This window comes from Streptomyces sp. NPDC051018 (genome assembly GCF_044456085.1).
Lineage (GTDB): Bacteria > Actinomycetota > Actinomycetes > Streptomycetales > Streptomycetaceae > Streptomyces.
The window spans coordinates 57,257-171,212 of the sequence record NZ_JBITFN010000015.1 but is presented as its reverse complement, the minus strand read 5'-3'; the positions used below and the strand labels follow the sequence as shown (position 1 = coordinate 171,212).

Below are 113,956 nucleotides of genomic sequence, written 5' to 3'. Positions count from 1 at the left end.
CCGCCCCGACGGACGGGGCTCCAGCGGCAACGCCCGTCTCTTCCGCGCCGCCGCCCGCCTCCCCGTACAGCAGTACTCCGGCAGCCCGGCCGTCGCGATCGCGCCCCCGATCGAGGTGGCGGACGAGGACATCGTCGTCCGCAGGCTGCACGGCCTCTCGCCCATCGCGGGCACCGACGTCGACGCGCTCCTGCGCAATCTGGGCTGCCGTACGGTCCTGATCACCGGCGTCTCGGCGAACATCGCCGTCCCCAACGCCGTGTTCGACGCCGTCAACCTCGGCTATACGGCGGTCGTTCCCGCGGACGCCATCGCGGGGGTGCCCGCCGATTACACCCCCGCGATGATCCGCAACACCCTCGCGCTCGTCGCCACCATCACGACCAGCGACGCGGTTCTGGCCTGCTGGAGAGGTCAGGGCGGGCACCCGGCGCCGGAACGCGGGGGCCCTACGCCCGGATGATCGAGTCGCCGTCCACCCTGATCGACGTGGCCGGCAGCGGAGCGGTCGCGGGACCGCCCTGCACGCTGCCGTCGCTCGCGTCGAAGGCGCTGTTGTGGCAGGGGCAGTTGATGACGTTGTTCTGGACCCCCGCGACCGCGCAGCCCTGATGGGTGCACTTCGACGAGAACGCCTTGAACTCGCCCGCCACCGGCTGGGTGATCACCACATCGCCGATGACCTTCCCGCCGCCCTGGGGAATGTCCGCGACCTTGGCGAGCACCGTGCCCGCGCCCCCCGTGTCACCGCCGGAGGTACCGCTGCCCGCCGACCCGGAACTCCCGCCGTCGTCGTCCGATCCACAGGCGGTCAGCGCCACCGTCAGGCCTGCCCCGCCCACCGCCACGACGACGGTCCGGCGGGTGACGGCGCGAGGCGGCCTCGGCGATCCGGTCATGGTTGTGCTCCCTCTGCTCACGGTCCGGTCCCGGCAGGCCGGATGACCGGCCGGTTCTCCTTCGTGATGTTCTACGGACCCGCGCGAGAAAACGTTCAGATTCAACCATCGTTCCCGACGTCTTCGGGAAGTCCGGCTCAGGGGCAGGCGGCCGGTTGTCCGCTCCCGCCGGGCGCACCGGGCTGACACGGCGATACGGACCCCTCGGCCGGCGGCGGTGCGACGGCCGGATCGACGAGCCCTGGAGCAGGCCGCGATCATGCCCGGGGCCGACCGCGGACGCGGAGAACACCGTTGGACCAGCAGCGCTCCGGCGACGGACGCGCCCGCCCGCAGGCCGCGCCGACCGTCGGCGCGCGGGCGCGGCATAGCCTGGGGAAATGCTCACAGAAGTGATCGCGACCCGCTATGTCACCCCCCTGCGTGAGGGCGGCTCGCTCCCGGGGATCGTCGAGGCCGACGATCTCGGTACGTACGTCATGAAGTTCACCGGCGCCGGACAGGGCCGCAAGACCCTGGTCGCCGAGGTCGTCTGCGGCCGGCTCGGCCACCGGCTCGGACTGCGGGTCCCCGAGCTGGCCGCGATCCAGCTCGACCCGGTGATCGGACTCGGCGAGCCCGACCAGGAGGTGCAGGAGCTGCTGAAGGCGAGCGGGGGGCTCAATCTCGGAATGGACTTCCTGCCGGGCTCGATCGGTTTCGATCCGCTCGCCTACGAGGTCGATCCCGCCGAGGCGGGCCGGGTCGTCTGGTTCGACGCCCTGATCAACAATGTGGACCGCTCCTGGCGCAACCCCAATATGCTGGTCTGGCACGGCGACCTGTGGCTCATCGACCACGGCGCCACCATGATCTGGCACCACAACTGGCCCGGGGCCGCCGTGTCCGCGGCCAAGCCGTACGACGCCTCCGACCACGCGCTCGCCCGGTTCCGGCCGGACATCGAGGCCGCCGCGGCGGAACTGGCCCCGCTCGTCACCGAGGAACTGCTGACCGAGGTCACCGCCGATGTGCCCGGCGAGTGGCTGACCGACGAGCCGGGCTTCGACACCACCGACGCCCTGCGGCGCGCCTATGTCGAGGCCCTGCTGCCGCGTGCCTCCACCATCCACGAGCGGATCACCCTCGCGGAACCCTCCGGGCCCCGCCCCTCCGCGGCCCCCGGCTGGCTCACCGGACGTCCGTCCGCCGCCGGGAAGGACGCCGGCGCATGAGCGGTGGACGCATGGTCTTCGAGTACGCGCTGCTGCGGGTGGTGCCCCGGGTCGAGCGCGGTGAGTGCTTCAACGCCGGGGTGGTCGTCTACTGCCGGGCCGCGTCCTTCGTCGCCGCCCGTACCCATCTGGACGAGGTGAAGCTGCGAGCGCTGGACTCCGGGGCCGACGCGACGGGCGTACGGGCGGCGCTGGGCGCGATCGAGGGCGTCTGCCTCGGCGGGGACGGTGCCGGGCAGGCGGCCCGTGACGACGCGGGCCGCCGTTTCCGCTGGCTGGTCGCGCCGCGCTCCACGGTCGTGCAGCCCGGACCGGTGCACACCGGGCTCACCGAGGACCCGGAGGCGGAGGTGGAGCGGCTGTTCGGGCTCCTCGTGAGATGACCGTGACCCGGCGCACCCGGTGGGCCGTTGACACCGGGTGCCAGGGCTTCTAGCGTCACGTCTGCTGAAGGTACTAAGCGGTTGCTCATCCGAGTGGCGTACGGCCGCGCCGGACGGCCGCACCGCATTCCCAAGGGCGAGGAGAACAAGCATGTCCACCACCGAGCAGCGTGTCGCGGTCGTGACCGGGGGAGCGCGGGGCATCGGCGCGGCCACCGCGATCCGGCTGGCGGCCGAGGGCCGTGCCGTCGCCGTACTCGACCTCGACGAGACGGCCTGCAAGGACACGGTCGAGAAGATCACCGCGGCCGGCGGCACGGCCGTCGCGATCGGCTGTGACGTCTCGGACGCCGCCCAGGTGGAGGCCGCCGTGGCGCGGGTCGCCGCCGAACTCGGCGCCCCGGTGATCCTCGTGAACAACGCGGGCGTCCTCCGCGACAACCTGCTGTTCAAGATGAGCGAGTCCGACTGGGACACCGTGATGAACGTGCACCTCAAGGGCGCGTTCCTGATGGCCCGCGCATGCCAGAAGCACATGGTGGACGCCGGGTTCGGCCGTATCGTCTCCCTGTCCTCGTCCTCCGCGCTCGGCAACCGGGGCCAGGCCAACTACGCCGCCGTCAAGGCCGGACTCCAGGGCTTCACCAAGACCCTCGCCAAGGAACTGGGCAAGTTCGGCATCACCGCGAACGCCGTCGCCCCCGGGTTCATCGTCACCGAGATGACCGCGCAGACCGCCGCCCGGGTCGGTATGGGCTTCGAGGAGTTCCAGGCGGCCGCCGCGTCGCAGATCCCGGTCCAGCGCGTGGGCCGCCCCGAGGACGTCGCCCGTGCCATCGCCTTCTTCACCGGCGACGACGCCGGATTCGTCTCGGGCCAGGTGCTGTACGTGGCCGGCGGACCGCTCAACTGACACGGAGGACAGGGAGAACTCTGAGATGGCTGAGATGAACGAGCAGAGCACGGGTACCGGGGCCGGGCAGGTGCCCGACAGCGGCAGGGTCGCGCTGATCACCGGTGCCAGCCGGGGCATCGGATACGGGATCGCGCAGGCGTTCGTCGCGCGGGGCGACCGGGTGTGCATCACCGGCCGCGGTGAGGACACCCTGAAGGAGGCGGTGGAACGGCTCGGCGCCGACCGGGTGGTCGCGATCGCGGGCAAGGCCCACGACGAGGCGCACCAGGCCGCCGCCGTCGAGCGGACCATGGAGGCGTTCGGCCGCGTCGACTTCCTGGTGAACAACGCCGGCACCAACCCGGTCTACTCGCCGATCGCCGAACTCGACCTCAATGTCGCGCGCAAGGTCTACGAGACCAATGTGATCTCCGCGCTCGGCTTCGCCCAGCAGACCTACCGGGCCTGGCAGAAGGAGCACGGCGGTGCGATCGTGAACATTGCATCCGTCGCCGGTCTCGCCCCTTCTCCCTTCATCGGTGCTTATGGGATGAGCAAGGCGGCCATGGTCAATCTGACCCTGCAACTGGCGCACGAGTTCGCTCCCGGAGTTCGGGTCAACGCGATCGCGCCCGCAGTGGTCAAGACCAAATTCGCCGAGGCTCTCTACGAGGGCCGGGAAGCCGAAGCGGCCGCCGCGTACCCGCTCGCGAGGCTCGGTGTGCCCGAGGACATCGGGGGCGCGGCGGCCTTCCTCACTTCCGATCAATCCGATTGGATCACAGGACAGACATTGGTCGTCGATGGCGGTATCTTCCTCAACGCCGGAGTGCATTGAGCAACCTGCGTCATTTATCGCCGAATGATCCAAGTGCCCTGCCGGGACTCCGTGTTGAACCGGCGGGGCGCTGCGGTATGGTCGGCCGGTCCAGGCTGAACGAGGAGCGTGCGCACGTGTTCTACCGGAACTGTCTGCAGGGCACTGCGGCCCTGGCGTCCATATCCCTGCTCGCGGGATGCGGTGTGTTCGCCGACGCGGAAGCCGATGGTCAGCAGAGGATTTCGGTCGGCACGATGAGTGAGCCCTCGTCGCTCGATCCGGCCGCCGCCTGGGACGGTTCATGGGAGTTGTACCGGAATGTCTTCCAGACTCTGCTGAGCTTCCCGACCGGTAGCTCCACCCCGCAGCCCGACGCCGCGAAATCGTGCCAGTTCACGGACGCCGTCAACAAAGTCTATGAGTGCGAACTGCGGGCGGGGCTTACATTCTCCGACGGGGAGAAGCTCGACGCCGAGGCCGTGAAGCACTCCATCGACCGCATTCGCACGATCGACGCGGCCAGCGGGCCGAACGGACTGCTCGGCTCTCTCGCCAAGGTGGACGTCACCGGCGACCTCGTCGTGAAATTCACGCTCAAGACCTCCGACGCCACCTTCCCCTACATCCTGGCCACGCCCGCCACTTCTCTCGTGGCGCCCAAGCAGTACCCGGCGGACAAGCTCCGCGAGGACGGCAGGATCACCGGCTCCGGTCCCTACGTTCTCCATTCGTACAGCAAGGGCGACCGGGCCGAGCTGAGCAAGAACAGCAGGTACGAGGGCTTCGCCAAGCGCCGGAACAATGCGGTGACGATTCGCTATTTCAAGGACTCCGGGGAGATGGTCGGTGCGCTGAAGCAGAAGCGGATCGACGCGATTTACCGCGGGCTGAGCGCCGCCGACGTCATCGAACTCCAGAAGGGGGCCCCGGAGAAGGGGCATCTGCGGCTGACGGAGACCGTCGGGGCCGACATCCGCTATCTCGTCTTCAACGCCAAGGACCCGGTGGCCGGCAATCGGGCCGTCCGCAGGGCGATCGCGCAGATCGTCGACCGCGGAGCGCTGGTGAACAAGGTCTACCAGGGCACGGCCGAGCCTCTGTACTCGATGGTGCCGAAGGGCATCGCCGGTCACACCACCGAGTTCTTCGACCGCTTCGGCGAGCCGAACGCGGCGACCGCGCGGGAGACCCTGGAGGATGCGGGCATCGACGAGCCCGTCGAGCTGACCTTCTGGTACACCACGGACCGCTACGGCTCCGCCACCGCGTCGGAGTTCGCCGAACTCAAGCGGCAGCTGGAGGCATCGGGCCTCTTCAGGATCACCATCCAGGGCAAGCCGTGGGCCGAGTTCCAGAAGGGGTACAATTCCGGCGCCTATCCGGTCTTCGGCCGCGGCTGGTTCCCCGACTTCCCGGACCCGGACAACTTCATCGCCCCGTTCGTCGGCGAGAACAACGCTCTCCGCACGCCCTACGAGAGCCCCGAGATCACCAATGAGCTGCTGCCCAGGTCCCGGCGCGAGACGGACCGCGGCGCGGTGACCGACCAGTTCGAGCGGGCGCAGGAGATCATCGCCGCGGACGTCAGGCTGCTGCCGCTGTGGCAGGGCAAGCTGTACATCGCCGCCAGCGAGGAGATCGGCGGCGGTGAGCGCGCCCTCGACCCGACGACGGTCATGCAGCTGTGGGAGCTGTTCCGCAAAGCCAGCTGGTAGGCCTCTGACCTGGGGAGGAAGGGACGCGGGGCGCATTGTCGGTGGGGCCCGGTAGGTTCTGTGGCGGTAACTGAACACGTTCTGGAGGTTGTTGACGTGACCGACACCGACATGCTGCCCGAGTCCTGGCGCGGCGTCCTCGGCGAAGAGCTGCAGAAGCCCTATTTCAAGGAGCTGACCGAGTTCGTCGAGGAGGAGCGGGCGAAGGGGCCGGTCTACCCGCCGCGCGAGGAGGTCTTCGCCGCCCTCGACGCCACACCGTACGACCAGGTGAAGGTGCTCATCCTGGGCCAGGACCCCTACCACGGGGAGGGGCAGGGGCACGGCCTGTGCTTCTCGGTGCGGCCGGGCGTCAGGACTCCGCCGTCCCTGCGGAACATCTACAAGGAGATGCAGGCGGAGCTGGGGCACCCCATCCCGGACAACGGCTATCTGATGCCCTGGGCCGAGCAGGGCGTCCTGCTGCTGAACGCGGTTCTGACCGTGCGGGCCGGGGAGGCCAACTCCCACAAGGGCAAGGGCTGGGAGAAGGTGACGGACGCGGTGATCAGGGCCGTGGCCTCCCGTCCCGACCCGGCCGTCTTCGTCCTCTGGGGCAATTACGCGCAGAAGAAGGCACCTCTGATCGACGAGACCCGGCATGTGGTGGTGAAGGGGGCCCATCCCTCGCCGCTGTCCGCGAAGAAGTTCTTCGGCTCGCATCCGTTCACCCGGATCAACGAGGCGGTCGCCGCCCAGGGCCATGAGCCCATCGACTGGCGCATCCCCGACCTCGGCTGAGGGATCACGAGGGCCTTGGGGGTTTGTCCGGGCGCTCCGGCGGGGTCCGGGCGCTCAGGCGCCCGGCTGACGGGCTCGGGCCTGGTGCCCGAGCCTGTCCGGCTTTGCCCCTCGTCGCGGTTAGCGTCGTTGTTGCGTTGATCCGGACGTCCGGTCGTGGATCTTCGCCAATATTCGGCGTACGACGGTGGGAGGCCACGGTGACGGAGCAGCGGGAGACATCGGACGATGCCGTCATGACCCGGATCGGGCAGGCGGTCATGCTGCTGCACGTCGGCGACCGCGAGGAGGCGAGGAATCGGTTCGGCGCGCTGTGGTCGGAGATCGGGGAGACGGGCGACGTACTCCATCGCTGCACCCTCGCGCACTATATGGCGGACACCCAGGACGACCCCGGTGACGAACTGGCCTGGGATCTGCGGGCGCTCGCCGCGGCGGACACCCTGGAGGAGGTGTGGCCCGTCCGGCCCGAGACGGCCGCCGGGGTCCGGGCGCTGTACCCCACGCTCCATCTCAGCCTGGCCGCCGGCTATCTGAAGCTCCGGCGTCCGGAGGACGCGCGCTTCCATCTCGACCGGGCGCGCGGCGCGACCGGGGCACTGGGCCACGACGGCTACAGCACGGGGGTGCGCGCCGCGATCGAGCGGCTGGAGTGGAGGCTGAGGGGGGAGTGACCCGGGGCCCGGTGGTTCCGTGGGCACAGCCGGCCGGGGCCGGCGCTCGCGTACGGCTCCAGGCTTCGGCCACCGAGGTGGTCGTGTAGGGCGGGCCCGGGAGCCGTGCCCCGCTGGTTCCGGCCGTGGCCGGGGTCCCGGGCATGGGCGGGTGCGCCCCGACCGGCGGATTCCCGACTACGGTACGCACCTCCGCCCCGGCCTCCGGGCCGTCGCGGTCGCCCGGACCCCGGCGTGCGCACCGGGCAGCGCCGTTCGCCGGTCATGACGCGGGCGCTGACGGCAGCCCCGGGTTCAGGCGCCCGACGCCTGTCTGCACATACGGGCCTCCGGGCCGTCCCGCCGCCAGCCTCCATAGCTCTCGCCGAGGGCGCAGACGTCCGGGCCGAGGGAGGGCAGGGCGGGCAGCGGCGGCAGGGGCACCCGCGGCCCCGGGCGCGGGACCGGAGCCGTCCGCCGGACCGGCGGTTCGGAGGCGCGGGGCTTCCTCGGCTGCCGTACGCGCGAGGGCTCGGCCGAGGAGGTGGGCACGGGCGCGGCGGACGACGGCGGTACGGGCGGGGCCTCCAGCGCCTCGCGGCCGGGGCCCTGCACGATCTGCGGACGTGCGGCCGGTGCCGGGCTGGTGATTCCGGGGTCCGGCGGAGGTAAGGGGCGGGGTTCCACGGCCACACAGGCGGAGGCGGTCAGCCCGGAGGCCGCCCAGAGCGCCATGGAGACCAGGTTCCCGGCCTTCTTCGCGGTGGTTGTCGATCTCACGCGGGCCACTCTGCTGTCCGCGGGGCCCGTTCACGCCCGTACGGGCGGACAATGGCCCGCACGGGTGAATGCCCCGGCCCCGTGCGGTCGCCGAGCTGGTCGTCGGGGCCGACGTCATCCACTCGGGCGTACGCGGTGCTCGCCGGCCCCGACCTGACCCACGGCGGCAACGAGGCCGTCGAGGACGCCGTCGTGCTCGCCCGCCACGTGGTGCCCGGCGGGGACCCGGGGCCTCACTCGCCGCGTACAGCGCCGACCGGCTGCCCCGTACCAGGGTCGTCGTCCGCAGGGCCGCGCGGGCGGCGCGGATGATCGCGGTGACCGGGCCCGTGGGCGTCGCCGTCCGCGACAACCTCATCGCGGCCGTCTCCCGCTTCGGCCCCGGCTCCGTCCTGCGAGCCTTCGACGGCATCGGCGGCCGGCAGCCGCCGGGGCGCCCGTATGCTGACCGGGGTCGGAACGGATGAGCGACAGGGTTTCGGGGAGGATCTGTGAGGGTCGGCTGCATCGGTCTGGGGGATATCGCCCAGAAGGCGTATCTGCCCGTGTTCAGCTCGCTGCCGGGCATCGAACTGCATCTCCAGACCCGCACCCCGGCCACCCTGGAGCGGGTCGGCGACCGCTACCACGTCCCGGCGGACCGCCGGCACACCACCCTCGACTCCCTGCTCGACCGTGATCTGGACGCGGCCTTCGTCCACGCGCCCACCGCCGCGCACGCCGAGATCGTCTCCACCCTCCTCGAAGCCGGAGTCGCGACGTTCGTCGACAAGCCGCTGGCGTACGAACTGGCCGACGCCCATGCGCTGGTGGACCTCGCCGAGACACGGGGCACCAGCCTCGCCGTCGGCTTCAACCGCCGTCTCGCACCCGGCTACGCGCAGTGCCTCGAGCATCCGCGCGAGCTGATCCTGATGCAGAAGAACCGGGTCGGCCTGCCCGAGGACCCGCGCTCCCTCGTCTACGACGACTTCATCCATGTCGTCGACACCCTGCGCTTCCTGGTGCCGGGGACCGTCGAGCACACCGATGTCCGTGCCCGGATCGTCGACGGGCTGATGCACCATGTCGTCCTCCAGCTCTCCGGCGACGGGTTCACCGCCATCGGCGTGATGAACCGTATGAGCGGCTCTACGGAGGAGATCCTCGAGGTGTCGGGTCAGGACACCAAGCGCGAGGTGCGCAATCTGGCGGAGATCGTCGACCACAAGGGGCAGCCGAGCGTCCGCCGCCGGGGCGACTGGGTCCCGGTCGCCCGCCAGCGCGGGATCGAGCAGGCCGTGCACACATTCCTCGACGCCGTGCGCGCGGGCAGGTTCCTCAGTGCCCGGGACGCGCTGAGAACCCATGAGCTGTGCGAGCGGGTGGTGCTCCGGGCCCTCGAACAGGCCGCCTGAGCCGCCGGACGCCCTCCGTCGCGGCCAGCGCCACCAGCACCCCGGCCGCCCCGTACACGGCCCAGTCGCCGTACCGGACGAACAGAGTGCTTCCCCGTGCCAGCGGAATGTCGTAGACCGCCGCCGCACTGGTCCGTGTGGACAGCTCCGGCCCGATCCGGGCGCCGTCGGCGCCGTACACCGCGCTGACGCCGGTGAGGGTGGCGTGCACCATCGGCCGGCCGCTCTCGGCGGCGCGCACCGCACCGAGTGAGGCATGCTGCTCGGGGGCCCAGCTGTTCTGGAACGTCGATGTCGCCGACTGCGCGACGAGCAGCTGGGCACCGTGCCGGGCCAGCTGCCGGCTCATATCGGGGAACGCGGTCTCGAAGCAGATCAGCGGCCCGATGCGCGGCCCGCCGTCCGGCAGGTCCATCACCACCTGGTGGGTGCCGCGCAGCCGGTCCTCGGGCGCCGCCTTGCCCACCGAGGTCGCCCAGCCGAGCAGACTCCGGGCCGGGATGTACTCCCCGAAGGGGACCAGCCGCATCTTGTCGTAGTGCGCGCCGGTCGGGCCCCGGGGGCCCACCAGCACGGAACTCTTGTAGATCCCGCCCCTGCCGGACGCGTCCACCCGGCGGGCGTCCACATTGACCAGCAGATCCGCGCCGACGTCCCGTGAGAGCGCCGCCAGCCGGTCCGCCAGCGCGGGGTGCTCACGCAGGTCCTCGCCCACGCTGCTCTCGCCCCAGACCACCAGATCGAGTTTCCGTCCCGCGAGCGAACGGGTCAGCTCCTCGCCGCGGGCGAACCGGCGTTCGGGGCCGGATATCCCGTCGTGCACACCCGGCTGGACGATCGCGACCCTGGCCCGCCCGTACTCCTGCGGCCGGGGGGCCCACGCCCAGACCGCCGCGGTCACGACCGCGCACGCCACCGCACCGCCCACGGCCGCCCTGCGGGCCGTCGGTACCGCGATCAGCGCGGTCACGGCGGTGTTCACCGCCAGCACCAGCAGGCTCACCAGCCATACGCCGCCCACGGAGGCCAGCCGCAGGGCGGGGGGAACCTGCCACTGGCTGGCGCCCATCAGCCCCCAGGGGCCGCCGAGGGCGTCCCAGGACCGGACCAGTTCGATCATCAGCCAGCCCGAGGGGACCGCCGCCACGGCCGCCGCGGCACGGGCCGTGGACGGCCTCCCGCCGAGCATCCGGCGGACCAGCCACCCCCAGGGCGCCCACAGCACACCGAGCAGTGCCGCCAGGACGACGATGAAGACATGCAGGCTCGGTATCAGCCAGTGGTGGACCGCGATCAGGAACCCGATGCCGCCGAGCCACCCCTCCAGCGCCGCCCGGCGGCCCGTCGGCGCGGTCCGTATCAGCAGCATCCACGGCACCAGGGCGATATACGCGAACCACCACAGGGACGGATCCGGAAAGGCCAGCGCGGGCAGCGCGCCCGCCACCACGGCGGCGACGGCACGCCCACCGGCGACGGCACGCTCACCGGCGACGACGCGTCCCCCGGGGACGGTCCTCATGTCCGCGCCTCCTCGTCCTGCCGCTCGGTCGCCCGCCGGGGGACCGCGAGCGGCGCGCCCCCTCCAGTGTGTGCGCGGGCAGGGCGTCGATCAACACGGTCACCGGTGGCCCACCACCCGGCCGGCCGGTGCCGCGACGGGCCCCGGCCGCCGGAGTATCTTCCGGCGTCGCTCCGGCGTGCTGCGTGTGCTCCGGTGCTCTCAGGGGCCGGCCGGTCGAGCCGTCGCCCGGCCGGGTGGGCCTCAGTCGTGTGCGGGCGCGCCCGGCCCGCGCCGCCACTTCTCGCTGATCACCACGCTGCTCAGCCGCCAGCCGCCGTCCGCGCGCACCAGCCCGAAGGCGTAGCGGCCACCCGAGAGGAAATCGTCGCCCGACTCCAGCCGCATCGGGTTCACATAGTCCGCGTCCACCTCCGCGCGGTCGCCCGGATAGCCGCCCAGGTCCTGGATGCGGACCCGGCGGTTGACGATGAGGTGCTGGCGTACGGGAAAGAGACGCATCGTCTCGGCCATCCAGTCGGCGACCTCCCGCGCCGGGCCCTCGATCCCGCCCGAACTGCGGTAGTCCGCCCGCCCGTCCCGGGTGAACAGGGCCCGGTAGGCGTTCCAGTCGGCGTCGTCGACGGCCACCGCGTACCGGGTGACCAGATCGTCGATGGCCAGCCGGTCCATCACCGTCGAGAGATCCACTCGCTGCGTCATCGGCTCAGTCTCGGGCAGCCGTCCGCCGGGGCCAAGAGCCATGCACGCCAGTCACCCGTACTCGGCGCGCAAACGGTCGATCTTCCGCCAACCCGGCCGGTGTTCTTCCGCCAACCCGGCCGGTGCCGTGGAGGAAACCACGCGCGCGTGCCGCTTCCCGGCCGCCGGCCGGTGCAGGCCGGGCTGTCGGGGCGCACGGGCCGGGAGCCGGTCGCAGCAGTACATGTGCGGGGTACGCCCGCCGCCAACCGGGTCACGGGAGAGCACGGTTCGGTCACGGACCATCGGCCGGTGGAGGGACAGGATGTCCGGACGACAAAGACGGGACGTCCGGGCGATGGAGACGGGACGTCCGGGCGATGGAGACGGGACGTCCGGGCGGTCGACGGGGACCCTCCGTATCGCCGCCGGACCGGGGGGCGCCGGACCGGCCGCCCGTTCAGCGCGGTGTCACCGCCTGACGGCCTTCAGAACGACGAACTTCGGGTCGCTCGCCATGACCTCGCAGCCACCGAAGAGCCGTCGCAGCCGCACGTGGTAGCCGAGGTGCCGGTTGCCGACGACCCACAGTTCGCCGCCCGGCCGCAGGGCCCGCCGAGCGTCGCCGAACATCCGGCGGGCCGTCGCGTCGGTGGTCGCCCGGTGCGAGTGGAACGGCGGATTGCTGAGCACCAGATCGACCGAACCGTCCGGCATCCCGGCCAGACCGTCACCGGCCACGAACTCGGCCTTCTCGCCGGAGGTGACATTGTCGCGGTAGGTCGCCTCGGCGGACGCCACCGCGGAGTACGACTCGTCCACGAAGACCACCGACGCCTCGGGGTTGCCGAGGGCCGCGGCCGTGCCGATCACACCGTTGCCGCAGCCCAGGTCCACCACCCGCTCGGGTCCCCGCCGCACGGGGAGGGCGCCGAGGAAGAAGCGGGTGCCGATGTCCAGCCGGTCGGCGCAGAAGACGCCCGCGTGGTTGGTCACCGTCCGGCCGGAGAGCACCCCGATGCCGTCGGGCAGCGCGTAGCGGAGCGGCCAGGGGCCGGGGACCCGTGCGAGGGACGGGTCCGGCGTACAGAAGATCAGCCGTGCCTTCCGTACCGCCAGGGAGGTCTTCGTGGGGCCGATGATCCGCTCGAACAGCCTCAGCGTGGAGGTGTGGATCTCGCCGACCATCCCGGTGCCGACGACCACGGTTCCCGCGTGTACGGCCGAGGCGAGCCGGTGCAGCTGGTCCTCCAGGAGCGCCAGGCTCTTCGGCACCCGTACGAGCAGCACGTCGACGCTCGCGGGCGGGGTGTCCCTGGCGGACAGCAGCCGGACCGGGGCGTCCCCGGCTCCGTTGCGCGCCAGAGCGGCCCGGGTCGCCCGCTGCCCGAGGAGGGAGTCCGTGATCTGTACGACGGACGCCCCCGATACGGGCCCCCGCGCGGCGAGCGACACCGTGAGGGCACCCCAGCGGTCGCCGACGACGGCCACCGTCCCGGACAGCGGGATGCCCGACTCGTCGAGGTGTCGCAGCAGATACGCGTCGGAGGCGTCCCAGGCGCGGAAGGGGTCGCGGGGGTCCTCGGGGGAACGGGCGAGTGCGACGTCGCCCCAGGGCGTGGTCAGACGGTTCATCGTGCCATCAGGCTAGCCGAGCCGGGACGGGGTCCCGTCAGGCGTTCGCGGATGTGGGGGGTGGGGGATCAGGCCGCCCGGTCGACGTGCTCCAGCGCCGCCGCCCACTTCAGGACGAGGGCCTCGTACTCCGAACGCCGGTCGTCGGGCAGCTGTCCATCGGCCCACAGGTCACGGATCCGGGCGTTCAGCTCGGCCGCGGTGACGAGCGTCGAGGGGGGCGCGGCAGTCTCTGACTCGCGTGGAAGGGGGGACATGCGAACAGGTTACGGCTTACCGGGAGGTCCGTAACCCCCGCGGCGGCGGACGGCGTCCCCCGCGGGCGCCGGGGCGGCGGTCCGCCGTACGCCTTCCGGGCGGGTGAACAGGGGCGTTCCCGGGATCGGGCCGCCGGCCGGCCCGGCCGCCGAGCCCGGGCCGCGTGATGAACCTCATGGCATGCGCCGGCCGCCGGGGCGCCCGGGCGAGGGCGCGCACCGGGAAGCGGCGGTCGCCGGACGGCGCCGTGCGTCCGGACGCACGGAGCGGGTGCCCGGGCGCAGCCCTCGTACACCCCGGCCGTACGCGGAGGCGGTCACCGGCGCGGGCATCCCGGCCGGGTCCGGGGTGGCTCCACGGGCCCGCGCCCGCCCCCCGTCCGCCGTTCCCCGCCGCTGGTTCGGGCGCCATGCGGTGCGCGAGGTGGCAGGTCACACCCGGCGGTCCGCGAAGGCGCCCACCGCCGCCGGGACGCCGTACAACTGCTCCTCCAGGTCCCGCAGGCACTCCCGGTGCAGATGAGGCATCAGGGCTTCGCGCACCTCCCGGACGCGTTCCGGGTCCATCGCTCGCGAGGTCACGTCCAGCAGGCCGACCGCGCGGCAGGCGTAGCCGCACGCGGCCTCCGGGTCCCCCGCCGCGGCCTCGACCTCGGCGAGGTCGCCGTAGACGGCCGTCCGCACCTGGTCCTCGGCATGAACGGCACCGCCACCGTCTCCGATCCCGTTCCCGTCTCTGTCTCCGTATCCCGCGGACGAAAGCAGCGGGAGTGAGCGGAGCAGCGTCTCCCGCGCCCGGTCGAGACGCCCCGCCCCGAGCAGGGTGCCGCCCTTGAACGCGGCCAGCCGGCCCGGGCCGAACCAGTCGAACCACTCGGGGCCGTCCCGCTCACCGCCGAGGGAGAGCACATCCTCGGCGTGGCCGATCAGCCGAAGCGCCGCCCCGGTGTCCCCGCGGCGGACCTCGCGTTCGGCCTCCACCACGTCGAGCCAGGCCAGGAACTCAGCGCTCGCCGACCGCGTGCGCCCGGCCTCGGCGCGGGCGTCCGACAGGTGCTCCGCCGACGCCTCGTCCAGGTGCCCGTTCCGGCCGGGGACCAGCGCCGCGTGCGCGAGGGCGGCCGAAGCCAGCAGGGGGTCGCCCGCTTCCCGCGCGACTTCGTGGGCGCGCAGCCAGGACCGTCCGGCGCGTTCCGGCATCCGCAGCGTGGAGAACTCGATCCGCCCGCACAGCAGCAGCGTTTCGGCCAGTGCCCCGGCCGCCTGTAGCCGGTCCCGCCCTGCCGTCCGCCTCAGCAGCTCCCGGCCGGTGGCGGCATGGGCGAGGGTGGCCGGATGGAGCACGGCCGGCGCGACCGTCCCGTACCGGCCGCGGAGCGATCGGGTGGCCGCCCGGAAGTCCTCGACCGGGGCGGAGGCCGCCGGGGCGGTGATCCGGTCGGCCCGTGTGCCGATGCCGTCGGACTCCGGCAGCTCCGCTGACGCCCCGTCGCGGCGGACGGCCCCGGGCCCGTGGCCGTCCGGGGAGTCACCGCCGTCCGGGCCGTCCGGGCGGCTGAAGCCGAGCGACTCCAGATCCCGGCCGAGCGCCCGGACGATCGCCCGCCGCTGATCCGCCCGGGGCCAGGGCGGCTCGGCCGACTCCCACCGCCGCACCTGTCTCACCCCGACACCGAGCGCGGCGGCGAAGGCCCGCTGCGACCGGTAACCGGCCGCCACACGGGCCGACGTGAGACGGGTGTTGCCTGCGGGCCGTTCCACCGGTGCACCTCCACATGGGCTCGCCGTCCAGTGTCACAGCGCGCCCCGCGGGATACCACCAGTGCTTCCGGCGGCCCGGGCCGCCGGAAGGACCCGGTCCGGCCCGGTACCCCGTGTGCTCCGGTTGTGCCTGGCGCCGGGTCGGCGCGAAGTCGTGTCGGCCGGCGCACCGCCGCCGGATTCCGGGGCACCGGCCCACCGCTCCCCTGTGCACGTATCTCCCGGTGCCCTGCACGGATATCCATGGCGGGTTCACGGGCCCCTGGCCCATCGTGGTGCCCGGTGCAGCCCACCGGACGCAGGAGGAAGCATGTCGTTACGTACACGCACACGACCCCGCCTGGTCACGGCCCTCGTGGCGACGGCCCTCGCCGTCGGCGTCGCCCAGGCACCCGCGAGTGCCGGAGAGGAACGGGTGCAGTGGGGGGTCAGCGGACGGAGCAAGAGCCCGCACTGCTCGTTCGCGGCGGGTGAATTCACCTACACCGAGCGCCCGGGTGAGCCGGGCCATTTCAACGCGGGCTACAACGTGCGGATCTGGGACGAGTGCGCCCGTGACGGCAAGGTCGCGCATCTGCGGGTCCGCTACAAGACGTGGCGACCCGGCGGCTGGGTCCAGGAGCCGTGGGTCACCGTCGCCTCCACCGCCGGGGACTCGGTGGGCGACGGGTATCCGATCAACGTCAAGGACGTCCAGTTGTACGTGTGCGACTACTCGTCGGCCGCCGGCAACCACAAGTGCGACTACGTCACGTAGGTTCTGGCAGCCGCAGCCGCAGCCGCAGCCGCAGCCGCAGCCGCAGCCGCAGCCCGTGTGGCCGGGTGCCGGCGGCCCCTCGCATGGGAGCGATCGCCGGGGCGCCCCGGAGGCGGCGGTGATCGCGCGGGCCGTCAGCCGCCCGACTCACCGGCGTGCGGGCTCAGCATGCCCATTCCGACCAGGACGAAGAGAAGGATTCCCAGCAGGACGCGGTAGACGACGAACGGCATAAAGCTCTTGGTGGTGATGAACTTCATGAACCAGGCGATCACCGCATATCCGACACCGAACGCGATGATCGTCGCGAAGACGGTCGGCCCCCAGGACACATGGCCCTGGCCCGCGTCCTTGAGCTCGTACGCACCGGAGGCGAGCACCGCCGGGATCGCCAGCAGGAACGAGTAGCGGGCGGCTGCCTCCCGGGTGTATCCCATCAGCAGACCGCCGCTGATCGTGGCGCCGGAGCGGGAGACTCCGGGGATCAGGGCCATGGCCTGGCAGAAGCCGTAGACGAGACCGTCGCGGACGTTCAGCTCCTTGAGCGGCTTGCGCCCCCGTACCGCGCGGTGCTTGCCGCCGCGCTCGTCGCGTGCGGCGAGCCGGTCGGCGACACCGAGGACGATGCCCATCACGATCAGTGTGGTGGCGATGAGACGCAGATCGCGGAACGGGCCCTCGATCTGGTCCTTGAGCGTGACCCCGAGCACACCGATCGGAACGGAGCCGATGATCACGAGCCAGCCCATCTGGGCGTCGTGGTCGCCGCGCAGCGTCTTGTCGGTGAGCGAGCGGAACCAGGCGGACACGATGCGCCCGATGTCCTTGCGGAAGTAGATCAGGACGGCGGTCTCGGTACCGATCTGCGTGATCGCGGTGAACGCGGCGCCCGGGTCCTGCCAGCCGGCAAACGCGGCGGTGAGCCGCAGATGCGCACTGGAGGAGATGGGCAGGAATTCGGTCAGCCCCTGAACGAGTCCGAGGATGAATGATTCAAACCAAGACATGAAAAACGACGCCACCCAAGAAGTGATCACGATCTGACGGCGCGTAGCGGTCCCGATCCTGCGCCAATTGCGACGAAGCGTAGCGTCCCGAAGTGACGTGAAGCGCCATGCCCCCACCGGCGCGGAGGCGATCTTCTGTACGGGCGTCGCCGGACGGAGCCGCCGAGAGCCGTGGCGGGGAGGGGCAGGGAGGTGAGAGGAGGGCCGAGGCAGCGGGGCAGGTGTCCCGGCCGGTGCGGGCCCCGGCTCCGGACCGCGTCCGCCGGAGTCAGCCCGGCGTCCGCCGCGTCAGTCTCCGCGCAGCCGGTGGCGCTTGCGCCAGGCGACGACCCCTGCGGCGATCCCGGTCACCACGATGAAGCCCGTCGAGATCATGAACGCGGGAGACGTCGGAGATCCGGCCCGGCTGCCCGCGATGACGTACGCCGCGGTGTTGGGGATCGACCCCAGGCCCGTGGCCAGCAGAAACGGCGTGTATCCCATACGGGAAACGGCCGCGCAGTAGTTGGCCGCGGCGAACGGGACCCCCGGGAACAGCCGCACCGCCAGCATCGAGCGGAAGCCGTGCGCGCTCAACTGGTGGTCGGCCGCCTTCAGCCAGCGGCCCCGCAGCAGCGGTCGCAGCGCGTCCTGCCCGAGGAGGCGGCCGAGCGTGAAGGCGATGCCCGCGCCCAGGACGGTCCCCGCAAGGGCCGAGACCAGTCCGGCCGTCGAGCCGAAGAGCGCCCCCGCCGCCAGATTGAGCAGCGGACGCGGCACGAAGGCCGCGGTGCACACCCCGTAGCCGATGCCGAACAGGACCACCGCCGCCGCACCGCTCAGCTGGACCGGAGCCCGCCCCTCGGAGAGCAGCCGCTGTGGCTCGTACAGCACCACCAGGGCCCCGGCGCACGCGAGCATCAGGGCGAGGAACGACAGCCGCGACCACGGTGAGAGCAGCATCTGTGCGCAGCGGACGGCGAGCGGGGCGGGCGGCCTGGGGACGGGCTCGAACATCCGGGGAGACTAACCGACATGGAGTTGTGATCGCCGTAATCTGGACCTCATGACCCCGCGGATACCGCCGAGTGCGCTGGCCGACACGGTGCTCGAACGCCTCACGAGCGTCTATCCGACCGGCGCGGATCCCGTACGGGCGGAGGGCGCCGCCGCGTACATGAAAGGCGTCGCCCCCTTCATCGGGCTCTACACGGGCGAGCGCCGGGCCCTGTCCCGCACCGTGCTCGAAGGGCTGCCCCGCCCCGCCGAGAACGACTGTACGGCGATCGCCCTGCGCTGCTGGGAGCTGCCCGAGCGGGAGTACCACTACTTCGCCGTCGACTATCTGACACGTCACATCGGCCGCTGCTCCTCCGGCCTCCTCCCGGTGGTCCGGCATCTCGTCGTCACCACATCCTGGTGGGACACCGTCGACGCGATCGCCGCGCACGTGGTGGGACCGCTGGTGAGCGCCGACCCGGAACTGGTGTCCGCCATGGACGAGTGGATCGGGGACGACGACCTGTGGGTGGCGCGCACCGCGCTGCTCCACCAACTGCGCTACAGGTCCGCGACGGACGGCGGCCGGCTGTTCCGGTACTGCCTGCGACGGGCCGGTCATCCGGACTTCTTCATCCGCAAGGCGATCGGATGGAGCCTGCGGGAGTACGCGAAGACCGACCCCGGGGCCGTACGGGAGTTCGTGGACTCGGCGCGGGACGTGCTGTCCCCCCTCTCCGTCCGTGAGGCGCTCAGAAACCTCCGGTAGATCTCTCGGCCGTGTCGCCACCCGCCGGCGGGAGCGGGGGCGAGCCCGTCGGCGGGTGGCTGCCCGGAACTCTTCCGGCCCCGGCTCCCGCCGGTGGAAAACCATTCGACGCGGTCCGGGACATGGGACATGATCGTCCTCATGTTCCGGTACGCCTTCCCCACAGAGTGCCCCGCGGTCGCGGGCGCGCCGAAGGCTGCCGCATTCCTCGCAGCCCGCGCCGCCGCCGCGGCCGCGGCCTTCGGCGGCGCGCCGGTCGACGGCGCCCGAAGCTGACTCTTCCCGGATCGTCCGGTGGACCCCGCAGGGGGAGGGTCGGCAAGGCCCGGGGGTCCCCGTCACACGTCGAGTTCCGAGGAAGAACACCATGCCCAAGACGGCTTACGTGCGCACCAAGCCGCACCTGAACATCGGCACCATGGGCCATGTCGACCATGGGAAGACCACCCTGACCGCCGCCATCACCAAGGTGCTCAGTGAGCGGGGGAGCGGCAGCTTCGTGCCGTTCGACCGGATCGACAAGGCGCCGGAGGAGGCGCGGCGCGGGATCACCATCAACATCGCGCACGTCGAGTACGAGACCGGGACCCGCCACTACGCGCACGTCGACATGCCCGGGCACGCCGACTATGTGAAGAACATGGTCACCGGCGCGGCGCAGCTCGACGGGGCGATCCTCGTCGTGTCCGCGCTCGACGGGGTGATGCCCCAGACGTCCGAGCATGTGCTGCTCGCCCGCCAGGTCGGCGTGGACCACATCGTGGTCGCACTGAACAAGGCGGACGCGGGTGACGACGAGCTGACCGACCTGGTGGAGCTGGAGGTCCGCGAGCTGCTCACCGCGCACGGATACGGCGGTGACGCGGCACCGGTCGTCCGGGTCTCCGGGCTGAAGGCCCTGGAGGGCGACCCGCGCTGGACGGCGGCGATCGAGGCGCTGCTCGACGCGGTGGACACCTATGTGCCGATGCCGGTCCGGTACACGGATGCGCCGTTCCTGCTGCCGGTGGAGAACGTGCTCACCATCACCGGACGGGGAACCGTCGTCACCGGAGCCGTCGAGCGCGGTACGGTCCGCGTCGGTGACCGGGTCCAGGTGCTCGGCGCGGACGTCGAGACGGTGGTCACCGGTCTGGAGACCTTCGGCAAGCCGATGGAGTCCGCCGAGGCCGGTGACAACGTCGCGCTGCTGCTGCGCGGGCTCGCCCGTGACGCGGTGCGCCGCGGACATGTCGTCGCCGCGCCCGGCAGCATCACCCCGAGCAGGCGGTTCACCGCCCAGGTGTACCTCCTCTCCGGCCGTGAGGGAGGGCGTACGACCCCGGTGGCCACCGGGTACCGGCCGCAGTTCTACATCAGGACCGCGGATGTCGTCGGCGATGTGGACCTCGGCGAGCGGGCGGTGGCACAGCCCGGTGAGACGGTCACCATGACCGTCGAACTGGGCCGGGACGTCCCGCTGGAGGCCGGCCTCGGGTTCGCGATCCGTGAAGGCGGCCGTACGGTCGGCGCCGGCACCGTCACGGAGACGGCCTGACGCGGCCGCGGACGCACAGCGCCCGCCTCCCCCGGGAGGCGGGCGCGCTCCCTTCGCGCTCCGCCCGTGGAGTGCGCCCCGCGGGGCCGTACGAAGCGGCCGCCCCCGCGCGGCGGTACGAAGCGGCCGTGTCCGGAGAGCCGAAGGGGGCCGTGGGTGTCGAAAGGAAGAACGCGCGGAGGCCGCGAGGAACGAGTGGTCGGGCACGATCGACCGTCGACGCACGCTCAAGCGGCCCGGTGGAGGTCCCCCCGGACGGAGTCTGGGGGGAGAGAACCGAGCGTACACCTGGCGTACACAATGGGATCGTGGACAAGCAGCCCCTCCCCGCGCCCGGACACGGCCCCCGATCCGGAGCCGGCCCGGAACCCGGACCGCGTAGGGGAGACGAACCGGGAGCGGGCCCCGGCCCCGTAACCGGATCCGGCGGCGGACCGGCCGAGTGCGCCCCGGAGCCCATACCCGTGACCCGGGCCGTGGACCTGGGCACCGCCAGACTGATGCCCGACATCGACCGGGACCGCGCCTGGCTGCTGACGGTCGACGGCGCGCCCCAGTCGTATGTCGACCTGGCCGAGCCCACGCACCTGGAGTTCGAGTACACGCGGCGGCTCGCCCATCTCGTCGACGTCCTCGCGGACGAGGGCGGCCCGCTCGGCGTACTGCACCTCGGAGGCGGGGCGCTCACCCTGCCCCGCTATGTGGCCGCGACCCGTCCGGGCTCCCGTCAGGACGTCGTGGAGGCGGATCGGGGGATCGTCGCGCTGGTCGCGGAGGAACTGCCGCTGCCCCCGGGGTCCGGCATCGCGGTGCACAGCGCCGACGCCCGCGCCTGGGTGGAGGCGGCCCCGGCGGACTCGGCCGACCTGGTCATCGCGGATGTCTTCGGTGGTTCACGGGTCCCCGCGCATCTCACCTCGGTCGAGTACGCACGCGCGGCGGAACGGGTCCTGCGCCCCGGCGGCGTCTACGCCGCCAATCTCGCAGACGGCGCCCCCTTCGCCTTCCTCCGCTCCCAGCTGGCCACTTTCGCGGCGGTGTTCGGGCAGCTCGCCCTGATCGCCGAACCCGCGATGCTGCGCGGGCGGCGCTTCGGCAACGCCCTGCTGGTGGCCTCCCACATCCCCCTCGACACCGCCGCCCTGGCCCGGCGCACCGCCGGGGACGCCTTTCCGGCGCGTGTGGAGCACGGACCGCAGCTCGCCCGGCTCATGCGGGGAGCGCGTCCGGTGACGGACGGGGAGGCGGAGGCGTCACCCGAGCCGCCCGACGGGGCGTTCGGCATCGGCTGACGCCCGGACGACCGTTCCCCTGCGGTGCCGCCGCATGGTGGCGGCGCTCGGGGGATGTATACGCCGCCGCCCGGCCGGACGGCGGACAGGCGGCTGAGACACGGGCCGCGGCACGAGTTCTCGACGCCCGCTACCCGCTACCCGCTGCCGGGTGCGGCCGGTCCGCCGCGGAAATCGGCGGCCCGGCCGCCGGGGTCAGACCGTGGAGCGCGGGGCCAGCCGCACGGTGCTCAGGATCTGCTGGATGGTGGCATCGGAAACCTCGTCCTTGACGCCCTTGTTGGCGTACAGCACCCAGGACTTGAACTCACCGGCCGGGTCCTTGAAGGTGAAGGCGATCGACTTCCCGTCGGTGTCGCACTTTTTCTTCTTCTTCACCCCGACCGCCGTCGCCGTCGCCAGGCTGCCGGTCAGCCCGGACTTGGTGGTGTACGGCTTGGCCTTGACCACCTTGATGGTGCCCTTGGGCTCCTCCTGCGCGTAACCCGCCCACACCCAGTTGCCCGCCTCGTTGTACGCGGCGGTCTGGCTGTCCTTGGCGCCCTTGCCGCCCTTGGTCCCGACCGTGGCGAGGCCCGTGGTCTCCAGGTTCCCGTCCATGTTGGTGTCCTGAGTGCACCACTGGGACTTGTAGTGGGCCGGGGCGGACATCGCGACCACGGGAGAGCCGTCCCCCTTCTTGGCGTCCTCGAAGCCGGTGCTCATGCCCGAGCCCGCGACCTCCCAGGCCGGCGGTACGTCGAACAGCGTGCCGTGCTTGGGGTTGGTCACCACCTTCCAGCCGGCGATCGTCGGCGTCGCGTCCTCGCCGCCGCGCGGGTTCTCGGCGGACGGAGGAGCGCTCGTGCCCGGTGTCCCCGGGGAGGACGACGGGGGCGCGGCGGTCTCCCCGCCCTTGCCCGATGTGTCCTTGTCGCCGCCGGAGAAGACGACGACCCCCGTCACCACGGCCGTGGCGACGACCGCCGTGGCGGCGACGATCGCCACGACGGTCGTCTTCTTCTTGTTGTTGTCGGGCGGCTGGGGCCCGCCGGGCGGCTGCCCGGGTACGCCGTACTGCGGCACCGTCGGCTGCTGGTACGGGTTGGGCTGCTGATATCCCGGTTGCTGATAGGGATTCGGCTGCTGCTGGTAACCCGGCTGTTGATACGGGTTCTGGTTCTGCGGGTTCTCGCCCCCGGGCGGCTGCTGTCCTGGCCACATGGCCAGTAACGATAGAGGGACGGTCCCATGGCTGCCACGTCCGCCCCGGGCGGGGATGGCCAAGCGCACTACCCGTGGGTAACATCTCGCCATGAGCACTGACCGGATGACCGTGGGCGAGATGCTCGCCGCCACCGTACCCATGGCCAGGACACTCAACCTGGAGTTCCTGGAGACGACCGGGGAGCGCGCGGTGCTGCGTCTGCCCGACCAGAGCGAGTTCCACAACCATGTCGGCGGTCCGCACGCCGGCGCGATGTTCACGCTCGCCGAGTCGGCGAGCGGAGCGGTCGTCCTCGCCGCGTTCGGCGAGCAGTTGGGCCGTGCCGTACCCCTCGCCGTCAAGGCCGGCATCGCCTACAAGAAGCTGGCGATGGGCCCGGTCACCGCGACCGCGACGATCGGCCGCCCCGCCGCCGATGTCGTCGCGGAGCTGGACCGGGGCGAGCGGCCCGAGTTCTGCGTCAACGTCGAGATCCGGCGCGAAGACGGCGCGGTGACCGGTGAGATGGCCATCACCTGGACCCTCCGCCCCACAGCCTGACGCCGTACGGGGCCGATGCGATGCGCGAGGGCGGCCGCCGGCTCGATCCCCAAGGGCCCGACATCCGCCGGGCGCAGGCCCCCCGAGGCCCGCGGACCCCCTCGGGGGATCATGTACGTACCGGCCACGCCCCGCCGCACCCCGCAAGGAGAATGCCGATGACCGCTCCCATTGTTGTGGCTCGGTTCTCTCCCCCAGACTCCGTCCGGGGGGACCCCCACGGGGCCGCCTCAGCGTGCGTCGACGGTCAACCGTGCTCGATCCCTCGTTCCTCGGGACCTCCGCGCGCTCTCCCTTTCGACACCCGCGCGGCCCTTCGGCTCACTCGCCTGGATCGCAGGACTCCCCGGCGCCGAGCCGGACATCCACCCCGACGCCTTCGCCGCGCCCACCTCCGTCGTCATCGGCGATGTCACTCTGGCCCCGGGTGCAGTGCCTGGTACCACGCCGTTCTGCGCGCCGACTGCGGCCCCATCGTCATCGGCGCCGACTCCAACATCCAGGACAACTGCACCGTCCATGTGGACCCCGGCTTCCCCGTCACCGTCGGCGAGCGGGTCACGGTCGGGCACAACGCCGTCCTGCACGGCTGCACGGTGGAGGACGAGGTCCTGATCGGCTTGGGTGCCACCGTCCTCAACGGCGCCCGCGTCGGCACCGGTTCCCTCGTCGCCGCGGGCGCGCTCGTCCCCCAGGGCATGGAGATCCCGCCGGGTTCACTCGCCGCCGGAGTGCCCGCGAAGGTGAGGCGTCAGCTCACCGACGCTGAGCGGGAGCACATCCGGATCAACGCCGTCATGTATCTCGAACTGGCGAAGGCGCACCGCGAGGCGCGCCCGGCACGCTGAACGTACGGAGCTGCTCGGGACCGGTCGTGGGCTGCCGGCCGATACCGGCCGGCAGCCCGGCGCGCGGGGCCATCATGATCTCCGCCGCGACCGCACTGCCCGCCGGCAGCCGGCGCGTGGTCGTCCGGGTGGCGAACGCGTCGACCAGCCGCAGCCCCTGCCCGCAGTCCGCGTGCGCGTCCAGGGGCTCCTGCCGCCGGGTGACCCGGTGCTTCCACCGGCCGCCGTCGCGGACCTCCGCCGTCAGGGTGTTCCCTCGGATCCTGATGGCCAGGCCGACCCAGTTGCTGCCGCTGTGCAGCACCACATTGGTGACCAGTTCGGTCACGATCACCGAAAGAGCCTCACGGCACTCGTCGTGCAGACGCCACCGCCGTGCCACCGCGCCCGCGAAGTGGCGCAGGGCACGGGCCGACTCCGGGGTCGCCGCCATCGCGCACTGAGCCAGCCCGAAGACCCCGCCCTCGGGCACCGTGCCGGGGGAGAGGGGCCGGCACGACTCCTCGGATGCGATCACTCTGGCTCCTTCTGCCCCGGGTGGCGGCCCGGGCCGATGGGGCTACGCTCGCTGTCACTCCGTGCCCGACGCAATTGGGGAGACTGAAGTACGGATACGTAAAGAAATGAAATGCCCAGAATTGTCGAGGAGAGTGATCCGGTGACCACACTCGGTGACGGCATCTGGGAGCGCTGGCTGACTCGGACCGTCACCCGCGACACCCCGCGGCCCGCGCTACTGCTGCTGGAGGGCCGTGCCGGGACCGGGAAGAGCCGGTTGCTCGCCCAGCTCGCGGAACACGCGGAAACCGGCCCGCGCGCACAGATGGTGATGACGTTCACCTCGTCCGGGGTCATGCTCGCCCGGGTCCCGGCCCGTTCCGCCCGTACGGAACGCAGTGCCACCCGCCCCCCGGGCGGCGGGGAGCCGAGCGGTGACCGTCACCCTCCACGGCCGTCCCGGGCCCCTGAACTCCCCGGGCCCCGGCTGTACGAGGACTCCGCGGCCCTCGCCCGGGAACTCATGTCCCCGCCGGACGGCGGCGGCCCCCTCCTCCTGGTCGCCGACGATGTCCACCGCGCGGGGCCGAAGGAGGCGGAACTGCTCCGGCGGCTGCTGGAACAGCCGCCCGAGGGGCTCGCGGCCGTCCTCGCCTACCGCCCGGAGGAACTCGCCCCGCCCGGCCTCGTCCTGGGCCGGGCCATCGCCTACCCCGCCCGCCTCACCGTGCTGCGGATACGCCTCGCGCCCCTGGACGCCGACCGGGTGCGGCGGATGGCCGAAAGCCGCCTCGGCCCGGAGAGCTGTCCGCCCGAACTGATCGCCCGGATCCATGAACGGTCGGCGGGAGTGCCGCAGGTCGTCGCCGATCTGCTGACCCAGCTGGAGGAGTCGTACGGCCCTCGGGAGCGCTATACGGCCCGGGACCTGGACGCCACCGGACCGCCCGTACGGCTGGCCGAACTGACCCTCGGACGGCTCGCCGGCCTCCCGGAACAGCACCGGGCCATCGCCGGGGCCGCGGCGGTGCTCGACGGCCCCGGCAGCGCCGGTGACCTCTGCGCGGTGGCGGGCCTCCCCGCCGACGACGGCCGGCAGGCCCTGATCGCGGCCCTCGGCGCGGGAGTGCTCCAGGAAGCGGGCCGGGATCTGTACTGCTTTCCGGCCCCGCTGGCGGGCACGGCCGTCTACCGGGAGCTGCCGGGACCGCTCCGGCAGGACATGCACCGCCGGGCCGCCGATGCCCTCGCCCGCCGGCAGCCGGTCGACTGGGCCGCGCTCGCCGCCCACCGGCACCGCGCCGGCCAGACGCGCGGCTGGCTCATCGCCGCCGAACGCGCGGCCCGGCAGTGCGCCGGCGCGGGGGAGCACCAGAGAGCGATCGACCTGCTGGAGCAGGCGCTGTCCCATCCCGCCGTACCCGGCGGAACCCGCGCCCGGCTCGCCCTGCTGCTCGCCCACAGCGCCGTACTCGGACTCCACACCGACCAGACCGTCCAGGTGCTGCGCCAGATCCTCGACGAGCACTCCCTGCCCTCCGCCGTACGCGGCCGGATCCGTCTCGACCTGGGGCTCGTTCTCTACAACCAGGCGGGCCGGGGTCTCCAGGGCTGGGTGGAACTGGAACGGGCGGCCGGGGAACTGGCCGAGCAGCGCCCGGCGCTCGCCGCGCGGGCCATGTCGGCGCTGGCCATGCCCGTCATGTCGGCGGTGCCGCTGGAGCGCAATCTGTACTGGCTCGACCGGGTCCGGGCCATGGCCGCCGCCAGTGACGACGACGAGGTCCGTACGACGGTGGCCGCCAACTGCGTCGCCGTGCAGCTGGAGACCGGTGATCCGTCGGCCTGGGACGTACTGGACCGGCTGCGCGACGACGCCGCTGATCCCGCTCGGCTGCCGCATGTGGCCCGGGGCCTGGTCAACGCCGCCGACGCGGCGCTGTGGCTGGGCCGGCTGCCGCGTGTGGGCGATCTGGTGGAGGAGGGCCTGGAGCTGGCGGCCCGGGGTGGCGCCGCGTATGTCGAACAGGACGGCAGGGGAACCCGTCTGGTACTGGACTGGATGACCGGCCGCTGGGACGGGCTGGCCGCGCGGGCGCGTGCCTTCGTGGCGGAGGCCGGGGTGATGCCGGGCCCCGCCGCGGACGCCCGGATCGTCCTCGGGATGCTGGCGCTGGCACACGGGGAGTGGCAGCAGATGGCGGCCTGGCTCTCCGGCGAGGGGCATCCGCTGCCCGCCGGCTCCCCGTTGCCCCATGTCGCCGCCGCCGCGGGGGCCCTGGTCAGAACCGCGCTGGCGCGCGGTGACCTGGAGACGGCGGCGTCCCAAGCCGCCGTCACCTGGGACCGGTTGCGGGACAAGGGGGTCTGGCCCTGGGCGGCCGAACTGGCGCCCTGGGCCGTCGAGGCCACCGCGAGAGCCGGCCGCCGTGAGCGTGCCGAGGAGATGACCGTGGAGTTCGAGGCCGGGCTCGCGGGGCCGGCGGACACCGCTCCCTCGGCCCTCGCCGCGCTCGCCTGGTGCCACGGCATTCTGGCCGAGACCGCGGGCAGACCCGCCGAAGCCGTGGCCCGCTACCGGGAGGCGTCCGCACGCTATGCCGCACTGCCCCGCCCCTACGCGGCGCTCCTCACGACCGAGGCGGCCGAGACCTGTGTACTGACGGCCGGTGCCGGGGAAGGAAAGGACGGCGAGGGCCCCCGAGGCGGAAGCGTCCGAGGCACCGGAACCGGGGGCACGGGGACCGATGGCACGGGGACCGAGGGAACCAGAACCGGCCGTGCGGAATCCGACGGTACGGGAACCGGGGGCCCGGGCCCCGACAGCACCCCGGCAACCCCCGGCGCGGGAACCGGTGTTACGAGCACGGACTCGGGCACCGGCGTGGCCACGGGCGTGGCCACGGGCGTGGCCACGGGCGTGGCCACCGACCCCTTCGCCGCCTCCGTCGAATCGCTCGCCTCCTGTGTCGAGAGCCTCATCGCCCTGGGCGCGGGCTGGGACGCCGCCCGGGTACGGGCCACCCTGCGCTCCCACCGGCCCGCGCCCGGCCGGCGACCCCGTGGCCGGCCCGCGTACGGCGACCAGCTCTCCCCGCGCGAGCAGGAGGTCGTCGACCTGGCCTCCGCCGGACTCACCAACCGGGAGATCGCCGCGACCCTCCATCTCTCGCCGCGCACCGTGGAGCAGCATGTCTCCCGTGCCCGCCGGAAACTGGAGTCCCAGTCACGGCAGCCACTCAGCCGGCCCCGTCCCCACCGGGCCACCTGATTTTTTTGCGTATCCGTAGATGACCGCCACGGATGGCGCGGCCCGTGGTGGCGTCACTAGCCTCCACCCACCGAAGCGGAACGCACCGCTTCCGTGCCGGCCGCTGTCCGGCACGGTGCGCCGAGTGCCCGCCGTCGGTGCTGTGCCCGGGGTGCCGGAACACCTGGCGGGCGCGGGCCACGGTCCCCCACCGAGGTGGCCCCGCTCGCAGAGGAGGGGTGTCCCGGCCCCGGGCACGGCCTCACACAGGGCCGCTCACCATGGGCACGGCTTCACCGGCCCGCTCGCCGCAGGCACACCCTCACCTGCCCGGGCGCCGGGGTCCCGTACACGGACACCGCCCGGCGCGGCCGTCACCACGCGGGGCGCCCGGCGGCCGGGCTCCGACGGGCCCTCGCTACCGTGCGCCCGCGCAGGGGGAGGACGGCGCCGCCATGCGCCGGTGAGCGCCGGAGGGGCGGTGCGGCACGGTCCGTTTCCGGCCACGAGGCCGTCTGTCCCCGCGGATGAACGATCCATAACCTGGGGTGAGTTGTCCGTTCTGCCGAGGAGCCTCATGGCCGCACCGCAGATCCCCGACATCCTGTCGCCGGAGTTCGCCGCGAACCCCTACCCGGCCTACCGCGCCATGCGGGAGAACGCCCCTCTGATCTGGCACGAGCCCACACAGAGCTATCTGCTGTCGCGGTACGCGGACGTCGAACGGGCCTTCAAGGACAAGGAATCCCGCTACACCACCGACAACTACGGCTGGCAGGTCGAGCCCGTCCACGGCAGGACCATCCTCCAGCTCGGCGGGCGCGAGCACGCGGTACGGCGGGCACTCGTCGCCCCCGCGTTCCGGGGCAGCGATCTGAAGGAGAAGTTCCTCCCGGTCATCGAGCGCAACGCCCGTGAGCTGATCGACACCTTCCGGCACCTGGGGGAGACCGATCTCGTCGGCTCGTTCGCCACCCGCTTCCCGGTCAATGTCATCGCGGAGATGCTCGGGCTCGACAAGGCCGACCACGACCGGTTCCACGGCTGGTACACCAGTGTCATCGCCTTTCTCGGCAATCTCACCCAGGACCCCGACGTCACGGCGGCGGGCGAGCGCACCCGGGCGGAGTTCGCCGAGTACATGTTCCCCGTGATCCGGGAGCGCCGGGAACACCTCGGTGACGATCTGCTCTCCACGCTCTGCACGGCCGAGGTCGACGGTGTACGGATGAGCGACGAGGACATCAAGGCGTTCTGCAGTCTGCTGCTCGCGGCCGGCGGCGAGACCACCGACAAGGCGATAGCGGGCCTCTTCGCCAATCTGCTGGCGCATCCCGAGCAGTTCCAGGCGGTGCGCGCGGACCGGAGCCTCATCGACCGCGCGTTCGCGGAGACCCTGCGCTACACCCCGCCCGTCCATATGATCATGCGCCAGACCGCCGCCGAGGTCACCGTCAGCGGGGGCACCATCCCCGCGGGCGCAACGGTGACCTGTCTGATCGGGTCCGCCAACCGGGACGACCAGCGCTACCGGGAGCCCGAGCGCTTCGACATCTTCCGCGACGACCTCACCGCGCGCACCGCGTTCTCGGCCGCGGCCGACCATCTGGCCTTCGCCCTGGGACGGCACTTCTGCGTGGGGGCGCTCCTCGCCAGGGCCGAGGTGGAGACCGCCGTCAACCAACTCCTGGACGCGCTGCCCGATATGCGGCTCGCGGACGGCTTCACCCCCGCCGAACAGGGTGTCTTCACCCGGGGGCCCGCGAGCCTGCCCATTCGCTTCACACCCTCGGCCGGCTGACGGACCGGGCCGTTGCGGCTACCGCGAACCGGCGGGCGCCCGGTCACCGTCGTCGTTCGGCTCACCGGTACCGAGATGCCCGGCGCCCGCTCCGTACGAGAGACACAGGCCCTTCCGGACCTCAGCGTACGACCGGGGTGAACCGCACCGGGAGGGCGGTCAGGCCCCGCATCCACACCGACGGACGCCAGGCGAGCTCCTCCGGCTCGACGCCGAGCACCACGTCCGGCAGCCGCTCCAGCAGCGTCTCCACCGCCGTACGGGCGATGACATCGGCCAGCAGCGGTGCCGGATACGGACAGCGGTGCTCACCGCTGCTGAACGACAGATGGGCGGAGTTCTCGGCGCCGATCCGGCCCTCGGGCCAGATCTGGGGATCCGTGTTGGCCGCCGCGAGGCCCAGCACCACACAGTCGCCCGCCCGGATCTGGCGACCGGCGAGCTGGGTGTCGCGCACGGCCCAGCGGCCGATGAAGTTCTGGGTGGGGGTCTCCAGCCAGAGCACCTCGTTGAGCGCCTGGCCGACACTCAGCCGGCCCCCGGAGACATTCAGGGCGAAGCGGTCGTCGGTCAGCAGCAGCCGCAGGGTGTTGCAGATCCAGTTGGCCGTCGGCTGCTGAGCCGCCGCGATCACCGTGATGAGGTCCTGGACGACCTCCTCGTCCGTCAGCTGGGCCGGATGGCCCAGCATCCGGGAGGTGACATCGGGCCCGGGCACGGCCCGCTTGTCCTTGACGAGCCGCAGGATGTGCTCCTGCACCCGGACGTACGCGGCCACCGGGTCGTCGCCCTCGCGCGCGTCGAGCGAGATCCACAGATCGCGCACCAGGTCCTCGGTGCCGGCGCTGCCCTCGGGCATACCGCACATCTGGACGGCCGCACGCATCGGCAGGGCGTGGGCGTACGACGACATCAGCTCGGCCCGCCCGCTGCCCGCGAACAGATCGATCAGATGGTCCGCGATCCGCCGGCTCCAGTGACCGAGTTCGAACTGGTCGACGCCCTCCAGTGCCTCGGTGATCACCCCCGCGCGCCGCTGGTGCTCCGCCCCCTCGGCGAAGAGCACGGACGGCTGGTAGCCCACGAACGGCATCAGCGGCCAGTCGGCCGGGATCTGCGACCACTGGTTCCAGCGCCGTGAGTCACGGGCGAACAGATCGTCGTGGCCGGTCACATAGGTGACCTCGGCGTATCCGAGCACCAGCCAGGCCGGAATGCCGCCGTCGAGCAGGATCGGGACGACCGCCCCGTGCTCCCGGCGCAGCTCGCGGTACAGCTCCGACGGCGACTGCTGGAACGCCGGGCCGCTCAGCGCAACCGCGCCCGCGTGGGAGGGACAGCCCGGGGGGACCCCGTCACCGGGACCGGGCACCGGGGATCCGGAGGCCGGCCCGGAGCCGGGGGGCGGGCCCGCTGCGGGTCCCGTGCGGTCGGTCATGGGGTCATCTCCCGGGACATGGCCAGTTCGCGAAGGTGTTTGACGAGGCTGAGCAGCACATGTTTGCCCGACGAGCGGACCCGGGCGTCGCAGTCGACCAGCGGCACATGGGGAGCCAGCGACAGTGCCTGCCGTATCTCCGCCAGCGAGAACGCGGCCGGGTCGTTGTCGAAGCGGTTGACCGCCACCACGAACGGTGTGCCGTGGTTCTCCAGCCGGTCGATGGCGTACCAGGAGTCGCTCATCCGCCGGGTGTCGACCAGGACCACCGCACCGAGCGTCCCCGCGAAGAGCCGGTCCCACAGAAACCAGAACCGCTCCTGGCCCGGTGCCCCGAACAGATAGAGGACCATGCGGTCGTTGAGGCTGATCCGCCCGAAGTCGAAGGCCACGGTCGTGGTCGACTTCTTCGAGGGGCTCGCCGTCTCGTCGAGTCCGATGCCCGCCTGTGTCATCACCTCCTCCGTGTTCAGGGGCCGGATCTCGCTGACCGACTTGACCAGGGTCGTCTTGCCGACACCGAAGCCGCCCACGATCACGATCTTGAGCCCCGTCTCGACGGAGTCGACCAGGGGCGTACGGCCGGGTCGCTCAGAGGTTGCGGAGTCCATGGAGCACCTCCTCCAGGAGAGCCGAGTCGGGCAGGCCGATCAGCGAGCGCGCGGCCCGCGGACGGCGTGCGGAGATACGCCCCGTCGCGAGGAGGTCGCCGAGCAGGATCCGTACGACGGTGACCGGGAGCCGCAGCTCCGCCGAGATCTCGACGACCGAGATCGGATGCCGGCACAGATCCAGGATCCGTACGTGCTCCGACTGCATCCCCGGTGACGGATCGCACTCACTGACGATCAGTGTCACCAGGTCGAAGGTGTCGTCCTCGGCGCGGCTGCGGCCCCCGGTCACGGTGTAGAGCCGGTCGGGGTTCCCCATGTCGACGGGGCGGCGGGTCATGAGGGCTGATTCTCCCGGGCGGTTCGCGCCCGCGGCTCGGCGTGCAGATGCTCGCCGATCTGCTCGATCAGCTCCGTCATCTGGTGGCCGACGGCCCCCGGGTCGGCGCCGTCGGAGGCCACGACCGCCAGATGGGCTCCCTCACCGGCCTCCACGATGAACAGCAGCCCGCCGTGGAACTCGGTCATCGAATGCCGTACGCCCCCGCTGCCGTCGCCGAACTCGGCCGACGCGCCCTGGGCCAGAGCCTGGATGCCCGAGCAGATCGCGGCGAGCTGATCGGCCTGGTCCAGCGTCAGATGCGGGGTCCAGCACAGCTTCAGCCCGTCTCGGGAGAGCACCAGGGCGTGCCGGGTTCCCGGAGTGCGTTCGAGCAGGCTTTCCAGTAGCCAGGTCAGGCTGTTGTCGGTGGTCTGCATGGTCTGCGTGGGCGGGTGCTTCCCGGTGGTCGGGTCCCGGCCCGTGCCTCCTGTCTCACGGTTTATGGACATGCTGGTCTGGCGGGAGGGCCCGTCCCGGTGCTACTCCTCCGAGGGCCCGTCCGGGGCGCCGTCGTGAACGTGGTGTTCACCGTGGGCCGGGTGGTTGTTCCGTGCCTGCCGTGAGCGGTGGAAGGCCCCGAACTGCGTCCCGGCGTCCCGCTGGCGCGGCAGCCCCCGTACCCCTTCGGCCCCGGTGTCCGTACGGCCCCGGTCGGCGGCGGCCATGGTGCGCCCCCGGGGCCGTACGGGCAGACCGTTCGGCGTCGCGACCCGGGGGGCGTTCTCCGGCGGGAGCACGGGGCCGGAGGCGGGCTGTGCGGCCGGGGAGACGGAGGGAGCGGTACCGGCGGCTCCGGTGGCTCCGGTGGCGCCCGTCGCCGGGTACGAGCCCGGAGCGGGGCCCTGGGCCGGGGCGGCGTCCCGCGCCGTCGTACCGGTGCCCGGAGGCGTACCGGTGATCGGGCCCGCGGTCGTGCCCCCGGCGTCCGTGCCGGTTCCGCCGGCGGGGCGTCCGGCCGGCTCGGCCTGGATGCCCCGCGACTGGTGCAGGAGCTGCGGCGGGAACAGCACCACGACCCCGGTGCCGCCCCTGGAGGAGGGCCGGAAGTTGACGGTCATGCTGTACTTGGCGGCCAGCATGCCGACCACCACGAGCCCGATCCGCGTACTGCGGAGCCGGGCGAGATCGGTGGCCTTCGCCGACACGGCCTCCTCGGCGCGCTGGAGCGCCGGGCCGGTCATCTTCAGCCCGCTGTCCTCGACGGTGACGACCAGGCCGGCCGTGCGCTCCTCGACGTAGACATGGACCTCGTCGATCGGCGGCGAGAAGTTCGCGGCGTTGTCGATCAGTTCGGCCAGCAGATGCATCACACCCTCGGCCGCGTATCCGGCCACCGAGGCGGTGCTGGAGGAGTGCAGCCGGACCCGCTGGTAGGAGGCGATCCGGCCGACCGCGCCGCGCAGGATGCTCTCCATGCCGATCGGCTTGTTCCAGGTACGGCTCGCCCGGCCGCCCATCAGCAGGGCCAGCCGGTCGGTCAGCAGCCCGAGCTGCGAGGTGTTGTGGTCGAGCTTGAGCAGATCGCCGAACACGTCCTCGCCATAACGATCCTGCATGTCCCGCAGATCGGTCAGCAGGGTGACGGCCTTCGCCTGCACCCTGCTGAGGGTCTTGGCGCTCGCGCCCATGGCGGCCGAGGCCCGGCGCTCGCTGAGGGCGAACTCCCGCACGATCGAGTCCAGGATCACCCGCAGCCGGGCGTCGTCGGGCTGTTCGAGCGCGGCGAGGGCGGTGTCGGCGGACGCGCCGGAGCGCAGCCGCTCGATCGCCGCGGGCAGGGTCTGGGCGGTCAGCCGGTCCAGGTCGTCGGCCGACCGCGCGAGCCGCTGCACCGCGCTCGCCCCGGCGGCGCTCGCGGTCCTGGCGTGCTGCTCACAGGCGGCGAGTTCGGTGGTGAACCGGTGGAGCACCAGACGCAGTTGCGGATCCGCGGGCGGGGGCGTACCGGCCAGGACATGCTCGGAACTCTCGCCGTCGCGCAGCCGTTTGACGACCGAGGGGAGCGTGACGTTCACCAGATGGGCGGCGTCCGCCCCCGACTGCGCCGACTGCGTCTGGAGGGCCCGGAGTTCACCGTCCGCCGCGATCGCGGCGGACCGCGTTCTGCGTGAGCCCACAGTGGTCACGACGACCGTCACGGCCACCCAGGTCCAGGCGACCGCGACCGTGACCGCCACCCAGGCGCGTGCCGGGTCCGGAGCCGCCGCGATCGCCGTGCCGCCGGCTGCCGCCGCCACGGCGACCGCGACCAGGGGGACGGCGAGCGGCACGGGCCGTGGTGTTCGTATCCGGTGCGGGTTCGGTGCGGCTGGCACGGACATGCGGTCCCTCGCTGCTCGAGTCCGGGGAGATCCAGGGAGTTCGTTCGGACGGGCCGACCGGCGGGCATCGGCCGAACACAGGGGCGGGCACCGGAGGTTGACGGTGATCTTCCGCACTTATGTGGCGCTCATGCTAGTCACGGGCCACTCCTGGAGCGCCCGGTCAGCACGGACTCCCCACAGAATGGAGGACTTAGTCCCGAAGTCACTGTGCCGAGTCAAGGATCGTGATAAGCGGTGAACCCTGAGTGGTTTTGTCAGGGTGGCTGCTAGAAGTGGTGGACGCTGTCGGAATCAGAGTGGCTGATGCGGCAAAAGTGGCCGGAGTTGACCGCTGAAGTGGCCCGATCGGGCAGAGGGGCGATGGTTTTCGGCCATCCGATCCGGGGGTGGTGCTTCCATGGGGTGAACGTCACAGCGGCGGGCCTCCGCCCCCGGAGGCCCGGCGGACTACCGTTGTGCGGGTGCCCAAGAACAGAAACACGTTCTCACTTCCGGCGCCTTCCGCCTGGTGGCGAGGGGTGCTGACCCGCGCCGTCCACCGGGGTTGGCGCTGGGCGCAGGACGCGGGCGCCATCACGGCCGAGCATCCCGGACGGCTGCGCTTCCGCAGTCTGGGCCGGGGCACGCGGCTGGCGTTTCCGCAGGGCACGGTGTTCGGGGAGCCGTGGATCGAACTGGGTGACCACTGCGTGATCGCCGAACAGGTCACGCTCACGGCGGGCATGGCGCCCGGGCTCGATCTGGGCGCCGACCCCGTTCTGACCGTGGGGAACGGTGTCGTCCTCGGCCGTGGCAGCCATGTCGTCGCGGACAGCCGGGTGACCATCGGCCCGGACACGTACTGCGGTCCATACGTCTACATCACCTCCACCAATCACAGCTATGACGATCCGCACGAGCCCGTGGGCAAGCAGTGGCCGCGCACCGAAGCGGTCGAGATCGGACCCGGCTGCTGGCTGGGCACCGGGGCCGTGGTCCTGCCCGGGGCGCGCCTCGGCCGCAATGTCGTGGTCGCGGCGGGCGCGGTCGTACGGGGAGAGGTGGCCGATCACTCGGTGGTGGCGGGGGCGCCGGCCCGGGTGGTACGGAGCTGGGATCCCGTCGGCGGCTGGGATCCGCCCCTGCGGACGCCCGCCCCCGTACCGATTCCGGACGGCATCACTCCGGAGCAGTTGCTGGCCGTCGCGGAGCTGGAGAGGCGGCCGGAGAACTGACGGCCCGGTCGGTCCGGGGCGCTTGCGTCGACCACGCGCCGTGCCCGGCCGGCCGGTCCGTTCGGGTACGGGCGCCGGGGTGGTGGGCGGGGGGCTGCCCATGGATCCGGGTGGGGCGGGGTGCTGCCCGAGCGGCTGCGTGGTCGGGCGGGGCGACCGCCCGGCGCACGGGCGCGGCACCCGGGCGGCAGGGTGCGGTAAGGGCCGGCTCCGGATACGCGGCCGGGGCCCGGTAACGGGCAGGCCCGCGGATGCGGCGTCCGAAGGCCGAGCTTTCTGTGGCTCCCTCACCTCCGGGGCCTCGCGTGGGTGTCGACGGCCGACCGTGCTCGACCACTCGGTCTTCGCGGGCTCGGCGCCTTCTCCCTTGGCTCACCCACGGCCCCCCTTCGGGCCCGGTCAGCCGGTCGCCAGCAGGACCGTGCCCACCAGCGCGAGCCCCGCGCCCGCCGCCTGGATCACCCGCAATCGCTCCCTGAGCAGGACGAGCGCGGCCAGCACGGTCACCACCGGGTAGAGGTTCGCCAGGACGGCCGCGACGGTGACGGGCCCGGCCTGGGCGGCCAGTGAGTATGTGCCGTTGGCCGCCACGTCCGCCAGCCCCACGAACGCGAGCGGCGGGAGCGCGGAGCGGATCACCCGCATCCCGCCCTCCTCCGGCAGGGCCCGCCCGCCGCGCCTGACCGAGACGTACAGCGCCGCCGCGCCGATGGCGACATTGGTGACCCGCTGGACGAAGAGCGCGAGGAACAGCCCGCTGACGGTGGACGACGCCTCGGCGATCAGTGCCATCACCGCGCCGAAGCCGAAGGCGGCGGTGAGAGTGAGCGCGATCGCCTGCCGCTGCACGGGCGCACCGCGGAGCTCGGGCCCGCCCGCGAGGACGATGCCCGCCACCGCCACCCCGACCCCCGCGAACGGGAGGACCCCGGGCCGCTCCCCGAGAAGGAGGCCCAGGCAGACCGGCACGGCAACGCCCAGGGAACCGAGCGGCGAGACGACCCCCATGGGACCCAGGGCGAGGGCGCGGTAGAAACAGAGGAGCGCCACCGGTCCGACGGCGCCCGCCGCCGCCGCGTACCAGAGCTGGGGTCCGGCCTCCCGCCACGCGCCCGTGGCGATCACGATCGCGCCGAGAACGACCGCCGCGATCGCCTGGGAGGCCACGACGACCGTGGCGGCCGGGATGCGGCGGGTCAGCAGGCCGCCGCCGAAGTCGGCGAGTCCCCACAGCAGGGCGGTGGTCAGCGCGAGCAGTGCGACCATGGAGAGACCTCGCAGTACAGTGCGTTGAACAATTGGGTGCACCACACCGTAGTGCAAGATAATGAACTCTATCATTCACTCCAATGGACGGAATGTGTCGGACCTCGACCAGTTGACTCAGTCGCTCGCCCGTAATCTGAAGCGCTGGCGCGGTGAGCGGGGGTTCACGCTCGACGCCCTCGCCGCCCGCGCCGGGGTGAGCCGTGGCATGATCATCCAGATCGAGCAGGCGCGGACGAACCCGAGTGTCGGGACCACGGTGAAGCTCGCCGACGCGCTCGGTGTCAGCATCACCACGCTCCTCGACTACGAACGGGGTGCGCAGGTCCGGCTGGTGCCCCCCGAAGGGGCCGTACGGCTGTGGACCACGCCGGCCGGGAGCTTCAGCAGACTGCTGATCGGCACGGACAAGCCCGGCCCGCTGGAGATGTGGAGCTGGCGGCTGATGCCCGGTGAGGGCAGCGGCTCCGATCCGCACCCCGGCGGCACGGCCGAGCTGCTCCATGTCACGGCGGGTGTGCTCACGCTGGTCGTGGACGGTGTGGAGCACTCCGTGGTGACGGGCGCCTCGGCGGCCTTCGAGGCGGATGTGCCGCATATGTACCGCAATGACGGCGAGGAACCGGTGACGATGACCATGACGGTCCTGGTGCCGCCCCCGCGCTGAGCCCGGCCGAACCCGTCGGCCCCGGGGGTGTGACTCGGCTCTTCCCCGGATTCCGTCCCGGGGGTGCCCTGCCGCCGGAACTCGGGCGGGGGCTCATCTGTGCGTCGGCGGTCGATCGTGCTCGACCACTCGTTCCTCGCGTCCCCCGTGCGTCCTCCCTCACGGCACCCAGGGCCCCCGCATTCACGGCCCGACCCCTCCCGGTGGAGGCCAGGGCCGCTGTTAGCGTGGCGCGTATGCATGCTCCCATCGGCGCCTTCGACGACGCCCGCCCCGCCTCCGACTGCCTCGACCTGCTGACCGCGCCCGTCGCCGACGCCGTACGCGCCTGGTCCGGCGCCGTGCCCGCCGAGCAGCTGATCTATGTCGACACCGACCCGCGGATCGCGGACACGGCCGCCTTCGTCGAGCACCACGGACAGGAGCTCCTCGACCAGTCGGCGAACTGCGTCGTCGTCGCGGGAAAGCGCGGCGGCGGGATCACGCTCGCGGGCTGTCTCGTCCCCTCCCGGGCGCGCGTCGACGTCAACGGGGTCGTACGCAGGCATCTGGGCGCGCGCAAGGCGTCGTTCGCCTCGATGGACACGGCCGTCGGGGAGACGGGCATGGAGTACGGAGGGATCACCCCCATCGGCCTGCCCGCCGGCTGGCCGCTGCTGGTGGACTCCCTCGTGGTCGACACTCCCTGGGTACTCATCGGCAGTGGCCGCCGGAGGGGAAAGCTGATCGTGCCCGGCAAGGCGTTCACCGAGCTGCCGGGCGCGGTGGTCCTGGACGGCCTCGGCGTCTGAGCCGAGGGCCGGACGCCTGATCCGCAGTCCGGGCGCCGGGACCTCAGCCCAGCCGGGGGATCTCGATCGCGGGGCAGCGATCCATGACGATATCGAGCCCGGCCGCGCGCGTGCGCTCGTACGCCTGCTCGTCGATCACGCCCAGCTGGAACCAGACCGCCTTCGCGCCGATCGAGACGGCCTGGTCGGCGACCGGGCCGGCGAGCTCGGAATTGACGAACACATCGACCACGTCGACGTCGAAGGGGATGTCGGCCAGGGTCGCGTAACCCTTCTCGCCGTGGACCGTCTCGGCCTTCGGGTGGACGGGCACCACCCGCTTGCCGTAGCGCTGGAGGACCTCGGCGACCCCGTAGGCCGCGCGTGACCGGTTGCCGGACAGGCCGACCACCGCCCAGGTGTCGCCGGTCGAGGTCAGGATTCTGCGGATCGTCTCACTGTCTGCGTACATACCTTCGACAACGGGCGAACCGTACGGACGATTCCCCACCGCGTGCACTCGTACGGGTGATGCATAGGGTGGTCGGATGCAGGAGCAGTACCGGACGGTCGCCCGCGAGGGTGTGCACGAGACCGAGATCGGCAGATCGCGCTTCATCTGCGCGCTCGCGCCCGCCGCGACCGAGGAGGAGGCGCAGGCGTTCGTCGCCCGGGTCCGCGGGGAGCACCCGGCCGCGACACACAACTGCTTCGCCTATGTCATCGGTGCCGACGCCTCCGTACAGAGGGCGAGCGACGACGGCGAGCCGGGCGGGACCGCCGGTGTGCCCATGCTCCAGATGCTGATGCGGCGTGACATCCGCTACGCCGTGGCCGTCGTGACCCGGTACTACGGCGGGGTCAAACTCGGCGCCGGCGGGCTGATCCGGGCGTACGGGGGAGTGGTCGGCGAGGCGCTCGACGCGCTGGGCACGCTCACCCGCCGGCGCTTCAGGCTCGCCACGGTCACCGTCGGCCACGAGCGGGCGGGAAAGCTGGAGAACGACCTCCGGGCCACCAGCCATGCCGTGCGCGATGTCCGGTACGCGGAGAACGTCACCATCGAGATCGGGCTGCCGGACGCCGAAGCCGACGCCTTCCGGGCCTGGCTGGCGGATATCACCGCGGGAACCGCGTTGCTGGAGTTGGGTGGTGAGGCGTATGGGGACGCCTGAGTTCACCGGAACGCCCGAAGCCCCACGCGTTGTCAGACCCCGCCGTTAGTCTCGGGGATCATGAGATTCCTGCATACGTCGGACTGGCACCTGGGGCGCTCGCTCCACCGGGTGAGCATGCTCGACGCCCAGGCCGCCTTCCTCGACCATCTGGTGGCGACGGTGCGCGAGCGCGAGGTCGACGCGGTGCTGGTGGCGGGAGACGTCTACGACCGGGCCGTGCCCCCGCTCGCCGCGGTGCGGCTGTACGACGACGCCCTGCACCGTCTCGCCGCCGAGGGCGTGCGCACCGTGATGATCTCGGGGAACCACGACTCGGCGCGCCGTCTGGGCGTCGGGGCCGGGCTCATCGAGCGCGCCGGAATCCATCTGCGGACCGACCCGGCGGCCTGCGGCACCCCCGTGATGCTCTCCGACCGCCACGGCGATGTGGCGTGCTACGGACTGCCCTATCTCGAACCGGCGCTGGTGAAGGACGAGTTCCAGGCGGAGAAGGCCCGCCACGAGGCCGTCCTCGGCGCTGCGATGGACCGGGTCCGGGCCGACCTCGCGACCCGTGGGGCGGGCACCCGGTCCCTCGTCCTCGCCCATGCCTTCGTCGCCGGGGGCCGGGGGAGCGACAGCGAGCGGGACATCACCGTCGGAGGCGTCTCGGCCGTGCCCGCCGGGGTCTTCCACGGCGTGGACTATGTCGCCCTCGGGCATCTGCACGGCTGCCAGACCCTCACCGACCGGGTGCGCTACTCGGGATCGCCCCTCGCCTACTCCTTCTCCGAGGCCGACCACCGCAAGACCATGTGGCTCGTCGACCTCGGCGCCGACGGCGGGATCCGCGCCGAGCGCGTCGACTGCCCCGTGCCCCGGCCGCTCGCCCGGCTGCGCGGCACCCTCGACGTGCTGCTCGACGCCCCGGCGCTGGAGCGCCACGAGGAGTCGTTCGTCGAGGCGACACTGACCGACGCGGTCCGTCCGGCCGAACCGATGGCGCGCCTCGGCGCCCGCTTCCCGCACACACTGAGCCTGGTCTTCGAGCCCGAGCGCGCTCCCGACGGCCGGCCCGCCGCTTCGTACGCACAGCGGCTGAAGGGGCGCAGCGAGCAGCAGGTCGCGGAGGACTTCGTCGCGCATGTGCGCGGCGGCACCGGTCCGGACGAGCGGGAGCGGGCCGTTCTGCGGTCGGCGTTCGACGACGTACGGGCGGCGGAGACCATGAACGAGGGGACGGTTCGGCGTGGGTGATTCCATCAGGGGGGCCGACGGGTCCGGCGGTGGTGCCGGATCCGTGCCGGGTGGTGCGGAGCGCGGCGGCGCCGCGCGCGCGAGGTCCGCGCCGGCCGCCGGGGCCGGGCGGGTGACGGCACGGGCCGTACCGGACGAGTCCGCCCGGGCCGGGGCCACGCCGGCCGGGTACGCACGCGAGGCGAGGGGAACGGTACGCGAGGCGGCGGAGTCGGTACGCGAGGTGGCCGGGTGAGACTGCACCGGCTGTCCCTCACCGCCTTCGGCCCCTTCGGAGCCGTACAGGAAGTGGACTTCGACACCCTGGCCGCCGACGGGATCTTCCTGCTCCACGGGCCGACGGGCGCGGGCAAGACCTCCGTCCTGGACGCGGTGTGCTTCGCCCTGTACGGGGCCGTGCCCGGCGCCCGGCAGACTCCGGGTGCCTCGCTGCGCAGCGACCACTCCGAGTCCGGCACCCTCACCGAGGTACTCCTCGAACTGACCGTCGCGGGACGGCGGCTGGAGATCACCCGGAGCCCCGCCCAGCCCCGCCCCAAGAAGAACGGCAAGGGCTACACCACCGAGCGGGCCCAGTGCCGGCTGCGTGAGTACGACGCCCGGAGTGGTGCCTGGCAGGCGCTGAGCCGCTCCCATCAGGAGATCGGCGAGGAGATCACCCAGCTCGTCGGGATGAGCCGCGACCAGTTCTGCCAGGTCGTGCTGTTGCCGCAGGGCGACTTCGCCCGCTTTCTGCGCGCCGACGCCGAAGCCCGCGGAAAGCTCCTCGGCCGTCTTTTCGACACCCGCCGCTACGCCGCCGTCGAGGAGCGCCTCGCGGACCGCCGGCGCGCGGCGGAAGCACGGGTACGAGCCGGTGACGAGCGCCTTCTGGCCATCGCGCACAAGATGGAGCAGGCGGCGGGCCCGGCGGCCGGTGACTGGCCGTCCCCCGAACGGCAGCCGGGTGATCCGGGGCTCGCCGACGCCGTACTGGAGTGGGCTGCCGTCGCCCGCACGGGCGCGCGGGAGTATCTGACCGTGGCGGAATGCGCCCTCTCCACCACCGGGAGCCGTCAGTCCGCCGCTCGGTTCGCACTGGAAGGTGAGCGCGAACGGGACCGGCTCCAGCGGCGGTACGAGGACGCCCGGAGCCGCAGCGCGACGCTGGAGGAGCGGCAGCCCGAGTGCGAGGCGCTCCAGGCCCGGCTGGACCGGGCCCGCAAGGCCGAGCGGGTGAGCCCCGAGCTGACGCTCCGCGACGACGCCGAGCGTGATCACCGCACCGCGGGCGCCGTCCTGGAGCGGGTGAGCGCCGGACTGCCCGCCGACCTCGCCGACGCGGGCGCGGCCCGGCTCATGGAGCTGGAGCGCCGGCTCCGCCAGGACCTCGGCGGTCTCGACGCGGCCCGCCGGGCCGAGCGGCGGAGCGAGGAGATCACCCGCGAGCGCGCCGACCTCGACCGCGAGGCCCGGGCAGACGAGGAGTTCCTCCAGGACGCGGCGGGCTGGCTCGGTGGCTGGGACACCCTCCGCCACGGCCACCAGGAGCGCGTCACCGCCGCCCAGGAGGCGGCCACCCGTGCCGAGCATCTCGCCGGCCGGCTCGATCCCGCCCGCCGCAGGCTGCGCGCGGCCCGCGAGCGGGACCGCCTCTCGGCCCGGGCAGTGGCCGCAGGGGAAGAGCTGTGCTCGGCCCGCGACCGGGCGGCCACGGCACGGGAGAGATGGCTCGACCTCAAGGAGCGCCGACTGCTGGGGATGGCGGCGGAGCTGGCCACCGCCCTGGTCCCCGGAGCACCCTGCGCGGTCTGCGGCTCCGCGGAGCACCCCGGACCGGCCCGTGCCCGGCAGGACCAGGTCACGCCCGCCGAAGAGGATGCCGCGTACGAGGACTACACCCGCGCGGACGAGGCGAAATCCGCCGCCGAGCGGGAACTGGCCGTCGTACGGGAGGCCCTGGCGACCGCGGCCCAGGAGGCGCGGGAGGGCGAGGAACCGGGGGAGGGCGGGGAGGCGCGGCCCCGGAGGGTGCAGCCCCGGGACGGGGAGACCACCGGAGGAGACGTCGTCACGGACCGGGACCCGGAGGCCGGTGAACTGGAATCGCTCGTCCGGCTGCTGGAGAGCGAGCACCGCGAGGCCCATGACCTCGCCTCCGGGACGCACGCCGCCCGCGAGGCACTCGACCGCGCCGAGCGGGAGCACGAGGAGCGGGTCGCGGCGCTCCAGCTGGCCGAGCAGCGGGTGGCCGCCCGTACCTCGGCCCGGGAAGCGCTCGACCGTGAACAGGCCGGGCTCGGCCAGGAGCTGGAGCGCGCCCGTGGCGGTGAGCGCAGTGTCGCCGAACACGCCGCGGTGCTGGAGCGCCGGGCGAGCCTGCTCGCCGAGGCCGCCGAGGCCGTTCGCGCCCATGAACTCACCGCGCACAGCCTGAAGGAGGCCGACGCCCGGCTCTCCGACGCGGCGTACCGGGCCGGGTTCGACACCCCGGACGCCGTCGCGGAAGCTCTGTTGGACGACGGCGACCACCGCGACTTCCAGCGCCGTATCGACGCATGGCAGATGGAGGCCGCCGCGGTCGCCGACCGGCTCGCCGAGCGGGACGCCCGCGCCGCCGCGAAGCAGCCTCCCGCCGACGTCGCGGCCGCGGAGGCGGCGTACGACACCGCCGAGCGCGCACTGCGCGACGCCAACTCGGTGCTGGCCGCCGCCCGCGAGAGATGTGCCGAGCTGTCCCGGCTGTCAGGGGAGGCCGCCGCGGGGATCCAGGGGCTCGGCCCGCTGCGTGAGGAGTATGTGCGGGTGGCCCGGCTCGCCGCTCTCACCGCGGGTACCTCCGCCGACAACGAGCGCCGGATGCGCCTGGAGTCGTATGTGCTGGCGGCCCGGCTCGAACAGGTCGCGGCGGCGGCCACCGTACGGCTCCAGCGGATGTCGGCCGGCCGGTACACCCTGGTGCACTCCGACGCGCGCGCCGGGGGAAAACGCGCAGGGCTCGGGCTCCATGTCGTCGACTCCTGGACCGGCCGTGAGCGCGACACGGCGACGCTCTCCGGCGGCGAGACCTTCTTCGCCAGCCTGGCGCTGGCGCTGGGCCTCGCCGATGTCGTCACGGAGGAGGCCGGAGGGGTGCGACTGGACACCCTGTTCATCGACGAGGGTTTCGGCAGCCTCGACGAACAGACGCTGGACGAGGTCCTCGAAGTGCTCGACTCCCTGCGCGAAAGGGACCGCAGTGTCGGCATCGTCAGTCATGTCGCCGATCTGCGCAGACGTATCCCCACCCAGCTCGAAGTGCTCAAGGATCGGCACGGTTCGGTGGTGCGCCTGAGGACGGCCCCGCTCAGCGGCTGACCGGCCCCGGCGCGGGCCTGCCATGGTTGTCGCGGTCCTGCGCGAGGCACGGGGACCGTCGGCCTCCTGGCCCGGTAGGACCGGGTCCCCTTCGACGGGATGACCAGGAGAACCGGGCCCGGGAGGTGCCGTCGGAGACGCTGATCAGTGCTCCGGCCACCGTCCGGTCCGGTGCGCTGTCGGGCAGTTCGCGGGCGCCGGTCCCCGCAACGCGGACGCGCGCGTACGACACCGGAGCCGGGGCCGGGACCGACCGGCGCGGCCCATGGGTGTCCCCCGGTGCCACCGGTGCTGTTCCCCGGCCGGGGTGCCCGTCCGAGGAACAGGCAAGCGGCCTTCCCGCAGGTGACGGGGCGGCACGCGTACATACGCGTCCTTCCGTGCCGACGACCGTACGCGGCCGAGCCGGCCTCGGTCGGCCCGCCCCGGCCCGGCGGACGGTCCCCGGTCGTCCCGTCCCGACCAGGCCCCGCGGTCGTCCGTTCGCTGGGCGCATGACCGGTGGACTGGACCGCCCACCGGTCATGCGCCGACCGGCAGTGGCGGCCGGGCCCTTGACCAGCCCGGCCGCCTGTGCGGCATCAGAGCTTCGACAACTCGTCGACCAGATCGTCGAGACCCAGGGAGCCCTGCGACAGCGCCGCCATGTGCCACGCCTTCGCGTCGAACGCGTCGCCGTGCGCCTTGCGGGCGTTCTCACGCCCCAGCAGCCAGGCCCGTTCACCGAGCTTGTAGCCGATGGCCTGGCCGGGCATGGACAGATAGCGCGTCAGCTCGCTCTCCACGAAGTCCGCAGGCCGTCCGCTGTGGTTGCCGAAGAACTCCTGTGCCAGCTCGGGCGTCCAGCGCTCACCCGGGTGGAACGGCGAATCCGCCGGGATGTCCAGCCCCAGATGCATCCCGATGTCCACGATGACCCGGCAGGCCCGCATCATCTGGGCGTCGAGATAGCCGAGTCGGCGTTCCGCGTCGGGCAGGAACCCCAGCTCGTCCATGAGCCGTTCCGCGTACAGCGCCCAGCCCTCACAGTTGGCGCTGACCCCGCCGACCGTCGCCTGGTACCGGGAGAGCTGGTCCGCAACATGCACCCACTGCGCGAGCTGGAGATGATGGCCGGGGACGCCCTCGTGGTACCAGGTCGACACCAGGTCGTACACCGGGAAGCGGGTCGCGCCCATGGTCGGCAGCCAGGTCTGGCCGGGCCGGGAGAAGTCCTCGGAGGGGCCGGTGTAGTAGGGGGCGGCGGCGCTGCCCGAAGGCGCGATCCGGGACTCCACCCTGCGTACCCGCTCGGCGAGTTCGAAGTGGGTGCCGTCCAGCGCCTCGATGGCCTCGTCCATCAGGCCCTGGAGCCAGACGCGTACCTCGTCGACGCCCTCGATATGACGGCCGTGCTCATCAAGGTGCGCGAGCGCCTCCCAGGGGTCGGAGCCCGGAAGGATCTTGTCCGCCTCCGCCTTCATCTCGGTGAGCAGCCGGTGGTACTCCGACCATCCGTAGGCGTAGGCCTCGTCGAGATCCAGGTCGGTGCCGTTGAAGTAGCGCGACCAGCGGGCGTAGCGCTCACGGCCCACGGTGTCGGGCGCGTCCGCGACGGCCGGGGCGTACACATCGCGCATCCAGTCCCGCAGCGCGGTCAGGGCGTCGGTGGCGGTACGGGCCGCCGCGCCGAGTTCCGCGCGCAGGTCCTCGGGGCCGTCCGCGACGAACTCCTCGAACCAGCTGCGGTCGGTGCCGATCCACTCGGTCAGCTGGCCGATATTGGTCCGGGTGGCCCGGGGACCGCCGAAGAGTTCGCGCTCCAGACCCAGTTCCAGGGACGCGCGATAGCCCTCCAGCGCGTCCGGCACCGCGCGCAGGCGCTGCCCGACGGCTGCCCACTCCTCGTCGGTCCCCGTCGGCGTCACCGTGAACACCTCGCGCACCGAGTGGACGGGCGAGTGCAGATTGCTCACCGCGCGCAGCCCCTCATCGGCCTCGTGTACGGCGAGTTCGGCCGTCAGCCGCTCTCGCAGCAGCCGTCCGCAGCGCCGCTCCGCGTCACTGTCGGCACCGGGCAGCTTCTCGGCCTCGTCGAGCCTGGCGAGAGTGTCCCGGGCGAGCGCCGCGCGCTCCTCCTGACCGGCGGGGGAGTAGTCGGGGAGGCGGCTTGCGCTCTCCTTGACCCCCAGATAGGTGCCGGTGGTGGGATCGAGTTCGATGAGCGCGTCGACATAGGCGTCGGCGACCTGACGGGGCAGCGGGCTGCTGGGAATTACTGACATGAACACATCCTCCATGAGTGAGGGCCTCCGCGTCACCATCGTCCGGATCGGCGGGCCGTGCTGCGGCTGTCCAGTGGCCGGTCATCGACCGGTCGGACCTTGGAAAGAGTGTGGCCAAAGCGCAACGGCCATGGATCCACAGTCTGCTGGCGGACGGCGGCGCCGGGGCGCGGGAGCTCAGCGGTCACCGGCGGCGGGGGACCGGTCCGCCGCCGGCCGTTCCCCCGTCCGGTCGCCGGCCCCGGGCCCGTCGCTCCTCACCGGCGGCAGCAGGGGACCGCACTCCCACTGCTGGAAGATCAACCGGGTCTCCACCCGGGCGACTTCGCGGTGCGAGGTGAACTCGTCCACCACCAGCCGCTGGAGATCCGCCGTGTCCGCCACGGCCACATGCACGAGATAGTCGTCGGGGCCGGTGAGGTGGAACAGTGCCCGTGACTCCGGCAGCGCCCGGATCCGCTCCACGAACGTACTGATCAGCTCCCGGCGGTGCGGACGCAGCTGCACGGACAGCAGCGCCTGGAGTCCCCGGCCGAGCCGCGCCGGATCCAGCGCCAGCCGGTGCCCGAGGATCACTCCCGAGCGCCGCAGCCGGGCCACCCGGTCGAGGCAGGTGGAAGGAGCGACTCCGACCTCTGCCGCCAGCTCCCGGTACGTCGTCCGGGCGTCGTTCTGCAACAGGCGGAGTATCCGCAGGTCAACCGGGTCAAGAGCGACGGATTCGGTCATTCGCCGAACGTAGCACGGAGATGGGCCGATACTTCCCGGTAGGTGTTCACCCTGCGGTCATGGAGAAAGCAGCCTTCGCCGCTCCCGTACCCCGGGCGCTGGCCACCGAAGCAGTCCACGCCGGACGCGAGGACCTCGCGCAGCTCGGTCTGCACGCGCCGCCGCTGGACCTGTCGACCACCTATCCGTCGTACGACGCCGCCGCCGAGGCGGAGCGCATCGACGCCTTCGCCGCCTCCGGCGGGCGGCTGGAGGGCCCGCCCGTCTACGCCCGGCTCGACAATCCGACCACCGCCCGTTTCGAGACGGCGCTCGCCCGGCTCGAAGGGGCCGAGAGCGCGGTGGCCTTCGCCAGCGGGATGGCCGCGCTGACCGCCGTACTGCTGGTACGGGCCAGTAGGGGACTGCGCCATGTCGTCGCGGTCCGCCCGCTGTACGGATGTAGTGACCATCTGCTTGCCGCCGGACTGCTGGGTACGGAGGTGACCTGGACGGATCCGGCGGGAATCGCGGCGGAGATACGCCCCGACACCGGGCTCGTCATCGTCGAGACACCGGCCAACCCGACGCTGGCGGAGGTCGATCTCGACGCCGTGCGCCATGCCTGCGGCTCGGTGCCACTGCTCGTCGACAACACCTTCGCCACCCCCGTGCTCCAGCGCCCGCTGGAGCACGGCGCGAGGATCGTCCTGCACAGCGCGACCAAGTATCTGGGCGGCCACGGCGATGTGATGGGCGGGGTCGTCGCCTGCGACGAGGAGTTCGCCGGGCGGCTGCGGCAGGTCCGCTTCGCCACCGGGGGCGTACTGCATCCGATGGCGGGGTATCTGCTGCTGCGCGGACTCTCCACCCTGCCGGTACGGGTCCGGGCCGCGTCCGCCACCGCCGCCGAACTGGCCTCCCGGCTGGCGGCGGACCCCCGGATCACCCGGGTCCGCTATCCGCGGATCGGCGGGGCGATGGTCTCCTTCGAGGTGCGCGGGGACCCCCTGCGGGTCATCGCGGGGGTACGCCTGATCACACCGGCGGTGAGCCTCGGCAGCGTGGACACCCTGATCCAGCACCCGGCCTCCATCAGTCACCGCATCGTGGCCGAAACGGACCGTCGGGCGGCGGGCGTCGGTGAACAGCTGCTGAGGCTGTCGGTGGGGCTGGAAGACATCGAGGACCTTTGGCTCGATCTCGACGCCGCCCTCGACGCTTCGCGGGCCGTCTCCCCTGCCGCCTCGGGCGTGGATTCCCGGAGCGGTGCGCCGTTGGCGCCGGGCGGGCGGGGAGCCCCGGCACCCTGAGGGCCGTCCCTCGGCGGCCGGTTCACCGGGTGATCGGACGGGTTCCGGTGACGACGCGGGCCGGGGTCCCGGCCGCCCTGGGCCGGGGCCCGCGCCCGGGTTTCGGGGCGCCTCCGCAGGGACCCTTCCACCGGGGTGGCGACGCGGGGACCCTTCCGCAGGGTCGGCGACGCCGGGGTCCGGGCGCCGGGGCCTCCGCCGGGCCCGGGGGCAGCGCCTGGGCCGAGTTCCCGGCCCCGGCCGTCCGGCTCTCCCCGGCACCGGCTCAGTTCCCGGCCCCCGCCGGGTCCGTCTCAGCGTTCGGCCTGCTCGAACCGGGGGAGTTGAGCCGCGCCCGCGCCCTCCAGCGGGGCGGTGATCACCAGGGTCCCCTCCTCGATCTGGTAGTCCAGGGGCAGACCGAGGCCGCGCATGGCCGCGACCATGCCGGTGTTCCACGACTGGGTCACCGCGTACACACTCCCGCAGCCGGTCTCCCGGGCGAGGTCCACCAGCCGGCCCAGCAGCTCGGAACCGACGCCGCGGCGCTGCCAGTCGTCCTCGACGAGCAGGGCGACCTCGGTCTCGTCCCCGTCCCAGAGCAGATGGCCGAGTCCGACGAGTCGCCCGGAGGCCGTCTCGACGGCGAGTGTCCTGCCGTACCGCGGGCTGAGGAGATGGTCGAGGTAGCGGTGGGCGTCGCCGACCGGTCCGTGATAGCGCATCCGGAGCGTCTGCTCCGAGCAGCGGTCCTGCATCGCCTTGGCCGCCTCCACATCGCCCTGGTCGGCGCGGCGCACGGTGATCCCGTTTCCCTCGGGCAGGGTGAGGGCGTGCCGGGTGCGCGGGACGCGCGGCCCGAGCCGGGCGTCGAGGTCGAGCAGTGCCCTGACCCGGGCGAACTCCGTCGGGGTGAAGGGGAGATGGGGCCGCTCGATGATGATCGCGCCGCCGTCCGGCGCGCGCAGACGCAGCACCGTGTCCTCCTGCTCCAGTACGCCCTCCTCGGGCGGGAGGTCCCCGGTGGGAAGGCCGCCGAGAGAGACCGCCGGAAGCGAGTGGATGGAGCAGCGGCCCAGCAGTTGGCGCAGCGCCAGCGGCAGTTCCGCGGTGTCCAGCGCCGTACGGGTCGCGAGGCCGAGTACCCGGGTCGGGGCGTCGACCAGGTCGTGCGCGTCGGCGCGTTCGATCCAGGTGTCGGTGCCGCCGGCTGCCGAGACCGCCCCGGTCAGCCGCCTGATCTCCAGGACCGAAGGGACGCGCAGAAGGAACTCGTCGACCGTCCCCTTTGCCAGCGGGTGGGTCTGGAGGGTCAGTATGCCGATACGGAGACGGGCGAGCGCGGTGCACAGCGCGGCGAGGCTGCCGGGCTCGTCCCGGACGGTCGTACGCATCCGCCAGAGCAGGGTTTCCCCTGGGTCGGGTCCGCTCTGCGCGCCCTCTTCGCCGCCGATCCCCTCGCGGGAGCCCGAGCCGATCCCGTCCATGGAGCCCGAGCCCGAGCCGGAACCTGAATCGGAGTCGGAGCCGGTGCTCCGGCCGTCGTCCACGCCCCCGCCGTCGTCCGTGTCCGGACGGTGGGCGGGGCCGGTACTCCGGGCGGTCGCGGGCACGGCGGCGGCAGCCGCCGGGGGAGTGGTGCCGGTGGCGGTCGGAGGGGCATGGCCGCGGTGCCATGCCCACCATGTGTGGAACGCGGCCGTGGCGACGAACGTGAGGGTGGCGGCGACGAGCAGCACCGGCCCGTCCAGGGTGTGCCCGATCAGATGGACGACGACGATGTCGGCCACGGCCACCGCCGTGAACAGGGCCGCCAGTTCGACGAGATCCCGCCGCCAGTGATGCGGGCGGCGGGCGCTCTTCGCGGATGTCACCTCAGTCATGACACCCACTGTCTCCCTTGCTTGTTGCGCGATCACGAACGCTATGTGACTGATGGGTAAAGCAGCTATCCGGATGGCTATGGGCTATTTGCTCCGTATTCTGATGGGCCAGGGCTCGCCGGTGCAGCGCTCTCGGCGGTCGTGATCGCCTGGGCTCGCGTCCGAGGGGAACCGCCCTTTTCATCGGCCCCGGTACGAACCGCCCCGGCCTCACGCACCGCGCCTCAGCGCGCCGCCTCCCGGGCCAGCAGCTCCACGCCCCGCACGATCTCGGACGGTGCCAGATGGGCGTATCCCAGCACCAGCCGCACCCCCGTGTCCCGCACCGGCACCTGCTCATGATCGGTCAGCGCCCTCACGGCGACCCCGGCCCGCGCCGCGCACCCGAGGAAGCGGTCCTCGGGCCCGTACCGCTGCGGGAGCCGCGCGATGATGTGCAGCCCGGCGGCGATGCCGCTGACCTCGGTACCCGGGAAAAACTCCGCCAGCGCGCCCACCAGCACGTCCCGCCGCTCGCGGTAGGCGCGCTGACAGCGGCGCAACTGCCGGTCGTAGTCCCCGCGCTCGATGAAGTGGGCCAGCAGCGCCTGATCGATCGCCGGGTTGCCGAGATCCAGGGTCCGCTTGCGCTCGACGACCTCGTCCATCAGCCGGCGCGGGACGATCAGCCAGCCCAGCCGCAGTCCGGGCGCGAGGGACTTGCTCACCGAACCGCTGTACGCGACCCGGTCCGGATCGAGCCCCTGGAGCGCGCCCACCGGGGCCCGGTCGTAGCGGAAGTCCCCGTCGTAGTCGTCCTCGACGATCAGTCCGTCCACGGACCGCGCCCAGTCGAGGAGTTCGGCCCGGCGTGTCGCGGAGTATGCGATTCCGGAGGGGAACTGGTGGGCGGGCGTCGTCATCACCACCCGTACGCCGGACCGCCGCAGCGGCTCCATCGCGAGCCCTTCGCCGTCGAGGGGGAGCGGGCTCATCTCCAGGCCGACACCGGTGAACACGGCGCCATGGCCGGGGCTGCCCGGATCCTCCACGCCGATCGCCCGCTCCCCGCGGCGGTGGAGGACGAAGCCGAGCAGGGTGGTCGCCTGGGTGACGCCCGAGCACACGATCAGATGCTCCGGATCGGCCACCACACCGCGCCGCCGGGTGAGCAGGGACGCCAGCGCGGTGCGCAGCTCGGGCAGCCCGCGCGGATCGGGATAACCGAGCGCCCGGTGCGGCAGCCGGCCGAGCACGGTCTTGTGCGCCGCCGCCCAGGGCGCCCTCGGGAACAGGGACAGATCGGGCGTTCCGGCGCGGAAGTCCACCCGCGCGCCCGGAGCGCGCGGCGCGAGATTGACGGCCGTCCGCACTCCCGCGCGCGCCGCCGCCCCGACCCATGTGCCCGAGCCGCGGTCGCTCCGGAGGTACCCCTCCGCCGTCAGCTGCTCATAGGCCTCGGTGACCAGGCCCCGGGAGACCCCGAGGTCGGCGGCGAGTTCCCTGCTGGAGGGCAGCCGGGTGCCCGCCGCCAGCCGGCCCGAGCGGACCGCGTCCCGCAGCGCCGACTGGAGGGCGCGCCCGCGCTGACGGGCCGGTGCGCCCGCCGCCGGAAGGAGCAGCTCCCAGGAGAAGCCCGCCCCCGCTCCGGCGGACTTCTCCTCCGGCGGGCGATCCGCGCTCGCCGGGCCGCCTGATGAAGTGGTCCCCGATGACGTCATAAAGGTGGACCTTAAAGGGGACCGCGCGTTTCTCTAGCGTCGCCCTCATGACCCGCCGGACACATCCCCCGAACTCCCGGGCCCTGCACGGGATCCTCCTCGTCACCTTCGCCTACTGCCTGGTCGGAGCCTCCTTCACCGCCAACAGCCTGCTCGGCGACTATCCGTACGCGGGTGGTCAGGCCGTCCGCTACGCCCTCGCCTTCCTGCTTCTGCTGCCCCTGCTCGGCGGGCGGGCGGCACTGGGCCCGCTGCGCGCCCTGACCGCGCGCCAGTGGGGGCGGATCGCGCTGGTGGCCGGCGTGGGCATGGTCGGGTTCAATCTGGCGATCCTCGCGGCGGAGCGCACCTCCGAACCCGCCGTCCCGGGCGTGTTCGTCGGGTGCGCCCCCGTGATCGTGGCCGTGCTCGTCCCCCTGACGGACGGCAGACGCCCCACCCGGCCGGTGCTGTACGGAGCGCTCCTTGTCGCCCTCGGCGCTTTCACGGTGCAGGGGTGGGGCCGCACGGACACCGCGGGCATCGTCTGGTCGGTGTGCGCGCTGATCGGGGAGGTCGGATTCGCCGTCCTGGCCGCTCCGGTGCTGCGGCCGCTCGGCCCCCGGCTGCTCACGGCGTGCGTCTGCGCGGTCGCGGCCGTCGAGGCGACGGTGATCGGGCTGGTCCTGGACGGTGCGGCGTGGGTGCGTACTCCCACGCAGACCGAGACCCTGGCGCTGCTGTGGCAGGCGGCCGTGGTCACCGTGATCGGCTTTGTGACCTGGTACATGGGCGTTCAGCGCATCGGCACCGAGCGCGCCACCCTCTTCACCGGCATGATCCCCGTCGCCGCCGCGCTGACCGCGCCGCTGGTCGGCGTCGGCACCTTCGGCGCGGCCCAGGCTGCGGGCGGTGTGCTGGTGGGTGCGGGAGCGGCCCTCGGCTCGGGTGTCTTCGGCGAGAAGGCCCCGGGGCGGCCGCCGGGAGACACGGAGTCGGGCGCCCTGCCCCGGCCCGGTGCGTCAGACGCGGACGCGGGACCGGAAGGGAGTGCTCCGGACGGGCACCGGCCGGCCGCCGCCAACCGGCAGGGTTCCGCTTAGCCGGTAGGGGCCGGGCGCCGGGGACCGTGTACCGGGCCGCACCCCTTGTCGGCCGCCGGGTGGCCCGGGCCGGTCGTCACCGCGGTCCGGTCGTCACCGGCTGCGGCAGTACCACCGCCGGTGCGGCCGAACGGGTGGTTCTCGCCGAATCGGTCTCCCCTCGCCGTACCGGCCCTCCCGGCATCGGTGACCCCGCCGGGTCACGGGGCTTCCGTACGGCGCGAGGCCCGTGAGGCTCCCGCTCCGCCGACGGCGTTCGCCCTGCGCGCGCGGCGTGCGGGCCTCCGTACGCGGAGACCGCGGCGGTCCTCGGCCGGTCCGGGCCGACCGGTACCCGTGGCGGTCCCCGAGCGCCGCCCGGCCCTCTCGCTCCGGAGCACGCCCGATCGGTGACGGCGGGTGCAGGAACCGAAGCGCCCCCGCGGTTCGACGGCACGCGGGGAAAATCGGACGGTTCCTCCCCGGGCCGCGGAACGGATGACTCCGGACACGGGGTTCCGGATCACCGGGCCCGGCGGTTCGCCCGCTGTCCTCGGACTCTCCGTCGAGGAGCCCCCCGCCGTCCCGCAGCCGGAGATCGCGGAAGGACACATTCAGCGCCGCCGCGTGCCGCGGAATCGCGACAAAACCTCCGCGGGGAAGTCACAGCAGCACCTCGGGCCCCTCCCTTCCCTCGCACGTCAGGCCCCCTGTCCGAAAAAACATGGGCTTCCGCGAGGCGCGCGCTTCACTGGGGTGCTAACGCCCTGTGAACGCTCGTCGAACCCGGTCGACTTCCCCACCCGACCGACGGAGGATTGGTCTTGACCAAGGTGCCGTGCCGCCCTATCGTCGCAGGGATAGTGCAGGAACCTTTAAAAAACAAAGGCGCGGAATAACCGCCGCTGAGACGGCGATTGCGGAGGATCAGGGTGGGGACCACGCAACTGGAATCTGTGCCGGAACCGAAGTACTGGCACCTGAAGACTGTGATCGGCGAGGCACTCGACTCCGACTTCACGGTGGGCGAGATCCTTCCGAACGAGCGCGACCTGGCCGCCCGGTTCGGCGTCGCCCGCGCCACGCTCCGCCAGGCACTCGAACAGCTCGAACTCGAAGGCCGCCTCCAGCGGCGCAGAGGTGTCGGTACCACGGTCGCCCCACCGCGCGTGGGCGTGGACGTCTCCACCACCGAGCACACCTGGCCCGGCTCCACACAGGACGCCTGGGAGTCCTTCGACTGCGCGAAGGCGGTTCCGCCGTCCGCTGTGGCGCGCCTGCTGGGCACGGCCGCCGGCGAGGAGACGTACGCCCTGCGCAGGCTGCGCGTCAGTCACGGGCAGCGCGTCGCGGCCGAGCTGTTCTATGTGCCCGTGTCCTCGGTACCCGAACTCTCCGCCATAGACGCCCCCTCCGGAGCGGCACGCGCGCGTGGTGTGCTGCGCGAACTCCAGCGCCTCGACCTCGAAGGCCAGGACCGCTCGGTGGAACTGGGTTCGGCCCGCGCCGACGACGCCAAGGAGCTCGACCGGCTGCCGGGGGCACCGGTTCTGATGGTCACCACACGCTACTTCTCCCGGGGCCGGACGGCTGCGGTGTCCGTCGCCACCTACCGGGCGGACACCTGCCGTCTCACCTTCGGGGACTCGGGTGATGTGCAGATACGGCACCACGACGAGGCACGCCGCGCCTCCTGATCGCGGGCCCGGTCGAGGGCCCGTTCCCGCCGACCGGCCCGTGGGTTCACCTCGGGCCGGTGCCCGCGCCGGGTGGTCGGCACGCCACCCGGCCGCACTGACCGTGGAGTCGGCGACGGTCTGCCTCCCGAGCCGGGCCGTGCCGGGTCGCATCCCCGCCCTTGTGCGGGAGTGCGCGCGGGCGAGCCGCTGCTCCTGAGCGGGGCCGGATACCCGACTCGGCCGGTCGGCCCGTACGCGCGAGCCGGCCGACGCCGTTCCGCGCTGCCGCCCGGAGGCGTACGGCCCCGAGGGCGACCGGCCCGCGGGGTCAGCTGCGGGCGGTCACCGTGCCCTCCACCGCGAAGAGTTCCTCCTCGACATGGTCGAGGGCGAGCCGGAGCGCTCCCGTCGCCACGGCCGCCTCGCCGAGGAGGGACAGGGTGACGCGGGGCGGGCGGAGGCAGTAGCGGGAGAGTTCGCTGCGCAGGGGGTCGAGGACCCCGTCGAGACCGGCCGCCCACCCGCCGATGACGACCAGTTCGGGATCGAGCGCGAGTACCAGGGCCGCCACATCGTGGACCAGGCGCTGGATGAAGCGCTCGACCGCCGCCTGGGAACGGACGTCGCCCTGCTTGGCGAGGGCGAAGACATCGGCGACCGCCTGCTCGTCCAGGGGATGCAGCGGCTCGCCCGTCGTGGACAGGAGCTTCTCCGGAGTCATCCCCCGGCCCAGCAGATGCAGCGCCCCGATCTCGCCCGCCGCGCCGCCGAACCCCCGGTGCAGACGTCCGCCTATCAGGGAGCCCGCGCCGGGGCTCAGACCGGCCAGGACGAAGACGATGTCGTCGGACTCCCGCGCCGAGCCCTTCCAGTGCTCGGCCACGGCGGCGGCGTTCGCGTCGTTCTCCACCAGCACCGGGCAGCGGAAGGAGCGCTGGAGGCGCTGGCCGAGGGGGAGTCCCGTCCAGCCCGGCAGCGCCGTTCCCAGCCGTACGGTCCCGTCGGCCTCGACGATGCCGGGGGAACCGACCCCGACGGCCCGCAGATTGCTGCGGGAGACCCCGGTGCGCCGCAGGACGTCGGCTATCACCAGCCGGACCCGCTCCAGCCGGTCGTCCGCCGAGGCCGTCTCGGACACCTCGCGCGACCCCGCGCCGATGATGCGTCCGTCCAGCCCGGAGACCAGCGCGGCCACCCGGTGCGGGCCGATCTCGATGCCCAGCAGATGGCCGGCCTCCACCCGGAACCGGAACCGTCGTGCGGGCCGGCCCTGGCGGCGCGTGGCGCCCTCCACCGGCACGGTCTCGGCGACCAGCCCCGCCTCGATGAGGCCCTCGACGACCCCTTCGACGGTCGGCCGTGACAGGCCCGTGACCCGGGTCAGATCCGTGAGCGTGGGGGAGCCCGCCCCCCGTAGCGCATGGAGTACCACAGCCGAGTTGATCCGCCGAAGCAAAGACGGATCTCCGCCGGTCAGCCGCCCCACCGTGTGTCCTTCCAGCCCCGGCTCGTGCAGCTCGGGCGCTTATGTCTGCCGGATGGTACTCGCTGGGCGTTCACCGCGCACGGTCACTGCGAAGGCTGCGACGGAAGTGCCCGGGCATATCCTCTCAACCGCCGTGGACGGGGGCCAGGCGGGCAACCGCCCGTCGCCCGCCGGCCGCCGGACCGGCGCCGGGACACCGGGGCCAACCGGACGGGAAGCGCGCCGGCCGGCTGCACCCGGCCTCGACGCGATGCCGGGACCCGGCACCTCGGGGGTGCCGGGATCCAGCGCTCGCCCGGGGCCGGACCCGGCGCCCCGACCTCAGGGCGGAGAAGGCACAAGCCGCCCGCGACCGGCGCGGCCCGTGCCGTCCGCCGAAGCCGTCAGAGAATCGAGCCCGGCGTGTATTTGGCGGCGCCCGGGTGCTGCTTGGCGATCTCCTCGATACGGGAGACGACGGCAGCGACCTGGTCACCGGCCGCACCGGTGAACGACAGCTTGTCCGCCATCAGCGCGTCGAGCTGCGCCCGATCCAGCGGAATGCGCTCGTCCGCCGCGAGCTTGTCCAGCAGCTCATTGCGCTCCGCGCCCTGTTCACGCATCGCCAGGGCCGAGGCGACCGCGTTCTCCTTGATGGCCTCGTGCGCGACCTCCCGGCCGACCCCGGCCCGTACCGCGCCCATCAGCACCTTGGTGGTGGCGAGGAAGGGCAGATAGCGGTCGAGTTCACGGGCGATGACCGCCGGGAAGGCCCCGAACTCGTCCAGCACCGTCAGGAACGTCTCCAGCAGCCCGTCGAAGGCGAAGAACGCGTCCGGCAGTGCCACCCGGCGGACGACGGAGCAGGACACATCGCCCTCGTTCCACTGGTCGCCCGCCAGCTCGGCCGTCATCGAGGCATAACCCCGCAGGATCACCATCAGACCGTTGACGCGCTCGCAGGAGCGGGTGTTCATCTTGTGCGGCATCGCGGAGGAGCCGACCTGGCCGGGCTTGAAGCCCTCGGTGACCAGTTCGTGCCCGGCCATCAGCCGGACCGTTCTGGCGACCGAGGAGGGCGCGGCGGCCAGTTGCACCAGCGCGGAGACCACGTCGTAGTCGAGGGAGCGGGGATAGACCTGGCCGACCGAGGTGAACGCGTGGGCGAAGCCCAGATGACCCGCGACGCGCTGCTCCAGCTCCGCGAGCTTCGCCGCGTCCCCGCCGAGCAGATCGAGCATGTCCTGCGCGGTGCCGACCGGTCCCTTGATCCCGCGCAGCGGATAGCGGCCCAGCAGGTCCTCCAGCCGGCCGTACGCCACCAGCAGCTCGTCCGCCGCCGTAGCGAAACGCTTGCCGAGCGTGGTGGCCTGCGCCGCCACATTGTGGGAACGGCCCGCCATCACCAGCTCCGCGTACTCGGCGGAGAGTTTGCCGAGCCGCGCCAGCACCGCGACCACGCGGTCCCGCATCAGCTCCAGCGACAGCCGGATCTGGAGCTGCTCCACGTTCTCCGTCAGATCGCGGGAGGTCATGCCCTTGTGGACCTGCTCATGGCCCGCGAGCGCGTTGAACTCCTCGATCCGCGCCTTCACATCGTGGCGGGTGACCTTCTCGCGGTCCGCGATGGACGCCAGGTCGACCCGGTCGAGCACCCGCTCGTAGTCGGCGACGGCCGCGTCGGGCACCTCGACACCGAGGTCCTTCTGCGCGCGGAGCACGGCCAGCCAGAGCTGACGCTCCAGCCGCACCTTCTGCTCGGGGGACCACAGAGCCGCCAGCTCCACGGAGGCATAGCGGCCGGCCAGGACGTTCGGGATACGAGGCTTCGCAGACACTGTCACATGGCGAGATTCTACTGTCGGTTTACGCAGGCCAGCGCCCCGGTCCCGGTTCCGCGCCGGAACGGGGCGTCAGGGGCGCGGCGGCTCGTACGGCAGCAGCTCGGGGCGTTTCGCCGGGCGGCCGTCGCCGGAGGAGCGGCCCGTGAGGCGGCGGCCGATCCAGGGGCCGAGGTGCCGGCGGGCGAACCGCAGGTCCTCGGCCCGCAGGGCGGCCCAGCCCGCGCGGGCCGCGAGCGGCAGCGGTGCCCGCCAGTCGTCCTCGGGGGTGAGGCCGAGCGTCTGCCAGACGGCCTCGGCGACCCTGCGGTGCCCCTCCGCCGCCAGATGCAGCCGGTCGGCGTCCCACAGCCGCCGGTCGCCGAACGCGCCCGATCCGTACAGATCCACCACCAGCGCGCCGTGCCGGGCGGCCAGCTCGTCGATGTGGACGAGCAGCTCCTCCAGACGCGGACGGAAGCGCTCCATCACCGGACCGTCGCGGCCGGGGCTGCGCATCAGGACCAGCCGGCCGCACGACGGCGCCAGCTTCTCCACGGCCTCCTCCAGCAGCGCCCGCACCCGGACCATGTCGCACCGGGGCCGCAGCGCGTCGTTGAGGCCGCCGACCATCGTCACCACATCGGCGCGCATCGCCGCCGCCGTATCGATCTGATCCTCGACGATCTGGCCGATGAGCTTGCCGCGCACCGCGAGATTCGCGTAGCGGAACCCGGGTGTACGGGCCGCCAGCCTGGCCGCCAGCAGATCGGCCCAGCCCCGGTACGAGCCGTCGGGCAGCAGATCGGACATGCCCTCGGTGAAGGAATCGCCCACCGCGACAAAGCTGGTGTAGTTGGCAGTCGTCTCCATGGAGAGATGATCCTACCGGTCGGTAGCACCGAGGGTCCGGGCGGAGCGGCCCCGCCGGGGGCGCGGGGGAGTACCCAGGACTCGCCGCCGGACGTGCCGCGGGGACATACGGCCCGGCACGCCGCAGGACACCGCGGTCGGGCACACCGCCGGAGCCGCCGCTGCGCCGGGAGAACGGCGGGCCCGTCCCGCACGCCTCGATGAGGCATCCGGAACGGGCCCCGGTCACCGGCCCGGGCGGGCGTCAGCCGCGCCTGCCCACCAGCTCCCGCAGTACGTCCTCCATCGTCACCAGCCCCTCCGGCCGCCCGTCCTCGTCCAGGACGGCCGCCAGATGGGTACTGCTGCGACGCATCGCGGTCAGCACGTCGTCCAGCGGGGTCGTCGCACGGACCCGCGCGATCGGCCGCAGCGCCGTGACCGGGAACGGCTCGTCACGCGGAGCCGCGTCCAGGGCGTCCTTCACATGGAGGTAGCCGAGGATGCTGTGCTTGGCGTCGACGACCGGGAAGCGGGAGAACCCCGATTCGGCCGCCAGCTGCTCCAGGTCCTCCGGAGTGGTCCCGCCCCGCGCGTACACGACCCGTTCGGCCGGCATGACGACGTCCCGCACCGGGCGCCTGCCCAGCTCCAGGGCGTCGCGCAGCCGCTCGGCCGCCCGGTCGTCGAGTAGTCCGGCGTCACCGGCGTCCGCGACCATCCGGGCCAGCTCGTCGTCCGAGTAGGTCGCGGTGACCTCGTCCCTGGCCTCGACCCGCAGCAGCTTCAGCAGAGCGTTGGCGAAGGCGTTGATCGTGAAGATCACCGGGCGCAGCGCCCGCGCCAGCGCCACCAGCGGCGGGCCCAGCAGCAGTGCGCTGCGGGTGGGCTCGGCCAGGGCGATGTTCTTCGGCACCATCTCGCCGAGGAGCATGTGCAGATAGGTCGCCAGGGACAGCGCGATCACGAAGGAGATCGGATGCACCGCGCCGTGGGGCACGCCCACCGCGTCGAACACCGGCTCCAGCAGATGCGCGATCGCGGGCTCGGCGACGATACCGAGGACCAGGGTGCACAGGGTGATGCCGAGCTGGGCCGCGGCCAGCAGGGCCGATACGTGCTCCAGGCCCCACAGCACACTGCGGGCCCGGCGGTTCCCCGCCTCGGCCTCCGGCTCGATCTGACTGCGGCGTACGGAGATCAGGGCGAACTCGGCGCCGACGAAGAAGGCGTTGACCACCAGGGTCATCAGGCCGATGAACAACTGGACGGCGATCATCGTCCGGCCCCCCTCGTACTACCGGATCCGGAGCGGGAACCCGGTCCTGGAGGATCGGGCCCGTCGTCCGCCCCGGACGGGACGGGCGCGTGCATCAGCACCCGGGCGGCGCGCCGCCCGGAGGCGTCGACCACGTCGAGGCGCCACCCCTGGACGTCGATGCGGTCGCCTTCGACGGGAATGCGCCCCAGCTCGGTCGCGAGCAGTCCGGCGAGCGTCTCGTAGGGCCCGTCCGGCAGCCTCAGACCGGCCCGCTCCAGCTGGTCCGTACGGGCGGCGCCGTCGGCGGACCACAGGGTGCGGCCGTCGGCGTCCTGCCCGGCCGGAGCCAGATCGGGGGTCTCCTGGGGGTCGTGCTCGTCCCGTACCTCGCCGACGACCTCCTCGACGATGTCCTCCATCGTCACCACGCCGGCCGTGCCGCCGTACTCGTCGATGACCACCGCCATGGTGGACCGCCCGCCGAGCCGGTCGATGAGCCGGTCCACGGTCAGTGACTCCGGTACGAGCAGGGGCTCGCGCAGCACCTCCATGACCCGGTGGCGGGCCCGCTGGGCGGCGGGGATCGCCAGGACGTCCTTGATGTGCGCGACCCCGACGACCGTGTCGAGACTGCCCCGGTAGACGGGGAAGCGGGAGAGCCCGGTGGCGCGGGTGGCGTTGGCGACATCCTCCGCGGTGGCCTGTGCCTCCAGCGCGGTGACCTGGACCCTCGGGGTCATCACATTCTCCGCGGTCAGCTCGGCCAGGCTCAGAGTACGGACGAACAGCTCGGCCGTGTCCGCCTCCAGCGCGCCCTCCTTCGCGGAGTGGCGGGCCAGCGCTACCAGCTCCTGGGGGCTGCGCGCGGACGCCAGCTCCTCGGTCGGCTCCATGCCCAGCCTGCGGAGAATGCGGTTGGCGGTGTTGTTCAGATGGCTGATCAGCGGTTTGAAGGCGGCGGTGAACAGCCGCTGCGCGGGTGCGACCACCTTGGCCACCGCGAGCGGGGAGGAGATGGCCCAGTTCTTGGGCACCAGCTCACCGACGACCATCAGGACGACCGTCGACAGCGCCGTACCGAGGACCAGGGCCACCGACGACGCGACGGAGGGGGAGAGACCGAGATCCTCGACGGGACCCCGGATCAGCTTGGCGATCGACGGCTCGGAGAGCATGCCGACGACCAGATTGGTGACGGTGATGCCGAGCTGCGCGCCCGACAGCTGGAAGGTCAGACCCCGTACGGCCTTGAGGGCGCTCGCCGCGCCGCGTTCGCCGCGCTGGGCGGCCCGTTCGAGGTCACTGCGCTCGACCGTGGTGAGGGAGAACTCCGCCGCGACGAAGACACCACAGGCGAAGGAGAGCAGCACCGCCACGAACAGGAGGAGCACTTCGGTCATCGGGTCACCTCCGTCCCATGATCGGGCAGGGGGAGGAGGAATGCTCGATGTGTGCTACTGGGAGGCTCGTCCATGGACGGACGCTCACACCTTTCGTAGGGAGAGGGATGGTCCACCCATCGTAAAGGACCGGCAAAGTTGCTCACACCGAAGGGCCGAATGGTCTCCGGCGGTCCCGGCAGAGGGGTGTCCGCAGGCGGGCGGCACGCACGCCAGAGGTACGCCGGGGCGGCTTCCTTCCGGCGGCGCGCACCGCCGGAAGCCGTCCCGGGCGCCCGCCGGGAACCGGCACCCGGCCGGGCCGGGGCTCCCGCCGGCCGGTCAGCCCGTGCGTACGGGCCCGGTGTACGGCTTGACCCAGCGGCGCCAGTGGTCCTCACGCCGGTATCCGGCCGCCGACCAGGCCCGGTGCGCACCCTCGTTCGCCTCCAGGACCATCGCGTCCCCGCGCCGGCCGCCCACGGCCTCGAACCGCCTCTCGGCGGCCTGGAGCAGTGCGGTCGCGATGCCCCGGCGCCGGTGGCCGGGGAGGACGGCCAGCCGGTACAGCGAACAGCGCCACCCGTCGTACCCGGCGATCACCGAGCCCACCAGCCTGCCGTGCAGCTCGGCCAGGATCAGCGCCTCGGGATCGCGGGCGATGAGGCGGGTGACGCCGTCCACGTCGTCCGTGATGCTCGTGCCCTCCGCGGCCTGTCCCCAGAACGCGAGTACGGTCTCGGCCTCGGAGGCCACGGCGGTCCGGATGCGCAGCTCGTCCATGGTCCGAGCCAAGCACGCGGAGCCGCGGGCCCGCCACCGGCTTTCGCGGACACGGGCGCGGACGGCCGCGTGAGGGGCCCCGGCCGATTCTCCCGGCCGCTGACCCCGGCCCGGCGCCCTCGGATGGTCTCCCGGCCCCGCGCCCTCGGGCTGTTCCCCGCCGCGGCCGCCCGATCAGTCCTCCCGTAGCTCCTCGATCACCGGAGCGAACGCTTCCAGGGCGTCGTCGAGGACGGAGACATACGTGAAGCCATAGCGCTCGCGCTGGGTGCGCAGCTTGTCGGCGATCTCCCGGACCGTGCCGATCACGATCTGGGGATACGCCAGCAGCTGGGCAGGGCTCACATCCGCCAGCGCGGGCGCCCGTGCCAGTACGGCCTCGGCCGCCCCGAGCGGGTCATCGGTGACGGTGGCGACCTGGAGGAGCAGATTCAGCTCCCGCTCACCGGCCGGATCGGCCAGGGAGCCCGCAAGCTTGCGGTAGGCGGCGACCCGCTCGTCCAGCTGATCGGCGTCGATCGGTACCATCCCCCGCTCGGTGTCCCGGCCGGCGCTGAAGGCGACGATGTCGGCGTGGTCGGCCGCCAGCTTCAGCACCCGGTCGCCGTCGCCGCCGATCATCAGGGGCGGGCGGGGCCGCTGGGCCGGGGCCGGGCGGTGCTCGTCGTCCTCCAAGAGCCTGATCAGTTCCCCGACCGTGTGCCGCAGCCGGTCGACCCGGCCGCCGGGGCCGGGGAAGTCCAGGCCCGCCCGGTCGTGCTCCTCCTTCACATAGCCCGCGCCGAGGCCGATCTCCAGCCTGCCGCCGGTGAGGGCGTCGGTGGTGGCGATCTCGCGGGCGAGGAGCGCCGGGTTCCAGAAGCCCGCGTTGAGGACGAAGGTGCCCAGCCGGGGCCGGCGGGTCACCGCCGCCGCGGCCACCAGGGCCGGGAAAGGGGCCATCATGCCCAGATGGTCGGGCACCTGGATCACGTCATAGCCCAGTTCCTCGGCCCGTCTGCACTTGTCGCGCCACCCGGCGCCGTCGGTGGGGATCGTCATGTTCACGGAGAACCGGAACGGGCGGGTCATACGTGCTCCTCCAGACGAGAGGTCTCTCCTGCGTCCACGCGGCGGGTTTCCGGCGTCCTTTCGGCAGGTCGCAAGCGTCGGTCACTCATCGGTCACTCATGGGAGACGGCGGACAGCACGTTCGTCCGGGACGCGCGCAGCGCGGGCAGCACCGCGGCGGCGAGCCCCACGACCACCGGGCCGGCCACCACCGCGGCCACCGTGCCCCACGGCACGGCGAACGCGGTGAGGCCCTCCAGCGCCAGCACCTGCTGGACGGCCACACCCCACACCATGCCCGGTCCCAGCCCCAGCAGCGCGCCGAAGACCGCGATCACGACGGATTCGAGCCGGATCATGCGCCGCAGCTGCCTCCGGGAGAGTCCGGCGGCCCGCGGCAGGCCGATCTCCCGCGTCCGCTCGACCACCGACAGGGCGAGGGCGTTCACCACCCCCAGGACGCGGATGACGATCGCGAGGCCCAGCAGCGCGTACACCGGACAGAGCATGCATCCTGCCCTGGTGCGCGAAGAAGCTGCGCAGAGTCGCCCTCGGCATCGGGGCCTCAGCTCTCGCGGCCGGGATGTCCGGGGGGATGCCCGGCCCCGGGCCGGGCACCGTGGTCGCGGTCGCCGGGCACCCCCGCCCTCCGCGTCCGGTCGCCTCCGTGCTGATCCCCGCCTCCGGCGAACAGCCGCATCCGCTCCAGTACCGCCTCCGCGGTCGGATCCGGCATGACGTCGACGATCCGGCCGTCCGCCAGATACAGCACCAGATCGGAGTGGGCCGCGGCGCCCGGGTCATGGGTCACCATCACCACCGTCTGGCCCAGCCCGTCCACGGCCTCCCGCAGAAAGCCCAGAACCTCGGCGCCCGCCCGCGAGTCCAGATTGCCCGTCGGCTCGTCGGCGAAGATCAGCTCGGGCCTGGAGGCCAGGGCCCGTGCGCAGGCCACCCGCTGCTGCTGACCGCCCGACAACTGCGCGGGCCGGTGCCGGAGCCGGTCCCGCAGCCCGAGGGTGTCGATGACCTTGTCGACCCACTCCCGGTCCGGTGTGCGCCCGGCGATGTCCATCGGGAGGGTGATGTTCTCCGCGGCCGTCAGGGTGGGCAGCAGATTGAACGCCTGGAACACAAAGCCGACCCGGTCCCGGCGCAGCAGCGTCAGCTCGCGGTCCTTGAGGCCGGTGATCTCCGTGCCGCCCAGCCACACCCGGCCGGCCGAGACGGTGTCCAGACCGGCGAGGCAGTGCATCAGCGTGGACTTGCCGGACCCGGACGGTCCCATGACCGCGGTGAACCGGCCGCGCGCGATGTCGACGTCGACGCCGTCCAGCGCGCGCACGGCCGTCTCCCCACCGCCGTACGCCTTGGTCAGCGCCCGCGCGCGGGCGGCGATCGGGACATCCCCGGACTGGCCGTGGGTGGGTGCAGTAGCAGGTGTGGACAAGGCCGCCTCCCCGGATCGTGGCCGCACCGAACTCCCGTACGATCCAACGAGGTTAGTGGGCTCCGGAGAGACGCCGGTATCCCTCGCAGGGTCCCGTTCTCAGGGTCGGTGTAAGGGGCATCCGCCCGGGGGTGCTCCAGCGGGCGGGCCGGTACCGTGCCGGAGTCCCGCGGCGCGCGGACGGGCGGTCCCCCGGTTGTCCGCACATGGCCGGCAGGTACGTCCGCACACGGCCGGCACGGTACGTCCGTACCCGCCCGGTCACGCGTCCAGTGCCGTGCGAATGAGCGTGTCGAGCCGTCGCCACGCCGGGGACGAGGCGTTGACCGTGCCCTGGATGAGGGCGGGGACCTCGGAGGGCGCCTCCAGTCCGGGCGGTTCACCGGGCCCGTAGCGCTTCCGGGTCGCGTCGGCGATCCGGCGGGCGAGATCGTCGACCCGGGAATCGTCGGCGTCGAGGCCGTACGCGTGGTCGTAGTCGAGGTGGAGCCGCCGCAGCGCCGGGTCGGCCAGGGTCTCGGCCTGGTCGTGGAAGAGGGTGACCGCGCGATCGGGGTGGGTGGCGAACACCAGGATCCACAGATCGCGTTGCAGCTCCACCCATCGGGGGGTGAATCCCCAGTGGGCCAGCCGCTCGAGATGGGAACAGACCTTGGGGGGCAGCGGTGTCAGGTCACCCGCGGCGAGCCGGCCCAGGCGCTCCCGTGTGGCCCGCAGGCCGCGGATACGGGCGGTCAGCTCGTCGTCGATCTCACGCAGCGCCCGCCGGAACTCCTCGTCGGTCGCCGATCTCAGCTCCCGGATACGGGCCAGCGGGACACCGGCCTCGGCGAGGGTCCGGATCTTGATCAGCTCGATGGCGTCATCCGCTCCGTACCGCCGGTAGCCGGAGGCGTCGCGGCCGGGCTCGGGGAGGAGCCCCTTGTCGTGGTACACGCGGACCGTCTTGACCGACACTCCGGCGTACCCGGCGAGCTGTCCGATGGTGATCATCCGGCCATCGTCCCACTTGACCCTTCCCCAGGGGCAGGGTCGCAGCATGGCGTCATGATGCATACGAACATCGACCGGGAGACCCTGCGCGCGCTGGCCGACGAGGGCAATGAGACGGCTCTGGACCGGCTGGCCGATCTCGCCGACGCGGCCGGGGACCTCGGGGAGCTGAGCGAGCTGCTGGACGAGGGGTGCGCGCACGCCGGGTTCCTGCTCACCCGGCGCGCGGTCGCGAACGGCGATCCGCGTGAGCTGGGGCGCATCGCCGACGCCGGGTACGACGAGGCCGGGAGGGAGCTGGAGCGGCTGCTGAGCGCGTCGGGCGAGAGGGTTGAGGAGCGAGGGGTTCCGGGCTGAACGGTCGCGGGGCTGGACGGCTGCGGGGCTGAGTGGTTGAACCGGGTGCCTTCTGTGCCCGGGGTGCGGTCATCGGGTACGGCAGGTCGGGCCTCGGCGGAGGCCGTACACGACGGCGGGGGCGCGGTCCCGGCCGGAGCCGGGTGCCGGGCCGGGGGTCCGCGACTTTCGAGGGCAGGCAGGGCAGGCGCGGCCCTGCCCATCCGGTCGGCTCCCGGGCCCCGAAGCCGGGGCCGGGATTCCGGGCGGCCTACGGCCGCTCGTCCGGCCCGGGGCCCGGGTTCCGCTCCAGGGTGGCTTCGGTGGCCGGTTCCCGCGCCCGTTCGGGATCGGGGAAGGGCCGGCGGGCCACGCCCAGGACACACGGGGAGGACGGAACCGTCGGCCCGTGCTCGGGAACCATGAGCCGGCGGTGGGTGCCGAGCTGGAAACCGGCCGCCTCGATCGCCGCGAGCGGTTCCCGAGCGGTGTGGCAGCCGCCGAACAGCAGGGGCCAGACGGTGCGGTCCAGCATCCGCTGGGTGCGGGCCAGCCCCTTGCCCGGGGCCAGGCCGTGTTCGAAGAAGCGCAGTTCACCGCCCGGGCGCAGCACCCGCTTGATCTCGGCGAGCGCGCGGGGCAGGTCCCGTACGGAACACAGCACCAGGGACGCGACCGCGACATCGAACGCCTCGGACTTGACCGGCAGCGCCTCGGCCGCGCCCGGCACCACGTCCACCGGGACCTCCACCCGGCGGGCGGCCTGGGAGGCCAGCATGCGCAGGGAGCGCTCCGGCTCGATCGCGACGACCTCGGAGACGGAGCCGGGGTAGTGGGCGAAGTTCAGCCCGTTGCCCGCCCCGATCTCGATCACCCGCCCGGAGACACCGGCGAGCAGTTCGTCGCGGTGGGCGGCGATGCCGCCCCTCTTGTCGGCGGACACACTGAATCTGGCGTAGAAGCGCGCGAACACCGGGTGGTGGACGGCGTCCCGGGGCACGGCTCTGGCACGCGGACGCATCACGGTTCCTCCGGATGGGAAAGTCCGTCTACGGCCATTCTCCCCGCCGCCCGGCGACTGTGGAATCCCCGGGCACGGAGATCCTGCGATGTACCGGGGGCGGCGGGGGCGGGATGCCCGCGCCCGTCCGTGCCGGCGCCCGCGCCCACCGGAGCCCGCGCCCGCGCGCGGGACGACCCGGCGGGCGCGGAGCCCTCCGGCGTACGGGGAGCCCGCAAGCCCGAAACGTACGTACGGGAGCTGCCGCACCGGATCTCCACCCGCGGAACTCACCCGCGCGAGCCCGGCGCACCCGAGGCCCGCGGCATCCGCCCCCGCCCGGGGACGCTCAGCGCACGGACGCGGTGAACGACTCCACATCCCAGGAGCCGCCCAGCGGCGGGCCGAACCAGCCAGCGGCACCCGCCCGGAACTCCGCGGGCTCCAGCCGGCCCGCCCCCTCCGGTACGGCTCCGAGGAGCGGCGCCCCGGCGACCTCGGGAAGATCCACCACATTGCACCGCGCCGCGAGATCCGGCACGTCCGGCCAGCTCCCGATGACCACACCGAGCTGCTCCAGACCGCGCGAGCGCAGGGCCTCGGCGGTCAGGGCCACCGCGTTCAGGGTGCCGAGCGCGGCCGGAGCGACGACGAGCACGGGAGCGCCCAGCAGCCGCGCGGCATCGGCGAGGGTGGCCCCGCCGTCGTCGAACCGTACGAGCAGTCCGCCCGCGCCCTCGACCAGGACGAGATCGTGTTCCGCGGCCAGTTTGCCCGCCGCGTCCGCCACGTCCTCGGGCCGTACCGCGGCCATCCGGGCCCGCCGGGCGGCGGTCGCGGGCGCGAGGGGCTCGGGATACCGCGCCAGCTCCATCCCGCTCACCTCCCCGGCGAGCCGTGCCACCTCGCCGATGTCCCCGCGGTCTCCGGCGGCGACGCCGGTCTGGGCCGGCTTCAGCACGGCGACGGACCGCCCCCGGGCCCGTGCGAGGGCGGCGACGCCCGCCGTGACGACGGTCTTGCCGACCTCCGTCCCGGTCCCGGTGACGACGATGACGCCCATGCGCTGTTCCTCTCCTCCGTGCGGCACTTCTTTGCCCGCAGCACCTCTTCCGCCCGTGGCAGGAGCAGGCCCGTGTCGCGGGCCCGTCAGGGACTCCGCCTCCCCGCCGTGCCCGCGCTCCCGGTGCGGCCTACCCCGCCCGCGCCGCCGCGACGACCGCCGCGGAGATCCGGTCGAGGTCCGCGTCCTCGGTCACAAAGGGCGGCATCGTATAGATCAGATCGCGGAAGGGGCGCAGCCAGACCCCCTCGCGGACCGCCGCCGCCGTGGCGGCGGGCAGGTCCACCTCGTGGTCCAGCTGGACGACACCGACACCGCCGAGCACCCGGACGTCCGTGACGCCGGGCAGCCGGGCCGCCTCGGCGAGACCCGCCCGCAGCCCGGTCTCCAGCCGCTTGACCTCCTGGGCCCAGTCCTGGGCGAGCAGCAGGTCGACGGAGGCGTTGGCCACGGCCGCCGCCAGGGGATTGGCCATGAAGGTGGGGCCGTGGGCGAGGACCGGGACCTCGCCCCGCGAGATGCCCTCGGCCACCCGCGAGGTGCACAGCGTCGCCGCCATCGACAGATAGCCGCCGGTCATCGCCTTGCCGAGGCACATGACGTCCGGCGAGACACCCGCCTGGTCCGCCGCGAAGAGCGTGCCCGTCCGCCCGAAGCCGGTGGCGATCTCGTCGAAGATCAGCAGCACACCGTGGTCGTCGCACGCCTCGCGCAGCACCCGCAGATACGCGGGGGAGTGGAACCGCATCCCGCCCGCGCCCTGGACCACCGGCTCCACGATCACCGCGGCCACCTCGTCCGCGTACCGCGCGACGGTCTCGCGCAGATGGTCCGCGTACCGCTCCTCGTACCGTGCGGGCGGTGCGTCCGCGAAGATCTGGCGGGGGAGGACACCCGTCCACAGGCCGTGCATCCCGCCGTCGGGGTCGCACACCGCCATGGGCTGCCAGGTGTCGCCGTGGTACCCGCCGCGCCAGGTCAGCAGGCGCTGCTTCGCCGGACGGCCGACGGACCGCCAGTACTGGAGGCACATCTTGACGGCCACCTCGACGGAGACCGACCCGGAGTCGCTGAGGAAGACATGGCGCAGGGGCCCGGGGGTGATCTCGACCAGCCGGGTCGCCAGCCGGACGGCGGGCTCATGGGTGAGCCCGCCGAACATCACATGGCTCATCCGGTCCAGCTGGCCGCGTGCCGCCTCGTTGAGGACGGGGTGGTTGTAGCCGTGGATCGCGGACCACCAGGACGACATGCCGTCGATCAGTTCGCGCCGGCCGTGGACGGGTCCGGCCAGCCGCAGCCGTACCCCGGACGCCGACTCCACGACCAGCGGATCACTGCGGCCGGGCATCGGCCCGTACGGATGCCAGACATGGGCCCGGTCCAGTGCCACCAACTCCGGGACGGACAGTTCAGGCATTGGGTGCCGTATCCGTGCCCGCGCCCCGGCGGCGTACCGCCACCAGGTCCGGACGGGCACCGGCCGGAGCCTGCCCGGAGGCGCCGGGCGGTCCGTCGGCGCAGACCGCGCCCCCGCCGCAGCCGCCGCCCGCCCGGTGCTCCGGCAGCGTCGTCGTACCCGCGCCCTCCACCTCGAAGCCCGCGTCCGCGATCATGTCCAGATCCGTCTGGGCCGCCTGGCCCTCACTCGTCAGATAGTCCCCGAGGAAGATCGAGTTGACGAGGTGCAGCGCGAGCGGCTGGAGCGAGCGCAGCTGGACCTCGCGACCGCCCGCGAGCCGGACCTCCACATCCGGGCAGACGAACCGCACCATCGCGAGGATCCGCAGACAGCGCTGGGGGGTGAGGTTCCACTCCTTCGCCAGCGGCGTTCCCTCGATGGGGATCAGAAAGTTCACCGGAACCGAGTCGGGGTCCAGCTCGCGCAGCGAGAAGACCACGTCGACCAGGTCCTCGTCCTTCTCGCCCATGCCCGCGATCAGTCCGGAGCAGGCCGACAGTCCCGCCGCCTGCGCCTGGTGCACCGTGTCCACCCGGTCGGCGTAGGTGTGGGTGGTGGTGATGTCCCCGTACGTCCCCTCGGACGTATTGAGATTGTGGTTGTACGCGTCCGCGCCCGCTTCCCGCAGCCGCTCCGCCTGCCCCTGGGAGAGCAGACCGAGACAGGCGCACACCTCGACGCCCTCGTTCTGCTCCTTGATCGCCTCGATGGTCCGGGAGACCCGGTCGACGTCCCGGTCCGTGGGTCCGCGTCCGCTCGCCACCAGACAGACGCGCTTGGCGCCGCCCGCGACCCCCGCGGCCGCCACCCGCGATGCCTCTTCGGGCCCCAGCCAGGTGTACTTGAGGATCTCCGCCTTGGAGCCGAGCCGCTGGGAGCAGTAGGAGCAGTCCTCCGGGCAGAGCCCCGACTTCAGATTGACCAGATAGTTGAGTTTCACCCGGCGGCCGAACCACTGGCGGCGTACCCTGCCGGCCGCCGCCACCACATCGAGCAGGTCGTCGTCGGAGGTCGCCAGTACGGCGAGCGCCTCTTCACGGGTCGGCAGCTCGCGCCGCAGCCCCTTCTCCACCAGCGTGCTCAGAAGGTCCATGGCGCCGATCCTGGCGTACGGCACTCGTCCTGGGAAAGTCGGAACCTCACAAGAGAGCCTCGGCGAAGTGTGTGTATGACCACACCCGTTCCCGGTGCGCCCCCGGTTAGTGTCTGTGGGCTGCCTACAAAAGGCCCCGACGAAAGGGCCGTACGAGGACCGGACCACGATGACCCAGGATCCCTTCGCATGGCTCCACGAGGAGTCCGGTCGCCGTGAGCGCGCCGGACTGGTGCGTACGCTCCGCCCGCGCCCCGCCGAGGCGGATCTGCTGGACCTCGCGGGCAACGACTACCTCGGTCTGAGCCGCCACCCGGAGATCACCGGGGCAGCGGCCCGGGCGGCCCGGTGCTGGGGCGCGGGGGCCACCGGCTCCCGGCTGGTCACGGGCAGCACCGAACTCCACGCCGAACTGGAACGCGAACTCGCCGTCTTCACCGGCTTCGAGGCCGCGCTCGTCCTGTCGTCCGGATACGCGGCCAATCTCGCCGTGATGACCGCGCTGTCCGCGCGGGGCTCGCTGATCGTCTCGGACGCGGCCAACCACGCCTCGATCGTCGACGGCTGCCGGCTCTCCCGCGCCGAGACCGTGATCGCCCCGCACGCCGACCTCGACGCCGTGCGGGGGACCCTCGCCGCGCACCCCGGACGGCGGGCGCTCGCCGTCACCGACTCGGTGTTCTCGGTCGACGGCGACGCCGCGCCGCTGCCCCGCCTCGCGGAGATCTGCCGCCGGGCGGGGGCCGCGCTGGTCGTGGACGACGCGCACGGCTTCGGTGTCCTCGGCGACGGCGGACGCGGCGCCCTGAGCGCCGCCGGGCTCGCGGGCGCCCCCGGGACGGTCGCGATGCTCACCCTCTCCAAGTCCCTCGGCAGCCAGGGCGGCGCGGTCCTCGGACCGGCCCCGGTCATCGACCATCTGGTCAACGCCGCCCGGACGTTCATCTTCGACACGGGTCTCGCCCCCGCCGCCGCGGGCGCCGCTCTGGCCGCGCTGCGCCTGCTGGGCCGGGAACCCGAACGGGCGGCCCGTGTGCGCACGGTGGCCGCGACCCTGCACACCCTGCTGACATCGCGGGGGCTGACGGCCGTACGCCCGGACGCCGCCGTGGTCTCCGTCAGGGCGCCGTCGCCCGAGGCCGCCGTGCGCTGGGCCGCCGACTGCCGGTCACAGGGACTGGCAGTCGGCTGCTTCCGTCCGCCGTCGGTGCCGGACGGGGTCTCACGGCTCCGGCTGACGGCCCGCGCCGATGTGACCGACCGTCAGGCCCGGTGGGCGGTCGCGACCGTGGTGCGGACGGCTCCGCCCGGGGCCTTCACCGGGGCTCTCAGCGGGGCCGCGCCGGTCAGCTGACGCTCCCCGCGCCGACCGCGATCACAAAGCGGTCCCAGGCCCGCGGCGAGAAGCGCAGCGGCCGCCGGGACACCTTCTTGGAGTCCCGTACGGCCAGGGTGTCGTCGGGGAGCCTGGCCGCCTCGACGCAGTTGTTCATGCCGGTGCTGCGGCTGCTGCGCCGCCACATTAAGACGCTGTCGTGGTTCACGGGGGCGCCGTACGGGTGAGGGGCGGACACCGGGCCCGGTGTTGCGGGAGAGACGTGCGCCGGGGCGGCGGCTGCGGAGTCGGCGGATACACGGGCGAGTGCGGGGTCGATGTGCGCGAGGCGATCGGACATGGAGCCTCCCTAAGCGTCATCCATGAGCGTGGCGATGAGATCCAGGGAATCCACCGCGGACAGGGCACGCGCCTGCATGGTCGTGAAGGCGGCGCTGTACACCTCACGGTCTTCTGCCCGCTCCAGATGGAGGCTACTCGTCAAGTGGTCAAGAACGACCACATCCAGATCAGAAGTGTTCGGAAAGGAGAAGATAACGAAAGAGCTGGCGAGTCCGACATAAGCGCCGACGGAGAACGGCAGCACCTGGAGCCGTACATGCGGAAGCCGGGCCGAGCGGACCAGCTCCCTCAGCTGCTCCCGCATCACCCGCGGCCCCCCGACCTGCCGTCGCAGCGCCGCCTCGTCGAGGACGACCCGGAGCTTCAGCGGATCCCTCGCGCGCAGCACCGCCTGCCGGGTGATCCGCACCTCCGCCAGCGATTCGACGGTCGCCTCCGGCAGATCCTCCAGCGTCGCCCGGGTCACCGCCCGCGCGTACGCCGGGGTCTGGAGCAGCCCCGGCACCACCGAGGTCTCCAGCGTGCGCACCGAGCACGCCTGGGCCTCCAGGGAGATGAAGTCGCGGTACTCGGGCGGCAGCAGCCCCCGGTACGCGTACCACCAGGGCGTGCCCGAGCCGCCTGCCGCGCCCGCGAGTGTCTCCAGCAGCGTCCGCAGACGGGGGTCGTCGACCTCGTACACATCGAGGAGCAGCCGGACATCGGTGGCCTTGACACCGCTGGCGCCGGTCTCGATCCGGCTCACCTTCGACTGGTGCCAGCCGGCCAGCGCCCCGGCGCTGCGGCTGGTCAGCCCCGCCGCATGGCGCAGCTTGCGGAGTTCTTCGCCCAGTTTGCGGCGGCGCACCGCGGGGCCGTGCTGCATCGGGGATTCCTTCCGCTCGGTTGATCCACGGTCCGGCGCCGGCCTTACGGCCGGTCGCGCCGGACCGTCGGACAGAGTTGTGAGTGTGGGTCCAAACGCGGTTTCGCGCGGCAGAGTTCACCGCTTTGGGCGACAGATATATGCATATCTTGGTGGATCACCACTCGCGGCGGCGCGATGAGTGGCAGTCTGGCGCGAAGCGCAATCCGTGGCCGCCCAGCGCACTCCATCCGCTACGAAGTCGGAGCACGGCCGCGGTGGGAAAGGGACAGCGTCGCCATGGCAGATCAACAGGAAGCATCCATCACTCTGCCGAGCGATCCCGCTTCGGTGTCGGTGGCACGGAGGTATGTCACCGACGTCGTATCCGAGTGGGGTCTGCCCGCCGGCAGCGAGACCGTCGACACGGTCCGGCTGATCGTCTCGGAGCTCACCACCAATGCGGTCCAGCACACCTTCGGCCAGTCGCCCACCTTCACGGTGGATCTGACGCTGGAGCGGGACGAGGAGCTGCGCATCGGGGTGACGGACAGTCACCCGCGCTGGCCCCAGCGGCTGCCCGCGGCGGTACGGCAGGACAACGGGCGGGGGATGGTCATCATCCGCAGCCTCACCGCGCAGTCGGGCGGACGGCTCTCGGTCACCCCCACCCCCGAGGGCGGCAAGACCGTCTGGATCGCCCTGCCGTGGACCGCGGCCGTACGGAACTGATCACCCGGCCGGGTGGTCCGGCTGTCGGCTGGGCGCAGGGAGCAGCGCGGCGCGCATCCCGGGGCCGGGTTCCCGCCGCGCGGCCGAAGGGGCGGGCGGCGCAGTGCGCCGAGCCCCCGGGACGCCGTGTGTCCCGGGCCCGGGGAGGCCGGGGCACCTGCCGGGAGCCCTTTCGAAAACGGCGCGTTCACGCCGGTACGCCGGCCACCGGGGACACCCGGCGACCGGCTTACGGCTGCTGACGGCAGACGGTCAGCGCACCCGTCCGTACCAGACGCTCTTGCTCCAGATCTTGTCCAGCTTCACCCACGACCCCGTCTTGGGGGAGTGCCAGATCTTTCCCTTTCCGGCGTAGATGCCCACGTGGTAGACCCTCTTGCCCGAGTGGAAGAAGACCAGATCCCCCACCTGCCGGCTGGATGCCGAGACCTTGCGGGTCGAGTTGTACTGCTGCTGGGCGGTCCGTGGCAGCTTCTTGCCCGCCTTCTTGTACGAGTAGAGCGTGAGGCCCGAGCAGTCGAAGCGCGAGGGGCCCACGGCGCCGTACTTGTACGGGGCCCCCTTCTTCGACGCCGCGATCTTGAGCGCCTTCCCCGCGTGTGCCGTGGCCGCTTGTGCCTCGGACGTGCCGCCCGGCACGAGCAGGGAGCCGCCGAGCGCGGCGAGGGTCAGGGCCGAAACGGCGCCCGCCCGGCTGATCAGAAACGGGACGTTCATCTGCGCACTCATGCGCAACCCTTCGTCAGCCGCCTGTGAAGGATGACCTGTCGGGTTCGGGCGGACGAAGGTGCCCGGCCGCGCTGGCGCGGCTTCACCCCGAGGAACGGATCCGGACGGTTCCGGCTGTCCCGTAATGCTCGGGTCCTCCACTCCTGCCGAAGCACTCCTGTCGACCAGTCGTCCGGAACAGCGGCAGGACTCGGCGTCCGTCCGGACCGCCCCGCCGAGGTGACGGGGGCTTGTCGTCCCAGGGATCTTGACCTACGGCGAGGCGGAATTCCGAGCCAAAACGGCGATATGTGAGTTTCAACACGAATGGGCTGTTCGGGTGGACGTGCCGTCTACAGGCATCGGAACTCGACGGCCGAGGAGGCCCGTACCAGCGAAGGAGCAAGGCGCTCCGCTTGCTTGCCGGTTGGCATGCGCAACTCGACCGTAGCCGCTCGCCGGGAAGCGACTACATCAATTGGGGGACCATTACTGGTACTCAACCAGCGGTTGACAGTTGCCACCGATTCCGCCGACGGGCGGGATCCGATGGAAGTGCCGTCCGGAATGCTCCCTTTTGGCGTATTCGCCGTCGAGAATCCTCAACGCCCCGCCGTGCGTGGCCGCGTGGACCTCGCTCTCGCCCCGGCGGTGTGGGGGCTCCCGTGCGTCCGCGGCGCGGTCGCACGGCCGGCGAGTGGCTGTGCGGGGGAAATCCATGGTCAGGGCATGTTCTGTCGTGACGGGCGCGGCCGCCCGGGGTGGAGCAATACGGCGTCCCGGCCGATTGATCACAACTGCGTCACTACCGGAAAGTACGTCCCGCCGGAGGGGAATCGGCACCACTACGGTCGGGCCTTCGGCAATCATCCTTTGGGGGGATACGTGAGCTGGGGTCAGCAGCCGCATGGGCAACCGACGGGGCAGTGGGGGCAGCGGCAGGCAGGGGGCCCGGCGCCCGGGAAGCGGCCGGGATGGGCGCGCAAGCGTGTGATCGTCCCCGCGGGCGCCTTCCTCTTCCTCATCGGTATCGGCATCGGCGCGGCGGGGAACGGCGGTACCCAGAAGGCGGGCGACGCCGGGGCCGCGCCGACCGCCACCGCGACCGCCACGGTCACCGCGCCGGCCGCGGCGGGGGCCAAAGCGCCGCCCGGACCCACGGTCACCAGGACGGTCACGGCGAAGCCCGTCGGCGACACCGCGAAGAAGCCGGAGAGAAAGCCCCTGCCCAACTTCATCGGCATGGGCCTCCAGGCGGCCCAGGACTCGGCCCAGGAGACGGGCTTCTACCTGATGACCTCGCACGACAGCACGGGTGAGGGGCGCAACCAGGTCTGGGACCGCAACTGGAAGGTGTGCAGCCAGGATCCGAAGGCGGGCAGCGTCGTGTCGGTCGACACCGAGCTGAACTTCGGCACGGTGAAGCTCGAGGAAACCTGCCCCTGACGTCCTGGGGCGGCTCCGAGCCGCTGAATCGGCCGTCTGTCCCATGGGCTGTCGTGAACCGACCGGCGAGTGAGCCGGGGAGCGGCCTGCGGGTGTCCGGTGACGCGAGCCCGTGCGGAGCCGGACGAACGGATCGACCGCGTCGTACGGGGGTTCCGTGCGAGGGGCGACGAGGGCACCCGTACAGCGGAGCCGTACACGGGCGGAGGCCCGACACCCGCCGACGGCCGCACGGCCGTCGGCGGGTGTCGGGCCTGTCCTTTGGGCTCAGCCGACCGGGGCCGGGGTGGTGTTCCGGAGCACCCCGGCGCTCTCGGGAGCCCTCCGGCGGCCCCCCAGAAGCACGGCGGCGAGTCCCAGAGCCGACCACAGGACGAGTGTGAGCAGTGCGCCGTCCGCGCCGTGCCCGTCGAAGAACGCCACCGAGCGCAGCAGTTGCGTGCCCGCGCCGGGCGGCAGCCACTGGCCGATCGTGCCCGCGGGCTCGGGCAGCAGCTCCGGTGCGCTCCCGGCTCCGGAGAACGGGTTGCCGAGAAGGACGAACAGCACACTCCCCAGCGCGATTCCGGGGCGGCCCAGCAGCGCCCCCAGCCCGGCGGCGCTCGCACCCGCCGCGAGGACGGTGAGTGCCACCACCCCGGCCTCGCCCCACCAGGGGCCGTTGAGGACACCGAGCCAGCTGTCGGCGACGGCGGCCGTGGTGATACCGAGGAGCGCCGCGGCGCCCACCAGGGCCGTCGCCCCACGGGCACCCCGCAGCCCCAGCAGCGTCACCAGTGCCCCGGCCGCGATACCGGCGATCGAGAGCGGCAGCATGCTCGCGGCGAGGGAACCGCCGCGCGGATCTCCGGGCGGAGCGGGCACGACATCGGTCACGGCGACCCGCTGTCCGTCCGGGACCTGCGCCGTGACGGCCTCCCGGAGCAGCCCCGCCACCACGGGGCTCGCCGCCGACGCGGTCAGCAGCCTGGGGCCCTCGGGGGTGACGGCCACCGCGCCGTACACCTCCCGCCGCTCGACGGCCGTACGCGCGGCGGCCTCGTCCTCGTAGCGGTGCACGTCGAAGGCCCCCTCGCGCTGCTCCAGCCGCTGCTCGACGGGGGCAGCGGCGGCCGGGGGGCCGGCGACCCCGATCGGCAGATCACGGGGAGCGGTGCGCGCGGCCGGCCAGGCGAACGCCCAGAGCGCCAGCCCGACCAGTACGGGTACGAGCACCATCACCGCGATCATCCGGCGCGCCGGGGTGACCGCGTGGACCGGTGGGACAGCGGACATGAGACACCTCGATTGCAAAGAGAAGGATCGTTCGTTTTCGTGAGTCCACCGTGCTCCGGGGCCTTGGTCCTTGTCAAGAAGGAATGTTCGTTTTAGATTTGTCCCCATGGCCCGTGTATCCCAGGAACACCTCGACGCCCGTCGCCGCCAGATCCTCGACGGCGCGGCGCGCTGCTTCTCCCGCAACGGCTTCCACGCCACCTCGATGCAGGACGTCCTCGGTGAGGTCGGCCTTTCGGCGGGTGCCGTGTACCGCTACTTCCGCAGCAAGGAGGAGCTGATCGAGGCGATCGCGGAGGAGACGTTCACCGGGATCAGGGCGGCGTTCGACGAGGCGGCCCGCACCACACCGCCCCCGCTGCCGGATGTGCTGGTCGCCCGGGTGCTGCGCGGGGTGTTCGAGCAGCAGAGCCACGACGACGACGGGCAGATGTTCGCCCGGCTCGTCGTCCAGGTATGGACTGAAACCCTGCGTAACGAAGTCCTGGGGGTGTTCCTCGAGGACAGCTACAGCCGTCTGCGCCTGACCTGGGCCGGACTCGCGGACGCCTACCGGGAGAACGGGATGCTGGCGGAGGACATCTCGGGCGACGACATGGCGCGCACGCTGATCGCCGCCGCGCAGGGCTTCATCACCCAGCACGCCCTCTTCGGAGGAATGAAGGCCGAGGTCCTTGAGAACGGGCTGAGCGGTCTGATGTCCATGCGCCGTCCCGAGGCTGACTGACCCGGGCAAGGAGGGCGCCGGTCCGTGCCTCCACGGTTTGCGGCTGCCCCGCCGACTCCCTGCGTGCGGGCGCTTGACCTCCGCGTGTGCGGGTGCGTGACCTCAGTGCGAGCGGGCCCGGGATTTCCGCGCGAGCGGGTCCGGGACGCGGATCGCCGGAGGCGGCCCCGCTCCCGGCCCGCCCCTCCCGGCCGCCCGGCCGCCGTACCGGATCCCGGACACCCCGCGGCAGGACGGGACCGTCATCGGCGGGTCGGGGACCCGTGTAACGCGGCCACGGCGAGAGTCCCGGGCGTGCCCCATGGGGCCGGTGAGACCGAATCCGGCGGTTGACAGGGGACGTTCGGCTCCGCGGAATCCTGCACCGCTCAGCGGGACTTCACCCACCGGTTATGGGTTCGGTAAAGAACATCAGTACCACCTGTCCCTGTACTCCCCCAGACGCGAGGATCCCCCGGACAACTCGTCACGGACAACTCGTCGACAGAAAGGGGGAGTTCTCCGTGAGACGCACAGCAGTGCTCGGCTCGGCCGGCACTCTGATGGCGGGCACGCTCATAGCGGGGGCGATAGCGGCTCCGGCCGCCGGCGCCGACAGCGGTCCCGGAGGTACCTCCGAGGCACGCGGTACGCGGATCGCCGCCGAACGCGCCGCGAACGAGGGCATCGACTGGGCGGACTGCCCCGACGGCTGGGGCATACCCCGACCCATCCAGTGCGGCTGGGTGACCGTTCCGCTCGACTACGCGCACCCCGGCGGCAGACAGATCAAGCTGGCCGTCGACCGGATCGGCAGCACCGGCACCCCGGCGGAGCGCCAGGGAGCCCTGCTCTACAACCCCGGTGGCCCCGGGGGATCGGGCCTGCGCTTCCCCACCCGGGTCACCAACAGGAACCCCATCTGGGCCAACACCGCCAAGGCGTACGACTTCGTGGGCTTCGACCCGCGCGGTGTGGGCCGCTCCGCCCCGATCTCCTGCGCCGACCCGCGGGAGTTCGTCAAGGCCCCCAAAGCCGACCCGGTGCCCCGCGGCGAGGCCGACAAACGCGCCCAGCGCAAGCTCGCCGCCGAGTACGCGAACGGCTGTGCCGAGCGCAGCGGCTGGATGCTGCCGCATATGACCACGCCGAACACGGCTCGCGACCTGGATGTCATCCGGGCCGCTCTCGGTGAGCGGAAGCTCAACTTCCTGGGTGTCTCCTACGGCACGTACATCGGTGCCGTTTACGCGACCCTCTTCCCGGGCCATGTCCGCAGGATGGTCGTCGACAGCGTGGTCAACCCCTCGCGGGAGAAGATCTGGTACGAGGCCAACCTCGACCAGGATGTGGCCTTCCAGACGCGCTGGAACGACTGGAAGGCATGGGTCGCCGCGAACGACGCGGCCTTCGGCCTCGGTGACACGCCCGCGAAGGTCGAGCGGCAGTGGCAGCGGCTGCGCGCCGCCGCCGCGAAGGCGCCGCTCGGCGGAGTCGTCGGACCGGCCGAACTGATCGGCTTCTTCCAGAGCGCTCCGTACTACGACTCCTCCTGGGCGCCCGTCGCCCGGATCTGGAGCGCGTACGCCGCCGGGGACCCGCAGCCGCTCATCGACGCCGCCGCACCGGATCCGTCCGACACCGCGGGCAACGCCGCCGCGGAGAACGGCAACGCCGTCTACACGGCCGTCGAGTGCGCGGACGCCAAGTGGCCCACCAGCTGGAAGAAGTGGGACCGGGACAACACCCGGCTCCACCGGAACAACCCCTTCATGACCTGGGCCAACGCCTGGCTGAACCTGCCGTGCGCGACCTGGCCCGCCAAGCAGCACACCCCGGTCGACGTGACGTCGGGCAAGGGCCTGCCGGGTGTGCTCATCGTGCAGTCCGCCCGGGACGCGGCCACCCCGTACGAGGGGGCCGTCGAACTGCGCAAGCGCCTCAGAGGCTCCCGGCTGATCACCGAGCGGGACGCCGGCTCGCACGGTGTCACCGGCCTGGTCAACCCGTGTGTCAACCGGCGGGTCGACGCCTATCTGATCGGCGGGGCGCTCGACGGGCGCGATGTGACGTGTGAACCGCACGCGACACCGAAGCCGTAGGACCGGTCCGCCCGGTCCGAGGCCGCCCGGACGGGGGGCGGGCGGCGCACTCCGCCCGTCCCTCTCACATGTCGGCTTCCCGCACGGGCCGGACGGTCACTGCGGGCCGCCGTGCCTCAACCGGCGCGGCGGCCCGCCTTCTTCGCCTGCTCCAGCTCCGCCTTGACCTCCGCCGCGTACCGGTCCACGTACTCCTGGTCCGACAGCCCGAGGATCGCGTACATGATCTCGTCGGTGATGGCGCGGATGACGGCCTTCTCGTTCTCCATGCCCGCGTAGCGCGAGAACTCCAGCGGCTCGCCGAACCGTACGGTGACCCGTCTGATCCTCGGCAGCACCTGGCCGGGCGGCTGGATCTCGAAGGTGCCCACCATCGCGCACGGAATCACCGGCACACCCGCGCGCAGCGCCATCACCGCCACACCGACCTTGCCCTTGTACAGCCGTCCGTCGTGGGAACGGGTGCCCTCCGGGTAGATGCCCAGCAGCTCACCCTTGTCCAGGACGCCGAGCCCCTCCCGGATCGCCGCCTGCCCCGCCTCCTTGCCGGACCGGTCCACGGGAATCTGCCCGGCGCTGCGGAAGAAGGCGGCCGTCAGCCGGCCCTTCAGCCCGGGCCCGGTGAAGTACTCCGCCTTCGCCAGGAAGGTGATGCGCCGTCCGATGATCGCGGGCATCAGGAAGTGGTCGGAGAACGACAGATGATTCCCGGCGACGATGGCCGCGCCGTCCTCGGGAATGTGCTCCAGTCCCTCGATCCGGGGCCGGAAGAGCAACCGCAGCAGCGGCCCCAGAAGGACATACTTGAGCACGTAATAGAACACGAGGGAACTCCCAACTCCGTCAGATCGGCTCCGGCATCGCGTTCTGCCCGCTCACAGCGTGTTCCGGGTGGAACAAGTGTATGTGTGGGTCTTGTCTCCCGTAACCATGTCCGATCGTACGCACGAGATACGGCCCCGACCCCTGGAACCCCAGGGGTCGGCCCTTCACACCGGGACCGGCCTTCCGCTGCGCCGACGGACACGCGGTCTCCCGGATCCGGCTCCGGCGGTGTTCCGCCGGCCGTCCCCGGCGATCAGGGACGACCGTCTTCCGTCGATCCCCGCCCGCCGGACGAGCGGAGGCGCCCGCGGCGGGGGAGCGTGGAGAGCGGGACCCCTTCGACACGGAGGCCGTAGATGCGCGAGGGCGACGAGCGGAACCCGCGATGCCTGGTGACCGGGGCGACCGGCTATATCGGCGGCCGGCTGGTGCCCGAACTGCTCGCGGCGGGCCACCGGGTCCGTGCGCTGGCCCGCTCACCCGCCGCACTGCGGGACCACCCCTGGGCCGGCCGGGCCGAGGTGGTGCGCGGAGATGTCACCGACGCCGCCTCCGTGCGTGACGCGATGCGGGACGTCGACGTGGCCTACTACCTGGTCCACGCGCTCGGCGGCGGCTCCGGCTTCGAGCGGAGGGACCGCGAGGCGGCCCGGATCTTCGGGGAGGAGGCCAGGGCCGCCGGAGTGCGACGCATCGTGTACCTCGGCGGTCTCACCCCGGAGGGCGTCCCGGTGCGGGAACTCTCCCCCCATCTGCGCTCCCGCGCCGAAGTCGGCGACATCCTGCTGCGCTCGGGCGTACCGACGGCCGTGCTGCGCGCCGCGGTCGTCATCGGCTCCGGCTCGGCGTCCTTCGAGATGCTGCGCTACCTCACCGAGCGGCTGCCGGTCATGGTCACCCCCAGCTGGGTCGGCACCCGCGTCCAGCCCATCGCCGTACGCGATGTGCTGCGGTATCTGGTGGGCAGCGCCGGCCTGCCCGGCGAGGTGAACCGCACCTTCGACATCGGCGGCCCCGACCGGCTGACGTACCGCGACATGATGCACCGGTACGCGCGGGTGGCGGGGCTGCCCCACCGGCTCGTCCTGCCCGTGCCGATGCTGACACCGGGGCTGTCCAGCCAGTGGATCGGCCTGGTCACCCCCGTTCCCCGGGCGATCGCGCGGCCGCTCGCGGAGTCCCTGCGCCATGAGGTCGTCTGCCGCGAGAGCGACATCGAGCGGTATGTGCCGAGTCCTCCCGGACATCCGCTGCCCTTCGACACGGCCCTCGCCTACGCCCTGCGGCGGGTACGGGAGGCCGATGTGGCCACCCGCTGGTCCTCGGCCTCCACCCCCGGCGCCCCCAGCGATCCGCTGCCCACCGATCCCGGCTGGGCCGGCGGCAGCCTCTACACCGACCGCAGGGAGCTCACCGTCGACGCGTCTCCCACCGCCCTCTGGCGGGTCATCGAGGGTATCGGCGGTGACAACGGCTGGTACTCCTTCCCGCTCGCCTGGGCGGTACGGGGGTGGCTGGACCGTCTGGCGGGCGGGGTCGGTCTGCGCCGCGGACGGCGGGACGCCGCCCGGCTGAGGGTGGGCGACTCCCTGGACTTCTGGCGGGTGGAGGAGATCGAACCCCGCAGACTGCTGCGGCTGCGCGCCGAGATGAAACTGCCCGGGCTCGCCTGGCTGGAGATGTACGCCGAGCAGTCCCCGGACGGCCGTACCCGGTACCGGCAGCGCGCGCTGTTCCACCCCCGGGGGCTCCTCGGCCACGCCTACTGGTGGAGCGTCTCGCCCTTCCACGCCGTGGTGTTCGGCGGTATGGCCCGCAATATCGCCCGTACGGCGGCGAGGACCTCAGTCCGGGAACAGCCCGGCCGGACGGAGTGACGGGGGTCCGGCCGCGCGCGACGAGCCGCCCGGCCGGAGGACCGACCGGACCCACCGGTCTGTCCCGCGCTCCGGTCCTGAGAATCAGTCCTGAGAATCGGTCCTGATGTCGCTCAGGGCGTGCCGTCACCCGGTCGGGGCCGCACTGTGTTGCGGGCACCGGCGGCCGGGGCCACTGTGGTCAGTGACCCGGAAGCGTCAGGTACTCACTCTCCGTACTCGGGGACCCGTTGGCGGAGGAGCCGGCCTGTCGAGATGAGGAGCCACGGTCATGCACGCTCAGGCCGCCTGCCGCTACATCATGGAAACGCAGGCATCCACAGAACGGATCCCCCGGATCCGCCGCATAGTCGCCGCACATCTCCGCTACTGGAAGCTCGAACCGCACATCGCACCCGTGTGCCGTGCCGTCGACGAGCTCATGGGCAATGTCGTCCGGCACGTTTCCGGGGACAAGACCTGTGTGGTGGAACTGCGGTGGACCGGACGCCATCTCATCGTGTCCGTGGCGGACAACGACCGCCGGATGCCCCGGATGACCAGTTCCTGTCCCACGAGGGGCGGGCTCGCCACCGTCGCCGTCCTCAGCGACAGCTGGGGCACCTGCAATACGGACACGGGCAAGGTCATCTGGTTCAGCAGGCGGGTGAAGGAGGCCGAGAACCTGCGCCCGGGCCCCCGGACGACGCTGCCGCCCACACGCGCCTTCCGGCCGCTGCCCGCCGCCGTGCCCGCCTGCGGGGACGACGAGCCGGGTCCGGGCCGGGCAGCCGGCGGAACCGGCCGGATCGGCGCGGGCGTGGCCTGACCACGGCCCCGCTCGGGCCCGGTGCCCGCCCGACCTCGGCGCCGCCCGTTCCCGTGTCGCCCGGCTGTTCTTTGCCGGGCGCGCGCTCCCTGCGCCCCGGAGACGGCCGCTGCCGGTCCCGGCCCGCCGGACCGTGCCCGCGGTGGCGCCCGCCCCGGTGCCGTACGTCTCCCGTGCCGCCCGGCCCTCTTCCCGGGACATGGTCCGTGCGCCCGGGGCCGGAGTCCGTTCCGCGGTGCCCGGCCCCGCCGGGCCGCGCCCGCACGGGAGCCCGCGCCCTTCCCGCCGTACCGGCCCCTGACCCGGGACCGGCCGCCCGGGACCCGGACAGCGGCGGGCGCACCGGACGGGGCTCCCCCGTGCACCGGAGGACCGGGCTCCCCCGTGCACCGCACCGGGCCCCCTCATGCACCGGACCGGGCTCCCCCGTGCGCCGGACGGGCGACCGGTGTCCGCCGTACGCGCTACCGGCGCCGCGCGGCCCCTTGCCCCGGCCGCCTCACGGGAGTGCTCTGGCCCTCCGCCGGCCGCCGAGTGCCGGACCCCAGCCCCGGGAGCACCGGATGCACCGCACACACCGCAGCGCCGTCCTCGCCGCCGCCGCTCTGATCACCGTCGCCGCCGCGCTGCCCGCACGGGCGGCACATCGGGACCCCGCCCCGTCCGGCGGCGCGCTGTTCCTGACCGTCACCGGGAGCGAGGGCGACTGGACGCGCGGCGTACGCCTGCGCTGCGCCCCCGAACCCGCCGGGCCGCACCCCGACGCGGCCGGGGCGTGTGCGGCGATCGCGGCCGCCGGGGGCGATCTCGACCGGCTGCCGGCCGACCCCCACCCCTGCACCAAGAGGTTCGATCCGGTCACCGCGCGGGCCACCGGGGACGGACGGGACCGTACGGCCGAGTGGACCCGGACGTATCCCAACGCGTGCGCACTCGACGCGGCCACCGGAGCGGTCTTCCGGTTCTGACCGCGCCCCCGGTGAACCGTCGTCCCGGTCAGGTGCCCCGAGCGGCGATCACCCCGATCGTCAGCAGCCCGACCACCACCCAGCCGAACCAGAGCCAGCCGTTGCTCCCGAGTGCCGCCGTGTAGGCGGTCACGACCACCAGGGTCGAGACGGTGAGCACTCCCATCGTCTTCGTGGATCCCGACATCTGCGCCCTCCATGGGCGACCGCGGCCACCCATGGCCATGGTCGCCCGGAAACGGGCGCGGGCGCTACCGCCCGGTCAGCCTCCGCTGCGGGAGTGGAGCGAGGCGAGATAGGCGTTGTACGCCTCCAGCTCCTTGTCACCGTCCCGGTCCGCGGCCCGGTCCTTCCGCCGGGCCTGGCGCTGATCGGACCGGTACCACTGGTACACCAGCGCGATCAGCACCAGCACCGACGGGATCTCGCTGAACGCCCAGGCGATACCGCCTGCCGCGCTCTGATCGGCCAGCGCGTCGATGCCCAGCGAGGCCGGGGGACTGTCGTACGCCTCGACCATCGGCGCGCTCGCCATCATCAGCGCGATCCCGAAGAAGGCGTGGAACGGCATCCCCGCGAACAGCTCCAGCATCCGCATCACATACCCGGGGCGGTGCGGTCCCGGGTCGACGCCCATGATCGGCCAGAAGAAGACCAGCCCGACGGCGAGGAAGTGCACCATCATCGCGATATGCCCCGGCCGGGACTCCATCAGGAAGTCGAAGAGCGGGGTGAAGTAGAGCCCGTACAGGGACGCGATGAACATCGGGATCGTGAAGACCGGGTGCGTCACGACTTTCATGTACCGGCTGTGCAGCAGTGCGAGCAGCAGCTCACGCGGGCCCTTGCGTCCCCGGCCCGCGACCGGCAGCGCCCGCAGCGCCAGTGTCACGGGGGCGCCCAGCAGCAGCAGGATCGGGGAGACCATGCTGATGATCATGTGCTGCACCATGTGCACGCTGAACATGACCATGCCGTAGTCGTTGAGCCCGGTGCACATCGCCAGCGCCACGGTCAGCACACCGGCGACGAAGAAGACCGTGCGACCGGCCCCCCAGGAGTCACCGCGCCGCCGCAGCCGCAGGACACCCCAGCCGTACAGCAGCAGCGCCAGGAAACACCCCGTCAGGAAGAACGGGTCGGGTGAGAACTCCAGCCCCCGTCCCAGCGTGAACGGCGGCAGATCCATCGATGTGCCGTGCCCGCTGTGATCCATCCGACGGCTCCTGATTCGTGCTGGTGGTGCGCTTGCCCGCACCAGACTAGAACTGCCCCCGGCCGCTCTCGCGGCCGGGGGCAGTCACCGGGGCGGGAGCCCCCGGAACACACCTAGAGCACACACTCGGCTTCGGCGTACCGCTCGGACGGGACCGTCTTCAGCGTCTCCACGGCACGCCCCAGCGGGACCATCGTGATCTCCGTGCCGCGCAGCGCGGTCATCATCCCGAACTCGCCCCGGTGCGCCGCCTCCACCGCGTGCCAGCCGAAGCGGGTCGCCAGGACCCGGTCGTACGCCGTGGGGGTACCGCCGCGCTGCACATGCCCGAGGATCACCGGGCGGGCCTCCTTGCCGAGGCGCTCCTCCAGTTCGACGGAGAGCTGGCGGGCGACTCCCGCGAAGCGCTCATGGCCGTAGACGTCCTTGCCGCCCTCGTCCCAGCGCATCGAGCCCTCTCGGGGCTTCGCGCCCTCGGCGACGACGACGATCGCGAACCGCTTGCCCGCCTCGAACCGCTCGCCGACGCGCTTGGCCAGTTCGGCGATGTCGAAGGGCCGCTCGGGCACCACGACGGCGTGCGCCCCGGCCGCCATGCCGGAGTGCAGCGCGATCCAGCCGGTATGGCGGCCCATGACCTCGACGATCAGCACCCGCTGGTGCGACTCGGCGGTGGTCTTCAGCCGGTCGAGGGCCTCGGTCGCCACACCGACGGCGGTGTCGAAACCGAAGGTCACATCGGTCGACGAGATGTCGTTGTCGATGGTCTTCGGCACCCCGACGATCGGCAGACCGCCCTCGGAGAGCAGATGGGCGGCCTTGAGCGTGCCCTCGCCCCCGATGGGGATGATCGCGTCGAGTCCCAGGTCGGCCACATGCCCCTTGGCGCGCTCCACCCCGTCACGCAGATGCTCGGGCCGCACCCGGGAGGAGCCGAGGATTGTCCCGCCCCGGGCGAGGATGCCGCCCACGGCGTCGAGATCGAGCTTGCGGTAGTCGCACTCCAGGAGGCCCTTCCAGCCGTCGTGGAAGCCGATGACCTCGTCACCGTGGTCGGCGACGGCGCGGTGCACGACGGAGCGGATGACGGCGTTCAGACCGGGGCAGTCGCCGCCGGAGGTGAGCACACCAATGCGCATTGCCCGAATTACCTTTGCAACGTGGGCCGACTCCCGGACCACGTCGTCCGGTTGGATCCCCGCCACCCTACCGGCGCGGCGTGGCGGAAACCGAACCGGGCGTCCGCCTGCTGGGACACCCGTGGTCAGGACCGGCCGGGGTGCGGAACCCGGTGCCGGTGCGGGCGCCTCGGCCGCGACGGGCCCGCGCCGGCGCGGGCATCTCCGGGGTGGCGGCGCGGTTCAGGCGGGCTGGGTCGCCGCGGCGATGCGCTCGTTGCGCAGTGCCTCGTACCAGCGGTCGTCCGTCGGCGGCAGGGCGTTCACATCCAGGGCGAGCTTCAGCAGCAGATCCGCGATCTGGGGATTGCGCGCCATGACCGGGCCGTGCATATAGGTCCCGAAGACGGTGTCGTTGTACGCGCCCTCCGTACCGTCGCCCGTGCCGTTGCCCCGGCCGAACACTGTACGGGCGAAGGGCCGGGCCGTCGGGCCGAGGTGGGTGATGCCCTGGTGGTTCTCGAATCCCGTCAGCTGGGGCAGGCCCAGACGGGGATCGATGTCCGCCAGGACGTCGCCGACGCAGCGCTCGCCCTCGCCCCGGGTGGAGACCACGTCGATCAGGCCGAGGCCCGGCTCGCGCTCACCGAGATCGTTGATGAACTCATGGCCGAGGATCTGGTACCCGGCGCAGACGGAGAAGATGATCGCGCCGTTCTCGGCGGCCCGCGACAGTCCGCCGTCGCGGCGCAGCCGCTCCGACGCCAGCCGCTGCGGCCGGTCCTCGCCGCCGCCGATCAGATAGATGTCGCCGGAGGTGGGGATCTGCTGGTCGCTGCGTACGTCGATACGCAGCACATCGAGGCCGCGCTGGCGGGCCCGGCGCTCCACGACGAGGGCGTTGCCCTGGTCGCCGTAGGTGCTCAGCAGGTCGGGGTAGACCCAGACCAGACGCAGGCTGCTGTCGCTCATGCTGGTAAGTCCTTCGGTCCTTCGTCGGTGGTCCGGAGATCAGTTGCCGACGCGGCGGCGCACGTCCTGGAAGGCGGTGTAGTTGGCGATCAGCTCGATCCGGCCGGGAGGGGCCATGCCGACCGCCTCGTCGACGCTCGCGCAGACCCGGAAGTCCAGACCCGCGACCTCCAGGCGCACGGCCAGGTCGAGACGGCGGTCGCCGATCACCATGATCGGGTGGCCCGCGAGCCGGGTGTAGTCGACGTCCCAGAGCCAGGAGGTGTCCGTGCCGTCCGCGCCGCGCGCGTTGACCGACAGGATGACCGGCGTGGGCGGGGGGTCGATGAGCGAGAAGGTCTCCAGCCAGCCGGCCGGGTTCTTCGCGAGCAGCAGCCGCAGATCACGGCCCTGGAAGCTGACCACGTCATAGCGCCCGGCGACGGCCTGGACGGAGTACATCCGCTCCAGCGCCACCTGCGGGGGCACCCCGAAGCACGCGGCGACGGCGGCGGAGGTGGCGGCGTTCGCCTTGTTGGCGCGGCCGGGCAGCTGCAGCCGGATCGGCCAGGCGGAGCCGTGCGGGTCGAGCACATGGTCGCCGCGCAGCACCCAGCTGGGGGCGGGGCGGCGGAAGCCGCACTCGCCGCAGAACCAGTCGTCGCCGGGGCGCTGCATCACACCGCCGCAGGACGGGCAGGACCAGGCGTCGTCCTTCCACTCCTGGCCGGCGGCCACCCACACCACATGGGGGGAGGAGGAGGCGGACCAGACGATCAGCGGGTCGTCGGCGTTGGCGATCACGGTGGCCTTGGAGCCCGCGAGGCCCTCGCGCCACTTCTCCGCGAGCATCCGGGTCTCGGCCGCGCGGTCCAGCTGGTCGCGCGAGAGGTTGAGCAGCGCGATCGCCTTCGGGGTCACATCGCGCGCGACCCCGGCCAGGTACTTCTCGTCGACCTCGATCACACCGAACTTGGCGTCGGAGCCGCCCGCGAGCGCGGAGGTGATGCCGGCGGGCATGTTCGCGCCGAGCGCGTTGGAGACGACGGGGCCCGCGGCGCGCAGCGCCTCGGCGATCAGCCGGGTGGTGGTGGTCTTGCCGTTCGTTGCCGACACGAGGACGACGTCCAGGTGCTGCGCCAGCCGCCCCAGCAGATCGGGGTCGAGCTTGAGCGCGACCCGGCCGCCGATCACCGACCCGCTGCCGCGTCCGGCGGCGCGCGACACCGCCGCGGCTGCCTTGCCTGCCGTCACGGCGAGCTTGGCGCGAGGCGTCAGTGGCTCCGAGTTGCCTGACATCGTCCTTGATCCTCCTTGCATCGGTCGGGGCCAAGCCTATCCAGGTCCGGCCCGGACGCCCTACCTAGGCCGTGCCGCCAAAGTAGCGCCGTCCGCCCGGAGGCCGGGGTTCCCGGCGTCCGGCTCGCGCCGTCGCAAGGCGGAGGATCACTCTCGTACGGGGCGTACCCGGGTGATCCCGGCAAGGGGGCGCAGGGGCGCTCCGGGCATCGCTGACCAGGCGAAATGGTGACGACACGGCCCAGGTACCACCGGGGGAGCCCGCGCAATCGCATGAACGTACGCTTGCGCCCATGCGACAGCGGCCGATCCCCGGTAGTTCAGGACGCGTCAGGCCCATGGGCCTGCTCGGCGATCCGGTACTGCACGCCCCCTGCGAGCCCGTCACCGACTTCGGTCCCGCGCTCGCCGGGCTCGTCGAGGACCTGTTCGCGACGATGTACTCGGCACGGGGGGTGGGACTCTCGGCGAATCAGGTGGGCGTGCCGCTGCGGGTGTTCGTCTACGACTGCCCCGACGACGAGGACGTGCGCCACCTCGGACACATCGTCAATCCACGGCTGGTGTCGGTGGAGGGGGTGGTGGTGCGGGGGCCCGAGGGCTGTCTGTCCCTGCCGGGCCTGGAGGCGGGCACCGAGCGGTACGACATCGCTCTGGTCGAGGGGGTGTCGTCCGATGGTTCTCCGGTACGGGTGCTGGGCACCGGCTTCTTCGCACGCTGCCTCCAGCACGAGACGGATCATCTGGACGGTGTGGTCTACCCCGGACGGGTGAGCGGCTGGCGCCGCGCCAGAGTGCTGCGGCAGGCCCGGCGCTCCGGACTGCGCCCGCCGGCCGACGGCGGGGTCCCGGTTTCCGAACCCCCGGTCCAGCGGCGCGAATCCGACTGAGGGCCCGGCGCCGGCCGCTCGGTTCACGCGGTTCGCCTCCCGGCCCGCCGAACGAGCCGGACACCGTGGGCGGGTTGTCCGGCGGGGCCGGAGGCGCCACCCGATGTCGCGGCCGAGCCGGATGCGGGCGAGGCGGGCGGGATGTCCGGGGCCGGGCGTGCCGCGCCGCCGGAGCCCTCACGGCGGCTCGGGACGCGGGCGGCCGCAGGGGCGCGGGCCCGGACCGCGGGCGGCGCGGTCGGCACGGCGGAGTCCCGCTCCCCGGGCGGGCGCGGAATCCCCGCCCCGCTCCCGGCCGCCTCCCGCGCCTCCCGCCCGGCACCGGTCCGGGCACCGTCCCCGGGGGGAGACGCCGGGGATCAGAACCCCGGTCCGCCCGCGCGGTCGCCCACCGCGGCCAGCCGGCCCCACAGGAGATCCGCCAGGCTGCGGACCAACTCCGCACGCGTGCAAGGGCGTTCCCCGAGCCACCAGTCGCCCGCCGCGTGCATCATGCCGACGATCCCATGACCCCAGACCCGTGCCAGACGCTCCCCGTCGGGACCGAGGTCCACCCGGTCGTGGATGACCTTCGCCAGTTCCTCGCCGAGCCTGCGCAGCAGCGGCGCCGAGTGGCGCCCCACGTCGAACGCGGCCTCCGGGGACTGCGGGTCCTCGGAGGGATGCATCAGAAAGCGGTACACCTGAGGCCGTGTCTCGATGGCCGCCAGATAGGTGTCGAGGGTCGCCTCCACCCGCTCACGCCGGTCCGCGGGGGCGTCGAGAGCCAGCCGCAGGGAGTCGAGCAGCGCGTCGGTGTGGCGCTTGGCGAGCGCCCGGTACAGACCGCTCTTGTCACCGAAGTGGCGGTAGAGGATGGGCTTGGTGATGCCGGCCTCCGCCGCGATCGCGTTCATGGACGCGTGAGGCCCGTCCCGGAGTACGACCCGGTCCGCCGCTTCGAGCAGTTCACGGCGGCGCTGTTCGGCCGGCCGGCCCTGGTCGGAGGACTGCTGTGTGGACTCCATGGTGTTCTCCCCGCCCGAGCGATGTGCGTGACGCCTGCGCAAACTAACACTCCTTTGGTTGATGAAGGTGCTCTCACCCCGGATCGGTTGACATGCCCTACTGCTTGGTAACAGACTTTAGTTACCGCAGGTAACAAGCGGAAATGCGCTGTAGTGCTGGAGGGAACATGGCCGAGTTCGCCTTTGAACTCAACGACGACCAGAGGCAGGTTCGCGACTGGCTGAACGGCTTCGCCTCGGACGTGATGCGTCCGGCCGCCGCCGAGTGGGACGAGCGCGAGGAGACCCCCTGGCCGGTGATCCAGGAGGCGGCCAAGATCGGAATCTACTCCCTGGACTTCTACGCACAGCAGTACTTCGACCCGACCGGCCTCGGCATACCGCTCACCATGGAGGAGCTGTTCTGGGGCGACGCGGGCATCGGCCTGTCCATCGTCGGAACCGGACTCGCCGCGGTCGGCGTGCTCGCCAACGGCACCGAGGAGCAGATCGGCACCTGGATCCCCCAGATGTACGGCGACGCCGACGACGTCAAGGTCGCCGCCTTCTGCTCCTCCGAACCCGACGCCGGATCGGACGTCGCGGCGATGCGCACCCGCGCGGTGTACGACGAGGCCAAGGACGAGTGGGTGCTCAACGGCACCAAGTCCTGGGCCACCAACGGCGGAATCGCCGGTGTCCATGTGGTCGTCGCCGTCGTCGACCCCGGGGCCGGCACCAAGGGGCACGCCTCGTTCATCGTCCCGCCGGGCACCCCCGGACTGTCCCAGGGGCAGAAGTACCGGAAGCACGGCATCCGAGCCTCCCACACCGCCGAGGTGGTCCTGGAGGACGTCCGTGTCCCCGGGCACTGTCTGCTCGGCGGCAGGGAGAAGCTCGACGAGCGCCTCGCCCGCGCCCGCGAGAGCGCCGGGAGGGACGGAGGGCGCGTCAGAAACGCGGCGATGGCGACCTTCGAGGCGTCCCGCCCCGCGGTCGGCGCGATGGCGGTGGGCACCGCCCGCGCCGCGTACGAAGTCGCCCTCGACTACGCCGGGACCCGTACCCAGTTCGGAAGGCCCGTCATCGACAACCAGGGCATCGCGTTCCAGCTCGCCGATATGCGCACCCGGATCGACGCGGCCCGGCTGCTCGTATGGCGGGCCTCCTGGATGGCGGCCACGGGCAGAGCGTTCACCTCCGCCGAGGGATCGATGTCCAAGCTGTATGCGAGCGAAGTGGCCAAGGACGTCACGGCCCGCGCCGTCCAGATCCTGGGCGGCAACGGCTTCACCCGTGAGTACCCCGTCGAGCGGATGCACCGGGACTCCGCGATCTACACGATCTTCGAGGGCACCAGCGAGATCCAGCGGCTCGTCATCGCCAGAACGCTCTCGGGCGTACCGATCCGCTGACCGCCCGGCCGCCGGCGCCCGTTCCCGCCCGACGAGGCGCCGTGCCCCGGGGAACGGGCAGCCGTGCCCGCCGGGTCAGGACGCGAGCACCCCCTCGATCGCGGCGATGACCTCCGGGGACTCGGGCTCGGCACGCGGCCGGATGCGCAACACCACCAGGCCGTCCTTGTCGATCAGGAACTTCTCGAAGTTCCACTGCACGTCCCCGGCCGTGCCGTCGGCGTCCACGGCCTTCGTCAGCTCCGTGTACAGCGGATGGCGCCCGGGGCCGTTGACGTCCGACTTCTCCAGCATCGGGAAGGTGACACCGTAGGTCGCCGAGCAGAAGGCCGCGATCTCCTCGGCGCTGCCCGGCTCCTGGCCCCCGAACTGGTTGCACGGCACCCCGATGACCGTCAGGCCCTGGTCGGCGTACTTCGTCTGCAACCGCTCCAGACCCGTGTACTGCGGGGTCAGCCCGCACTGCGAGGCCACGTTCACCACCAGCAGGACCCGGCCCCGGTACTTGCCCAGAGAGGTGTACCCGCCCTTCAGGGTGCGCAGGGGGATGTCGTACAGCGTCGTCATCTCGGATCTCCTCGTCATCGGGTGGGATACGGCCGGCCGTCGTATCAGCCGCTCAGCGGGCGGAACAGGCCCTCCTGCACCACCGATACCAGCAGAGCGCCGTCACGGTTGTAGATACGCCCGCGGGCGAGCCCCCGGCCGCCCGTCGAGATCGGGGACTCCTGGTCGTACAAGAACCACTCGTCGGCGCGGAAGGGCCGGTGGAACCACATCGCGTGGTCCAGCGAGGCCATGTCGAAGCCCCGCTGCCCCCAGAGGGGTTCGATGGGGATCCGGACCGCGTCCAGGAGCGTCATATCGCTGGCGTAGGTCAGCGCACAGGTGTGCACCAGTGGATCGTCCCCCAGCGGGCCCACCGCGCGCATCCACACCGCGCTGCGCGGATCCGACTCCTTCTCCTTGATGTCCTCGGGCGTCCAGCGCAGCCGGTCCGTGTACCGGATGTCGAACGGCTGCCGCCGGGCCATCCTCTCCAGCGCCTCGGGCAGCGTCCCCAGATGCTCCCGCAGCTCCGTGGTGAGCGACGGCAGCGACTCCGGGTCGGGGAAGTCCAGCCGGGGCGGCAGCTGGTGCTCGATGCTGCCCTCCTCCGGCCGGTGGAAGGACGCGGTGAGACTGAAGATCGTCCGTCCCTGCTGGACGGCGGTGACCCGCCGGGTGGTGAACGATCTGCCGTCCCTGATCCGTTCGACCTGGTAGACGATCGGCACACCGGGCCGCCCGGGCCGCAGGAAGTACGCGTGCAGGGAGTGCACCGGCCGATCCCCGTCGGTCGTACGGCCCGCCGCGACCAGGGCCTGGCCCGCGACCTGGCCGCCGAAGACCCGCTGCAGGGACTCGTACGGGCTCAGGCCCCGGAAGATATTGACCTCGATCTGCTCCAGGTCGAGCAGATCCACCAGGCGCTCGGCCGGATTGGTCATGGCAGTTCTCCTCTGTGCGCCGGAATCGGCTCCCGCCGGTTCCTCCCGTGTTCCCGCCGGTTCTCCGCGTGCTCGTACGGGCCCTCCCCGTGCTCGCACCGGTCCGCCGATGCCGGCACCGGCCGCCGGCACCGCGCTCCGCCGTCCGGGAGGCCGCGCCCCCGCGTCACAACCGGCCCACCGATGTGACCCGGACGACCGCCCGGCCCTCCTCGTCGGAGGCCGCCAGATCGACCTCCGCGCTGATGCCCCAGTCGTGGTCGCCGTTCGGATCGGCGAAGATCTGCCGCACCCGCCACAGGCCGTGCGGCTCGTCCTCCTCGATCAGCAGCAGCCTCGGACCCCGGGCGTCGGGACCGGTGCCCAGCTCCTCGTACTCGTCCCAGTACGCGTCCATCGCCCCGCCCCACGCGTCCGCGTCCCAGCCGGACTCCGCGTCCAGCTCACCCAGTTCGCCGACCTTGTCGAGCGCGGCCAGCTCCACCCGCCGGAACATGGCGTTCCGTACGAGCACCCGGAAGGCGCGCGCGTTCGCCGTGACCGGCTTGACCTGGTCGGCCTTCTCCTGGGCCTCCTCGGCGGTCTCCACCTCCGGATTGGCCAGCTGCTCCCACTCGTCCAGCAGACTGGAGTCCACCTGGCGCACCATCTCACCGAGCCAGGCGATCAGATCCTGGAGGTCCTCCGACTTCAGATCGTCCGGAATCGTGTGCTCCAGCGCCTTGTACGCGCTCGCCAGATACCGCAGCACGATGCCCTCGGTCCGCGCCAGCTCGTAGTACGAGGTGAACTCGGTGAACGACAGGGCCCGTTCGTACATGTCCCGGATCACCGACTTCGGCGACACCGGATGGTCCCCGACCCACGGGTGGCTCTTGCGGTAGAGGTTGTACGCGTGCCACAGCAGCTCCTCCAGCGGCTTCGGGTACGTCACCTCCTGGAGCCGCTCCATCCGCTCCTCGTACTCGACCCCGTCCGCCTTCATCAGCGCGACCGCCTCCCCGCGCGCCTTGTTCTGCTGGGCGGCGAGGATCTGACGCGGATCGTCCAGCGTCGACTCCACCACCGAGACCATGTCCAGGGCGTACGAGGGCGATTCGGGATCCAGCAGCTCGAAGGAGGCGAGCGCGAACGTCGACAGCGGCTGATTGAGGGCGAAGTCCTGCTGGAGATCGACGGTCAGCCGGACGATACGGCCCTGCGCGTCCGGCTCCGGCAGCCGCTCCACCACACCGCCGTCCAGCAGCGAACGGTAGATCGCGATCGCGCGGCGGATGTGCCGCAGCTGGTTCCTGCGCGGCTCGTGGTTGTCCTCCAGCAGCCTGCGCATGGCCTCGAAGGCATCGCCCGGCCGGGCGATCACCGACAGCAGCATGGTGTGCGTCACCCGGAAACGGGAGGTCAGCGGCTCGGGATCGGACTCGATCAGCTTGTCGAACGTCGAGTCCGACCAGGCGACGAACCCCTCCGGCGCCTTCTTGCGCACGACCTTGCGGCGCTTCTTGGGGTCGTCGCCCGCCTTCGCCAGCGCCTTCTCGTTCTCGATGACGTGCTCGGGCGCCTGGGCCACGACCAGCCCCGCCGTGTCGAACCCCGCACGGCCCGCACGGCCCGCGATCTGGTGGAACTCACGCGCCCGCAGGGTGCGCACCCGGTTGCCGTCGTACTTGGTGAGCGCGGTGAACAGCACCGTACGGATCGGGACGTTGACCCCGACACCGAGCGTGTCCGTACCGCAGATGACCTTCAGCAGGCCCGCCTGGGCCAGCTTCTCGACCAGCCGGCGGTACTTGGGCAGCATTCCGGCGTGATGGACGCCGATACCGTGCCGGACGTAACGGGACAGATTCCGGCCGAACTTCGTGGTGAAGCGGAAGCTGCCGATCAGCTCGGCGATCCGCTCCTTCTCCTCGCGCGAGCACATATTGATGCTCATCAGCGACTGCGCCCGCTCCACGGCCGCGGCCTGGGTGAAGTGCACGATGTAGACGGGCGCCTGCCGGGTGTCCAGCAGCTCGGTCAGCGTCTCCGTGATCGGGGTGCGCCGGTACTCGTACGACAGCGGGACCGGGCGGGTCGCCGAGCGGACCACGGCGGTGGGGCGGCCCGTGCGGCGGGTCAGGTCCTTCTCGAAGCGCGAGACATCGCCGAGCGTCGCCGACATCAGCACGAACTGGGCCTGCGGCAGCTCCAGCAGCGGGATCTGCCAGGCCCAGCCCCGGTCCGGCTCGGCATAGAAGTGGAACTCGTCCATCACGACCTGGCCGATGTCCGCGTCCCTGCCGTCACGCAGCGCGATGGACGCCAGGACCTCGGCGGTGCAGCAGATCACGGGCGCGTCGGCGTTCACGGACGCGTCGCCCGTGAGCATGCCCACGTTCTCCGTACCGAAGAGCTTGCAGAGATCGAAGAACTTCTCCGACACCAGCGCCTTGATCGGCGCGGTGTAGAAGGTGACCTGGTCATGGGCCAGGGCCGTGAAGTGCGCGCCCGCCGCGACCAGGCTCTTACCGGAGCCGGTGGGCGTCGAGAGGATCACATTGGCCCCGGAGACCACCTCGATCAGCGCCTCCTCCTGAGCCGGGTAGAGCGAGATGCCCCGGTCCTCGGCCCATGAGGAGAAGGCCATGAAGAGGGCATCGGGGTCGGCATCCGGCGGCAGCTGATCGATAAGGGTCACGCCCCCCATCTTGCCCGTCCTCCCCCCGGATCAGGGAACCGGGCGGCGGCCGGAAGATCACGAACGCTACGCTGCCCTGTCAACTGGCTTCATCACATAAGCAGAAGCTGTACGACATGGGGCGGGGAAACGTACATGATGGGACCGGCGCACTCGCTGTCCGGGGCGGCGGCCTGGCTGGGGGTGGGCGCGGCCACCGCCGCGGCGGGCCACCCGATGCCCTGGCCGGTTCTTGTCGTCGGGGCGCTGATCTGCGCGGGTGCCGCGCTGGCGCCCGACCTGGACCACAAGGCGGCGACGATCTCCCGGGCCTTCGGGCCCCTCTCGCGAGGACTGTGCGAGATCGTCGACAAGCTCTCGTACGCGGTCTACAGGGCGACGAGGAAACCCGGCGACAAACGCAGGACCGGAGGGCACCGCACCCTCACCCACACCTGGCTCTGGGCGGTCATGATCGGCGGCGGGGCGTCGGCGATCGCGGTCACCGGAGGCCGCTGGGCGGTCCTCGCGCTTCTCTTCGTCCATCTGGTGCTCGCCGTGGAGGGACTGCTGTGGCGGGCCGCGCGGGTCTCCAGCGATGTGCTGGTCTGGCTGCTCGGCGCGACCAGCGCCTGGATCCTCGCGGGTGTCCTCGACAAGCCGGGCAACGGTGCGGACTGGCTGTTCACCGCACCCGGCCAGGAGTATCTGTGGCTGGGGCTGCCGATCGTGCTGGGTGCCCTGGTCCATGACATCGGCGACGCGCTCACCGTCTCGGGCTGCCCGATCCTGTGGCCGATCCCCCTCGGCAACAAGCGGTGGTACCCGATCGGCCCCCCGAAGGCGATGCGCTTCCGCGCCGGGAGCTGGGTCGAGCTGAAGGTCCTGATGCCGGTGTTCATGCTGCTGGGCGGGGTGGGCGGCGCGGCGGCGCTCAATGTGATCTGACGGCGCGCGGGCCGGGACGACGGGGGCCGTGCGCGGTCGTGCCGCCCGGGGCCCGGGCCGTGAGTCCGTACGGAGCGGGCCCGGCCCGAGGGTCGCGCGGCGGTCGTACGGGAGCCTTGGCCCGAGGGTCGCGCGGGTGCTGAACGGGAGGGTCGGCCCGGGGCGCGGCGGGCCCGCCATCAGCGCATGTCCGGCGCCCAGCCGCCGCGAAGGAGCAGACCCGCGGGCTCTTTGGTACGGCGCTCCGGCGCGGGCCCGGCCGGGCGGGCTCCTGATGACCGGGGCCGCGCACCGGGCGTCGCCGTCGGCAGGGCGACCTGTACCGGACCACTGGCGTCCGGGCAGGGGCGGCTCACCCGTGCCAGGAACGCCAGAGCGCCGCGTACGCCCCGTCCGCCGCGACCAGCTCGTCATGGCTGCCCATCTCGCTGATCCGGCCGTCCTCGACAACGGCGATCACATCCGCGTCGTGCGCGGTGTGCAGCCGGTGGGCGATCGCCACCACCGTACGGCCGTCCAGGACGCGCGAGAGGGAACGCTCCAGATGCCGGGCCGCCCGGGGATCGAGGAGCGAGGTCGCCTCGTCGAGCACCAGAGTGTGCGGGTCGGCCAGAACCAGCCGTGCCAGGGCGATCTGCTGGGCCTGGGCCGGTGTCAGCGCCAGTCCGCCGGAGCCGACCTCCGTGTCCAGCCCGTCGGACAGCGCCCGCGACCAGGCATCGGCGTCCACCGCGCCCAGCGCGGCCCACAGCTCCGCGTCCGCCGCGTCCGTGCGCGCCAGCAGGAGGTTGTCCCGCAGGGTCCCCACGAACACATGGTGCTCCTGGTTGACCAGGGCAACATGTTCTCGCACACCCTCGGCCGTCATCCGGGACAGCTCGGCGTCACCGAGGAGGACCCGGCCCGTCCGGGGGGCGTAGATACCGGCGAGCAGTCTGCCGAGCGTCGACTTCCCGGCACCGGACGGGCCGACGAGGGCGACCCTCGATCCCGGCGCGACCGCGAGGGACACCTCGTGGAGCACGTCCACGCCCTCGCGGTAGCCGAAGCGCACCTCGTCCGCGCGGACATCGCGTCCGCCGGGCCGGATGCCGCCGTCGCCCGCGTCCGGCTCGATCTCCCGGACGCCTACCAGCCGGGCCAGTGACACCTGGGCGACCTGGAGCTCGTCGTACCAGCGCAGAATGATGCCGATCGGTTCGACGAGCATCTGCGCCAGCAGCGCGCCCGTCGTCAGTTGGCCCACGTCGAGCCAGCCCTTCAGTACGAAGGCACCGCCGACCAGCAGCACCGACGCGAGCACGGTGATGTGAGTGATGTTGACGACCGGGAAGAGCACGGACCGCAGATACAGGGTGTAGCGCTCCCAGGCCGTCCACTCGGTGATCCGCCGGTCCGACAGCGCGACCCGGCGCCCGCCGAGGCGGTGGGCCTCCACGGTCCGGCCCGCGTCGACCGTCTCCGCGAGCACGGCCGCGACCGCCGCGTATCCGGCCGACTCGGAGCGGTACGCGGCGGGCGCCCGCCGGAAGTACCAGCGGCAGGTCACCAGCAGTAGCGGCGCCGCCACCAGCACCGCGAGCGCGAGGGGCGGCGCGGTCACCGCCAGCCCGGCGAGCAGCAGCCCCGCCCACACCACCCCGATCGCGAGCTGCGGCACGGCCTCCCGCATGGCGTTGGCCAGCCGGTCGATATCGGTGGTGATACGGGACAGCAGATCACCGGTCCCGGCCCGCTCCAGCACGCCCGGCGGCAGCCTGACCGACCGTACGAGGAAGTCCTCGCGCAGCTCGGCCAGCATCTCCTCGCCGAGCATCACACCCCGCAACTGCACCATCCGCACAAAGAAGGTCTGGACGAGCAGCGCCACCGCGAACACCGCGATCGTGCGCTCCAGATGGAGTTCGCGCGCGCCGGCCGTCACCCGCTCCACCACGGAACCCAGCAGATACGGGCCCACCATGGACGCGATCACCGCGATCGCGTTGACCGTGATCAGCACCGCGAAATCGCGGCGGTGGCGCCGCAGCAGCTCGCGCACATAGCCGCGCACGGTCGCGCTGCTCCCGACCGGCAGAGTCGTCGCGGACTCGGGGGCCGCCGGATCGTACTCCGGGGGTGTGACCCGGAACATGGTCGCTCCTTTTCTGCCCGTGCCCGTGGCGTCCGGGCGCCGCTGTCCGCTCGTCGTCTCCTGGTTCCGTTTCCCGTTGGTGGTCTCCGGGTTCCGGTCGGCTCCCGTCGTCTCCGGGTTCCGGTCCCCGGCGTTCACGGCCGGGGAGCCGTCCCCGCGAGTCCCTGCGGCGCTCACGCCGGCTCCTCGACGTCCACCAGCGCGGCTCCGCCTCCGTGCCCCCGCCCGGCCCCGGCGCTGCTCTCCCCGTCGCGCTCGCCGTCGGTCTCCCGGGTCACGACGGCCCGGTAGCGCGGTTCGCCGCGCAGCAGCTCACGGTGGGTGCCCACGGCCGCGACCTTGCCGTCCTCGACGAGAACCACCCGGTCCGCGAGATCCAGGAGCAGCGGAGAGGAGGCGAAGACGACCGTCGTCCGCTGATCGCGCAACCGCTTCACACCCGCCGCGATCCGTGCCTCGGTGTGGGAGTCCACGGCCGACGTGGGCTCGTCAAGGATGAGCACCTGCGGGTCCGTCACCAGGGAACGGGCCAGTGCGAGCCGCTGTCGCTGACCTCCGGAGAGCGACCGGCCGCGCTCGGTGATCGGCGTCTCCATCGGGTCACCGCCGTCATGGGGGGACGCCTGGGCGAGAGCGTCCAGCACATCGCCGCACTGCGCCGCCTCCAGCGCCTGCCCGGCCGACACCGCCCCGGACGACGGGATGTCGAGCAGCTCCCGCAGCGTGCCGGAGAGCAGTACCGGATCCTTGTCCTGGACGAGGACGGCGGCCCGTGCCTCGTCGAGGGGCAGCTCGTCCAGCGGGACCCCGCCGAGCAGCGCGGACGGCGGGCGCCCGGCACGGTCCGGCGCTCCCTCCGTACGGTCAGCTGCCTCCGGCTCCGGCGCCGCGGCCTTCGGGTCCGCCGGGTCCCCCGGGTTCGCCGCACCGTCCGAGGGGCGTTCGGCGACGGTGACCGGGTGCCCGCCGAGCCGGTCCGCGAGCACCCCGGCCGCGTCCGGGTCACCGCACACCACGGCCGTGAACCTGCCACCGGGGGCGAGCACCCCGCTCCGGGGGTCGTACAGATCACCGCTGGGACGGCCGTACGCGACACCGGTGGTCGTGGTCGTACGGCTCAGCGACAGCACCCGCGCGGCCCGCTTCGCGGAGGGCTTCGAGAAGGAGTACGCCATCGCGATCTCCTCGAAGTTCCGCAGCGGATGCTGCGCGAGGACTACCGCGCTGAACACGGTGACCAGCTCCCCGACCGTGATCCGGCCGTCCAGGGTGAGCTTTGCGCCGTACCCGACCACCGTCAGCAGCAGCAGCCCCGGCAGCAGCACCTGCAACGCGGAGATCAGGGACCACATCCGGGCGGTCCGTACGGCCGCGTGGCGCACCTCCTGGGATGCCTCGCGGTAGCGGCGGAGGAACAGCTCCTCGCCGCCGATGCCCCGCAGCACCCGCAGACCGGCGACGGTGTCCGAGGCCAGCTCGGTCGCATGGCCCGCCTTGTCGCGCTGGACGTCCGCGCGACGGGTGGCGTGCGGCAGCAGCGGCAGCACGGCCAGAGCCAGCACGGGGAAGCCGATGGCGACGACGACACCCAGCGCGGGCTGGTAGACCACCAGTCCGACGCAGATCGCCAGAATCGTGACGACGGCGGCCGTGAAGCGCGAGAAGGCCTCGACGAACCATCCGATCTTTTCCACATCTCCGGTGGAGACCGCGACCACCTCGCCCGCGGCGACCCGCCGGGTCAGTACCGACCCCAGCTCGGCGGTTCTCCGGGCCAGCAGCTGCTGGACCCGGGCCGCGGCGGTGATCCAGTTGGTGACGGCCGTGCGGTGGAGCATGGTGTCGCCGATGGCGATCAACGCGCCGAGCAGCAGGATCAGCCCGCCCGCGGACAGCAGCCGGGTTCCGTCACGGTCCACGACCGCCTGCACGGCGAAGCCCACGCCCAGGGAGAGCGAGGCGATGGACAGTTGGTTCAGCACGCCCCAGAGCATGGATCTGACCTGTCCGCCCAGCTGATTGCGGCCCAGCCAGATCAGAAACCGGGTACCGGACCGGACATCGGGGGTACCTGGATCTTTGTACGGAAGGTCTTGGATCTGCATGGTGTCCCAGCACGGGTCGGGGATGGAGCAAACCGTGCAAGGTTCGCCTTTCGTGCCCCGGTTCCGCAATGGGTTTTCCCGCCATGGGCACAGGATCAGGCCAGGTCGGGAGGGCGGGAGCCCGGGGGCGGCGCGGGCTGGGGCGGAGTGCCGCGGGTGGCTCGTTCCAGCTCCAGCAGGGCCGATCGGTAGCTGCGGCCGGTCGCCAGGTCCATACCGATCTCGCACATGCGGTTGGCGCTGAGATGCGTATCGAAGTGGCGAGCGGTCACCTCAGCGGCCTCCCGGGCCGTCGCCGAGTCCGTCAGCTCCTTGTGCAGCATCCCCCGGTCGCCTGCGAAGGCGCAGCACCCCGCGTCGTCGGGCACCACCACTTCCTCCGCACAGGCCTCCGCGATGGTGCGCAGTTGCTCCTCGTCGCCCAGATGCCGCATGGAACAGGTGGGGTGGACGACCGCGGAGCCCGCCCGGCGCAGGACCGTGAGCCGGGGGAGCAGATGATCGGCTGCCCAGACCAGGGAGTCGAGCACGGTCAGCTCCCCGTGCAGCTCGCGGTTGTCGTCGCTGAGATACGGCACCACCTCGCGGGCGAGCCCCAGCGTGCACGACGAGGCGTCCACCACGAGCGGCAGGGTGCCGCCCGCGGTCCAGCCCCATGCGGCCTCCACGATGCGGTTGGCCATCAGCCGGGTGCCCTCCTCGTACCCCTTGGAGTGCCAGATGGTGGCGCAGCAGGTGCCCCGGACATCACCCGGAATCCAGACGGGCATCCCGGCGCGGGCGGACAGGGCCACCGTCGCCTGGGGCAGCGAGGGGCCGCTCCGGTCGTCCGGTCCGCCGAAGATGCGGTTCACACAGGCCGGGTAGTACACGGCGGACGCGCCGACGCGCCGCGTACGGGGCAGTCCAAGGGCCGCCGCCCCCGGAATCCCCGGCAGCCACTCCGGTACGAGATCGGGCCGGACGGCCCTGCGCGCCAGCCGGGTCGCCGCTGCGGGCAGCCGTCCGGCCGGGCCACCGCCCAGCCGCTCGCCCAGCCGCCCGGCCCGGTCCGCCGCCCCGACGGCGAGACGCGCCGCCGCCTCGACCGCGCGGAAGTTCTGCGCGGTCAGGGCCGCGATGCGCTCCTCGCGCGGTGAGTGGCGGCGGTGCCGCATCTCTTTCATCAGCGCGCCCGTGTCGATGCCGACGGGACAGTCGAGCTTGCACGTCGAGTCACCGGCGCAGGTGTCGACCGCGTCGTAGCCGTACGCCCCGAGGAGCGCGTCCTCCACCGGCGCGCCCTCGGCCTGGCGCATCATCTCGCGCCGCAGCACGATCCGCTGACGGGGTGTGGTGGTCAGATCCCCGCTCGGACAGGTGGGCTCGCAGAAGCCGCACTCGATACAGGGGTCGGCGATCGCCTCGACGCGCGGGATGGTCTTGAGCCCGCGCAGATGGGCCTTCGGGTCGCGGTCCAGCACGATCCGGGGCGCCAGCACTCCATCCGGATCGATCGCCCGTTTCGTACGCCACATCAGCTCGGTCGCGACCGGGCCCCACTCCAGCTCCAGGAAGGGCGCGATATTGCGCCCGGTCGCGTGCTCGGCCTTGAGGGAGCCGTCGAAGCGCTCCACCGTCAGCCGGCAGAACTCGTCCATGAAGGCCGCGTAGCGGTCGACGTCGCTCTGGCGGGCGGCGTCGAACGCCAGCAGGAAGTGGAGATTGCCGTGGGCCGCGTGGCCCGCGACGGCGGCGTCGAAACCATGGCGGGTCTGGAGGTCGAGCAGGGCGCCGCACGCCTCGGCGAGACGCGGGGGCGGGACGGCGAAGTCCTCCGTGATCAGCGTGGTCCCGGGCGGACGGGCGCCGCCGACCGCGGTGACGAAGGCCTTGCGCGCCTTCCAGTACCCGGCGATCGTCTTCGTGTCACGGGTGAAGGCGTTGGTCACCGAGGGGACGGGCGCGATCAGGTCGAGCCGTTCCAGAATTCCGGCCGCGGCCCGCTCGTACGCCTCCCGCCCCGCCGGGTCCGGCGCCCGGAACTCCACCAGCAGGGCCGCGGCCTCCTTCGGCAGCCGGGCCCAGTCGGCGGGGACACCCGCCACGCTCACCGAGGCGCGCAGCGTATTGCCGTCCATCAGCTCGACGGCGAGCGCGCCCGCCTCGTTGAAGAGGGGGACGGCGGCAGCGGCTGCGGGCAGCGAGGGAAAGAACAGCAGCGCCGAGGAGACCAGCCGGTCCAGCGGCAGGGTGTCGAGCACGACCTCGGAGATGAAGCCGAGGGTGCCCTGGGAGCCGACGATCAGCCCGCGCAGGATCCCCACGGGCGTACGGGCGTCGAGGAAGGCGTCGAGCCGGTATCCGTTGGTGTTCTTGAGCTCGTACTTGGCGCGGATACGGGCGGTCAGCTCCCGGTCCGCCCCGATGTCCTCCTTGATGGCCAGCAGCTCCGCGCACAGGCGTGGCTCGGCGCGGGCGAGGCGCTCGTCGGCGTCCGGCTCGGCGGTGTCGACGACGGTGCCGGACGGGAGGACGAACGTCAGCGAGGACAGGGTCCGGTAGGAGTTGCGGGTGGTCCCGGCGGTCATCCCCGAGGCGTTGTTGGCGACAACTCCGCCGACGGTGCAGGCGAGGGCGCTCGCCGGGTCGGGGCCGAGGATCCGGCCGTGGCGGGCGAGCGCCGCGTTGGCGCGGAAGACGGTGGTGCCCGGACGGATCCGGGCCCGGGCGCCGCCGTCCAGTACCTCCACCCCGGTCCAGTGGCGGCGGACGTCCACCAGGATGTCCTCGCCCTGCGCCTGGCCGTTGAGCGAGGTGCCGGCCGCGCGGAAGACGACCTCGCGTCCCCTGCCGTGCGCGTACGAGAGGATCGCGGAGACGTCGTCGATGTCCTCGGGCACGACCACGACCCGGGGGACAAAGCGGTAGGGGCTCGCGTCGGAGGCGTACCGCACGAGGTCGGAGACTTTCCAGAGCACCTTGTCCGCGCCGAGGAGCGCGGTCAGCTCCCGGCGCAGGGGCTCCTCGGTGCCCTCCGCCCGGGCGTCGGGAACCCGGTCGGGCGCGGGCGCTCTCGGCTCGCGCGGCCGGAGCGCTTCGGGGTCGGGCTCCAGCAGCGGCAGACGCGGTACGAGATCCGGCATGGGCTCGGTCCCCTCGACGGCTTCAGCAGGGCTGCCCCGGTCCGTCGACCAGGGCGGAGAGCAGCCCGCCGAAAGCCTCGCGCTGCTCGGCGGTCAGTGGGGACAGGATGTCCTCGGCGGCGGCCCGGCGCGCGTCACGCAACGCCCGCAGAGTGGCGCGGCCGGTCTCGGTGAGCTCGATACGGGTCACCCGGCGATTGCTGGGATCGGGGGCACGGCGGACCCGGTCGCCGGCCTCCAGTCCGTCCACCAGACTGGTCACAGCTCTCGGGACCACCTCCAGCCTGGCGGCGAGATCGGCCATGCGGGGGGCTTCCTCGTAGTGCGCGAGGGCGCGCAGCAGACGGGACTGCGCGGGCGTGATCGCGACACCGGCCGAGGCCAGCTGGCGCTGCTGGCTGCGGTGGAGGCGGCGGGTGAGCCGCAGCAGCTGCTCGGCGAGCAGGCCATCGGGATCGGGTGTGGTCATGCGGGAACAATATCAGGACCCTGTTCATTGTGTACATAGGTAATAGTGAGCTACGATCTCAAAAGTCGCCCTGCGGCAACGGGCTCGTGCGAACGGGCCTGTGCGAAGGGGTCTGTGTGAACGGGCGCCCTCGCCGCTGCCCGCCACGCGGACGGCCGGCCGGAGACCGGCGGCAGAAGGCCGGAGAGGGCATTGTCGGAGAGTCCGGAGAGAACGGAGAGAACGGAGAAAGACCCGGGAACACCGCCCGGGCAGGGACCCGGGGCGACCCGGGACGAGGACCCGAGAAAGGAGCCCGGGGGAGACCACCGGAGGACGGCCCCGGCGCGGGAGTCCGGCATACGGCCCGCGCGCCCGGCCACGAACAGACGAAGGAGCCCATGCACCCCTCATCACCCATGTGGACGCCACCGGCCAAGGGGCCGGAGCAGCCGCCGGCCCAGGTCCGGCGGATCCTCCGGCTCTTCCGTCCCTACCGCGGCCGTCTCGCCCTCGTCGGGCTGCTCGTCGGCGCCGCGTCGCTCGTCTCCGTCGCCTCCCCGTTCCTGCTGAAGGCGATCCTCGACACCGCGATCCCGCAGGGCCGCACCGGGCTGCTCAGCCTGCTCGCGCTCGGCATGATCCTCGCGGCCGTGCTGAACAGCGTGTTCGGCGTGCTCCAGACGCTGATATCCACCACCGTCGGCCAGCGCGTGATGCACGATCTGCGCACCGCCGTCTACGCGCAGCTCCAGCGCATGCCGCTCGCCTTCTTCACCCGGACCCGCACGGGCGAGGTGCAGTCGCGCATCGCCAACGACATCGGCGGGATGCAGGCGACGGTGACCTCCACCGCCACCTCCCTCGTCTCCAACCTCACCGCCGTGGTCGCCACCGTCGTCGCCATGGTCGCCCTCGACTGGCGGCTCACCGTCGTCTCGCTGCTTCTGCTGCCGGTGTTCGTCTGGATCAGCCGCAGGGTCGGGCGCGAGCGCAAGCGGATCACGGCCCAGCGCCAGCGCCAGATGGCGGCCATGGCCGCGACCGTCACCGAATCGCTGTCGGTCAGCGGCATCCTGCTCGGCCGCACGATGGGCCGGGCCGACTCGCTGACCGACTCCTTCGCCAGGGAGTCCGAGCGGCTCGTCGACCTCGAAGTGCGCTCCAGCATGGCCGGACGGTGGCGGATGTCCGTCATCGGCATCGTGATGGCCGCCATGCCCGCCGTCATCTACTGGGCCGCGGGCCTCGCGATCCAGAGCGGCGGACCGGCGATCTCCCTCGGCACCCTGGTGGCCTTCGTCTCCCTCCAGCAAGGACTGTTCCGCCCCACCGTGAGCCTGCTCTCCACCGGCGTGGAGATGCAGACCTCCCTCGCCCTCTTCCAGCGGATCTTCGAGTATCTCGACATGCCCGTCGAGATCACCGAGCCGGAGCGGCCCGTCGCACTGGAGAGGATCCGGGGCGAGGTCCGTTTCGATGACGTCGACTTCTTCTACGACGGCAAGCAGACCACCCCCACCCTCGAAGGCGTCGCGGTGACCGTCCCGGCCGGCGGCAGCCTCGCCGTCGTCGGGCCCACCGGCTCCGGCAAGTCCACCCTCGGCTATCTGGTGCCCCGGCTCTACGACGTCACCGGCGGCCGGGTCACCCTCGACGGAGTCGATGTGCGCGATCTGGACTTCGACACCCTGGCCCGTGCCGTGGGAGTCGTCTCCCAGGAGACCTATCTCTTCCACGCCTCGGTCGCCGAGAATCTGCGCTTCGCCAAGCCGGACGCCACCGACGAGGAGATAGAGGCCGCCGCGCGTGCCGCCCAGATACACGACCACATCGCCTCGCTTCCCGACGGCTACGACACTCTCGTCGGGGAGCGCGGCTACCGCTTCTCCGGCGGGGAGAAACAGCGGCTCGCCATCGCGCGCACCATCCTGCGCGATCCGCCCGTGCTCATCCTCGACGAGGCGACCAGCGCGCTCGACATCCGTACCGAGCAGGCCGTACAGCAGGCCATCGACGCACTCTCGGCGGGCCGTACCACGATCACCATCGCCCACCGGCTCTCCACCGTGAGGGACGCCGACGAGATCGTGGTGCTCGAATCGGGTCTGATATCCGAGCGCGGCACCCATGAGGAGCTGCTGGAACTCGACGGCCGCTACGCCGAACTGGTGCGCAGGGACACCGAGGTACCCATACCCGTCGCGCCCTGAGCGAGCGGTCCAGGTCCCGCCGCCCCGTGCCTCCGCGGCACGACCGGGCGCGAGGCGGGGCCGGCTCCGCCTCGCGGCCAGGGGTCTGACCGGTGCGGAACGGGCGGGGCCCACCGGAGTGGCGGATACCGGGATCGGAGGCTGCCTCGGGTTAGCGTGCCTGCATGATCAACGAGCCCTCACCGCGGCCGGGCGGCCGCAGAATGCGGCTGACCCGTCGTGGCCGGATGGTCCTGATCTCCGCCGTCGTCCTGGCCGTGGCGGCCGTCGTCGTCGTGCCGGCACTGTTCGGAAACGACGAGAAGGACGAGGAGACGAAGGCCGCCTCGCTGCTCATCCCCGAGGGCTGGCGGGCCACCCAGGTCTACGAGGCCATCGACAAGGCTCTCGGCAGAGCGCCCGGCACCACCCAGAAGGCCGTCGCCGGGGCCCGGCTGAAGCTTCCCGAAGCCGCCAGGGGCAATCCCGAGGGCTATCTCTTCCCGGCCACCTATCCCGTGGAGTCCACGACCACCCCGGCCGGCCTTCTCAGCTTCATGGTCAACACCGCCAACAAGCGCTTCGGCTCCGAGCGGGTCACCAGCGGGGCGCAGCGCAGCGGGGTGACGGTATATCAGACGATCAATATCGCCAGCATCGTGCAGGCGGAGGCCGACACCCCCGAGGACATGGGCAAGGTCGCCCGGGTCATCCACAACCGGCTCGCCAAGGACATGCCGCTCCAGATGGACTCGACCCTCAACTACGCCCTCCGTCGCAGCACTCTGGACACCACCGCCGAGGACACCCGAATCGACAGCCCTTACAACAGCTATCAGCGCCGGGGGCTCCCACCCACCCCCATCGACAACCCCGGGGAGCAGGCCCTGCACGCGGCGATCAGCCCCCCGCCGGGGGACTGGCTCTACTTCGTCACGGTGGCACCCGGCGACACCCGTTTCTCGGTGAAGTACGAGGACCACCAGCGCCATGTGGAGGACTTCAACGCCCGGCGCAGAAGCGACCGTTAGAGCACGGGCCGACCGTACGGCACCGTGGGCCACCGGCTCCCGGCGCGGGTCTTCCGGCCCGGGCCAGCGCCGGCCCTCCCGGGTGTCTCACACCGGCGCCGGTTCACGCTCCAGGAGCCGCCGGAGCTCACGGACGGCGGCCCGCCCCGCCCGGTTGGCTCCGATGGTCGAGGCGGACGGCCCGTATCCGACCAGATGGATCCGGTCGTCCCGTACGGCACGCGTGCCGTCCATCCGGATTCCACCGCCCGGCTCACGGAGCCGCAGCGGCGCGAGATGGTCGATCGCCGCCCGGAAGCCGGTCGCCCACAGGATCACATCGGCGTCGACCCTCCGGCCGTCGTCCCAGGCCACACCGGTCGGAGTGATCCGGTCGAACACCGGCAGCCGGTCCAGTACCCCCCGCTCACGGGCGCGCCTGATCTCGTCGGTGAGGGGCAGCCCGGTCACCGAGACCACACTCTCCGGCGGCAGCCCACGGCGTACACGCTCCTCCACCTTGGCCACCACGGCCCGGCCGACGTTCTCGTCGAACGGACCCTCGAACCAGACCGGGGGCCGCCGGGTCACCCATGTCGTCTCCGCCGCCACCTCCGCGATCTCCATCAGCTGCTGGGTCCCCGAGGCGCCGCCGCCAACGACGATCACCCGCTGCCCGGTGAACGCCCCGGGCCCCGGATAGTCCGCGGCGTGCAACTGGCGTCCCCGGAAGGTCTCCTGACCGGTGTAGCGCGGCCAGAACGGGCGGTCCCAGGTCCCGGTCGCGTTGATCAGCCCCCGCGCCGACCAGATGCCCTCCGACGACTCGACGAGCAGCCGGCCGCCGTCGCCCTCCCGTACCGCCGTCACATCGACCGGCCGGTGCACACGCAGGCCGAAGCGTTCCTCGTACGCGGAGAAGTACCCGCCGATGACCTCCGAGGAGGGCCGGGAGCCGTCCGCACCGGTCAGCTCCATGCCCGGCAGCGCGTGCATCCCGTGCACCTTGCCGTAGGTGAGGGAGGGCCAGCGGAACTGCCAGGCGCCGCCGGGGCGGGGGGAGCGGTCGAGAACCACGAAGTCGCGGTCCGGCACCAGCCCGGTGCGCCGCAGATGATAGGCGCCGGACAGTCCCGCCTGCCCGGCGCCGATGACGACCACGTCCACGTCCCGCGCCTCAACGTTGTTCACACTTCTACCAACTCGGCGGGGGCCGGGGTTCTTCCCGCCCGGCGCTGTCACGGGCCGGAGTGGGCGCGACACCATCCGGCCCCCGGGCGGCGACCGGTGCCGACCCGTCCCGGTGACCGGCCGGGCCCGGGAGGGCCCGACGGATCCAGCCGCCCGCGCCCGCGACCCACTCCCGGTCGCCGCCGTGCCCGCCACTGGCGTGAAGCATCCGGTGAGTCGGCACGAACGCCCCGCCGGCCGTCACCATACGGCCAGGAACGGCGGACGCGAGGAGGATGGACCCATGCCCTTCACCACCAGGTTGCTCCACATCACGACCGGCTCCGACGAGGCGGTGAACGATCTGACCGACGCCTGTGAGCAGTTCCTCCAGGAGTCCGCGGACGGCCGCGACGGACTGCTCAATGTCTTCGTCCCGCATGCCACGGCGGGGGTCGCCGTCATCGAGACGGGCTCCGGCAGCGACGACGACCTCCTCGCGGCCCTCCGCACCCTGCTTCCCCCCGACGACCGCTGGCGCCACCGTCACGGCAGCCCCGGCCACGGCCGCGACCACGTACTCCCCGCCTTCCTCCCACCGCACGCGACGCTGCCCGTGATCGGCGGCCGGCTGGCACTGGGGACCTGGCAGTCGGTGTGCCTCGTGGACACGAATGTCGACAATGCGAAGCGCCAGGTACGGCTGAGCTTCTGCGGATACTGAGCCGCTTCGGTGGCATCGTGGAGCGGAACTCCGGCCGTGCCGACTGACCTGGTGCACATGGTGCCCGTTTGGTCCGTGGGGCCCGGCTTCACGGTGAGCTCACGGTCCGGCCTCGTTACGGTCATGTCCCCCGCGGGTGCGGCGAGACGGGCCGCTCGCCTCCCGCTCAGCGATACGGGACAGCACGGCACGCCAACGGCCGCGAAGGGGCGTCGCGTACCGAGGCGGGGAGAGTGGCGTATGAGCCGGCGGGAATCCGCCCCGGTGAGGGCCAGGAGCCGTGGTCGGGCACACGCACGATCCGGTGGGCCCGAATGGCCGTGCAGAAAACCCGAGATCGACGAATCCAGGAGATTCGTCGGATCGGGACAGGGATCACAACGGAGGCTGTCGCACGATGGAGCGATATGCCAAGATCGACAGAGAAGGCGACGATCGCCGCCTTTTCTGTGAGGAGTAGGCGCAATGAATGATCCGGTGAACAGGGATCTCTGGCTGGGCAGCGCGGCAGGAATTGGGCTGACGCCCCTGGGGGAGTCCGCCCCCGAAGGGGTCCCTACGGTGGATCAGGCACTTCTGAGCGTCACGAACATGGAGGTGAGGCCCACCAGAACCGTCCCTGTCGACTCGCCCGACGCATGGGGAGAGGTTGATCGCCAATGGCTTTCCCTGGCAAGGGACAACGCGCTTTTCACCGAAGACGGCAGGTTTCTGATCGTCCTTCCCGGTCCAGGGGCAGTCGAGTCCGGATGGGTTCCCGTCCAATGGGTTGACGGTGTTGAGATCTCATCTCGTTTGAGTCACCGAAAGGAGAATGTTGATTTCCTGGCAATGTCGCTGGATGGAAAGGTGCTGTGCGCTGTTACGGAAGAGGACAGTGACTACTGGATCATTCTTCATGAATTCTCCTGCCCGGGATGCCCGTCGTTGCCGCGGTGAACGTCTCCGGCACGGAGCCCGCGCAGCCTCCTGGCGTTGACTCCCCGGATGTCCGCCGCCGCGGCCCGCGCAGGGGCGCCGCAGTGACTCACGTCCAGGACATGCACCGGACCGTTATGAGCGGCTTCGCCGGACGGGTGGACGACGGCAGCCGCGGTGCCCTTTCCCGGATGAGCACATGAAGACGTGGTTCCCGCGCCGACTGCAACCCGTCGGCGAGCCCGCCGTTGCTCCCGAGGGGGTGACCCGCATCGGCGTTGACGCGGATACCGGCAGACCGGCCCTCCGTATGCTCCCGAGGGTCCCCAGCGCGTCAGCCCGCAAAGGGTTTCCGTATCGCCTGAGCGGAGATCAAGGGCACCATCACGGTCACGTACCCGCAGGTCTTCGTTGCCGCCCCCACCCGGCGCGTCGGACACGCCCGCGCGCGCAGTCGCGGACTCATTCCGGTGCGGTGAGCGGGACCCTGTGTGCGGCCCCGGCGGCGGTCGGTCTCAGCAGGTGCCGAGGGGGGCCGAGCCGGTGGCGGCCGTGATGGCCGTGAGGGCTCGGCGCAGTGCGGAGTCGCCGGGTGGGAGGTCGCGCCAGCGGGCGCCGATGTGGTCGTCGGGGCGGACCAGCAGTGCTCCGTGGGGGCCGAGGCCGCAGGGATCGGTGTGTTCGCCGGGAAGGGGCTCGATCCGCAGCGGCCATGGTGCGGTGCCCTGCCGCTCCCAGCGGGCGGGGTCCGGGGTGAACAGGGTGAACCCTTCGCCGATGGCGTCGAGCGTGGATCGTCCGGCCGTGAGCCAGAGGTGTGGCATACGGCGGCCGGGCTCCGCGGTGGGGACGTAGTCCGTGCTCGTGCCGGAGGGCCCGGGTGGTGTGCTGCCCTCGGTGAGAACGGCGTCGGAGCGGTAGGTGACTCCGAGCACGAGACCGAGTTGGGCGAAGAACTGTTCCGACCAGGGGAGTTCGATGTGGGCCGGCGCGGTTCCACTGCTCTGGAGCTGCTCGCGGCGCAGGCTCTGGGCGTCGAGCATCAGTTCTGTGTTGGCCACTGCCTGGCGGAGGGTCCGACGCGCGACGGGCCGTCGTTCCGTCTCGTAGGTTCCCAGCAGGCCCGGTCCGGCCCACCCATGGAGAACCCCGGCCAGCTTCCAGCACAGATTGTGAACATCGGCGATACCGGTGTTCAGGCCCAGGCCGCCGATGATGGGAATCGCGTGCGCGGCGTCGCCGGCCAGCAGGATCCTGCCCCGGTGGAACCGCTCGGCGACGAACCCGTTCATCACCCAGTGCTGAACCCGCAGGACATCGGCCCGTATATCGGCTCCGGGGCCGAGAGCACGCGAGACGAGGCCGGGCCAGTCGGCGCGCTCGGTGTCGTCGGGGGTGGGAGTCAGCCATGCCCAGCCTCCCTCGGGGTAGAGCGGGAGGAACGGTCCGTGCGCGGTGAAGTAGACTCCGGCGGGCTGGTCGGCGCACCATCTGGTGAGATCGGCGTCGAATACGACGGTGGTGATGGCCGCCAGCGCTCCGGGACCGGGCGTATCGATGGCCAGCCGCCGGCGGACGGTGGAGTGCGCGCCGTCGGCGCCCAGTACATAGCGGGCACGGACGTGGATCTCGGCACCGCGCGGGTGCTCGACGAGCAGGGCGACGACGCCGTCGGCCCCTTCGGTCAGGTCGATGAGTTCGACCCCGAAACGCATCCGCGCGTCCGCCGCGGCGAGCAGGACGGGTTCCAGCCGGTCCTGGGAGGTGACCACGCCGACCAGGGGGCTCTCGGGGATCGGTTCGTTGATCCCTGCCATCGCCGCCGTGGCGAAGTCGCGATCCAGCAGGGTGTCGCGGAAGCGGACGCGGCCGAACTCCGGGGCGAACGCGTTGTCCGCGATCCGGGCGGCGAGTCCGAGCCGGCGGTAGATCTCCATCGAGCGCGTGTTGATCAGCCGGGCCCGGGGGAAGGCCGACGGCCCGCCGTGCTTCTCGACGAGGAACGCCCGCACGCCCCAGCGCTCCAGCAGAGCCCGGGCCGTGAGCCCTACCGGCCCACCACCGACGATCAACACCTCCACCTCGGTGTCTGCTACGGGCACGGTCGGACTCCTCCCGCTCGCCTGGGCCGGGTCGGTCCCATCGCCGGTCGTCGGCTCCGCCGTCCCGGGGCTCGCCCGCTCCGGGCCGAGGATCAGCGATCACGCCGATGGCGGCAGCAGCCGGGGTGACCGGCAGTGAGGGGGTACGGGCCTGCGCCCGCCGGGCGGCCGGGGCGATGTCGTCACGGTGGGCTT

The 113,956-nt window shown here is 72.2% G+C and carries 97 protein-coding genes, 2 pseudogenes and 1 riboswitch (1 of these 100 only partly in view); of the genes and pseudogenes, 43 read left to right on the top strand and 56 right to left on the bottom strand.

The features are described from left to right. A protein-coding gene (locus tag ACIBCM_RS24780; RefSeq protein WP_399246684.1) for a cysteine hydrolase crosses the window boundary here: on the top strand, positions 1-463 show its 3' portion. Its footprint begins 221 nt before the window's first position; only the last 463 of its 684 coding nucleotides appear in the window; its start codon lies beyond the left edge, outside the window; its stop codon occupies positions 461-463. Here the strand turns inward: ACIBCM_RS24780 and ACIBCM_RS24775 are convergent. Beyond that, complete coding sequence (locus ACIBCM_RS24775; RefSeq protein WP_399246682.1) at positions 450-899, bottom strand: Rieske (2Fe-2S) protein; 450 nt, start codon at positions 897-899, stop codon at positions 450-452. The genes ACIBCM_RS24780 and ACIBCM_RS24775 overlap by 14 nt on opposite strands. Positions 900-1,279: 380 nt before the next feature. Here ACIBCM_RS24775 and ACIBCM_RS24770 point away from each other — a divergent pair, with 380 nt between their 5' ends. From ACIBCM_RS24770 to ACIBCM_RS24740, 7 genes are all read left to right on the top strand, one after another. Beyond that, complete coding sequence (locus ACIBCM_RS24770; RefSeq protein WP_399246680.1) at positions 1,280-2,113, top strand: HipA family kinase; 834 nt, start codon at positions 1,280-1,282, stop codon at positions 2,111-2,113. After that, positions 2,110-2,496, top strand: a complete 387-nt coding sequence (locus ACIBCM_RS24765; RefSeq protein ID WP_399246678.1) for a DUF3037 domain-containing protein — start codon at positions 2,110-2,112, stop codon at positions 2,494-2,496. Before ACIBCM_RS24770 ends, ACIBCM_RS24765 begins: the two co-directional genes overlap by 4 nt. 151 nt (positions 2,497-2,647) lie before the next feature. Next, entirely contained in the window at positions 2,648-3,409 is a 762-nt protein-coding gene (fabG, locus tag ACIBCM_RS24760) for a 3-oxoacyl-ACP reductase FabG (protein ID WP_399246676.1), read from the top strand. Between the two features lie 34 nt (positions 3,410-3,443). After that, entirely contained in the window at positions 3,444-4,229 is a 786-nt protein-coding gene (locus ACIBCM_RS24755; RefSeq protein WP_399246754.1) for an SDR family oxidoreductase, read from the top strand. 116 nt (positions 4,230-4,345) lie between these two features. After that, the gene (locus ACIBCM_RS24750; protein ID WP_399246674.1) at positions 4,346-5,926 is read left to right on the top strand and encodes an ABC transporter substrate-binding protein; all 1,581 of its coding nucleotides are present in this window, start codon (positions 4,346-4,348) and stop codon (positions 5,924-5,926) included. Positions 5,927-6,022: 96 nt separating this feature from the next. Continuing rightward, a complete protein-coding gene (locus ACIBCM_RS24745; RefSeq protein WP_399246672.1) occupies positions 6,023-6,706 on the top strand; it encodes a uracil-DNA glycosylase in 684 nt (227 codons plus the stop codon). Positions 6,707-6,906: 200 nt separating this feature from the next. Beyond that, positions 6,907-7,380 (top strand): hypothetical protein, encoded by a 474-nt coding sequence (locus tag ACIBCM_RS24740; protein WP_399246670.1) that lies wholly within the window; start codon positions 6,907-6,909, stop codon positions 7,378-7,380. A 294-nt stretch (positions 7,381-7,674) separates the two neighbouring features. Here the strand turns inward: ACIBCM_RS24740 and ACIBCM_RS24735 are convergent, their stop codons facing one another. Continuing rightward, positions 7,675-8,139, bottom strand: coding sequence for a hypothetical protein (locus tag ACIBCM_RS24735; protein ID WP_399246668.1), 465 nt, complete (start codon positions 8,137-8,139; stop codon positions 7,675-7,677). 491 nt (positions 8,140-8,630) lie between these two features. Here ACIBCM_RS24735 and ACIBCM_RS24730 point away from each other — a divergent pair, with 491 nt between their 5' ends. Continuing rightward, positions 8,631-9,536, top strand: a complete 906-nt coding sequence (locus ACIBCM_RS24730) for a Gfo/Idh/MocA family protein (RefSeq protein ID WP_399246666.1) — start codon at positions 8,631-8,633, stop codon at positions 9,534-9,536. Here ACIBCM_RS24730 and lnt read toward each other — a convergent pair. The 5 genes from lnt to ACIBCM_RS24705 all read right to left on the bottom strand — a co-directional run bounded on the left by lnt (position 9,460) and on the right by ACIBCM_RS24705 (position 15,392). Next, entirely contained in the window at positions 9,460-11,058 is a 1,599-nt protein-coding gene (gene lnt / locus ACIBCM_RS24725) for an apolipoprotein N-acyltransferase (RefSeq protein ID WP_399246664.1), read from the bottom strand. The genes ACIBCM_RS24730 and lnt overlap by 77 nt on opposite strands. A gap of 243 nt (positions 11,059-11,301) precedes the next feature. Next, positions 11,302-11,760, bottom strand: coding sequence for a nuclear transport factor 2 family protein (locus ACIBCM_RS24720; RefSeq protein ID WP_399246663.1), 459 nt, complete (start codon positions 11,758-11,760; stop codon positions 11,302-11,304). Positions 11,761-12,210: 450 nt separating this feature from the next. Continuing rightward, positions 12,211-13,374: a methyltransferase gene (locus ACIBCM_RS24715; protein ID WP_399246661.1), complete on the bottom strand. Its 1,164-nt coding sequence runs from the start codon at positions 13,372-13,374 to the stop codon at positions 12,211-12,213. 68 nt (positions 13,375-13,442) lie between these two features. Next, positions 13,443-13,631, bottom strand: coding sequence for a hypothetical protein (locus ACIBCM_RS24710; protein ID WP_399246659.1), 189 nt, complete (start codon positions 13,629-13,631; stop codon positions 13,443-13,445). Between the two features lie 432 nt (positions 13,632-14,063). Next, positions 14,064-15,392, bottom strand: a complete 1,329-nt coding sequence (locus tag ACIBCM_RS24705) for a multiprotein-bridging factor 1 family protein (protein ID WP_399246657.1) — start codon at positions 15,390-15,392, stop codon at positions 14,064-14,066. 310 nt (positions 15,393-15,702) lie between these two features. Here ACIBCM_RS24705 and ACIBCM_RS24700 point away from each other — a divergent pair, with 310 nt between their 5' ends. Continuing rightward, positions 15,703-16,149, top strand: a complete 447-nt coding sequence (locus tag ACIBCM_RS24700) for a hypothetical protein (RefSeq protein ID WP_399246656.1) — start codon at positions 15,703-15,705, stop codon at positions 16,147-16,149. 134 nt (positions 16,150-16,283) lie between these two features. On the opposite strand, the gene ACIBCM_RS24695 is transcribed toward ACIBCM_RS24700, so the two are convergent. Then, positions 16,284-17,156 (bottom strand): undecaprenyl-diphosphate phosphatase, encoded by an 873-nt coding sequence (locus tag ACIBCM_RS24695; RefSeq protein WP_399246654.1) that lies wholly within the window; start codon positions 17,154-17,156, stop codon positions 16,284-16,286. Positions 17,157-17,444: 288 nt separating this feature from the next. Then, positions 17,445-18,152 (bottom strand): TVP38/TMEM64 family protein, encoded by a 708-nt coding sequence (locus ACIBCM_RS24690; RefSeq protein ID WP_399246652.1) that lies wholly within the window; start codon positions 18,150-18,152, stop codon positions 17,445-17,447. Between the two features lie 49 nt (positions 18,153-18,201). Here ACIBCM_RS24690 and ACIBCM_RS24685 point away from each other — a divergent pair, with 49 nt between their 5' ends. The 4 genes from ACIBCM_RS24685 (at position 18,202) to ACIBCM_RS24670 (ending at position 21,732) form a co-directional block, all read left to right on the top strand. Continuing rightward, positions 18,202-18,903 carry a DNA alkylation repair protein gene (locus tag ACIBCM_RS24685; protein ID WP_399246650.1) on the top strand — a complete coding sequence of 234 codons (702 nt, stop codon included), beginning with the start codon at positions 18,202-18,204 and terminating at the stop codon, positions 18,901-18,903. Positions 18,904-19,032: 129 nt separating this feature from the next. Then, positions 19,033-19,179, top strand: a complete 147-nt coding sequence (locus tag ACIBCM_RS24680; protein ID WP_399246648.1) for a hypothetical protein — start codon at positions 19,033-19,035, stop codon at positions 19,177-19,179. A gap of 91 nt (positions 19,180-19,270) precedes the next feature. Next, entirely contained in the window at positions 19,271-20,440 is a 1,170-nt protein-coding gene (tuf, locus tag ACIBCM_RS24675) for an elongation factor Tu (protein WP_399246646.1), read from the top strand. 500 nt (positions 20,441-20,940) lie between these two features. After that, on the top strand, positions 20,941-21,732 hold the full coding sequence (locus ACIBCM_RS24670) for a spermidine synthase (protein WP_399246752.1): 792 nt from the start codon (positions 20,941-20,943) through the stop codon (positions 21,730-21,732). A 195-nt stretch (positions 21,733-21,927) separates the two neighbouring features. Here ACIBCM_RS24670 and ACIBCM_RS24665 read toward each other — a convergent pair whose 3' ends face one another. Next, the gene (locus ACIBCM_RS24665; RefSeq protein WP_399246644.1) at positions 21,928-22,935 is read right to left on the bottom strand and encodes a hypothetical protein; all 1,008 of its coding nucleotides are present in this window, start codon (positions 22,933-22,935) and stop codon (positions 21,928-21,930) included. A 106-nt stretch (positions 22,936-23,041) separates the two neighbouring features. Between ACIBCM_RS24665 and ACIBCM_RS24660 the strand changes: the two genes are divergently transcribed. Continuing rightward, positions 23,042-23,479, top strand: coding sequence for a DUF4442 domain-containing protein (locus ACIBCM_RS24660; protein ID WP_399246750.1), 438 nt, complete (start codon positions 23,042-23,044; stop codon positions 23,477-23,479). Between the two features lie 333 nt (positions 23,480-23,812). Next, positions 23,813-24,327, top strand: a pseudogene (locus ACIBCM_RS24655) (gamma carbonic anhydrase family protein). Here ACIBCM_RS24655 and ACIBCM_RS24650 read toward each other — a convergent pair. Then, positions 24,275-24,844, bottom strand: a complete 570-nt coding sequence (locus tag ACIBCM_RS24650; protein ID WP_399246642.1) for an ATP-binding protein — start codon at positions 24,842-24,844, stop codon at positions 24,275-24,277. The pseudogene ACIBCM_RS24655 and the gene ACIBCM_RS24650 overlap by 53 nt on opposite strands. 111 nt (positions 24,845-24,955) lie before the next feature. On the opposite strand from ACIBCM_RS24650, the gene ACIBCM_RS24645 reads away from it, so the two are divergent. After that, on the top strand, positions 24,956-28,096 hold the full coding sequence (locus tag ACIBCM_RS24645) for a LuxR C-terminal-related transcriptional regulator (RefSeq protein WP_399246640.1): 3,141 nt from the start codon (positions 24,956-24,958) through the stop codon (positions 28,094-28,096). Between the two features lie 556 nt (positions 28,097-28,652). Further along, on the top strand, positions 28,653-29,876 hold the full coding sequence (locus ACIBCM_RS24640) for a cytochrome P450 (protein ID WP_399246638.1): 1,224 nt from the start codon (positions 28,653-28,655) through the stop codon (positions 29,874-29,876). Positions 29,877-29,997: 121 nt separating this feature from the next. On the opposite strand, the gene ACIBCM_RS24635 is transcribed toward ACIBCM_RS24640, so the two are convergent. The 5 genes from ACIBCM_RS24635 to ACIBCM_RS24615 form a co-directional block, all read right to left on the bottom strand. Beyond that, positions 29,998-31,314, bottom strand: a complete 1,317-nt coding sequence (locus ACIBCM_RS24635) for a cytochrome P450 (RefSeq protein ID WP_399246636.1) — start codon at positions 31,312-31,314, stop codon at positions 29,998-30,000. Beyond that, positions 31,311-31,925 carry a GTP-binding protein gene (locus ACIBCM_RS24630; protein ID WP_399246634.1) on the bottom strand — a complete coding sequence of 205 codons (615 nt, stop codon included), beginning with the start codon at positions 31,923-31,925 and terminating at the stop codon, positions 31,311-31,313. Before ACIBCM_RS24630 ends, ACIBCM_RS24635 begins: the two co-directional genes overlap by 4 nt. Next, the gene (locus tag ACIBCM_RS24625; protein ID WP_399246632.1) at positions 31,906-32,265 is read right to left on the bottom strand and encodes a DUF742 domain-containing protein; all 360 of its coding nucleotides are present in this window, start codon (positions 32,263-32,265) and stop codon (positions 31,906-31,908) included. The genes ACIBCM_RS24630 and ACIBCM_RS24625 overlap by 20 nt, the downstream gene beginning before the upstream one ends. Further along, on the bottom strand, positions 32,262-32,684 hold the full coding sequence (locus ACIBCM_RS24620; RefSeq protein ID WP_399246748.1) for a roadblock/LC7 domain-containing protein: 423 nt from the start codon (positions 32,682-32,684) through the stop codon (positions 32,262-32,264). The genes ACIBCM_RS24625 and ACIBCM_RS24620 overlap by 4 nt, the downstream gene beginning before the upstream one ends. 102 nt (positions 32,685-32,786) lie before the next feature. Next, positions 32,787-34,628, bottom strand: coding sequence for an ATP-binding protein (locus ACIBCM_RS24615; protein ID WP_399246630.1), 1,842 nt, complete (start codon positions 34,626-34,628; stop codon positions 32,787-32,789). A gap of 464 nt (positions 34,629-35,092) precedes the next feature. Between ACIBCM_RS24615 and ACIBCM_RS24610 the strand changes: the two genes are divergently transcribed. After that, a complete protein-coding gene (locus tag ACIBCM_RS24610; protein WP_399246628.1) occupies positions 35,093-35,845 on the top strand; it encodes an acyltransferase in 753 nt (250 codons plus the stop codon). A gap of 399 nt (positions 35,846-36,244) precedes the next feature. Here the strand turns inward: ACIBCM_RS24610 and ACIBCM_RS24605 are convergent, their stop codons facing one another. After that, positions 36,245-37,111: an EamA family transporter gene (locus ACIBCM_RS24605; RefSeq protein ID WP_399246626.1), complete on the bottom strand. Its 867-nt coding sequence runs from the start codon at positions 37,109-37,111 to the stop codon at positions 36,245-36,247. Positions 37,112-37,172: 61 nt separating this feature from the next. Between ACIBCM_RS24605 and ACIBCM_RS24600 the strand changes: the two genes are divergently transcribed. After that, positions 37,173-37,778, top strand: a complete 606-nt coding sequence (locus ACIBCM_RS24600) for a helix-turn-helix domain-containing protein (RefSeq protein WP_399246624.1) — start codon at positions 37,173-37,175, stop codon at positions 37,776-37,778. Positions 37,779-38,014: 236 nt separating this feature from the next. Next, a complete protein-coding gene (locus tag ACIBCM_RS24595) occupies positions 38,015-38,569 on the top strand; it encodes a YbaK/EbsC family protein (RefSeq protein ID WP_399246622.1) in 555 nt (184 codons plus the stop codon). 43 nt (positions 38,570-38,612) lie between these two features. On the opposite strand, the gene ACIBCM_RS24590 is transcribed toward ACIBCM_RS24595, so the two are convergent. Further along, on the bottom strand, positions 38,613-39,020 hold the full coding sequence (locus ACIBCM_RS24590) for a CoA-binding protein (RefSeq protein WP_399246620.1): 408 nt from the start codon (positions 39,018-39,020) through the stop codon (positions 38,613-38,615). Positions 39,021-39,096: 76 nt separating this feature from the next. Between ACIBCM_RS24590 and ACIBCM_RS24585 the strand changes: the two genes are divergently transcribed. The 3 genes from ACIBCM_RS24585 (at position 39,097) to ACIBCM_RS24575 (ending at position 44,298) form a co-directional block, all read left to right on the top strand. Continuing rightward, positions 39,097-39,723 (top strand): YigZ family protein, encoded by a 627-nt coding sequence (locus tag ACIBCM_RS24585; RefSeq protein WP_399246618.1) that lies wholly within the window; start codon positions 39,097-39,099, stop codon positions 39,721-39,723. A 60-nt stretch (positions 39,724-39,783) separates the two neighbouring features. Next, positions 39,784-40,962, top strand: coding sequence for an exonuclease SbcCD subunit D (locus tag ACIBCM_RS24580; protein ID WP_399246617.1), 1,179 nt, complete (start codon positions 39,784-39,786; stop codon positions 40,960-40,962). A gap of 231 nt (positions 40,963-41,193) precedes the next feature. Continuing rightward, positions 41,194-44,298: an AAA family ATPase gene (locus ACIBCM_RS24575; protein ID WP_399246615.1), complete on the top strand. Its 3,105-nt coding sequence runs from the start codon at positions 41,194-41,196 to the stop codon at positions 44,296-44,298. Between the two features lie 581 nt (positions 44,299-44,879). On the opposite strand, the gene ACIBCM_RS24570 is transcribed toward ACIBCM_RS24575, so the two are convergent. Together ACIBCM_RS24570 and ACIBCM_RS24565 are read right to left on the bottom strand one after the other, a co-directional pair. Then, entirely contained in the window at positions 44,880-46,562 is a 1,683-nt protein-coding gene (locus tag ACIBCM_RS24570) for a DUF885 domain-containing protein (protein ID WP_399246613.1), read from the bottom strand. Positions 46,563-46,739: 177 nt separating this feature from the next. Beyond that, the gene (locus ACIBCM_RS24565; RefSeq protein ID WP_399246611.1) at positions 46,740-47,291 is read right to left on the bottom strand and encodes an Lrp/AsnC family transcriptional regulator; all 552 of its coding nucleotides are present in this window, start codon (positions 47,289-47,291) and stop codon (positions 46,740-46,742) included. A 59-nt stretch (positions 47,292-47,350) separates the two neighbouring features. Here ACIBCM_RS24565 and ACIBCM_RS24560 point away from each other — a divergent pair, with 59 nt between their 5' ends. Next, on the top strand, positions 47,351-48,583 hold the full coding sequence (locus tag ACIBCM_RS24560) for a trans-sulfuration enzyme family protein (RefSeq protein WP_399246610.1): 1,233 nt from the start codon (positions 47,351-47,353) through the stop codon (positions 48,581-48,583). A gap of 293 nt (positions 48,584-48,876) precedes the next feature. Here ACIBCM_RS24560 and ACIBCM_RS24555 read toward each other — a convergent pair whose 3' ends face one another. Together ACIBCM_RS24555 and ACIBCM_RS24550 are read right to left on the bottom strand one after the other, a co-directional pair. Further along, a complete protein-coding gene (locus ACIBCM_RS24555; protein ID WP_399246608.1) occupies positions 48,877-50,445 on the bottom strand; it encodes a GNAT family N-acetyltransferase in 1,569 nt (522 codons plus the stop codon). Positions 50,446-50,669: 224 nt separating this feature from the next. After that, positions 50,670-52,145 (bottom strand): PLP-dependent aminotransferase family protein, encoded by a 1,476-nt coding sequence (locus ACIBCM_RS24550; protein ID WP_399246606.1) that lies wholly within the window; start codon positions 52,143-52,145, stop codon positions 50,670-50,672. A gap of 47 nt (positions 52,146-52,192) precedes the next feature. Between ACIBCM_RS24550 and ACIBCM_RS24545 the strand changes: the two genes are divergently transcribed. Beyond that, the gene (locus tag ACIBCM_RS24545; RefSeq protein WP_399246604.1) at positions 52,193-53,227 is read left to right on the top strand and encodes a DMT family transporter; all 1,035 of its coding nucleotides are present in this window, start codon (positions 52,193-52,195) and stop codon (positions 53,225-53,227) included. 911 nt (positions 53,228-54,138) lie between these two features. After that, a complete protein-coding gene (locus ACIBCM_RS24540; RefSeq protein WP_399246602.1) occupies positions 54,139-54,903 on the top strand; it encodes a GntR family transcriptional regulator in 765 nt (254 codons plus the stop codon). Between the two features lie 310 nt (positions 54,904-55,213). Here the strand turns inward: ACIBCM_RS24540 and ACIBCM_RS24535 are convergent, their stop codons facing one another. From ACIBCM_RS24535 to ACIBCM_RS24490, 10 genes and pseudogenes are all read right to left on the bottom strand, one after another. Continuing rightward, the gene (locus tag ACIBCM_RS24535; protein ID WP_399246600.1) at positions 55,214-56,371 is read right to left on the bottom strand and encodes an ROK family transcriptional regulator; all 1,158 of its coding nucleotides are present in this window, start codon (positions 56,369-56,371) and stop codon (positions 55,214-55,216) included. Positions 56,372-56,754: 383 nt separating this feature from the next. Beyond that, positions 56,755-58,188 (bottom strand): adenylosuccinate lyase, encoded by a 1,434-nt coding sequence (gene purB, locus ACIBCM_RS24530; RefSeq protein WP_399246746.1) that lies wholly within the window; start codon positions 58,186-58,188, stop codon positions 56,755-56,757. 75 nt (positions 58,189-58,263) lie between these two features. After that, the gene (locus tag ACIBCM_RS24525) at positions 58,264-59,043 is read right to left on the bottom strand and encodes an SGNH/GDSL hydrolase family protein (RefSeq protein WP_399246599.1); all 780 of its coding nucleotides are present in this window, start codon (positions 59,041-59,043) and stop codon (positions 58,264-58,266) included. A gap of 244 nt (positions 59,044-59,287) precedes the next feature. Further along, positions 59,288-60,301, bottom strand: coding sequence for a hemolysin family protein (locus tag ACIBCM_RS24520; protein ID WP_399246596.1), 1,014 nt, complete (start codon positions 60,299-60,301; stop codon positions 59,288-59,290). Beyond that, positions 60,298-61,683: a hemolysin family protein gene (locus ACIBCM_RS24515; protein WP_399246594.1), complete on the bottom strand. Its 1,386-nt coding sequence runs from the start codon at positions 61,681-61,683 to the stop codon at positions 60,298-60,300. The genes ACIBCM_RS24520 and ACIBCM_RS24515 overlap by 4 nt, the downstream gene beginning before the upstream one ends. Before the next feature lie 321 nt (positions 61,684-62,004). After that, on the bottom strand, positions 62,005-62,445 hold the full coding sequence (locus ACIBCM_RS24510) for a GNAT family N-acetyltransferase (protein ID WP_399246592.1): 441 nt from the start codon (positions 62,443-62,445) through the stop codon (positions 62,005-62,007). A 174-nt stretch (positions 62,446-62,619) separates the two neighbouring features. Next, positions 62,620-63,516 carry a TIGR03621 family F420-dependent LLM class oxidoreductase gene (locus ACIBCM_RS24505; protein ID WP_399246590.1) on the bottom strand — a complete coding sequence of 299 codons (897 nt, stop codon included), beginning with the start codon at positions 63,514-63,516 and terminating at the stop codon, positions 62,620-62,622. Between the two features lie 92 nt (positions 63,517-63,608). After that, positions 63,609-64,001, bottom strand: a pseudogene (locus ACIBCM_RS24500) (ABC transporter permease); the annotation flags it as partial. A gap of 59 nt (positions 64,002-64,060) precedes the next feature. Continuing rightward, a complete protein-coding gene (locus ACIBCM_RS24495) occupies positions 64,061-64,945 on the bottom strand; it encodes an ABC transporter ATP-binding protein (RefSeq protein ID WP_399246588.1) in 885 nt (294 codons plus the stop codon). Between the two features lie 261 nt (positions 64,946-65,206). Next, positions 65,207-65,938 carry a MerR family transcriptional regulator gene (locus ACIBCM_RS24490; protein ID WP_399246586.1) on the bottom strand — a complete coding sequence of 244 codons (732 nt, stop codon included), beginning with the start codon at positions 65,936-65,938 and terminating at the stop codon, positions 65,207-65,209. Positions 65,939-65,992: 54 nt separating this feature from the next. Between ACIBCM_RS24490 and ACIBCM_RS24485 the strand changes: the two genes are divergently transcribed. Further along, positions 65,993-66,295 carry a hypothetical protein gene (locus ACIBCM_RS24485; protein WP_399246584.1) on the top strand — a complete coding sequence of 101 codons (303 nt, stop codon included), beginning with the start codon at positions 65,993-65,995 and terminating at the stop codon, positions 66,293-66,295. Positions 66,296-66,545: 250 nt separating this feature from the next. On the opposite strand, the gene ACIBCM_RS24480 is transcribed toward ACIBCM_RS24485, so the two are convergent. The 4 genes from ACIBCM_RS24480 to bioB all read right to left on the bottom strand — a co-directional run bounded on the left by ACIBCM_RS24480 (position 66,546) and on the right by bioB (position 70,892). Continuing rightward, entirely contained in the window at positions 66,546-67,295 is a 750-nt protein-coding gene (locus ACIBCM_RS24480) for a class I SAM-dependent methyltransferase (protein WP_399246582.1), read from the bottom strand. Positions 67,296-67,623: 328 nt separating this feature from the next. Continuing rightward, on the bottom strand, positions 67,624-68,337 hold the full coding sequence (gene bioD, locus ACIBCM_RS24475) for a dethiobiotin synthase (RefSeq protein WP_399246580.1): 714 nt from the start codon (positions 68,335-68,337) through the stop codon (positions 67,624-67,626). A gap of 130 nt (positions 68,338-68,467) precedes the next feature. After that, positions 68,468-69,757: an adenosylmethionine--8-amino-7-oxononanoate transaminase gene (locus ACIBCM_RS24470; protein ID WP_399246578.1), complete on the bottom strand. Its 1,290-nt coding sequence runs from the start codon at positions 69,755-69,757 to the stop codon at positions 68,468-68,470. Then, positions 69,750-70,892 (bottom strand): biotin synthase BioB, encoded by a 1,143-nt coding sequence (gene bioB, locus ACIBCM_RS24465; protein ID WP_399246576.1) that lies wholly within the window; start codon positions 70,890-70,892, stop codon positions 69,750-69,752. The genes ACIBCM_RS24470 and bioB overlap by 8 nt, the downstream gene beginning before the upstream one ends. Positions 70,893-71,061: 169 nt before the next feature. Here bioB and ACIBCM_RS24460 point away from each other — a divergent pair, with 169 nt between their 5' ends. Beyond that, positions 71,062-72,246 carry an 8-amino-7-oxononanoate synthase gene (locus tag ACIBCM_RS24460; RefSeq protein ID WP_399246574.1) on the top strand — a complete coding sequence of 395 codons (1,185 nt, stop codon included), beginning with the start codon at positions 71,062-71,064 and terminating at the stop codon, positions 72,244-72,246. On the opposite strand, the gene ACIBCM_RS24455 is transcribed toward ACIBCM_RS24460, so the two are convergent. Both ACIBCM_RS24455 and ACIBCM_RS24450 read right to left on the bottom strand, forming a co-directional pair. Beyond that, entirely contained in the window at positions 72,239-72,415 is a 177-nt protein-coding gene (locus tag ACIBCM_RS24455) for a DUF397 domain-containing protein (protein ID WP_399246572.1), read from the bottom strand. The two genes, ACIBCM_RS24460 and ACIBCM_RS24455, sit on opposite strands and share 8 nt — an antisense overlap. A gap of 162 nt (positions 72,416-72,577) precedes the next feature. Beyond that, positions 72,578-73,435: a helix-turn-helix domain-containing protein gene (locus ACIBCM_RS24450; RefSeq protein WP_399246570.1), complete on the bottom strand. Its 858-nt coding sequence runs from the start codon at positions 73,433-73,435 to the stop codon at positions 72,578-72,580. Positions 73,436-73,714: 279 nt separating this feature from the next. Between ACIBCM_RS24450 and ACIBCM_RS24445 the strand changes: the two genes are divergently transcribed. Next, positions 73,715-74,146, top strand: a complete 432-nt coding sequence (locus ACIBCM_RS24445; RefSeq protein ID WP_399246568.1) for an ATP-binding protein — start codon at positions 73,715-73,717, stop codon at positions 74,144-74,146. Between the two features lie 252 nt (positions 74,147-74,398). On the opposite strand, the gene ACIBCM_RS24440 is transcribed toward ACIBCM_RS24445, so the two are convergent. After that, a complete protein-coding gene (locus ACIBCM_RS24440; protein ID WP_399246566.1) occupies positions 74,399-74,875 on the bottom strand; it encodes a C40 family peptidase in 477 nt (158 codons plus the stop codon). Positions 74,876-74,878: 3 nt separating this feature from the next. Next, positions 74,879-75,039, bottom strand: a riboswitch (cyclic di-AMP (ydaO/yuaA leader). A gap of 805 nt (positions 75,040-75,844) precedes the next feature. Here ACIBCM_RS24440 and ACIBCM_RS24435 point away from each other — a divergent pair. Next, entirely contained in the window at positions 75,845-76,300 is a 456-nt protein-coding gene (locus ACIBCM_RS24435) for a PASTA domain-containing protein (protein ID WP_399246564.1), read from the top strand. Between the two features lie 267 nt (positions 76,301-76,567). Here ACIBCM_RS24435 and ACIBCM_RS24430 read toward each other — a convergent pair whose 3' ends face one another. After that, positions 76,568-77,575, bottom strand: a complete 1,008-nt coding sequence (locus tag ACIBCM_RS24430) for an ABC transporter permease (protein ID WP_399246562.1) — start codon at positions 77,573-77,575, stop codon at positions 76,568-76,570. 106 nt (positions 77,576-77,681) lie between these two features. On the opposite strand from ACIBCM_RS24430, the gene ACIBCM_RS24425 reads away from it, so the two are divergent. Next, positions 77,682-78,302: a TetR/AcrR family transcriptional regulator gene (locus tag ACIBCM_RS24425; RefSeq protein ID WP_399246560.1), complete on the top strand. Its 621-nt coding sequence runs from the start codon at positions 77,682-77,684 to the stop codon at positions 78,300-78,302. 503 nt (positions 78,303-78,805) lie between these two features. Next, positions 78,806-80,383, top strand: a complete 1,578-nt coding sequence (locus tag ACIBCM_RS24420; protein WP_399246558.1) for an alpha/beta hydrolase — start codon at positions 78,806-78,808, stop codon at positions 80,381-80,383. 116 nt (positions 80,384-80,499) lie between these two features. On the opposite strand, the gene ACIBCM_RS24415 is transcribed toward ACIBCM_RS24420, so the two are convergent. After that, the gene (locus ACIBCM_RS24415) at positions 80,500-81,207 is read right to left on the bottom strand and encodes a lysophospholipid acyltransferase family protein (protein ID WP_399246556.1); all 708 of its coding nucleotides are present in this window, start codon (positions 81,205-81,207) and stop codon (positions 80,500-80,502) included. A gap of 357 nt (positions 81,208-81,564) precedes the next feature. Between ACIBCM_RS24415 and ACIBCM_RS24410 the strand changes: the two genes are divergently transcribed. The 3 genes from ACIBCM_RS24410 to ACIBCM_RS24400 all read left to right on the top strand — a co-directional run bounded on the left by ACIBCM_RS24410 (position 81,565) and on the right by ACIBCM_RS24400 (position 84,861). Continuing rightward, complete coding sequence (locus ACIBCM_RS24410) at positions 81,565-83,085, top strand: SDR family oxidoreductase (protein ID WP_399246554.1); 1,521 nt, start codon at positions 81,565-81,567, stop codon at positions 83,083-83,085. 271 nt (positions 83,086-83,356) lie between these two features. After that, positions 83,357-83,893: an ATP-binding protein gene (locus tag ACIBCM_RS24405; protein ID WP_399246552.1), complete on the top strand. Its 537-nt coding sequence runs from the start codon at positions 83,357-83,359 to the stop codon at positions 83,891-83,893. A gap of 563 nt (positions 83,894-84,456) precedes the next feature. After that, a complete protein-coding gene (locus tag ACIBCM_RS24400) occupies positions 84,457-84,861 on the top strand; it encodes an SSI family serine proteinase inhibitor (RefSeq protein ID WP_399246550.1) in 405 nt (134 codons plus the stop codon). 28 nt (positions 84,862-84,889) lie between these two features. Here the strand turns inward: ACIBCM_RS24400 and ACIBCM_RS24395 are convergent, their stop codons facing one another. From ACIBCM_RS24395 to ACIBCM_RS24375, 5 genes are all read right to left on the bottom strand, one after another. Continuing rightward, positions 84,890-85,048: a hypothetical protein gene (locus tag ACIBCM_RS24395; RefSeq protein ID WP_399246548.1), complete on the bottom strand. Its 159-nt coding sequence runs from the start codon at positions 85,046-85,048 to the stop codon at positions 84,890-84,892. A gap of 75 nt (positions 85,049-85,123) precedes the next feature. Continuing rightward, positions 85,124-86,077, bottom strand: coding sequence for a cytochrome c oxidase assembly protein (locus tag ACIBCM_RS24390; RefSeq protein WP_399246546.1), 954 nt, complete (start codon positions 86,075-86,077; stop codon positions 85,124-85,126). 113 nt (positions 86,078-86,190) lie between these two features. Next, entirely contained in the window at positions 86,191-87,216 is a 1,026-nt protein-coding gene (locus ACIBCM_RS24385; RefSeq protein ID WP_399246544.1) for a 6-phosphofructokinase, read from the bottom strand. Positions 87,217-87,438: 222 nt separating this feature from the next. Next, complete coding sequence (locus tag ACIBCM_RS24380) at positions 87,439-88,167, bottom strand: type 1 glutamine amidotransferase (RefSeq protein ID WP_399246542.1); 729 nt, start codon at positions 88,165-88,167, stop codon at positions 87,439-87,441. Positions 88,168-88,206: 39 nt separating this feature from the next. Then, entirely contained in the window at positions 88,207-89,445 is a 1,239-nt protein-coding gene (locus ACIBCM_RS24375) for a MurT ligase domain-containing protein (RefSeq protein ID WP_399246540.1), read from the bottom strand. Positions 89,446-89,738: 293 nt separating this feature from the next. Between ACIBCM_RS24375 and def the strand changes: the two genes are divergently transcribed. Further along, a complete protein-coding gene (gene def, locus ACIBCM_RS24370; protein ID WP_399246538.1) occupies positions 89,739-90,335 on the top strand; it encodes a peptide deformylase in 597 nt (198 codons plus the stop codon). Positions 90,336-90,694: 359 nt separating this feature from the next. Here def and ACIBCM_RS24365 read toward each other — a convergent pair whose 3' ends face one another. Continuing rightward, the gene (locus tag ACIBCM_RS24365) at positions 90,695-91,342 is read right to left on the bottom strand and encodes a TetR family transcriptional regulator (RefSeq protein WP_399246536.1); all 648 of its coding nucleotides are present in this window, start codon (positions 91,340-91,342) and stop codon (positions 90,695-90,697) included. A gap of 167 nt (positions 91,343-91,509) precedes the next feature. On the opposite strand from ACIBCM_RS24365, the gene ACIBCM_RS24360 reads away from it, so the two are divergent. Beyond that, positions 91,510-92,736: an acyl-CoA dehydrogenase family protein gene (locus tag ACIBCM_RS24360; protein WP_399246534.1), complete on the top strand. Its 1,227-nt coding sequence runs from the start codon at positions 91,510-91,512 to the stop codon at positions 92,734-92,736. Positions 92,737-92,811: 75 nt separating this feature from the next. Here ACIBCM_RS24360 and ACIBCM_RS24355 read toward each other — a convergent pair whose 3' ends face one another. The 3 genes from ACIBCM_RS24355 to ACIBCM_RS24345 form a co-directional block, all read right to left on the bottom strand. After that, the gene (locus ACIBCM_RS24355; RefSeq protein ID WP_399246532.1) at positions 92,812-93,303 is read right to left on the bottom strand and encodes a glutathione peroxidase; all 492 of its coding nucleotides are present in this window, start codon (positions 93,301-93,303) and stop codon (positions 92,812-92,814) included. A 44-nt stretch (positions 93,304-93,347) separates the two neighbouring features. Beyond that, a complete protein-coding gene (locus ACIBCM_RS24350; RefSeq protein WP_399246530.1) occupies positions 93,348-94,226 on the bottom strand; it encodes an acyl-CoA thioesterase in 879 nt (292 codons plus the stop codon). A gap of 166 nt (positions 94,227-94,392) precedes the next feature. After that, positions 94,393-96,906, bottom strand: a complete 2,514-nt coding sequence (locus ACIBCM_RS24345; RefSeq protein WP_399246528.1) for a DEAD/DEAH box helicase — start codon at positions 96,904-96,906, stop codon at positions 94,393-94,395. A 135-nt stretch (positions 96,907-97,041) separates the two neighbouring features. On the opposite strand from ACIBCM_RS24345, the gene ACIBCM_RS24340 reads away from it, so the two are divergent. After that, positions 97,042-97,833, top strand: a complete 792-nt coding sequence (locus tag ACIBCM_RS24340; protein ID WP_399246526.1) for a metal-dependent hydrolase — start codon at positions 97,042-97,044, stop codon at positions 97,831-97,833. A gap of 352 nt (positions 97,834-98,185) precedes the next feature. Here ACIBCM_RS24340 and ACIBCM_RS24335 read toward each other — a convergent pair whose 3' ends face one another. The 4 genes from ACIBCM_RS24335 to ACIBCM_RS24320 form a co-directional block, all read right to left on the bottom strand. Then, a complete protein-coding gene (locus ACIBCM_RS24335) occupies positions 98,186-99,967 on the bottom strand; it encodes an ABC transporter ATP-binding protein (RefSeq protein WP_399246744.1) in 1,782 nt (593 codons plus the stop codon). A gap of 173 nt (positions 99,968-100,140) precedes the next feature. After that, entirely contained in the window at positions 100,141-102,072 is a 1,932-nt protein-coding gene (locus tag ACIBCM_RS24330; protein WP_399246524.1) for an ABC transporter transmembrane domain-containing protein, read from the bottom strand. A gap of 95 nt (positions 102,073-102,167) precedes the next feature. Further along, on the bottom strand, positions 102,168-105,176 hold the full coding sequence (locus ACIBCM_RS24325; protein WP_399246742.1) for an FAD-binding and (Fe-S)-binding domain-containing protein: 3,009 nt from the start codon (positions 105,174-105,176) through the stop codon (positions 102,168-102,170). Positions 105,177-105,219: 43 nt separating this feature from the next. Continuing rightward, positions 105,220-105,666 carry a MarR family winged helix-turn-helix transcriptional regulator gene (locus ACIBCM_RS24320; protein ID WP_399246522.1) on the bottom strand — a complete coding sequence of 149 codons (447 nt, stop codon included), beginning with the start codon at positions 105,664-105,666 and terminating at the stop codon, positions 105,220-105,222. 380 nt (positions 105,667-106,046) lie between these two features. Here ACIBCM_RS24320 and ACIBCM_RS24315 point away from each other — a divergent pair, with 380 nt between their 5' ends. Both ACIBCM_RS24315 and mltG read left to right on the top strand, forming a co-directional pair. After that, on the top strand, positions 106,047-107,858 hold the full coding sequence (locus ACIBCM_RS24315; RefSeq protein WP_399246520.1) for an ABC transporter ATP-binding protein: 1,812 nt from the start codon (positions 106,047-106,049) through the stop codon (positions 107,856-107,858). Between the two features lie 164 nt (positions 107,859-108,022). Next, positions 108,023-108,868 carry an endolytic transglycosylase MltG gene (gene mltG, locus ACIBCM_RS24310; RefSeq protein WP_399246518.1) on the top strand — a complete coding sequence of 282 codons (846 nt, stop codon included), beginning with the start codon at positions 108,023-108,025 and terminating at the stop codon, positions 108,866-108,868. 87 nt (positions 108,869-108,955) lie between these two features. Here mltG and ACIBCM_RS24305 read toward each other — a convergent pair whose 3' ends face one another. Further along, the gene (locus tag ACIBCM_RS24305; protein ID WP_399246516.1) at positions 108,956-110,038 is read right to left on the bottom strand and encodes an NAD(P)-binding domain-containing protein; all 1,083 of its coding nucleotides are present in this window, start codon (positions 110,036-110,038) and stop codon (positions 108,956-108,958) included. Between the two features lie 283 nt (positions 110,039-110,321). Here ACIBCM_RS24305 and ACIBCM_RS24300 point away from each other — a divergent pair, with 283 nt between their 5' ends. Further along, the gene (locus ACIBCM_RS24300) at positions 110,322-110,741 is read left to right on the top strand and encodes a YjbQ family protein (protein WP_399246514.1); all 420 of its coding nucleotides are present in this window, start codon (positions 110,322-110,324) and stop codon (positions 110,739-110,741) included. Between the two features lie 465 nt (positions 110,742-111,206). After that, positions 111,207-111,680: a hypothetical protein gene (locus ACIBCM_RS24295; protein ID WP_399246512.1), complete on the top strand. Its 474-nt coding sequence runs from the start codon at positions 111,207-111,209 to the stop codon at positions 111,678-111,680. Positions 111,681-112,174: 494 nt separating this feature from the next. Here the strand turns inward: ACIBCM_RS24295 and ACIBCM_RS24290 are convergent, their stop codons facing one another. Beyond that, positions 112,175-113,761, bottom strand: coding sequence for an FAD-dependent monooxygenase (locus ACIBCM_RS24290; protein ID WP_399246510.1), 1,587 nt, complete (start codon positions 113,759-113,761; stop codon positions 112,175-112,177). Positions 113,762-113,956: the final 195 nt, after the last annotated feature.

Bases quoted from the DNA above. Each gene is read 5' to 3' on its own strand.
- ACIBCM_RS24525 (WP_399246599.1), bottom strand. From the start codon at position 59,043: ATGGAGACGACTGCCAACTACACCAGCTTTGTCGCGGTGGGCGATTCC.
- ACIBCM_RS24600 (WP_399246624.1), top strand. From the start codon at position 37,173: ATGAACTCTATCATTCACTCCAATGGACGGAATGTGTCGGACCTCGAC.
- ACIBCM_RS24450 (WP_399246570.1), bottom strand. From the start codon at position 73,435: ATGCAGCACGGCCCCGCGGTGCGCCGCCGCAAACTGGGCGAAGAACTC.
- ACIBCM_RS24315 (WP_399246520.1), top strand. From the start codon at position 106,047: ATGCACCCCTCATCACCCATGTGGACGCCACCGGCCAAGGGGCCGGAG.
- ACIBCM_RS24330 (WP_399246524.1), bottom strand. From the start codon at position 102,072: ATGCAGATCCAAGACCTTCCGTACAAAGATCCAGGTACCCCCGATGTC.
- tuf (WP_399246646.1), top strand. From the start codon at position 19,271: ATGCCCAAGACGGCTTACGTGCGCACCAAGCCGCACCTGAACATCGGC.
- lnt (WP_399246664.1), bottom strand. From the start codon at position 11,058: ATGAGGACCGTCCCCGGGGGACGCGTCGTCGCCGGTGAGCGTGCCGTC.
- bioD (WP_399246580.1), bottom strand. From the start codon at position 68,337: ATGGGCGTCATCGTCGTCACCGGGACCGGGACGGAGGTCGGCAAGACC.
- ACIBCM_RS24695 (WP_399246654.1), bottom strand. From the start codon at position 17,156: ATGTCTTGGTTTGAATCATTCATCCTCGGACTCGTTCAGGGGCTGACC.
- ACIBCM_RS24720 (WP_399246663.1), bottom strand. From the start codon at position 11,760: ATGACGCAGCGAGTGGATCTCTCGACGGTGATGGACCGGCTGGCCATC.
- ACIBCM_RS24505 (WP_399246590.1), bottom strand. From the start codon at position 63,516: ATGACCCGCCCGTTCCGGTTCTCCGTGAACATGACGATCCCCACCGAC.
- ACIBCM_RS24320 (WP_399246522.1), bottom strand. From the start codon at position 105,666: ATGACCACACCCGATCCCGATGGCCTGCTCGCCGAGCAGCTGCTGCGG.
- ACIBCM_RS24620 (WP_399246748.1), bottom strand. From the start codon at position 32,684: ATGCAGACCACCGACAACAGCCTGACCTGGCTACTGGAAAGCCTGCTC.
- ACIBCM_RS24395 (WP_399246548.1), bottom strand. From the start codon at position 85,048: ATGTCGGGATCCACGAAGACGATGGGAGTGCTCACCGTCTCGACCCTG.
- fabG (WP_399246676.1), top strand. From the start codon at position 2,648: ATGTCCACCACCGAGCAGCGTGTCGCGGTCGTGACCGGGGGAGCGCGG.
- ACIBCM_RS24455 (WP_399246572.1), bottom strand. From the start codon at position 72,415: ATGTGGCGGCGCAGCAGCCGCAGCACCGGCATGAACAACTGCGTCGAG.
- ACIBCM_RS24470 (WP_399246578.1), bottom strand. From the start codon at position 69,757: ATGCCTGAACTGTCCGTCCCGGAGTTGGTGGCACTGGACCGGGCCCAT.
- ACIBCM_RS24775 (WP_399246682.1), bottom strand. From the start codon at position 899: ATGACCGGATCGCCGAGGCCGCCTCGCGCCGTCACCCGCCGGACCGTC.
- ACIBCM_RS24515 (WP_399246594.1), bottom strand. From the start codon at position 61,683: ATGACCGAAGTGCTCCTCCTGTTCGTGGCGGTGCTGCTCTCCTTCGCC.
- ACIBCM_RS24570 (WP_399246613.1), bottom strand. From the start codon at position 46,562: ATGTCAGTAATTCCCAGCAGCCCGCTGCCCCGTCAGGTCGCCGACGCC.
- ACIBCM_RS24700 (WP_399246656.1), top strand. From the start codon at position 15,703: ATGTCGTTACGTACACGCACACGACCCCGCCTGGTCACGGCCCTCGTG.
- ACIBCM_RS24400 (WP_399246550.1), top strand. From the start codon at position 84,457: ATGCACCGCACACACCGCAGCGCCGTCCTCGCCGCCGCCGCTCTGATC.
- ACIBCM_RS24645 (WP_399246640.1), top strand. From the start codon at position 24,956: ATGCCCAGAATTGTCGAGGAGAGTGATCCGGTGACCACACTCGGTGAC.
- ACIBCM_RS24380 (WP_399246542.1), bottom strand. From the start codon at position 88,167: ATGAGCGACAGCAGCCTGCGTCTGGTCTGGGTCTACCCCGACCTGCTG.
- bioB (WP_399246576.1), bottom strand. From the start codon at position 70,892: ATGGACCTTCTGAGCACGCTGGTGGAGAAGGGGCTGCGGCGCGAGCTG.
- ACIBCM_RS24660 (WP_399246750.1), top strand. From the start codon at position 23,042: ATGACCGTGGGCGAGATGCTCGCCGCCACCGTACCCATGGCCAGGACA.
- ACIBCM_RS24480 (WP_399246582.1), bottom strand. From the start codon at position 67,295: ATGCGTCCGCGTGCCAGAGCCGTGCCCCGGGACGCCGTCCACCACCCG.
- ACIBCM_RS24510 (WP_399246592.1), bottom strand. From the start codon at position 62,445: ATGGACGAGCTGCGCATCCGGACCGCCGTGGCCTCCGAGGCCGAGACC.
- ACIBCM_RS24390 (WP_399246546.1), bottom strand. From the start codon at position 86,077: ATGGATCACAGCGGGCACGGCACATCGATGGATCTGCCGCCGTTCACG.
- ACIBCM_RS24430 (WP_399246562.1), bottom strand. From the start codon at position 77,575: ATGTCCGCTGTCCCACCGGTCCACGCGGTCACCCCGGCGCGCCGGATG.
- ACIBCM_RS24770 (WP_399246680.1), top strand. From the start codon at position 1,280: ATGCTCACAGAAGTGATCGCGACCCGCTATGTCACCCCCCTGCGTGAG.
- ACIBCM_RS24710 (WP_399246659.1), bottom strand. From the start codon at position 13,631: ATGTCCCCCCTTCCACGCGAGTCAGAGACTGCCGCGCCCCCCTCGACG.
- ACIBCM_RS24335 (WP_399246744.1), bottom strand. From the start codon at position 99,967: ATGTTCCGGGTCACACCCCCGGAGTACGATCCGGCGGCCCCCGAGTCC.
- ACIBCM_RS24630 (WP_399246634.1), bottom strand. From the start codon at position 31,925: ATGGACTCCGCAACCTCTGAGCGACCCGGCCGTACGCCCCTGGTCGAC.
- ACIBCM_RS24665 (WP_399246644.1), bottom strand. From the start codon at position 22,935: ATGTGGCCAGGACAGCAGCCGCCCGGGGGCGAGAACCCGCAGAACCAG.
- ACIBCM_RS24670 (WP_399246752.1), top strand. From the start codon at position 20,941: ATGCCCGACATCGACCGGGACCGCGCCTGGCTGCTGACGGTCGACGGC.
- ACIBCM_RS24625 (WP_399246632.1), bottom strand. From the start codon at position 32,265: ATGACCCGCCGCCCCGTCGACATGGGGAACCCCGACCGGCTCTACACC.
- ACIBCM_RS24595 (WP_399246622.1), top strand. From the start codon at position 38,015: ATGCATGCTCCCATCGGCGCCTTCGACGACGCCCGCCCCGCCTCCGAC.
- ACIBCM_RS24715 (WP_399246661.1), bottom strand. From the start codon at position 13,374: ATGAACCGTCTGACCACGCCCTGGGGCGACGTCGCACTCGCCCGTTCC.
- ACIBCM_RS24360 (WP_399246534.1), top strand. From the start codon at position 91,510: ATGGCCGAGTTCGCCTTTGAACTCAACGACGACCAGAGGCAGGTTCGC.
- ACIBCM_RS24690 (WP_399246652.1), bottom strand. From the start codon at position 18,152: ATGTTCGAGCCCGTCCCCAGGCCGCCCGCCCCGCTCGCCGTCCGCTGC.
- ACIBCM_RS24355 (WP_399246532.1), bottom strand. From the start codon at position 93,303: ATGACGACGCTGTACGACATCCCCCTGCGCACCCTGAAGGGCGGGTAC.
- ACIBCM_RS24445 (WP_399246568.1), top strand. From the start codon at position 73,715: ATGGCAGATCAACAGGAAGCATCCATCACTCTGCCGAGCGATCCCGCT.
- ACIBCM_RS24375 (WP_399246540.1), bottom strand. From the start codon at position 89,445: ATGTCAGGCAACTCGGAGCCACTGACGCCTCGCGCCAAGCTCGCCGTG.
- ACIBCM_RS24365 (WP_399246536.1), bottom strand. From the start codon at position 91,342: ATGGAGTCCACACAGCAGTCCTCCGACCAGGGCCGGCCGGCCGAACAG.
- ACIBCM_RS24440 (WP_399246566.1), bottom strand. From the start codon at position 74,875: ATGAGTGCGCAGATGAACGTCCCGTTTCTGATCAGCCGGGCGGGCGCC.
- ACIBCM_RS24555 (WP_399246608.1), bottom strand. From the start codon at position 50,445: ATGACTGAGGTGACATCCGCGAAGAGCGCCCGCCGCCCGCATCACTGG.
- ACIBCM_RS24565 (WP_399246611.1), bottom strand. From the start codon at position 47,291: ATGACCGAATCCGTCGCTCTTGACCCGGTTGACCTGCGGATACTCCGC.
- ACIBCM_RS24405 (WP_399246552.1), top strand. From the start codon at position 83,357: ATGCACGCTCAGGCCGCCTGCCGCTACATCATGGAAACGCAGGCATCC.
- ACIBCM_RS24580 (WP_399246617.1), top strand. From the start codon at position 39,784: ATGAGATTCCTGCATACGTCGGACTGGCACCTGGGGCGCTCGCTCCAC.
- ACIBCM_RS24755 (WP_399246754.1), top strand. From the start codon at position 3,444: ATGAACGAGCAGAGCACGGGTACCGGGGCCGGGCAGGTGCCCGACAGC.
- ACIBCM_RS24340 (WP_399246526.1), top strand. From the start codon at position 97,042: ATGATGGGACCGGCGCACTCGCTGTCCGGGGCGGCGGCCTGGCTGGGG.
- ACIBCM_RS24485 (WP_399246584.1), top strand. From the start codon at position 65,993: ATGATGCATACGAACATCGACCGGGAGACCCTGCGCGCGCTGGCCGAC.
- ACIBCM_RS24605 (WP_399246626.1), bottom strand. From the start codon at position 37,111: ATGGTCGCACTGCTCGCGCTGACCACCGCCCTGCTGTGGGGACTCGCC.
- ACIBCM_RS24615 (WP_399246630.1), bottom strand. From the start codon at position 34,628: ATGTCCGTGCCAGCCGCACCGAACCCGCACCGGATACGAACACCACGG.
- ACIBCM_RS24765 (WP_399246678.1), top strand. From the start codon at position 2,110: ATGAGCGGTGGACGCATGGTCTTCGAGTACGCGCTGCTGCGGGTGGTG.
- ACIBCM_RS24550 (WP_399246606.1), bottom strand. From the start codon at position 52,145: ATGACGTCATCGGGGACCACTTCATCAGGCGGCCCGGCGAGCGCGGAT.
- ACIBCM_RS24585 (WP_399246618.1), top strand. From the start codon at position 39,097: ATGCAGGAGCAGTACCGGACGGTCGCCCGCGAGGGTGTGCACGAGACC.
- ACIBCM_RS24560 (WP_399246610.1), top strand. From the start codon at position 47,351: ATGGAGAAAGCAGCCTTCGCCGCTCCCGTACCCCGGGCGCTGGCCACC.
- ACIBCM_RS24685 (WP_399246650.1), top strand. From the start codon at position 18,202: ATGACCCCGCGGATACCGCCGAGTGCGCTGGCCGACACGGTGCTCGAA.
- ACIBCM_RS24300 (WP_399246514.1), top strand. From the start codon at position 110,322: ATGCCCTTCACCACCAGGTTGCTCCACATCACGACCGGCTCCGACGAG.
- ACIBCM_RS24425 (WP_399246560.1), top strand. From the start codon at position 77,682: ATGGCCCGTGTATCCCAGGAACACCTCGACGCCCGTCGCCGCCAGATC.
- def (WP_399246538.1), top strand. From the start codon at position 89,739: ATGCGACAGCGGCCGATCCCCGGTAGTTCAGGACGCGTCAGGCCCATG.
- ACIBCM_RS24295 (WP_399246512.1), top strand. From the start codon at position 111,207: ATGAATGATCCGGTGAACAGGGATCTCTGGCTGGGCAGCGCGGCAGGA.
- ACIBCM_RS24520 (WP_399246596.1), bottom strand. From the start codon at position 60,301: ATGATCGCCGTCCAGTTGTTCATCGGCCTGATGACCCTGGTGGTCAAC.
- ACIBCM_RS24640 (WP_399246638.1), top strand. From the start codon at position 28,653: ATGGCCGCACCGCAGATCCCCGACATCCTGTCGCCGGAGTTCGCCGCG.
- ACIBCM_RS24545 (WP_399246604.1), top strand. From the start codon at position 52,193: ATGACCCGCCGGACACATCCCCCGAACTCCCGGGCCCTGCACGGGATC.
- ACIBCM_RS24680 (WP_399246648.1), top strand. From the start codon at position 19,033: ATGATCGTCCTCATGTTCCGGTACGCCTTCCCCACAGAGTGCCCCGCG.
- ACIBCM_RS24385 (WP_399246544.1), bottom strand. From the start codon at position 87,216: ATGCGCATTGGTGTGCTCACCTCCGGCGGCGACTGCCCCGGTCTGAAC.
- ACIBCM_RS24350 (WP_399246530.1), bottom strand. From the start codon at position 94,226: ATGACCAATCCGGCCGAGCGCCTGGTGGATCTGCTCGACCTGGAGCAG.
- ACIBCM_RS24635 (WP_399246636.1), bottom strand. From the start codon at position 31,314: ATGACCGACCGCACGGGACCCGCAGCGGGCCCGCCCCCCGGCTCCGGG.
- ACIBCM_RS24460 (WP_399246574.1), top strand. From the start codon at position 71,062: ATGACCCAGGATCCCTTCGCATGGCTCCACGAGGAGTCCGGTCGCCGT.
- ACIBCM_RS24410 (WP_399246554.1), top strand. From the start codon at position 81,565: ATGCGCGAGGGCGACGAGCGGAACCCGCGATGCCTGGTGACCGGGGCG.
- ACIBCM_RS24590 (WP_399246620.1), bottom strand. From the start codon at position 39,020: ATGTACGCAGACAGTGAGACGATCCGCAGAATCCTGACCTCGACCGGC.
- ACIBCM_RS24490 (WP_399246586.1), bottom strand. From the start codon at position 65,938: ATGATCACCATCGGACAGCTCGCCGGGTACGCCGGAGTGTCGGTCAAG.
- mltG (WP_399246518.1), top strand. From the start codon at position 108,023: ATGATCAACGAGCCCTCACCGCGGCCGGGCGGCCGCAGAATGCGGCTG.